The sequence below is a fragment of the Bradyrhizobium sp. genome (assembly GCF_035652035.1).
Lineage (GTDB): Bacteria > Pseudomonadota > Alphaproteobacteria > Rhizobiales > Xanthobacteraceae > Bradyrhizobium.
In genome coordinates this window covers 1-91125 of sequence record NZ_DASREO010000069.1, presented here as the reverse complement: position 1 = coordinate 91125, position 91125 = coordinate 1, and the positions used below count along the sequence as shown (strand labels likewise).

At 61.9% G+C, this 91125-nt stretch carries 89 protein-coding genes, 1 tRNA gene and 1 pseudogene; 46 read left to right on the top strand and 45 right to left on the bottom strand.

Annotated features, from left to right (window positions below; genetic code table 11):
• Nucleotides 1–158: 158 nt before the first annotated feature.
• Both carB and VFB05_RS17870 read right to left on the bottom strand, forming a co-directional pair.
• Nucleotides 159–3623: a carbamoyl-phosphate synthase large subunit gene (carB, locus tag VFB05_RS17875; RefSeq protein ID WP_325014416.1), complete on the bottom strand. Its 3465-nt coding sequence runs from the start codon at nucleotides 3621–3623 to the stop codon at nucleotides 159–161.
• Between the two features lie 600 nt (nucleotides 3624–4223).
• A complete protein-coding gene (locus VFB05_RS17870) occupies nucleotides 4224–4925 on the bottom strand; it encodes a class I SAM-dependent methyltransferase (protein ID WP_325014414.1) in 702 nt (233 codons plus the stop codon).
• Between the two features lie 114 nt (nucleotides 4926–5039).
• Here VFB05_RS17870 and VFB05_RS17865 point away from each other — a divergent pair, with 114 nt between their 5' ends.
• Together VFB05_RS17865 and VFB05_RS17860 are read left to right on the top strand one after the other, a co-directional pair.
• Nucleotides 5040–5561: a DNA starvation/stationary phase protection protein gene (locus VFB05_RS17865; protein ID WP_325014412.1), complete on the top strand. Its 522-nt coding sequence runs from the start codon at nucleotides 5040–5042 to the stop codon at nucleotides 5559–5561.
• Between the two features lie 91 nt (nucleotides 5562–5652).
• On the top strand, nucleotides 5653–6054 hold the full coding sequence (locus tag VFB05_RS17860; protein ID WP_325014411.1) for a VOC family protein: 402 nt from the start codon (nucleotides 5653–5655) through the stop codon (nucleotides 6052–6054).
• Between the two features lies 1 nt (nucleotide 6055).
• Here VFB05_RS17860 and VFB05_RS17855 read toward each other — a convergent pair whose 3' ends face one another.
• Complete coding sequence (locus VFB05_RS17855; protein ID WP_414643214.1) at nucleotides 6056–6595, bottom strand: hypothetical protein; 540 nt, start codon at nucleotides 6593–6595, stop codon at nucleotides 6056–6058.
• A 49-nt stretch (nucleotides 6596–6644) separates the two neighbouring features.
• The gene (locus VFB05_RS17850) at nucleotides 6645–7148 is read right to left on the bottom strand and encodes a PaaI family thioesterase (RefSeq protein WP_325014407.1); all 504 of its coding nucleotides are present in this window, start codon (nucleotides 7146–7148) and stop codon (nucleotides 6645–6647) included.
• Nucleotides 7149–7285: 137 nt separating this feature from the next.
• Between VFB05_RS17850 and VFB05_RS17845 the strand changes: the two genes are divergently transcribed.
• Nucleotides 7286–7579 carry a DUF1330 domain-containing protein gene (locus VFB05_RS17845; protein WP_325014405.1) on the top strand — a complete coding sequence of 98 codons (294 nt, stop codon included), beginning with the start codon at nucleotides 7286–7288 and terminating at the stop codon, nucleotides 7577–7579.
• 97 nt (nucleotides 7580–7676) lie between these two features.
• On the opposite strand, the gene carA is transcribed toward VFB05_RS17845, so the two are convergent.
• On the bottom strand, nucleotides 7677–8867 hold the full coding sequence (gene carA / locus VFB05_RS17840) for a glutamine-hydrolyzing carbamoyl-phosphate synthase small subunit (protein WP_325014403.1): 1191 nt from the start codon (nucleotides 8865–8867) through the stop codon (nucleotides 7677–7679).
• Between the two features lie 163 nt (nucleotides 8868–9030).
• On the opposite strand from carA, the gene VFB05_RS17835 reads away from it, so the two are divergent.
• From VFB05_RS17835 to VFB05_RS17820, 4 genes are all read left to right on the top strand, one after another.
• Nucleotides 9031–9486, top strand: coding sequence for a GatB/YqeY domain-containing protein (locus VFB05_RS17835; RefSeq protein WP_325014401.1), 456 nt, complete (start codon nucleotides 9031–9033; stop codon nucleotides 9484–9486).
• Nucleotides 9487–9643: 157 nt separating this feature from the next.
• Nucleotides 9644–10261: a GTP cyclohydrolase I FolE gene (gene folE, locus VFB05_RS17830; RefSeq protein WP_325014399.1), complete on the top strand. Its 618-nt coding sequence runs from the start codon at nucleotides 9644–9646 to the stop codon at nucleotides 10259–10261.
• A 26-nt stretch (nucleotides 10262–10287) separates the two neighbouring features.
• Entirely contained in the window at nucleotides 10288–11808 is a 1521-nt protein-coding gene (locus tag VFB05_RS17825) for an FAD-dependent oxidoreductase (RefSeq protein WP_325014397.1), read from the top strand.
• A 203-nt stretch (nucleotides 11809–12011) separates the two neighbouring features.
• Complete coding sequence (locus tag VFB05_RS17820; protein WP_325014395.1) at nucleotides 12012–13622, top strand: acyl-CoA synthetase; 1611 nt, start codon at nucleotides 12012–12014, stop codon at nucleotides 13620–13622.
• 15 nt (nucleotides 13623–13637) lie between these two features.
• Here VFB05_RS17820 and VFB05_RS17815 read toward each other — a convergent pair whose 3' ends face one another.
• The 8 genes from VFB05_RS17815 to VFB05_RS17780 all read right to left on the bottom strand — a co-directional run bounded on the left by VFB05_RS17815 (nucleotide 13638) and on the right by VFB05_RS17780 (nucleotide 20031).
• Nucleotides 13638–14420, bottom strand: a complete 783-nt coding sequence (locus VFB05_RS17815; protein WP_325014393.1) for a substrate-binding domain-containing protein — start codon at nucleotides 14418–14420, stop codon at nucleotides 13638–13640.
• 46 nt (nucleotides 14421–14466) lie between these two features.
• Nucleotides 14467–16497 carry a carbohydrate porin gene (locus VFB05_RS17810; RefSeq protein ID WP_325014391.1) on the bottom strand — a complete coding sequence of 677 codons (2031 nt, stop codon included), beginning with the start codon at nucleotides 16495–16497 and terminating at the stop codon, nucleotides 14467–14469.
• Nucleotides 16498–16730: 233 nt separating this feature from the next.
• Nucleotides 16731–17519 (bottom strand): transporter, encoded by a 789-nt coding sequence (locus VFB05_RS17805; protein ID WP_325014389.1) that lies wholly within the window; start codon nucleotides 17517–17519, stop codon nucleotides 16731–16733.
• Between the two features lie 275 nt (nucleotides 17520–17794).
• A complete protein-coding gene (locus VFB05_RS17800; RefSeq protein ID WP_325014387.1) occupies nucleotides 17795–18307 on the bottom strand; it encodes an SRPBCC family protein in 513 nt (170 codons plus the stop codon).
• Nucleotides 18308–18313: 6 nt separating this feature from the next.
• Entirely contained in the window at nucleotides 18314–18775 is a 462-nt protein-coding gene (locus VFB05_RS17795) for an SRPBCC family protein (RefSeq protein ID WP_325014385.1), read from the bottom strand.
• A 27-nt stretch (nucleotides 18776–18802) separates the two neighbouring features.
• The gene (locus tag VFB05_RS17790) at nucleotides 18803–19264 is read right to left on the bottom strand and encodes an SRPBCC family protein (protein ID WP_325014383.1); all 462 of its coding nucleotides are present in this window, start codon (nucleotides 19262–19264) and stop codon (nucleotides 18803–18805) included.
• The gene (locus VFB05_RS17785) at nucleotides 19257–19724 is read right to left on the bottom strand and encodes an SRPBCC family protein (protein ID WP_325014381.1); all 468 of its coding nucleotides are present in this window, start codon (nucleotides 19722–19724) and stop codon (nucleotides 19257–19259) included. The genes VFB05_RS17790 and VFB05_RS17785 overlap by 8 nt, the downstream gene beginning before the upstream one ends.
• Nucleotides 19717–20031 carry a metalloregulator ArsR/SmtB family transcription factor gene (locus VFB05_RS17780; protein WP_325014379.1) on the bottom strand — a complete coding sequence of 105 codons (315 nt, stop codon included), beginning with the start codon at nucleotides 20029–20031 and terminating at the stop codon, nucleotides 19717–19719. Before VFB05_RS17780 ends, VFB05_RS17785 begins: the two co-directional genes overlap by 8 nt.
• 226 nt (nucleotides 20032–20257) lie before the next feature.
• Between VFB05_RS17780 and VFB05_RS17775 the strand changes: the two genes are divergently transcribed.
• Both VFB05_RS17775 and VFB05_RS17770 read left to right on the top strand, forming a co-directional pair.
• The gene (locus VFB05_RS17775; RefSeq protein WP_325014424.1) at nucleotides 20258–21634 is read left to right on the top strand and encodes a hypothetical protein; all 1377 of its coding nucleotides are present in this window, start codon (nucleotides 20258–20260) and stop codon (nucleotides 21632–21634) included.
• 152 nt (nucleotides 21635–21786) lie between these two features.
• Nucleotides 21787–22404: a LysE family translocator gene (locus VFB05_RS17770; RefSeq protein WP_325014377.1), complete on the top strand. Its 618-nt coding sequence runs from the start codon at nucleotides 21787–21789 to the stop codon at nucleotides 22402–22404.
• Between the two features lie 3 nt (nucleotides 22405–22407).
• On the opposite strand, the gene VFB05_RS17765 is transcribed toward VFB05_RS17770, so the two are convergent.
• Nucleotides 22408–23217, bottom strand: a complete 810-nt coding sequence (locus VFB05_RS17765; protein ID WP_325014375.1) for an N-formylglutamate amidohydrolase — start codon at nucleotides 23215–23217, stop codon at nucleotides 22408–22410.
• Nucleotides 23218–23487: 270 nt separating this feature from the next.
• Between VFB05_RS17765 and VFB05_RS17760 the strand changes: the two genes are divergently transcribed.
• The 5 genes from VFB05_RS17760 (at nucleotide 23488) to rpoD (ending at nucleotide 30702) form a co-directional block, all read left to right on the top strand.
• Nucleotides 23488–24372, top strand: coding sequence for a transglutaminase family protein (locus VFB05_RS17760; RefSeq protein WP_325014373.1), 885 nt, complete (start codon nucleotides 23488–23490; stop codon nucleotides 24370–24372).
• On the top strand, nucleotides 24372–25184 hold the full coding sequence (locus VFB05_RS17755) for a transglutaminase family protein (protein ID WP_325014371.1): 813 nt from the start codon (nucleotides 24372–24374) through the stop codon (nucleotides 25182–25184). Before VFB05_RS17760 ends, VFB05_RS17755 begins: the two co-directional genes overlap by 1 nt.
• Nucleotides 25185–25360: 176 nt before the next feature.
• Entirely contained in the window at nucleotides 25361–25753 is a 393-nt protein-coding gene (locus VFB05_RS17750) for a gamma-glutamylcyclotransferase family protein (RefSeq protein WP_325014369.1), read from the top strand.
• A gap of 275 nt (nucleotides 25754–26028) precedes the next feature.
• Entirely contained in the window at nucleotides 26029–28032 is a 2004-nt protein-coding gene (gene dnaG, locus VFB05_RS17745; protein ID WP_325014367.1) for a DNA primase, read from the top strand.
• A gap of 531 nt (nucleotides 28033–28563) precedes the next feature.
• Nucleotides 28564–30702, top strand: a complete 2139-nt coding sequence (gene rpoD, locus VFB05_RS17740) for an RNA polymerase sigma factor RpoD (RefSeq protein ID WP_325014365.1) — start codon at nucleotides 28564–28566, stop codon at nucleotides 30700–30702.
• 105 nt (nucleotides 30703–30807) lie between these two features.
• Here the strand turns inward: rpoD and VFB05_RS17735 are convergent, their stop codons facing one another.
• From VFB05_RS17735 to VFB05_RS17720, 4 genes are all read right to left on the bottom strand, one after another.
• Entirely contained in the window at nucleotides 30808–31044 is a 237-nt protein-coding gene (locus VFB05_RS17735) for a hypothetical protein (protein ID WP_325014363.1), read from the bottom strand.
• Between the two features lie 922 nt (nucleotides 31045–31966).
• Nucleotides 31967–32353, bottom strand: a complete 387-nt coding sequence (locus VFB05_RS17730) for a septal ring lytic transglycosylase RlpA family protein (RefSeq protein ID WP_325014361.1) — start codon at nucleotides 32351–32353, stop codon at nucleotides 31967–31969.
• Between the two features lie 59 nt (nucleotides 32354–32412).
• Nucleotides 32413–33270 carry a DnaJ domain-containing protein gene (locus VFB05_RS17725; RefSeq protein ID WP_325014359.1) on the bottom strand — a complete coding sequence of 286 codons (858 nt, stop codon included), beginning with the start codon at nucleotides 33268–33270 and terminating at the stop codon, nucleotides 32413–32415.
• A gap of 185 nt (nucleotides 33271–33455) precedes the next feature.
• Nucleotides 33456–33989 (bottom strand): hypothetical protein, encoded by a 534-nt coding sequence (locus VFB05_RS17720; protein ID WP_325014357.1) that lies wholly within the window; start codon nucleotides 33987–33989, stop codon nucleotides 33456–33458.
• A gap of 377 nt (nucleotides 33990–34366) precedes the next feature.
• Between VFB05_RS17720 and VFB05_RS17715 the strand changes: the two genes are divergently transcribed.
• Together VFB05_RS17715 and VFB05_RS17710 are read left to right on the top strand one after the other, a co-directional pair.
• A complete protein-coding gene (locus VFB05_RS17715; protein WP_325014355.1) occupies nucleotides 34367–34585 on the top strand; it encodes a hypothetical protein in 219 nt (72 codons plus the stop codon).
• A 643-nt stretch (nucleotides 34586–35228) separates the two neighbouring features.
• Nucleotides 35229–36227 (top strand): DUF2778 domain-containing protein, encoded by a 999-nt coding sequence (locus VFB05_RS17710; protein WP_325014353.1) that lies wholly within the window; start codon nucleotides 35229–35231, stop codon nucleotides 36225–36227.
• A 40-nt stretch (nucleotides 36228–36267) separates the two neighbouring features.
• On the opposite strand, the gene VFB05_RS17705 is transcribed toward VFB05_RS17710, so the two are convergent.
• Nucleotides 36268–36627, bottom strand: coding sequence for a hypothetical protein (locus tag VFB05_RS17705; protein WP_325014351.1), 360 nt, complete (start codon nucleotides 36625–36627; stop codon nucleotides 36268–36270).
• A gap of 163 nt (nucleotides 36628–36790) precedes the next feature.
• Nucleotides 36791–37240, bottom strand: a complete 450-nt coding sequence (locus VFB05_RS17700; RefSeq protein ID WP_325014349.1) for a nuclear transport factor 2 family protein — start codon at nucleotides 37238–37240, stop codon at nucleotides 36791–36793.
• A 728-nt stretch (nucleotides 37241–37968) separates the two neighbouring features.
• Here VFB05_RS17700 and VFB05_RS17695 point away from each other — a divergent pair.
• Complete coding sequence (locus VFB05_RS17695; RefSeq protein WP_325014347.1) at nucleotides 37969–38961, top strand: DUF817 domain-containing protein; 993 nt, start codon at nucleotides 37969–37971, stop codon at nucleotides 38959–38961.
• An 8-nt stretch (nucleotides 38962–38969) separates the two neighbouring features.
• Here VFB05_RS17695 and VFB05_RS17690 read toward each other — a convergent pair whose 3' ends face one another.
• A complete protein-coding gene (locus tag VFB05_RS17690) occupies nucleotides 38970–39653 on the bottom strand; it encodes a haloacid dehalogenase type II (RefSeq protein ID WP_325014345.1) in 684 nt (227 codons plus the stop codon).
• Nucleotides 39654–39708: 55 nt separating this feature from the next.
• The gene (locus VFB05_RS17685; RefSeq protein WP_325014343.1) at nucleotides 39709–40332 is read right to left on the bottom strand and encodes a CGNR zinc finger domain-containing protein; all 624 of its coding nucleotides are present in this window, start codon (nucleotides 40330–40332) and stop codon (nucleotides 39709–39711) included.
• Nucleotides 40333–40485: 153 nt separating this feature from the next.
• Here VFB05_RS17685 and VFB05_RS17680 point away from each other — a divergent pair, with 153 nt between their 5' ends.
• The 6 genes from VFB05_RS17680 (at nucleotide 40486) to VFB05_RS17655 (ending at nucleotide 45177) form a co-directional block, all read left to right on the top strand.
• Entirely contained in the window at nucleotides 40486–41175 is a 690-nt protein-coding gene (locus VFB05_RS17680; protein ID WP_325014341.1) for an alpha/beta hydrolase, read from the top strand.
• Nucleotides 41176–41206: 31 nt separating this feature from the next.
• Nucleotides 41207–42076 (top strand): alpha/beta hydrolase, encoded by an 870-nt coding sequence (locus tag VFB05_RS17675; protein WP_325014339.1) that lies wholly within the window; start codon nucleotides 41207–41209, stop codon nucleotides 42074–42076.
• A gap of 177 nt (nucleotides 42077–42253) precedes the next feature.
• Nucleotides 42254–42658, top strand: a complete 405-nt coding sequence (locus VFB05_RS17670) for a thiol-disulfide oxidoreductase DCC family protein (protein WP_414643213.1) — start codon at nucleotides 42254–42256, stop codon at nucleotides 42656–42658.
• A 119-nt stretch (nucleotides 42659–42777) separates the two neighbouring features.
• On the top strand, nucleotides 42778–43578 hold the full coding sequence (locus VFB05_RS17665; protein WP_325014337.1) for a lytic transglycosylase domain-containing protein: 801 nt from the start codon (nucleotides 42778–42780) through the stop codon (nucleotides 43576–43578).
• Between the two features lie 178 nt (nucleotides 43579–43756).
• Nucleotides 43757–44563 carry a lytic murein transglycosylase gene (locus VFB05_RS17660; RefSeq protein WP_325014335.1) on the top strand — a complete coding sequence of 269 codons (807 nt, stop codon included), beginning with the start codon at nucleotides 43757–43759 and terminating at the stop codon, nucleotides 44561–44563.
• A 2-nt stretch (nucleotides 44564–44565) separates the two neighbouring features.
• Nucleotides 44566–45177, top strand: coding sequence for a LysE family translocator (locus VFB05_RS17655; protein ID WP_325014332.1), 612 nt, complete (start codon nucleotides 44566–44568; stop codon nucleotides 45175–45177).
• 152 nt (nucleotides 45178–45329) lie between these two features.
• On the opposite strand, the gene VFB05_RS17650 is transcribed toward VFB05_RS17655, so the two are convergent.
• The gene (locus tag VFB05_RS17650) at nucleotides 45330–46178 is read right to left on the bottom strand and encodes an SDR family NAD(P)-dependent oxidoreductase (protein ID WP_325014330.1); all 849 of its coding nucleotides are present in this window, start codon (nucleotides 46176–46178) and stop codon (nucleotides 45330–45332) included.
• Nucleotides 46179–46930: 752 nt separating this feature from the next.
• Between VFB05_RS17650 and VFB05_RS17645 the strand changes: the two genes are divergently transcribed.
• Entirely contained in the window at nucleotides 46931–48148 is a 1218-nt protein-coding gene (locus tag VFB05_RS17645; RefSeq protein ID WP_325014327.1) for a GGDEF domain-containing protein, read from the top strand.
• 218 nt (nucleotides 48149–48366) lie between these two features.
• Nucleotides 48367–48990, top strand: a complete 624-nt coding sequence (locus VFB05_RS17640) for a peptidoglycan recognition protein family protein (RefSeq protein ID WP_325014325.1) — start codon at nucleotides 48367–48369, stop codon at nucleotides 48988–48990.
• Between the two features lie 329 nt (nucleotides 48991–49319).
• On the opposite strand, the gene VFB05_RS17635 is transcribed toward VFB05_RS17640, so the two are convergent.
• Nucleotides 49320–49766 (bottom strand): hypothetical protein, encoded by a 447-nt coding sequence (locus VFB05_RS17635; protein ID WP_325014323.1) that lies wholly within the window; start codon nucleotides 49764–49766, stop codon nucleotides 49320–49322.
• A gap of 173 nt (nucleotides 49767–49939) precedes the next feature.
• On the opposite strand from VFB05_RS17635, the gene VFB05_RS17630 reads away from it, so the two are divergent.
• Entirely contained in the window at nucleotides 49940–50416 is a 477-nt protein-coding gene (locus tag VFB05_RS17630) for a hypothetical protein (protein ID WP_325014321.1), read from the top strand.
• Between the two features lie 234 nt (nucleotides 50417–50650).
• On the opposite strand, the gene rpoH is transcribed toward VFB05_RS17630, so the two are convergent.
• Together rpoH and VFB05_RS17620 are read right to left on the bottom strand one after the other, a co-directional pair.
• Nucleotides 50651–51556, bottom strand: a complete 906-nt coding sequence (rpoH, locus tag VFB05_RS17625) for an RNA polymerase sigma factor RpoH (protein ID WP_325014319.1) — start codon at nucleotides 51554–51556, stop codon at nucleotides 50651–50653.
• 216 nt (nucleotides 51557–51772) lie between these two features.
• On the bottom strand, nucleotides 51773–52771 hold the full coding sequence (locus tag VFB05_RS17620; protein WP_414643212.1) for an RluA family pseudouridine synthase: 999 nt from the start codon (nucleotides 52769–52771) through the stop codon (nucleotides 51773–51775).
• A 20-nt stretch (nucleotides 52772–52791) separates the two neighbouring features.
• Here VFB05_RS17620 and VFB05_RS17615 point away from each other — a divergent pair, with 20 nt between their 5' ends.
• Nucleotides 52792–53124: a hypothetical protein gene (locus VFB05_RS17615; protein WP_325014317.1), complete on the top strand. Its 333-nt coding sequence runs from the start codon at nucleotides 52792–52794 to the stop codon at nucleotides 53122–53124.
• 277 nt (nucleotides 53125–53401) lie between these two features.
• Nucleotides 53402–53476: transfer RNA gene (locus VFB05_RS17610), tRNA-Glu, on the top strand.
• Between the two features lie 62 nt (nucleotides 53477–53538).
• Here the strand turns inward: VFB05_RS17610 and VFB05_RS17605 are convergent.
• Both VFB05_RS17605 and VFB05_RS17600 read right to left on the bottom strand, forming a co-directional pair.
• A pseudogene (locus VFB05_RS17605) lies at nucleotides 53539–53742 on the bottom strand (hypothetical protein); the annotation flags it as partial.
• Nucleotides 53739–53933 carry a hypothetical protein gene (locus tag VFB05_RS17600; RefSeq protein WP_325014418.1) on the bottom strand — a complete coding sequence of 65 codons (195 nt, stop codon included), beginning with the start codon at nucleotides 53931–53933 and terminating at the stop codon, nucleotides 53739–53741. The pseudogene VFB05_RS17605 and the gene VFB05_RS17600, both read right to left, overlap by 4 nt.
• Nucleotides 53934–54602: 669 nt before the next feature.
• On the opposite strand from VFB05_RS17600, the gene VFB05_RS17595 reads away from it, so the two are divergent.
• Nucleotides 54603–56831, top strand: a complete 2229-nt coding sequence (locus VFB05_RS17595) for an outer membrane protein (protein WP_325014315.1) — start codon at nucleotides 54603–54605, stop codon at nucleotides 56829–56831.
• A gap of 256 nt (nucleotides 56832–57087) precedes the next feature.
• The gene (locus VFB05_RS17590; protein ID WP_325014312.1) at nucleotides 57088–57723 is read left to right on the top strand and encodes a hypothetical protein; all 636 of its coding nucleotides are present in this window, start codon (nucleotides 57088–57090) and stop codon (nucleotides 57721–57723) included.
• Between the two features lie 77 nt (nucleotides 57724–57800).
• Here VFB05_RS17590 and VFB05_RS17585 read toward each other — a convergent pair whose 3' ends face one another.
• A complete protein-coding gene (locus VFB05_RS17585; protein WP_325014310.1) occupies nucleotides 57801–58211 on the bottom strand; it encodes a nuclear transport factor 2 family protein in 411 nt (136 codons plus the stop codon).
• 502 nt (nucleotides 58212–58713) lie between these two features.
• On the opposite strand from VFB05_RS17585, the gene dctP reads away from it, so the two are divergent.
• The 3 genes from dctP to VFB05_RS17570 all read left to right on the top strand — a co-directional run bounded on the left by dctP (nucleotide 58714) and on the right by VFB05_RS17570 (nucleotide 61764).
• Complete coding sequence (gene dctP, locus VFB05_RS17580; protein ID WP_325014308.1) at nucleotides 58714–59745, top strand: TRAP transporter substrate-binding protein DctP; 1032 nt, start codon at nucleotides 58714–58716, stop codon at nucleotides 59743–59745.
• Between the two features lie 165 nt (nucleotides 59746–59910).
• Entirely contained in the window at nucleotides 59911–60480 is a 570-nt protein-coding gene (locus VFB05_RS17575; RefSeq protein ID WP_325014306.1) for a TRAP transporter small permease, read from the top strand.
• 3 nt (nucleotides 60481–60483) lie between these two features.
• Nucleotides 60484–61764 carry a TRAP transporter large permease gene (locus VFB05_RS17570; protein WP_325014304.1) on the top strand — a complete coding sequence of 427 codons (1281 nt, stop codon included), beginning with the start codon at nucleotides 60484–60486 and terminating at the stop codon, nucleotides 61762–61764.
• Between the two features lie 166 nt (nucleotides 61765–61930).
• Here the strand turns inward: VFB05_RS17570 and VFB05_RS17565 are convergent, their stop codons facing one another.
• The 4 genes from VFB05_RS17565 to VFB05_RS17550 all read right to left on the bottom strand — a co-directional run bounded on the left by VFB05_RS17565 (nucleotide 61931) and on the right by VFB05_RS17550 (nucleotide 66756).
• A complete protein-coding gene (locus VFB05_RS17565; protein ID WP_325014302.1) occupies nucleotides 61931–65365 on the bottom strand; it encodes an acyl-[ACP]--phospholipid O-acyltransferase in 3435 nt (1144 codons plus the stop codon).
• Nucleotides 65366–65458: 93 nt separating this feature from the next.
• Nucleotides 65459–65737, bottom strand: coding sequence for a YiaA/YiaB family inner membrane protein (locus tag VFB05_RS17560; RefSeq protein WP_325014300.1), 279 nt, complete (start codon nucleotides 65735–65737; stop codon nucleotides 65459–65461).
• Between the two features lie 13 nt (nucleotides 65738–65750).
• On the bottom strand, nucleotides 65751–66440 hold the full coding sequence (locus VFB05_RS17555) for a PspA/IM30 family protein (RefSeq protein ID WP_325014298.1): 690 nt from the start codon (nucleotides 66438–66440) through the stop codon (nucleotides 65751–65753).
• 10 nt (nucleotides 66441–66450) lie between these two features.
• The gene (locus VFB05_RS17550; protein WP_325014296.1) at nucleotides 66451–66756 is read right to left on the bottom strand and encodes a hypothetical protein; all 306 of its coding nucleotides are present in this window, start codon (nucleotides 66754–66756) and stop codon (nucleotides 66451–66453) included.
• Between the two features lie 113 nt (nucleotides 66757–66869).
• Here VFB05_RS17550 and VFB05_RS17545 point away from each other — a divergent pair, with 113 nt between their 5' ends.
• Nucleotides 66870–67430: a TetR/AcrR family transcriptional regulator gene (locus VFB05_RS17545; protein WP_325014294.1), complete on the top strand. Its 561-nt coding sequence runs from the start codon at nucleotides 66870–66872 to the stop codon at nucleotides 67428–67430.
• Nucleotides 67431–67435: 5 nt separating this feature from the next.
• Here VFB05_RS17545 and VFB05_RS17540 read toward each other — a convergent pair whose 3' ends face one another.
• From VFB05_RS17540 to VFB05_RS17530, 3 genes are all read right to left on the bottom strand, one after another.
• Nucleotides 67436–68248, bottom strand: a complete 813-nt coding sequence (locus VFB05_RS17540) for a WecB/TagA/CpsF family glycosyltransferase (RefSeq protein ID WP_325014292.1) — start codon at nucleotides 68246–68248, stop codon at nucleotides 67436–67438.
• The gene (locus tag VFB05_RS17535; protein WP_325014290.1) at nucleotides 68241–70505 is read right to left on the bottom strand and encodes an exopolysaccharide transport family protein; all 2265 of its coding nucleotides are present in this window, start codon (nucleotides 70503–70505) and stop codon (nucleotides 68241–68243) included. The genes VFB05_RS17540 and VFB05_RS17535 overlap by 8 nt, the downstream gene beginning before the upstream one ends.
• A gap of 234 nt (nucleotides 70506–70739) precedes the next feature.
• Complete coding sequence (locus VFB05_RS17530) at nucleotides 70740–72053, bottom strand: hypothetical protein (RefSeq protein WP_325014288.1); 1314 nt, start codon at nucleotides 72051–72053, stop codon at nucleotides 70740–70742.
• A 193-nt stretch (nucleotides 72054–72246) separates the two neighbouring features.
• On the opposite strand from VFB05_RS17530, the gene VFB05_RS17525 reads away from it, so the two are divergent.
• From VFB05_RS17525 to VFB05_RS17510, 4 genes are read left to right on the top strand one after another with little or no spacing between them, the layout of a single operon-like run.
• Complete coding sequence (locus VFB05_RS17525; RefSeq protein WP_325014286.1) at nucleotides 72247–73353, top strand: endo-1,4-beta-xylanase; 1107 nt, start codon at nucleotides 72247–72249, stop codon at nucleotides 73351–73353.
• 18 nt (nucleotides 73354–73371) lie between these two features.
• A complete protein-coding gene (locus VFB05_RS17520; protein WP_325014284.1) occupies nucleotides 73372–74370 on the top strand; it encodes a hypothetical protein in 999 nt (332 codons plus the stop codon).
• Nucleotides 74357–75358 carry a glycosyltransferase family 2 protein gene (locus VFB05_RS17515; RefSeq protein ID WP_325014282.1) on the top strand — a complete coding sequence of 334 codons (1002 nt, stop codon included), beginning with the start codon at nucleotides 74357–74359 and terminating at the stop codon, nucleotides 75356–75358. The genes VFB05_RS17520 and VFB05_RS17515 overlap by 14 nt, the downstream gene beginning before the upstream one ends.
• On the top strand, nucleotides 75355–76689 hold the full coding sequence (locus VFB05_RS17510; protein ID WP_325014280.1) for an O-antigen ligase: 1335 nt from the start codon (nucleotides 75355–75357) through the stop codon (nucleotides 76687–76689). Before VFB05_RS17515 ends, VFB05_RS17510 begins: the two co-directional genes overlap by 4 nt.
• On the opposite strand, the gene VFB05_RS17505 is transcribed toward VFB05_RS17510, so the two are convergent.
• Nucleotides 76686–77777, bottom strand: a complete 1092-nt coding sequence (locus VFB05_RS17505) for a glycosyltransferase (protein WP_325014279.1) — start codon at nucleotides 77775–77777, stop codon at nucleotides 76686–76688. The genes VFB05_RS17510 and VFB05_RS17505 overlap by 4 nt on opposite strands.
• 364 nt (nucleotides 77778–78141) lie before the next feature.
• Here VFB05_RS17505 and VFB05_RS17500 point away from each other — a divergent pair, with 364 nt between their 5' ends.
• Nucleotides 78142–79299, top strand: coding sequence for a GNAT family N-acetyltransferase (locus VFB05_RS17500; RefSeq protein WP_325014276.1), 1158 nt, complete (start codon nucleotides 78142–78144; stop codon nucleotides 79297–79299).
• Between the two features lie 27 nt (nucleotides 79300–79326).
• Here the strand turns inward: VFB05_RS17500 and VFB05_RS17495 are convergent, their stop codons facing one another.
• The 3 genes from VFB05_RS17495 to VFB05_RS17485 form a co-directional block, all read right to left on the bottom strand.
• On the bottom strand, nucleotides 79327–80391 hold the full coding sequence (locus VFB05_RS17495; protein WP_325014274.1) for an acyltransferase: 1065 nt from the start codon (nucleotides 80389–80391) through the stop codon (nucleotides 79327–79329).
• A 178-nt stretch (nucleotides 80392–80569) separates the two neighbouring features.
• Nucleotides 80570–81169 (bottom strand): NAD(P)H:quinone oxidoreductase, encoded by a 600-nt coding sequence (gene wrbA / locus VFB05_RS17490; protein WP_325014272.1) that lies wholly within the window; start codon nucleotides 81167–81169, stop codon nucleotides 80570–80572.
• Nucleotides 81170–81303: 134 nt separating this feature from the next.
• Nucleotides 81304–82002, bottom strand: coding sequence for a pirin family protein (locus VFB05_RS17485; RefSeq protein ID WP_325014270.1), 699 nt, complete (start codon nucleotides 82000–82002; stop codon nucleotides 81304–81306).
• A 118-nt stretch (nucleotides 82003–82120) separates the two neighbouring features.
• On the opposite strand from VFB05_RS17485, the gene VFB05_RS17480 reads away from it, so the two are divergent.
• The 3 genes from VFB05_RS17480 to VFB05_RS17470 all read left to right on the top strand — a co-directional run bounded on the left by VFB05_RS17480 (nucleotide 82121) and on the right by VFB05_RS17470 (nucleotide 84602).
• Nucleotides 82121–83050, top strand: coding sequence for a LysR family transcriptional regulator (locus VFB05_RS17480; RefSeq protein ID WP_325014268.1), 930 nt, complete (start codon nucleotides 82121–82123; stop codon nucleotides 83048–83050).
• A gap of 112 nt (nucleotides 83051–83162) precedes the next feature.
• Complete coding sequence (locus tag VFB05_RS17475; protein ID WP_325014266.1) at nucleotides 83163–84152, top strand: tripartite tricarboxylate transporter substrate binding protein; 990 nt, start codon at nucleotides 83163–83165, stop codon at nucleotides 84150–84152.
• 144 nt (nucleotides 84153–84296) lie between these two features.
• Nucleotides 84297–84602 carry a hypothetical protein gene (locus tag VFB05_RS17470; protein ID WP_325014264.1) on the top strand — a complete coding sequence of 102 codons (306 nt, stop codon included), beginning with the start codon at nucleotides 84297–84299 and terminating at the stop codon, nucleotides 84600–84602.
• Between the two features lie 51 nt (nucleotides 84603–84653).
• On the opposite strand, the gene VFB05_RS17465 is transcribed toward VFB05_RS17470, so the two are convergent.
• From VFB05_RS17465 to VFB05_RS17455, 3 genes are all read right to left on the bottom strand, one after another.
• The gene (locus tag VFB05_RS17465; RefSeq protein ID WP_325014262.1) at nucleotides 84654–85109 is read right to left on the bottom strand and encodes a YbaK/EbsC family protein; all 456 of its coding nucleotides are present in this window, start codon (nucleotides 85107–85109) and stop codon (nucleotides 84654–84656) included.
• Between the two features lie 165 nt (nucleotides 85110–85274).
• Nucleotides 85275–86009 carry a haloacid dehalogenase type II gene (locus VFB05_RS17460; RefSeq protein WP_325014260.1) on the bottom strand — a complete coding sequence of 245 codons (735 nt, stop codon included), beginning with the start codon at nucleotides 86007–86009 and terminating at the stop codon, nucleotides 85275–85277.
• A 50-nt stretch (nucleotides 86010–86059) separates the two neighbouring features.
• Entirely contained in the window at nucleotides 86060–86944 is an 885-nt protein-coding gene (locus VFB05_RS17455) for an amidohydrolase family protein (protein WP_325014259.1), read from the bottom strand.
• 304 nt (nucleotides 86945–87248) lie between these two features.
• Between VFB05_RS17455 and ykgO the strand changes: the two genes are divergently transcribed.
• A complete protein-coding gene (ykgO, locus tag VFB05_RS17450; RefSeq protein ID WP_002718645.1) occupies nucleotides 87249–87374 on the top strand; it encodes a type B 50S ribosomal protein L36 in 126 nt (41 codons plus the stop codon).
• A gap of 111 nt (nucleotides 87375–87485) precedes the next feature.
• Nucleotides 87486–88121, top strand: coding sequence for a tetratricopeptide repeat protein (locus VFB05_RS17445; protein WP_325014226.1), 636 nt, complete (start codon nucleotides 87486–87488; stop codon nucleotides 88119–88121).
• A 178-nt stretch (nucleotides 88122–88299) separates the two neighbouring features.
• On the opposite strand, the gene VFB05_RS17440 is transcribed toward VFB05_RS17445, so the two are convergent.
• The gene (locus VFB05_RS17440) at nucleotides 88300–88482 is read right to left on the bottom strand and encodes a hypothetical protein (RefSeq protein ID WP_325014224.1); all 183 of its coding nucleotides are present in this window, start codon (nucleotides 88480–88482) and stop codon (nucleotides 88300–88302) included.
• Between the two features lie 291 nt (nucleotides 88483–88773).
• Here VFB05_RS17440 and VFB05_RS17435 point away from each other — a divergent pair, with 291 nt between their 5' ends.
• On the top strand, nucleotides 88774–89733 hold the full coding sequence (locus VFB05_RS17435; RefSeq protein WP_325014222.1) for an alpha/beta hydrolase: 960 nt from the start codon (nucleotides 88774–88776) through the stop codon (nucleotides 89731–89733).
• 93 nt (nucleotides 89734–89826) lie between these two features.
• Here the strand turns inward: VFB05_RS17435 and cycA are convergent, their stop codons facing one another.
• A complete protein-coding gene (cycA, locus tag VFB05_RS17430) occupies nucleotides 89827–90225 on the bottom strand; it encodes a cytochrome c-550 CycA (protein WP_325014220.1) in 399 nt (132 codons plus the stop codon).
• Between the two features lie 479 nt (nucleotides 90226–90704).
• Here cycA and VFB05_RS17425 point away from each other — a divergent pair, with 479 nt between their 5' ends.
• Nucleotides 90705–90902, top strand: coding sequence for a hypothetical protein (locus tag VFB05_RS17425; RefSeq protein WP_325014217.1), 198 nt, complete (start codon nucleotides 90705–90707; stop codon nucleotides 90900–90902).
• Nucleotides 90903–91125: the final 223 nt, after the last annotated feature.

The window sequence follows — 91125 nt, the reverse complement described above, 5'->3', positions numbered from 1 at the left end:
ACAATAGGCATTTGCGGCTCAAAACAAAGCCGGAAAGCCCGCGATCGCCGGCCCGTCGAAGGCCGGAACAACATGAAACGGGGCGGCGAGTTCCTGCGGAGCGGCTTTATTACCGATTGTTGCCAACCACTTGGCGGGCGTGCGCCCGCTCGCAGCGATCAGTTTTCGGAAAAGTAACTCTGCAGGGTGCGGACCTCAAGGTCCCCGCCGAGATAGGCACGGATGCCTTGCGCGGCCGCCACGGCACCCGAAAGAGTGGTGTAATACGGCACTTTATGCAAGAGGGCAGCGCGCCGCAGCGAGCGGCTGTCGGCCAGTGCCTGGGGTCCTTCGGTGGTGTTGAAGACGAGCTGGATGTCGCCGTTCGTGATGGCATCCACGATGTGAGGCCGGCCTTCCAGCACCTTGTTGATCTTCTCGGCCGGAACACCCTGGTCGCTCAGGAAGCGCTGGGTGCCGGACGTGGCGACCACCTTGAAGCCGAGCGAGTGCAGCATTGCCACAACCTCGGTGATGCGGGCCTTGTCGCTTTCGCGGACGGATACGAACACGGTGCCCTTGCGCGGCACGCGCGTGCCGCCGCCGAGCTGGCTCTTGGCGAATGCGATCTCGAAGGTGCTGTCGATCCCCATCACCTCGCCGGTCGATTTCATTTCCGGCCCCAGCACGGTGTCGACGCCGGGGAAGCGCGCGAACGGAAATACCGATTCCTTCACGCCGACGTGGTCGGGCTTGGGCTTCTTCAGATTAAAGTCGGCAAGCTTCTCGCCGGCCATCAGCCGTGCGGCGATCTTGGCGACCGGCGTGCCGATCACCTTGGCGACGAACGGCACCGTGCGCGAGGCGCGCGGGTTGACTTCGAGAACGTAGATCTCGCCGTCCTTGATCGCGTACTGCACGTTCATGAGCCCGACCACGTCGAGCCCAAGAGCCAGTTCACGCGTCTGCCTTTCGAGCTCGGCGATTGTCTCGGCATTGAGTGAACGCGGCGGTAGCGAGCAGGCGCTGTCGCCCGAATGAATGCCGGCTTCCTCGATATGCTCCATGATGCCGACGATGAAGGTGTCCTTGCCGTCACAGAGGCAATCGACGTCGACTTCGGTCGCATCGGACAGATAGCGGTCGAACAATAGCGGATTGGTGCCGAGCACGGTGTTGATCTGTCCGGTCTTGTCGTTGGGATAACGCGCCTTGACGTCACCCGGCACGAGCTCGGGCAGGGTGCCAAGCAGGTAATCCGAGAGCTGGTTGTCCTCGCGGATGATCTGCATCGCGCGGCCGCCGAGCACATAGGACGGCCGCACCACCAGCGGCAGGCCGAGATCAGCCGCAACGAGGCGCGCTTGCTCGACCGAATAGGCGATGCCATTCTTCGGCTGCTTCAGCCGCAATTTGTCGAGCACGCGCTTGAAGCGGTCGCGGTCTTCGGCGAGATCGATCGCGTCGGGCGAGGTGCCGAGGATCGGCACATCGGCTTCTTCCAGCGCATGCGCCAGTTTCAGCGGAGTCTGGCCGCCGAATTGCACGATCACGCCATGCAGGCAGCCGTTCTGTTGCTCGGTCGCGATGATCTCGAGCACGTCTTCGGCCGTGAGCGGCTCGAAATACAGCCGGTCGGCGGTGTCGTAGTCGGTCGACACCGTCTCCGGATTGCAGTTGATCATGATCGATTCATAGCCGGCGTCGTGCAGCGCGAAGCAGGCGTGGCAGCAGCAGTAGTCGAACTCGATGCCCTGGCCGATTCGATTGGGTCCGCCGCCGAGAATGATCACCTTGTCTTTCGCCGACGGCGCGCTTTCGTCCGACGGCGGGCCGGCGAACGGCGCCTCATAGGTCGAGTACATGTAGGCGGTGGGGGAAGCAAATTCGGCGGCGCAGGTGTCGATGCGCTTGAACACCGGGCGAACGCCGAGCGCATGACGGCGCTCTTTCACCTCAGCCTCGCGCATGTTGGCGAGCACGGCGAGCCGCGCATCTGAGAAGCCCATGGCCTTCAGCGTGCGCAATCCGAATGCATTCGGCGGCAGGCCATCGCGCCTGACCTTGGCTTCCATATCGACGATGGCGCGCATCTGCGCCAAAAACCACGGATCGATCTTGCAGGAGTTGAAGATGTCTTCATCGCTCCAGCCGAGCCGCATCGCCTGCGCCACTTGCAGCAGGCGGTTCGGCGTTGGCGTGCCGAGCGCGGCACGTACTGCGTTCTTGTCGTCGTGCTGCCCCAGGCCCTCGATCTCGATCTCATCCAAACCGGTGAGGCCGGTCTCGAGCCCGCGCAGCGCCTTTTGCAGGCTTTCCTGGAAGGTGCGGCCGATCGCCATCACTTCGCCGACCGACTTCATCGACGTGGTCAGCGTGGTGGAAGCGCCGGGAAATTTCTCGAATGCAAAGCGCGGGATTTTCGTGACGACGTAATCGATGGTCGGCTCGAACGAGGCCGGTGTCGCGCCGCCGGTGATGTCGTTGGCGATTTCGTCGAGCGTATAGCCGACCGCGAGTTTGGCGGCGACCTTGGCGATCGGAAAGCCTGTGGCTTTTGATGCAAGCGCCGACGACCGCGACACGCGCGGATTCATCTCGATCACGACCATGCGGCCGTCGGCCGGATTGACGCCGAACTGCACGTTGGAGCCGCCGGTTTCCACCCCGATCTCGCGCAGCACCGCGATCGAGGCGTCGCGCATGATCTGGTATTCCTTGTCGGTGAGCGTCAGCGCCGGCGCGACGGTGATGGAATCGCCGGTGTGAACGCCCATCGGATCGAGGTTCTCGATTGAGCAGACGATGATGCAGTTGTCCTTCTTGTCGCGCACCACCTCCATCTCGAACTCTTTCCAGCCGAGTACGGATTCCTCGATCAGCACCTCGTTGGTCGGCGAGGCATCAAGGCCGCGCTCGATGATGTCGATGAACTCTTCCTTGTTGTAGGCGATGCCACCGCCGGTGCCGCCCATGGTGAAGGAGGGACGGATGATCGCGGGCAGGCCGATCTCGGAGAGCGCCATCAGCGCTTCGGCAAGCGCCTGCTGCTGATAGCGCTTGCGCCGCTCGTTCTCCCCTAACGTCCACTGCCGCTCGAACGCTTCCAGCGCCTCGCCGGACAACTTTTCGCACTCGGCGAGATGGTTGTCGCGATCGGATTTCTTCAACGACGATGCGTTCGCGAGCCGCGACTTCGGCGTCTGCAGCCCGATCTTCTCCATGGCGTTGCGGAAGAGCTGGCGGTCTTCCGCCTTGTCGATCGCATCCGCCGTGGCGCCGATCATCTCGACGTCGAATTTCGATAATGTGCCCTGCCGGCGCAGCGACAGCGCGCAGTTCAGCGCGGTCTGGCCGCCCATGGTCGGCAAGAGCGCAAAGCCGCCGGGAATGACGTGGCGTTCCTTCTCGATGATCTTGGCGACGATCTCGGGCGTGATCGGCTCGATATAGGTGGCGTCCGCGAGCTCCGGGTCGGTCATGATCGTCGCCGGGTTGGAATTGACCAGGACGATGCGATAGCCCTCTTCCTTCAAGGTCTTCACCGCCTGCGTGCCGGAATAGTCGAACTCGCAGGCCTGACCGATGACGATCGGCCCGGCGCCAATGATCAGGATGGTGGAGATGTCGGTTCTTTTGGGCATTAATTCTCGCAGGCCAGAAATCGGCACAAAAAAAGGGCGCGCATTCCGCGCGTCCCTCAAGCCGTTGCGTGAGGAAGGCCCTCGCGCGCGAGGGGTCTTTAGACCAGATTTTGCGGCCGCGAAACCCCCAATCAAGGGCCATCAACCGGCAATTTCGAGGATTTTGAGAGGGTTGGAGGGGATGCGGTCTGGCGTCGCTGCGCCACGCGTAGCCTAATTGATCCGGCCCGCCTTCGCCCTTCGTCGGACAGGTCGGGCTACGGAGAGGCAGCCTTCGCCCGCATTGTTACGGTAGATGCGTGGCTGGCCTGCCTAGCCGAAGCTCGCGAAGCGAGCGAAGGCTGGAGGCCCGGCCTGGGTTTGAACCAGGATAAAGAGCATTGCACTGCTCTCGCGTCGACGCTTCCGCCACCGGGCCGCGTCCATTTAGCCGCAACGTCGGCCCTCGAGCCACTGCGAGCTGCGGTTAACCCTACCAGCCTTCGCTCGCTTCGCGAGCTACGGCTAGGCAGGCCAGCAACCAGCCTATCCTAGCGAAGTGAGCGAAGGCTGCCTCGCCGCAGCCCAACGGGCGGAGGCGGGCGTGCCCCCGACAAGCCCTCACGTGGCAAGCGCAGGTCGCGCCACGAAGGTCATCCGCCAGGGATTGTGGCCGATATTGACGGCGACGCGCGAGGCGGTGAATCCGCTGTCGGCGAGCTTGTTGATGATGTCGGCCTCGCTGTAGCGCTGCAGCCCGATGCGGCTGCGCAGTTGCCGGTAATCCGACAGGGCGGTCGAGACGAGCCCGATCAGCGCATCGCGCAGGAAACCGTAGCGCGCCGCGAATTTCAGCAGCGCGATCACATCGCGGGGCATGCCGACCTCGGGGCGAAGCACATCGCCCACCACCAGCCGTCCGCCCGGTTTCAACAGCCGGCGGGCCGTTGCAAAGGCGGAATCCAGCTCTTCCTCCGTCATGTACTGGGCGACCGAATTCATCACCACGAGGTCGATTGAGTGCTCGGCCATCTTTCGCACGTCTTCCAGCGAGCGGACGCGGATCTTGGTGTTGGGAGCGAAGCGGGCGATCAGCCGGCCGCGCACGCCTGGTGCCGGCTCGGCCAGATAGAGCATGCCACAGGCGTCCGCGACTTTTGCCGCCGACAGCGCCTCGCCACAGGCGTAGTCCAGCACCACGGCATCAGGCGAGCCGATATAGCCGATGATGTCCCGCGCAATCAGCTGAAAATGCAAATCGCGATGCAGCTTGCTCGCATAGATCGTATGCGTGGAGTCGTAATAATCGATCCATTCATCCATGGTTTTTAGACGTCCGAAACGGGAGCTGGCAAAAGGAACTGCGTCACAGCCAAGGCGTTAGAGGGTCTGCCGAGTATTGTCCATCGCCGTTGCGTCTAACAGGAAGGGTTAATCGTGAGCAAAGTCAGCAAAATCTCCCCCGATCTCGATACCCCGAGCGACCTGCCGAAGGCCGCCTCCGAAAAAATCTCAGCCGCGCTCAATGTGCTGCTGGCTGATGCCTTTGCGCTCTACCTGAAAACCAAGAACTTTCACTGGCACGTCAGTGGCCGGCATTTCCACGACTATCATCTGATGCTCGACGAGCAGTCGGATGCGATCTTCGCCACCACCGATCAGCTGGCGGAGCGGGTGCGCAAGATCGGCGGCACCACGCTGCGTTCGATCGGGCAGGTTTCGAAATTGCAGACCATCCAGGACAACAACGAGGACTATGTGCCGCCGCGCGAGATGCTGCGCGAACTGATGGAAGACAACAAGCACGTTGCAGCCTCCATGCGAAAGGCGCATGAGCTGTGCGACGAGCACGAGGATTCCGGCACTGCAGGCCTGCTCGAGACCTTCATCGACGAGACCGAGCGTCGCACCTGGTTCCTGTTCGAGGCATCGCGTCAGGAAAGCAGCAACGCGGCGTAGCAGAACTGCCGGTCAAGCAGTGAGGTCTTGCGAAGCAATCCGGTTTGCGCTGGATTGCTTCAGTTGGCCGCCGGCCACGATGGGGGTGGGTATGTCTCAATCAATCAAGACTTTCCTGATGTTCGAGGGGAAGTGCGAACAAGCCCTCAATTGGTACATTTCGCTCTTCGACGATTCTGCTGTGACCGGCATTCGCCGCTACGGTACGGAAGGGCCCGGCGCGGAAGGATCGGTTGTGCAGGCCACCTTCACCCTGAAGGGCCAGACCTTCATGGCCATCGACAGCCCGGTGAAACACGACTTCACCTTTACGCCTGCAATGTCGCTCTTTGTCGATTGCACCGATGAGGCCGAGATCGACCGGCTGTTCGTCCAACTCTCCGAAGACGGCAAGATCCTGATGCCACTGAACGTCTATCCATTCAGCCGAAAGTTTGGCTGGATCGCCGATAAGTTCGGCGTCTCCTGGCAGCTCAATTTGCCGAACGGCTAGTTTAACTCCAAAGCCGCATCAGCGGCCCATCCGTCCCCAGCACTGGATCGCTCGCCGGCACTTTTACCTCCGGAATGCTCTTCAGCGCGGCCGCGTGATTTTCGACCGTCGGCCGCGTCACTTGCATCTTCGCGCCCGGCGGATAGGCGCCGACGACCGAGAAATCATGCGTCGCCCTGAGGCATTGATGACCGGTGCCGGCGGGCAGGATGGCGATGTCGCCCGTGCTCAGCTCGAATTCCTTGCCCGAGTCGCCGCCAAATCGGACCCGCGCAACGCCACGCGCGATGCCGAGCACCTCGTGCACCGTTGCGTGATAGTGCAGAAAGTCGTAGATGCCGTTGCGCCAGGTGTCCTGCCCCCAGCCGTTGCCGCGGAACAGATCCTCGATCGCTTTTTCAGGATCACCGCCGCCGAGGTCGAGCGCGTCCTTGTAGATCACAAGCGGCAAACGATTGTTGGGGACGAGACCGTCATCTTCAAAGGTGAACGTGGCAGGCCTGGCGTTTTTGACGATCGGCAAAGCAAAACTCCCGCGCATGTTGGTAAACATGACGCGGGAATAATCAAGTTGAGGGCGCGGCGTTCCTTTACATTCCCTTAGCGGGCGGGCCTGGAATCTCGAACACCAGGCACGTAGTCGTCGCATGTGCGAGCAGCCGGCCCTTGGCGTCGGTGATGCGCGCCTCAGCGGTCGCGGCGCGGCGGCCGACGCTCAGCGTGCGGCCCTCGGACTTGACCACGCCGGTATCCTTGGTCATGCCGCGGATGAAGCTGATCTTGAATTCGAGCGTGGTGTAGCCGGAGCCAACCGGCAGCATCGAGTGCACGGCAAGCCCCATCGCGGAATCGAGCAGCGTCGCGGCGTAGCCGCCATGCACCGAGCCGATCGGATTGTAGTGGCGAAAGCCGGGCGTGCTGTAAAACGAGACCACCCCCGGCTCGGCCGAATAGTCGAACGGCTCGATGTTCTGCATGATCGGCGGCGCCGGCAGCCTGCCAGCGAACATCGCGCGGAGGAAATCGATCCCCGCCATCGAGGCCATCACCTCGGTCGGCGTCACGCCATATTCGCGGGGAGTGGTGTCGGTCATGAGGCGGTCACCTTTTTCGTATGATGATATCTATCATACCAAATGATGATCATCATACCAAGTGCTTGATCACGCTGGACATCGACGTGCGCCCATGCCAATACGCATACACGGATTATCGGTGCGGGATTAATTCTATGCCGGCTTACGTTCACGTCAATCTGCAGGTTATCGATCCGGTGAGGCAGGCGGCGCTCGCTCCCCGTTTCAAGGCTGCGCTGGAGGAGGCGGGCGGACGAATTCTTTATTTTGGCCGTGTCGCCGAAGTCCTCGAAGGAGACGAGACGCCGCTGCCGATGGCTGGCGTATTCGAGTTTCCGACGTTGCCCCAGGCATTGGCGTTCTACAGTTCGGAAAACTACGCGCCGATCAAGGCTGAACGTCAGAAAGCCCAGCGGGCCAGGATGTTCGTCGTCGAGGTCAGCCCGTAGGACGGCTTACGCGATGATGAGCGCCGCTGGCCAGATAGCCTCCGTCGCCGGCCGTTCCTGTCTCGCGGCTCAACGCGTCAATTCGTAGGCGATTGGTCTAAGCCCGCTTCTTTTGGCGCATCAGGTCGGCGAAGCGATCGAACAGGTAGTGTGAATCGCGCGGACCCGGCGAGGCTTCTGGGTGGTACTGGACCGAGAACACCGGCTTGCCTTCCAGAGCGATTCCGCAATTGGAGCCGTCGAACAGCGAGATGTGGGTCTGCGTCGCGCCCTTCGGCAGCGTCGCCTGATCCACCGCAAAACCGTGGTTCATCGAGGTGATCTCGACCTTGCCGGTGGTCTCGTCCTTGACCGGATGGTTGGCGCCATGGTGGCCCTGATGCATCTTCTTGGTCTTCGCACCGACGGCGAGACCCAGCATCTGGTGACCGAGACAGATGCCGAAAGTGGGCGTGCCGGAGTTGATCACCTTCTGGATGACAGGCACTGCATATTTGCCGGTCTCGGCCGGATCGCCCGGACCATTCGACAGGAACACGCCGTCCGGCTTCATTGCCAGGATGTCTTCAGCCGACGTCGTCGCCGGCACTACAGTGACCTTGCAGCCGACGCCCGCGAGCAGCCGCAGGATGTTGCGCTTGATGCCGTAGTCGACCGCGACCACGTTGAATTCGGGCGCGTCTTGCCGGCCAAAGCCCTTGTCCCACACCCACGGCGTCTCGTCCCAGGTGTAGCGCTGGGCGGACGTGACCATCGGCACGAGGTCCATGCCTTCAAGGCCGGGCCATTCGCGCGCCTCTTCCTTCAGGGCATGCAGGTCGAATTTCCCGTCTTTGGCGTGCGCGATCACGGCATTGGGCATGCCCTTGCTTCGGATCAGCGCGGTCAGCGCGCGGGTGTCGATGCCGGAGAGGCCAATGATGCCGCGCGCTTTCAGCCACTGGTCGAGATGGCGCGTGGCGCGGTAGTTCGAGGGATCGGTGATTGCGGTGCGCAGGATCACCCCGCGCGCGCCCGGCGTCGCCGCCATGTTCACCGTCTCGATATCCTCGTCGTTGGTGCCGACATTGCCGATATGCGGGAAGGTGAAGGTAATCAGCTGGCCGGCATAGGAGGGATCGGTGAGGATTTCCTCATAGCCGGTCATCGCGGTGTTGAAACAGACCTCGCCGACGGCGTGGCCTTCGGCGCCGAGGCCAAAACCTTCCAGCACCGTTCCATCGGCCAGCACAAGAAGTGCGGTCGGCTTGTGGTCCGGCCAGGCGGCAGCGTTTTCTGATGTCGTCATGAGGCCTCTACATAATCGCGCGCCGGGGCCGCGTCAAAGCCGGATTCAGGCTGATTCACATGGGTTTTTGGCGTTTTCCGGGGTCAATCAGAATGAACTGCGGTTGTTTCCCCCGGCCGGACGGCCTAGATCAGCGCTTCAAGCCGAAATGAGGGTGATTCCCATGCTGCGCGACGACATCAACAACGCGGTCAAGGACGCGATGAAGGCCAAGGATGAGCGCAAGCTCTCCACGCTGCGGATGGTCAATTCGACCATCAAGAATGCCGACATTGCCGCGCGCGGTGAGGGCAAGCCGCCACTGTCCGATGCCGACCTGCTCGGCGTGTTCCAGAAGATGATCAAGCAGCGCCAGGAATCGGTCGAGCTCTATGAAAAAGGCGGCCGAGCGGAACTCGCCGCGCAGGAGCGCGAGGAGATTGCGGTGATCTCGGCCTACCTGCCGAAGCAGATGTCGGATGACGACATGAAGGCCGCGATTGCTGCGGCCATCAAGGAAACGGGCGCGGCCGGCATGAAGGACATGGGCAAGGTGGTCGGCGCGTTGAAAGGCAAATATGCCGGCCAGATGGATTTCGGCAAAGCCAGCGGTTTGGTGAAGGCCGCGCTGACTTCTTAAGCGACGCAATTCTTCACCTCTTCCCCGCTTGCTCGATCGCACCCTCTCCCGCAAGGGGAGAGGGTTTCGGCCTCAGCCGGGTTCTGCTTTCCCGGAACCTTTCGGCCGCTGGAACATCCAATCGGCTCACGGTCATTATCCCGGGAGACACATTGCAATGAGCCCAACTGTCCATGCGCTTGATCGCGCCAGAGCCTCACAGCTCGAGACCCAAAAGCCCTCTCGCGCCGAGGTCGAGGCGGCGTTCCGTACCATCATCAAGTGGACCGGCGACGATCCGGCGAGGGATGGGCTATTGGAGACGCCGGGGCGCGTCACGCGCGCCTTCGAGGAATTCTTCTCGGGCTACGATCAGGACCCCACCGAGATCCTGGAAAAGACCTTCGAGGAAATCGAGGGCTATGACGAAATGATTGTGCTGCGCGGCATCCGCTTCGAGAGCCATTGCGAGCACCACATGGCGCCGATCATCGGCCAGGCGTGGGTCGCCTATATTCCGAACGGCCGCGTCGTCGGCATTAGCAAGCTGGCGCGGGTCGTCGACGTCTATGCGAGGCGCCTGCAGATTCAGGAGAAGATGACGGCGCAGATCGCCAACACGATCAACGATGTCTTGAAACCGCAAGGCGTCGGCGTGATTATCAAAGCGTCGCATCATTGCATGACGACGCGCGGCGTCCACAAGCCGGACACAGATCTCGTGACCAGCCGGATGCTCGGCTGCTTTCGCGACAACGCGTTGACCCGTCAGGAATTCCTGGGAATGGCGACCTAACCCGGCAAGGAAAGCGGAGGACGACCATGGCAGATCAGCAAGCAGCACCCGCCGGCCCCGATCTGTCGCAGGGAGTCCTGCCGTCGGATTTCTCCCGCGACATGCTGCTTGGGCATGTCGGGGACGAGGACGTGCTGCTGGTGCGTTCCGGTTCCGAGATCTTCGCGATCGACGCGCATTGCAGCCACTACCACGGTCCGCTCGCCGACGGGGTCGTCGACGGCGAGCACGTGCGTTGCCCGTGGCATCACGCCTGCTTCGATTTGCGCACGGGGGAGGCGACGCACGCGCCGGCGTTCAATGCACTTTCGGTCTGGAAGGTCGAGCGGCAAGGCGAGCGGATTGTTGTTCGTGAAAAACGCGAGCAACCGAAGCCGCGCGTCAAGGGCGTCGCCGAGGCGCCGTCGCGGATCGTCATCGTCGGTGGCGGAGCGGCGGGTTTTGCCGCGGCCGAGATGCTGCGGCGGCAGGACTATCGCGGCAGCATCGTCATGCTGAGCCAGGAGGCGGCCGCGCCCGTCGACCGGCCCAATCTGTCGAAGGATTATCTCGCCGGCAGCGCGCCGGAGGATTGGTTGCCGCTGCGTCCTGACGATTTTTATCGCGAAATGAAGATCGATTTGCGGCTCGGCGTCGAGGTCACCTCGATCGACACCAGGGCGAAGCAAGTGCTGCTCGCCGGCGGCGACAGCATTCCTTACGACCGGCTGCTGCTCGCGACCGGCGCCGAGCCGGTGAAATTGCCGATCCCGGGTGCCGATCAACCGCACGTCCATCTGTTGCGGTCGCTCCCCGACAGCCGCGCCATCATCGCATCTGCCAAGGATGCGCGGCGTGCTGTGGTGATCGGCGCGAGCTTCATCGGGCTCGAAGTCGCGGCATCATTGCGCGCGAGGGATATCGAGGTGCATGTCGTCGGGCTCGAGCAACGGCCGATGGAGCGCGTACTGGGCCCGGACATGGGCGACTTCGTCCGCGCGCTGCATGAAGAGCACGGCGTCATCTTTCACCTCGGCGACACTGTCACCTCGATCGACGGCAAGCGCGCCAGCTTGAAGAGTGGATCCGTGATCGAGGCCGACCTCGTCGTCATCGGCGTCGGCGTGAAGCCGCGTCTTGCACTTGCCGAAAAGTGCGGCCTTGCGATCGACCGCGGCGTCGAGGTCGATGCGTATCTGGAAACCAGCGTTCCCGGCATCTATGCCGCCGGCGACATCGCCCGTTGGCCGGACAAGCATTCGGGCCAGGCCATTCGCGTCGAACATTGGGTGGTCGCGGAGCGGCAGGGCCAGACCGCGGCGCGCAATATGCTCGGGCAACGCGAGGTGTTCGACGCGGTGCCGTTCTTCTGGAGCCAACATTACGACGTGCCGATCAATTATGTCGGTCACGCCGAAAAGTGGGATGAAATCGCCGTTGACGGCGATATCGGCGCGAAGGACTGCCTGGTCCTCTACAAGAGCGGCGGGCGCGTGCTCGCGGTGGCCTCGATCTACCGCGACGTCGCCAGTCTCGATGCCGAGATCGCGATGGAAAAGGCGGGTTGAACTCCTGGTCGCATGCCGCTTGCTCTTTCGGATCCTCTCCCCTTGTGGGAGAGGGTGGCGAGCATCGGTAGGATGCGAGCCGGGTGAGGGGTCTGTCCCCGCGAGTGCAACCCCTCACCCGGTTTCTCGCTGACGCTCGAAACCACCCTCTCCCACAAGGGGAGAGGGTTTGAGCAAGCCGAGCGATGGTCTAAGGTGAACTCATGCTCACCGAAACCAACGACTACGACAAACTCTGCCGCGAGTTTCGCTGGGACATTCCGGCGCGCTTCAACATGGCGACCGCCTGCTGCGATCGCCACGCCGACGGCACGGGCCGGCTCGCGCTGATCTATATCGACGAGGACGGCTCCTCGCGCCACACCTCGTTCGATGAGCTCGCCGACCTGTCGCGCCGCTTTGCCAATGTGCTGAAAGCCGATGGCTTAACGCGCGGCGACCGCGTCGCGCTGTTTCTGTCGCAGTCGCTGGAATTGCCGCTCGCGCATCTTGCCGCCTTCCGCGCCGGAATGATCTCGATTCCGCTGTTTGCGCTGTTCGGCGAGGACGCGCTGGAGTTTCGCCTTGCCAATTCCGGCGCGAAGACCATCGTCACCGACGCGGCCGGCTGGGAGAAGCTGAGGAAAATACGCGAGAAACTTCCCGAGCTGCAAAACGTCTATCTTGTCGGCGACGATGTGCCCGCAGGCACCAAAGCGTTCTGGCCGACGCTACAGGCTGCATCGCCTGAATTTACGACGGTTGATACCGCGGCCGATGATCCGGCGATGATCATCTATACGTCCGGCACGACGGGTAATCCGAAAGGCGCGCTGCATGCCCATCGCGTGCTGCTCGGGCATCTGCCCAATGTCGAGATGATCCACGATTTCTTTCCCAAGGCGGGCGACGTGATGTGGACGCCGGCCGACTGGGCCTGGATCGGCGCGCTTTTCGACGTGCTGTTTCCAGCGCTCTATCACGGCGTGCCGGTGGTCGGGCATCGCGCCAAGAAGTTCGACCCTGATGCAGCCATGCAGCTGATGGCCGATCACAAGATCCGCAACGTGTTCCTGCCGCCGACCGCGCTGAAGCTGATGCGCCAGGCCGAGGTCAAGCATCCGGGCGTGAAGCTGCGCAGCCTCTTTTCCGGCGGCGAAGCCCTCGGTGCGGAGCTGCTCGATTGGGTGCGCTCAACCTTCGGCATCGAAGTCCATGAAGGCTACGGCCAGACCGAATGCAATCTTGCCGTCGGCAACAACGCCAAACTGTTTCCGATCCGCCCAGGTTCGATGGGCAAGGCGACGCCGGGATTCGACGTGCGCATCATTGACGAAAAGGGCAACGAGTTGCCGCGGGGTGAGCGCGGCATCATCGGCGTTCGCCAGCCCAATCCCGTCACCATGATCGAGTACTGGAAGAATCCGGAAGCGACGCGCAAGAAATACGCCGGCGGATTTCTTTTGACCGGCGATCTCGGCCGGCAGGATGAGGACGGTTACTTCTGGTACCTGAGCCGTGAGGACGACGTCATCACCACGGCCGGCTATCGCGTCGGCCCGTCGGAGATCGAGGATTGTCTTCTCAAGCATCCGGCGGTGGCGATGTCGGCGGTGGTTGGCGTTCCCGATCCGGTCCGCACCGAATCGATCAAGGCCTGGATCGTGCTGCGGCCGGGCTTTGTGGGAAGCGAAACGCTCGCGCGCGAGATCCAGGACTATGTGAAGGTCAAACTCGCCGCCCACGAATATCCGCGCTTCGTGCAGTTTGCAGATAGCCTGCCGATGACGGCAACCGGAAAAGTTCTGCGGCGGGAGCTGCGCGCGCTCGGCTGATCGCCGAGCTCGTTACTATTTGCGACCACCGAGCGGCTGCATGCCGGAGTTCTTGATCGCCGCCGTGGTCTGGCCGGAGGCGAGGAACGCGATCAGCTTTTTCGCCTGATCGGGATTATGAGCAGTCTTGATCACTGCCGCCGCGAAAGGCTGGATGAGTTGCACCGCGTCTGGAAGCACGCCGGCGAGCTCGACGCCGGGTTGACCGATTAGCTCGCTGACCGGTCCGATGACCAGATCGGCTTCGCCAGCCGCCAACATCGCAGTGGAGTCGGTGCCCCGCTGCACCATCTTCAAGGATACTTTGTCGGCGATGCCGAGCTTCGGTAACACGACATCCTTCATAAAGATGCCGCTCGTGCTTGCGCCCATCGCCACGAGATGTGCGCTGAGCAAGGTTTGCTTGAGCGCATCGACGCTTGCGACATCCGGCTTGGGCGCTCGCTGACGCACGGCCGCGCCGACGGGCACGCTGGCGAGGTCAACTGTCGAGCCCTCGGCGATCCGTCCCGCCGCGATCAACTCGCCGAGCCCCTCCTTCGAGAGGATGACCATGTCGACCTCAGCGCCCTGCTCAAGCTGCGACTTGATGGTCTTCGGACCTGTTCCCTGGGATGCGCCGGACAGCGTGGTCACGGCGATGCCGGTCGCGCGCTCGAACTCCGGCAGGACCTGGCGATAGGCCAGCGAAAATCCTCCCGACATCATGACAACAAGTTTTTCCATCGCATTGCCCGGAGATGCCGCAAAAGACGTGGCGAGACAGGTGACCAAAACGGCCACGATACGTTTTTTCATTTTGCCACCTCCCAAAGGAAACGGCGGCCATCAAATCATGGCGCTGTCAAAACTGCCAGTGCGCGCGGGCGGCGAAGACGTTGGCCGGGCCGCGGTCGGCGTTGTAGCCGGGATTGGCGACGAATTGATAATCGAAGGTGAGCTTGGTCGAGGACGTCAGCGCGTAGCTGTAATAGGCCTCGAAAATCTTCTCGAGGCCATAGTTCGTCAATTGACCGTCGCCGACGAGGATGCCGAGCCCGCCGGCGTTGAGGAAAGCGATATGGGCAGAGGAGATGCCATTGATAACGCCGGCAATGCCGATGGTGTCGTCGGGCCGGCCCCACGATTTGCCTGATATAGAGACGCCGCCGGACACGGTGCGGTCGATGTCGGTGAAATCCCAGGGTTCGATCTGGCCGTCGGCCCAGCCGGCGCGGAAAAATACGCCGAGCGTGTCGGTGACTTGTTGCTCGACGTTGAGGCTGACGCCGGGACGGCTCGTCGTAGCGCGCACCGCCGTGATGTCGGCCGGCAATCCCGTGATTTGCGCCAGCGCCACCGCGTCGTTGAAATTGCCGGCTCTGCCGTTACTCAAAAAGCCTGTGATCTTGATCTTGCCCGGCTGGCTCCACAATTCGTAACGCCGCTCGATTTCGCCGACGGCCTGGAATTGCTGGAACGTCGGATCGTTGGTGCCACCGAGTGGGCTTATGCCACCTGCGGGAGTGGCCGAGAGGTCGAACAGGCCGCCGCGAAAGGTCCACTGCCCCGTGTACCACTCTGCGGCTGCGCCGTAGGTATAGCCCCAGCCGTCGCCGGCGTAGTCAAAGGTGCCGGCGTTGACCAGCGACCAGTTGAGGAAATCGCTCTTCGGATTGTTGGCATATTTGTTGGTGTCGAAGATGTCGTTGATGCCGAAGCGGCCGACCGTCAGCACCAGGCGGTCGGTCGAGCGTGTGCCCTTGAATTGGGTGAAATCGTCATCGATCTTTTCGGTTTCGCCGCCAAGGTTGATGGTCTGGCGCAGGAAGGCGCGTTGCAGCCTCGCGTAAGGGGTCGAGAGGCCGAGCTTGTAGGCTTCGGCACTCATGAAGCCGGCGACGCCATGCGACCCGCTGAGGCCAAAACCCTGGTCGATTTCCGGATTGGCCCAGAATTCCGCGCCCTTCCACAGCTTGACGCCGACGGACAGCGTAGCGTCGAAGGTCTCTTTGTTTTGCGCGCCGCCGGAGAGGCTGTTGGGCCCTTCAAAGGGTGAGCGGAACGCCGGGTAGCCTTGATCGGTGAACGTTGTCTGGCCATGCACCGCGAAATTGTCGCCCGCGCCCGCGAAGCGTGATGGCGCGAGCGCCGCCGGCCGCGAGGGATCGTCGAAGCGATAGTTGAGCGCGAGGCGGAGCTGGTGCTCAGAAAGTCCGGAAGAGACCCGCTGACCAAACAGTGGGAAGTTCTCGCTGATCGAGGGGAAATCGGTCCAGAGATACTCGCCGCGGACGGTCCAGCTCGGCGCGATCGCGGTCTCGATGCCGACGCCCGCCGCCCAGCCGAAGCGATAGAGAAAGCGGTCCTCGGTGTTGCCGCTGGCATTCTGCGTCAGCGTCTGCTGGTCGTAACTCCAGGCGAGGCCGCCGGTGGCATAGAACAGCCAGTGGCCGGGCGCGTAGCCGATGCGGCCGCGCACCGTGCCCGACGCCAGCACGGTTTCGCTGAAACTACCCGCGCCGAAGGTCGGAGAATTGAAGTTCGATATCCCGCCGATGGTGAGACCCGAAATGGGGTCGGGGTAGGTCGGAAACGAGCCGTCGGCCTCGACGCCCAGCACCACGCGGTTGCGCAGCATATAATTGTAGCCGGCCTGCACGCCCTCGAACCAGCTGCCGCTCTCCCGGAATGCGTTGGGTGACTGGTACAGTCCGAACGAGCCGGACACCGGCGCGCCGCCGCCAATTGGATCGAGCGTCCAGCCCGAGTTTCCGGTTGCAAGGCCAATATGGCCGCCGACATAAAAGCCGGTCCAGTCGTAGCCAGCTTGCGCGGGCGGAGCCTTCACCGGCAGATCGGCGGCGCAGGCATCGCCCGCAAACAGTGCGAGCACGGCGCAGGATGCACCGAGCCAGCACGTCCTGCGTGCAAAATTGATTGTTTCAGCAACTGGAATCAAAGGCCGCCCACCGTCCCCACGATGGGTTCATTCCTGTCATCGCGGGAGAGCAGATGTCAATGCGACCCCGTTCGGAAGAGCAACGAGGGGTCCGGCATGTCACATTCCCGTAACATACAGGCTTGCCGCCGTTTCCCGGCATCGTTCGGGAAGGGTCAGGACGCTCTCTAGCGAAACAATCCGTCGATGCGAAACGAGTAGCCGAGGCCGACCGTGTAAGTCGGCGCATTGTGATTGAGCCCGAGCGCGACATGAAAATCGAGCTGCTGGGTTCTGGTCAGATGATACATGCCGCCGGAATTCCACATCTGGATCGGCAACTGCCCTTGCGGATAATCGCCGACATATTCGGTAAACATGCTGAAACGTTCGGTCAGCTTTTTTTCGACAACGAACGTCGTCTCCGTGATGCTCCTCGTCGTTCGATCATCAGGGCGGAAGAATTCCGTGAGCATGCCGCTGATACCCCAGCCATCGTGCAGTTCCGAAGACCACGGCATTTGCACATAGGGTTGCGGCCCTCGGCCCACGAGCGCTGTCGTGCCGGTCGGCAACGCGACGCCTGAGACGATCGACAGATCGATCTTGCCCGGCGCCGGACTGATCTGCCATTTGACGGCGGGCGAGACGTCGCTGAAACCCGACAGCGTATTGCCGTGCGCGTTGACGACGTAGCTCGGCAGATCGACCAGAAATTCAAGACAAGGCGCGACTCCGAGCCGCCAGCGGCTGTTGCTGCCGTCAAAGCCCTGTTTGCCGTTTTGCGCGCTGGTATTGACGCCGTTTTCGTTTTGCAAACTGCCGACGGGAACCACGATGCTCGAATTGGTGACATCGGGCCGGTCAGTGGCAATTTCTTCCGTCGCTTGCGGACATGTCTCGGCGCGTGCATCGCTGGCGATCAGCGCGATGGAGGCGGCCAGCAGAACGCAGCGACGAACGTATAATCTCAGCACGGGTCACTTCACGAGTTCGGATGGCGCGAACTCCATCCGCAGCCGCGTCCAGATAGACGCGACAACTCGTCGATAAACCGCTGCGGTCGTCGATTATTCCGCTCTTGTTCCTTCGGCCTTGAAATGCGATCCGAAACGCAGCGCCACCGGTGCTAACGTGACGATGCATGGTCATTTTGACGGCGCCATCCCGACGAATGATGGCGTCATATATGATCTCAGTGCCGCGCGAGCGATGAAAGAAGCACCAGCGAGTCGTACGCGTGACAAGACAGTTACGGCGTCTTGATGCCGAGCTTCCGCAACGCTGCCAGCATTCGCTCCGGCGGTCCCATCTTGACGACGAGCGGCTCGCCGGTCTCCAGCAGGCTCTTGAGGCTTGAGAGGATCGCGGGCCAGCCCTGGCGTCCGCCGGAGAGAATGTCGTCGTCGAGTATCCGGTCGTGCGACTCCGTCATGGTGAGCCGCACCGCGTCGCCGGCCGGCTCGATCTCGTAGCTCACGAGCGTCGGACCGAGCTTCTCGAGCAGGTCGGGCCAGTTCACGTTGAACGTGAAGGTGAGCTTGCGGTTGGGCACGCATTCGGCCACTTCGCCGCTGATGTGGAGCGCGCCATCGGGCGTTCGCACGATGTAGCTGCCCCCGACCTTCAATTCGACTTCAACCGAATTGCCAAAGAAGTATTTCCGGCTGAATTCGGCCGAAGTCAGCGCCTGCCACACCTTTTCGGGCGTGGACGCGACGTAGATCGTGTAGACAGTGAGCGGCTTGAAGTGGTCGATCTTCATGAGGGTTCAGCTTTCCATCTTCAGCGCTTCGAACGGGATTTGCAGTGGCTCGCCGGTCTCGAGCAGGCTCTTCAGGCTCGACAGGATCGCCGGCCATCCCTTTGAAATGCCAGAGTAGAACTTGCTGCCTTCCGCAAAACCTTGATGCGTCAACGTCAGCTTGACGAGCTTGCCGAAGGGTTCGAGCACGAAGGTCGCGAGCGCCGGGAACTCGTTCTTGTATTTGTCCGACAGGTTGATGAAAGTGTAGGCGAGCTTGCGCGGCGGATCGCATTCGACGACCTTGCCGGCATCCGAGACGGCGCCGTCACTTCGAACCATTTCAAAGGAAGAACCGACCTTCCAGTCCGATCTCAGCCGTGCGCCGAACCAGTAACGCGCGGTGAAATCGCCATCGGTCAGCGCGTGCCAGAGTTTTTCCGGCGTGGTTTCGATGTAGGTCACGTAGATGAATTCTGGCCGGGACATGGTGACTCCCTAACTCGTTCTCGGTTTTCAGTTTCCGCTCTTCCAGCGCCGGCGGGTCATCGGCAGCGATTGGCCGGTCTCCAGCATCGTCTTCAGGCTGGAGAGGATCGGCGGCCAGCCGCCGCTGATCGCGCGCAGCGCCTCGTCGTCGAGTTCGCTGTGCGTCACGGTGAGCCGGGTCGATCCGAACGGCTCGTCGATCGCGAACGTGACTTTCGAGACCTTGTCGGGATTGCCGAGGTCTTTCGGATGCGCCCACGTCAGCACGAGGCGATGCGGACGCTCGTTTTCGATCACCGTGCCGGCAACCCTGACGATCGCGTGGTCGTCGTAGTCGACGTGCTGCCAGGCCGAACCGCGCTTCCAGTCGGAGAGGTTGCAGTGTCCGCCCCAGTAATCCTTGTTCATCTCGGGATCGATCAGCGCATCGAAGACCTTCTCGCAAGGCGCTTCGATATAGATCACGTAGATGTATTCGGGCTTAGGCATCGACAGTCTCCTTTGCCTTCTGCGGTAGATCGACCGAAAGTACGCGGCCGTTCTCCAACAGGCTCTTCAGGCCGGAGAGCACGATCGGCCAGCCGCCGGAAATGTCGCAGTAGGTGACGCCGCCTTCGTCGAGATCGTCATGCGTCACCGTCAACTTGACGGACTTGCCGCTCGGTTCGATGTCGAAGGTCACGCGCGAGGTGGATTCGCGTCTTGATTCCTCTGTACAGCCGTCGAACGTATAGACGAGCTGCTTCGGAGGATCAGACACCAGAACCTCGCCCTCGGAGTGCGGTGCGCCGCCTTTGGTGAAGCGATAAAGCGAGCCGACGTTCCAGTCGGAGGCGATGCGATGGCCGAACCAGTAGCGCTCGGTGAAGTCGCCATCGGTGAGGGCCTGCCAGAGTTTCTCCGGCGTGGTTTCGATGTAGGTCACGTAGACGAATTCCAGCTTACTCATCGCGCTTCTCCAGCTGTCGTTTCAATTCGCTGAGCGCGGTGAGTTTTCCGCGCTCGAATTTCTTGATCCAGCGCTCGCCGATCTGATGGATCGGGACGGGATTGAGGTAGTGCAGCTTCTCGCGGCCGTGCTTGTAGGCGGTGACAAGGTTGGCCTCCTCGAGAATGACAAGGTGCTTAGTGACGGCCTGCCGCGTCATGGCAAGCCCCTCGCAGAGTTCGTTCAGCGTCTGTCCGTTTTTGGCGTGCAGCCTGTCGAGCAACGACCGTCGCGATGCGTCGGCAAGAGCCTTGAACACGTCGTCCATTTCCATGATTGATAATAGGCAACCAAATGGTTGCATGTCAAGAGGGGTGTTTTGGCTCTGCGTGAGGCTGTGCTAGTTATCGATCGATCAGCCAACGAAGATTGGTTTTGAAAACCTGGGTGGAAAAAACATGAACCGATACGTCAAGCCGGCAATTCTCTTCACGACCCTGCTTCTTTTCGGCGGTGCGCAGGCGCAGAGCCCGGACACTCAGCCCGAACACAGGATGGACGCGCAAAAGATCGGCGATCCGCCCGAAGCCTCCAATATGCGGCTCGTCGGCTACAACGATCTGCAGGCGCGCAGCGCCTACCAGCCGACCATCCATCACCAGGGCAATCGCTGGATCGCCTATATCGGCCATCATGGCGGCACCGACGACATTCCCGATCCCGTCAATCCCCTGACCGGCAAGGCCGAGCCGAACGGCACGTCGATCGTCGACGTCACCGATCCCGCGCATCCGAAATATCTGCACCACATTCCCGGGCAGGAAGGAAAGTATGAGAGCGGCGGCGCGCAGATGGCGCGCGTGTGCGATGGCAAGCAGTTGCCGAAGGGCGATCCGAATGCGGTCTACTTGCTGCGGGCGATCGGCAGCGCGGGGCATGAAATCTGGAACGTCGCCGATCCCGAGCATCCGGTCCTGGTCAGCCACATCGGCGAAGGCCTGAAGGACACGCACAAGAACTGGTGGGAATGCTCTACCGGCGTCGCCTACCTCGTTTCGGGCAAGCCCGACTGGCGCACGCGCCGCATGACCATGATCTACGATCTCTCCGATCCCGCGCACCCAGTGAAGATCAGGGATTTTGGGCTTCCCGGCCAGGAGCCGGGTTCGACCGGCGCGGTGCCGACCGAACTGCACGGGCCGATCTCGGCTGGTCCCGAAGGCAATCGTGTCTATTTCGGTTATGGCACCGACAAGGGCGGCTTCCTGCAAATCGTCGATCGCGACAAGCTGCTCAACGGACCGAAGGAGCCGACCGCGGAGAACCTGCGCTATCCGGAGATTTCGCGGATGTCGATGTCGGCCTTCAACGGCGCGCATACGACGTTTCCGATGCTGAAGATGCCAATCGCCGAATTCGCCCACGACAAGGAGCCGACGCGCGACATCGTCATGATCGTGGACGAGGAGATCGTCAACGAATGCGCCGAGCCGCGGCAGATGGTGTGGTTCGTCGACGTCACGATCGAGGCGACGCCGATGGTGATTTCGAGCTATACGGCCAAGGAAGCGGATGGCAATTTCTGTCAGCGGGGCGGGCGCTTCGGCGCCCATTCCTCCAACGAGAGCATGGCGCCGGTCTACTACAAGAAGATGGCGTTCATCTCCTACTTCAACGCCGGCGTCCGCGCGCTCGATATCCGCGACCCCTATCACCCGACCGAGGTCGGCTACTTCATTCCGTCGATCACGGCGAACACCGACAAGCGCTGCGTCAAGATCGACGGCAAGGATCGCTGCAAGGTCGCGATCCAGACCAACAATCTCGAGACCGACGATCGCGGCTACATCTATATCGTCGACCGCGCCAACACCGGCATGCACATTCTGGAACTGACAGGCGATGCGCGGAAGATTGCTGGGCTGCCGTAAGGGGGATCGTCATTGCGAGGAGCCCGCGACAAAATTGCAAAGCAATTTTGCGTTGGAGCGACGAAGCAATCCAGTCTTTTTTGCGGCTCTGGATTGCTTCGCTTCGCTCGCAATGACGTGTAAGGTACATGTCCACGCCTCAGGATAATCCCATGTCCCTTCAGCTTTACCTCGCTTTTATCGCCGCCTGCGTTGCCTTGGCGCTCCTTCCCGGGCCGATCGTGACGCTCGTGATCGCCAATGGCCTGCGCCACGGCACCCGCGCGGCGCTGACCAATATCGCCGGCGTGCAGGCGGCGCTCTTGATCGTGATCGGCGTGGTCGCGATCGGCCTGACGTCGCTGATGGCCACCATGGGTTACTGGTTCGACTGGGTGCGGTTTGCCGGCGCGATCTATCTGGTCTGGCTCGGCATCAAGCTGATCCGCGATCCGGTCCAGGGCGTGACGGCAGACGAGGCGCCACCGCCGCCGCGCGGTGGGTTTTTCCTGCAGGGTTTTCTGGTCGCGCTGAGTAATCCCAAGCTGCTGGTGTTCTTCGGCGCCTTCATTCCGCAATTCGTGGACATGAGCCAGGATCACCTGCCGCAGGTCGCAATCCTCGGCGTCACCTTCATGATCGTGGCGGGCTTGACGGATGGCGCTTACGCGCTGCTGGCAGGGCGCGTGCGCAAGTTCTTCTCGGCGCGGCGGACGCGAATGCTCTCGCGCGTCTCCGGCGGCTTCATGATCGGCGGCGGCGTCTGGCTCGCGCTGACGCGCGCGCGGTAAAATTCAAGCCGGCAGCAACGCCTGCGCGCGCAGCGTCACTTCGATCTCGGCAAAGACTGTCGCCAGCCGCTCCGCCCATGCGGCTTCGCCGGCCTGATCCGAGATCAGGTCCTGGCGGATTTCGATGCCGGTGTTCATCAGGCCGCGCGCCTCGCCATGAACGGGAATCGTGTAGTCGGTCTCGTCGGAGACCGCGTAAGGCTCGTTGTCGCCGACGACGAGGTCGCCTTGCGCGCGTAAGGCGCTCAAGAGCAGCGGCGGCAGGCGATTGTCGCCCTGATAGAGCGTGCCGACATGCCATGGCCGCTTGATGCCGGCATAGACCGGCGTGAAGCTGTGCAGCGACAGCAGTACCGTCGGCATTCCGTCGCGCGACCGCCGATCGATCACGTCGGAGATGTGGCGGTGATAGGGATCGAACACCTCGCGCCGCCGCGCCGCGATCGCCTCGCGGGTAAGGCCTTCATTGCCGGGAACGGTCGTCGCCTCGCTGATCAGCGGGATCGAACCAGGCGAGGCAAAGGGACGATTGCAGTCGATGACAAGCCGCGAGTACGCTTGCGCGATCAGATGCGCATCGAGTTGCTCGGACAGCGCGCGCGCCACGCCCGCGATGCCGATGTCCCACGCGATGTGCCGCGTCAATTCGTTCTCTGGCAGGCCGAGATCGCCGAGGCGCTTCGGAATGGCGCGGCCGAAATGATCTGACGTGAGCAGGAACGGCGAGCGGCCGAGCGGGTTTTGCTCCACGACCGGTGGCGCATCGGCGCTGCCGAGAAGTAACGATGTGTCGCCGGCGTCAACCAAGACCATCTTTTCTTGCCCAATTTGCCTGTTTAGGCGGCACTAGTGGAGTGGATTAGACATTCGCTAACCACCTAACCGCGGGTTCATCAAGCGAATGTCAAATCCAAAACTCCACTAGAAACTTATATTTGCTAGTGGTCCTTCTAATTCTAACATTCGCAAAAGTGGCCGCTGAGAAGGAATGCGAATGTTAGAATTGGACCACTAGCGATCTCGAAATGTCCGGTGACCGGTATAGATTACACCTTACAGAGTCACGATAGTTGCAACCCAACGATGCCGCGTCTGACCATCCATCACAAGACCGAATATCGCTATGCGCGCCCCGTCGCGTTCGGCGAGCACCGGATCATGCTGCGGCCCCGCGACGGGCATGATTTGCGCGTCGTTTCCGGCGATCTCAAGATCGTGCCGGAGCCGATGCGGCTACGCTGGATCCACGACGTGTTCGGCAACAGCGTGGCGATTGCGACCTTCGACGAGCGCTCCGACGTCCTGAGCTTCACCTGGACTGCGACGGTCGATCACAATCCGGCCGAGGAATTCGCGCTGACGCCGGACGACCCCGCTTATTTCTATCCGTTTCTCTATGACCCGGAGGAGTTTCCGGACCTGCTCCGGTTCATCACGCCGCAATACTCAGATCCGAACGGCGAACTGTCCACATGGGCGCGGGGCTTCCTCGATGCCGAGGCGCCGACGCCCACCTACAAGATTCTCACGCAGATGACGCATGGCATCCGCGAGGCCTTCGCCTATCGCAGCCGCCACGAGCACGGCACCCAGCATCCGCTCGACACGCTGCAAACGGGCTCTGGCACCTGCCGCGACTATGCGCTTTTGATGATCGAGGCGCTGCGTCAGCTCGGGATCGCCGCGCGCTTCGTGTCGGGCTATCTGTTCGTGCCATCGGACAGCGGCCATTTCGGCGGCGGTTCGACCCATGCCTGGGTGCAGGTCTATTTGCCGAGCGCGGGATGGATCGAGTTCGATCCCACCAACGGCATCGTCGGCACGCGCGATCTCATTCGCGTCGCGGTGGCGCGCGATCCGCGTCAAGCGATCCCGCTGCACGGCACTTATCTTGGGCCAGCCGACGCCTTCGTCGGCATGGAGGTCGAGATCCGTGTCGTCTCGGCCGACGAGGCAGTAGAAACGTAATGCATATCAAGGTCGGATTCGACATCGCTTACGCCGCGCCACAGGCAACGCCGATGGTGATCATGCTCTCGATCCATCCCTCGCGCCGCCACGACATCATCGGGGCCGAGACCATCGTCGCCGAGCCCGACGTTCCCATCCGCTATTACAATGACTCCTTCGGCAATATTTGCGGGCGGCTGATCGCGCCCACCGGTGGCGTAGCGCTGCGCGGCAATGCGCTGGTGCGCGATTCAGGTCGACCCGATGAGGTCGCCGAGGATGCCGAGCAAATTCCGATCGAGCAGTTGCCGGATGACGTGATCCTTTATCTGATGGCGAGCCGCTACTGCGAGACCGACAAGCTCGCCGATCTCGCCTGGTCGCAGTTCGGCAACACCAGGCCCGGGTGGGCGCGCGTGATGGCGATCTGCCGATATGTGAACGAGCGCATCACCTTCGGCTACGAGCACGCTCATCACATGAAGTCCGCCTTCGATGCCCACGCGCAGCGCTCCGGCGTCTGCCGCGATTTCGCACATCTGGCGCTGACGCTCTGTCGCTGCATGGGCATCCCGGCGCGCTATTGCACCGGCTATCTCGGCGACATCGGCATTCCGCCCGAGCCGTTCCCGATGGATTTCTCCGGCTGGTTCGAGGCGTATCTGTCCGGCAGGTGGTACACGTTCGATGCGCGCCATGTCGTTCCGCGGATCGGCCGCATCCTGATGGCGACGGGCCGCGACGCGGCCGACGTGGCGCTGTCGACGAGTTTCGGGCGGATGAACCTCGCCAAATTTTCTGTCGTCAGCGACGAGGTGACGGCGGCTTGAATCTTTTTCCGCGAGAGCTTCCCCTTCCGTCATGGCCGGGCTTGACCCGGCCATCCACGTCTTTGTTACCGAAAGAAAAGGAAGACGTGGATGCCCGGCACAAGGCCGGGCATGACGAGGTGAGATTGGGGCTGGATTACTTCGCTTCGCTCGCAATGACGGTGTAAGAGAAACCCATGACCTCCGACCTCCTTTTCGTCTATGGCACGTTGATGCGCGGCTATTCGCATCCGATGGCGCGGCTGTTGTCGGCCAATGCCGACTTTATCGGCGAAGCGAGCTGCCGCGGAAAACTCTACAAGGTGAAGCATTATCCCGGCCTCGTGCTGTCGAACGAGGCGGCTGATATCGTTTGCGGCGAACTCTATCGCTTGCGCGCGGCCGAAGACCTTCTGCGCGAGTTCGACATGTACGAGGCCTGCGGCGAGGGTTTTCCGGAACCGACGCAATATGTGCGGCAGATGCTGCCCGTCACGCTCGCGGACGGAGCCAAGAGCGACGCCTGGACCTACATCTACAACTGGCCGGTCGCGGCGCTGACTAGAATCGAGTCGGGGCGGTTTTTGTAGGAACAAATTGGAGAGGCAGTCCCGGTCGTCATGCCCGGCCTTGTGCCGGGCATCCACGTCTTACTTTCTTCTCTGGGACACAAAGACGTGGATGGCCGGGTCATAGGCGAGCGGAAGCGACGCCGTTCTTCGAACGGCTATGCCCGGCCGTGACGACTGTTAGTTTGGCGCCCTGTGAATAACGGCAAGAAGGCCAATTATCTTCGTAATTTCGGCGGCCCACCCTATATCCGTAATCCTTCGTTCCGACTCAAAACCCGCGCTAGAATCGGCCCATGCGCTTTACGCCCCAATTTCTCGAAGAGCTGAAAGCTCGCCTTCTGGTTTCGGAAGTCGTGGGCCGGCGCGTGAAGCTGAAGAAGGCTGGCCGCGAGTTCAAGGGACTGTCGCCATTTCAACAAGAGAAGACACCGTCGTTCACGGTCAACGACCAGAAGCAGTTTTATCACGACTTCTCGACCGGCAAGCACGGCAACATCTTCGACTTCGTCATGGAGACAGAGGGCGTGTCGTTCCCCGAAGCGGTCGAACGGCTCGCATCGATGGCGGGTCTTTCGCTGCCGGCGGTGACGCCGGACGCGGCGCGCTTTGAGGCGCGGCGCAAGACGCTGCATGACGTCATGGAACTTGCGGCGAAATTCTTCGCCGACACATTGGCGTCACGCAATGGCGCCAAGGCGCGCGGCTATCTCGCCGATCGCGCGATCACGCCGGCGACGCAATTACAGTTCCGCCTCGGCTATGCGCCGCCGGATCGCTTTGCGTTGAAAGAGAATCTCGGCAATCAGGGCATTTCGGTCGAGGACATGATCGAGACCGGCCTTCTGATCGGCGGCGACGATATTCCCGTGCCTTACGATCGTTTCCGCGATCGCGTGATGTTTCCGATCACGGACGCGCGGGGCCGCGTGATCGCGTTCGGCGGCCGCGCGCTCGAAAAGGACGTGCCGGCGAAATACCTGAACTCGCCGGAAACACCGCTGTTTCACAAGGGCGACAATCTCTACAACATCGCGACCGCGCGGCAGGCCGCGCATGACGGCAGCCCCATCGTGGTGGTCGAAGGCTATGTCGATGTCATCGCGATGGTCGGCGTCGGATATCCGGCAAGCGTCGCCCCGCTCGGCACCGCGCTCACCGAAAACCAGCTCACGCTGCTCTGGAAGATGGCGGACGAGCCGATCCTGTGTTTCGACGGCGATCGCGCCGGACAGAAAGCGGCGTGGCGCGCCGCCGATCTCGCGCTACCGCATCTTGCGCCCGGCAAGAGCCTGCGCTTTGCGATCCTCCCGGAAGGCCAGGACCCCGACGATCTCGCCCGATCAGGCGGCCGCGCCGCGATCGAGGACGTGATCGCAGCCTCGCGCGGTCTTGCCGACATGATCTGGGCGCGCGAGATCGAGGGCGGAAATTTTGCGACGCCCGAGCGGCGGGCCGCGCTGGAAAAGCGCATCGGCGAGATCGCCAATTCCGTCCGCGACGAGGTGGTGCGGCGCTATTATCGCCAGGATTTTTCGGAGCGTCTGTCGCGGATGTTCGCCCCCGAGGTGGTGCGATCGCCTTATGGCGGCGGTCAGGGCAGGGGTGCTTACGGCGAATCACCCCGCCGTTTTGCTCCCCGCGCAGGCCAAAACGCCGGCCGGTTCGACCCCCGCTCGGGCGGCCGTCCACAGGGTCCTGGCGCCGCCTTGCGCGGCCCCTATCAGGCGGCGAGTTCGCAGCTCGCGGCAAGCCCGCTGCTCCGCGGCCAGCGCAGCGCGATGTCCCGCCGCGAGGCGCTGATCCTGCAATGCCTGATCAACCACCCCTGGCTGCTGCACGACCATCTGGAGGAGGCGGCCGCGCTCGAACTGCCCCACCAGGAAGCGCACCGGCTCCGCGCTGGAATCATCGCCGCCTTTGCGGCCGACCATCACCATTCGCCTGACGTTGCCGAGCAAAGCGAGAAGCTTCGCGCGGACCTCGTTAAGGCAGGTTTTTCAAAGGAACTTCAAAGGCTTGAAGGGGTGATCACGACCCCTGCGGTGTGGGGTGCGAAGGCCGGCGCGGCGCGGGAGGATGTTCTTTCCACCTGGCACCAGCTCGTCTCCTTGCATCGCCAATACCACTCCTTACTTAGGGAGCTAAAGGACGCCGAGCTTGCCTTGGGCGAGGACGCGAGCGAGGCCAATCTGGCCTGGCTCAAGGACATCAAAGCCCGATTGTCGGAAATGGACGGGACGGAGGCCATGATCGAGGGATTTGGCGAACTCTCCGGCCGTCTGCGCGGCAGCGTCTAGGGCCTTTAGTGCCGCCGATTTGAAGTTCCTATGTGTTCTCCGTACGTTAGGTAGGAACTTCAAATCGATAAGCGGCACTAACATCGGATATTTTTGCTAGTGCCCTTAACGCTACGAAGTTCGTATCGAGGGTGCCGCAAGTGCAGACGAACTTCGGAGCGAGGGCACTAGTGAGAAACAAATTTAATGCGGACGGCCGCCAACGGAACCGCAAAAAGACTCGCCAAACCCGTGGTTTGGCTGCAAAAACAGGGTTAAGCGACGTTTAATGGCTTTGAGGCATTTTCTGATCTAGCGGCTCGCCGGCTGCTTTTCGAAAGAGGGCGTTCGGAATGAACCAGACGCGCTTAGGTTCGAACAAACGGCACCGCCCTCTCCAGGGGGAATGCGTTCAAGGTCATTTGTAGGAAATCGGTGAGAGCAATCAGGGGTGGCGAAACTTTGCGCCGCCCTTTCGCGTCATGAGTGAGTTGAAGCGTTTCGAATAGGGGCATTGGCCCCGCAAATCGAGACGCCGTTGGGAGCTTTTGAATGGCCAGCAAGGCGAAGACGGTTCAGGTCAAGGAAAAAGAAAAAGACGAGAAGGTCGCGGACGCTCCCGAGAAGGATGCGCCCGATGCGCCGTCGCCGTTGCTCGACCTGTCGGATGCTGCCGTCAAGAAGATGATCAAGCAGGCCAAGAAGCGCGGCTTCGTGACCTTCGATCAGCTCAACGAAGTGCTGCCGTCCGACACCACCTCGCCGGAGCAGATCGAGGACATCATGTCGATGCTCTCGGACATGGGCATCAACGTCACCGAAGCCGATGACGACGCCGAGGAAGACAAGCAGGAAGACACCGAGGACGATACCGACAACGAACTCGTCGAGGTCACCTCAAAGGCCGTCACCGAAGTCAAGAAATCCGAGCCGGGCGAGCGCACCGACGATCCCGTGCGCATGTATCTGCGCGAGATGGGCACGGTCGAATTGCTCTCGCGCGAGGGCGAAATCGCGATTGCCAAGCGCATCGAGGCCGGCCGCGAAGCGATGATCGCAGGGCTGTGCGAAAGCCCGCTCACCTTCCAGGCCATCATCATCTGGCGCGACGAACTCAACGAAGGAAAGATCTTCCTTCGCGACATCATCGATCTCGAGGCCACCTATGCCGGCCCCGACGCCAAGAACAATCTGAACCCGAACATGATCGGCGCGGCCGTCGGCCCCGATGGCCAGCCGGTTGCGGGTGCTGAAGCTGGCGGCAATGGCAGCGCGATGCCGGCCGCCGCGGCGCCGCCCGCTGCCCCGCCGTCGGCAACCCCGTTCCGCGCCGCGCCTGCCGCGGGCGAAGGCGAGGGCGAGGAAAAGGATCCCGGCGAAGCCGCTGCCGAGTCCGACATGGACGACGACGAGTTCGAAAACCAGATGTCGCTCGCCGCCATCGAGGCCGAGCTGAAGCCGAAGGTGGTCGAGACCTTCGACAAGATCGCCGACAACTACAAGAAGCTGCGCCGCCTGCAGGAGCAGGACATCTCCAACCAGCTGCAGAACGAGACGCTGTCGCCGGCGCAGGAGCGCAAGTACAAGAAGCTGAAGGACGAGATCATCGTCGAGGTGAAGTCGCTGCGGCTCAACCAGGCACGTATCGACTCGTTGGTCGAGCAGCTCTACGACATCAACAAGAAGCTGGTTTCGTTCGAAGGCCGCCTGCTGCGTCTCGGCGACAGCCACGGCGTCGCGCGCGACGACTTCCTGCGCAACTATCAGGGCTCCGAGCTCGATCCGCGCTGGCTCAACCGCGTCTCGAAACTCTCCGCCAAGGGCTGGAAGAATTTCGTCCATCACGAGAAGGACCGCATCAAGGAACTGCGCGGCGAGATTCAGCAGCTTGCGGCGCTCACCGGTCTCGAGATCGGCGAATTCCGCAAGATCGTGCACGGCGTGCAGAAGGGCGAGCGTGAAGCCCGCCAGGCCAAGAAGGAAATGGTGGAAGCCAACCTTCGCCTCGTGATCTCGATTGCCAAGAAATACACCAACCGCGGCCTGCAATTCCTCGACCTGATCCAGGAAGGCAACATCGGGTTGATGAAGGCGGTCGACAAGTTCGAATATCGCCGCGGCTACAAGTTCTCGACTTACGCCACGTGGTGGATCCGGCAGGCGATCACCCGCTCGATCGCCGACCAGGCGCGCACCATCCGCATTCCCGTGCACATGATCGAGACGATCAACAAGATCGTGCGCACCTCGCGGCAGATGCTCAACGAAATCGGCCGCGAGCCGACGCCGGAAGAACTCGCCGAAAAGCTCGGCATGCCCTTGGAGAAAGTGCGCAAGGTTCTCAAGATCGCCAAGGAGCCGCTCTCGCTGGAAACACCGGTCGGCGATGAAGAAGATTCGCACCTCGGCGACTTCATCGAGGACAAGAACGCGATCCTGCCCATTGACGCAGCGATCCAGTCCAACCTGCGCGAGACTACGACGCGCGTGCTGGCCTCGCTGACGCCGCGCGAAGAGCGCGTGCTGCGCATGCGCTTTGGCATCGGCATGAACACCGACCATACGCTGGAAGAAGTCGGCCAGCAGTTCTCGGTGACCCGCGAACGCATCCGCCAGATCGAGGCGAAGGCGCTGCGGAAGCTGAAGCATCCGAGCCGGTCAAGGAAGCTGCGGAGCTTCCTGGATAACTAGGCCGCCGTCATGGCCGGGCTTGTCCCGGCCATCCACGTCTTTGATGTGCTCCGAAACAAAAGCGGCGGGCGAGAGCCCGCCGTTCTCGGTCTGCGTTGCCGAAGGTTATTTCTTCTTCGCCCCGACGCGGCTGATCTTCTTGATTTCGAGCTGCGGTTTGCCGGATTTTTCGGCGATCTCGCGATCCTGTTCGGCGATGAATGCCTTTGCCGGCTCGTCGCCGTCCAGCCCGCCAAGCAGTTCGGACGGCACGCGGCGGTTGGAGCGCTGGGAATCGTCTTCATAGACGACGTTGAAGAAGGCGAATTCGCCTTTGGGATTGGTTCCGGGCTTTTTTGGCATGCGCGGCTTGTCCCCGATCAGGGCGCCGCTGTCAAAACAAATCGGAGGGGCGATTTGCCGATCTGCCCGCTCGCTTTGGCCCATCCTTCGAGACGCCCGCCTGATTTAGCGCCGTTCGCGACGGCCTCGCTATTGCTCGGCCTGCTCGGACGCGGCGGGCTCCACAGGATGAGGTTGCTTTCCTTCCCCCTTGCGGGAGAAGGTGGCCATAGGCGGCCAGCGGCCGCCGCTCTTTTCAGAACGCCGATGCCTTGCATCGGCTATGCGTCAGTCCACGACGGATGAGGGTTTCAATCCATGGAAACGACCCCTCACCCAAACGAGTTCTGTGTCGACCGGCGGAGTAACCCTCTCCCGCAAGGGGAGAGGGCGCAATCATTTCCCAACTGATTTGCCCGTCGCGCAATCCCTGTCGCAAAAAATAAATCGCTGCACCCGTCGGGCAAATCATCTTTAGAACTTCGCGCCGTCCCGCCTCGTTACCGAGGGGCGCTACGCGATCGTCACGAGTGTTGAGTGCGGGATGCGGTGGACTGGAGATGCGCGCGCTGACGAGCGCGCATCTTTGGGACGGCGAAGTCGTGTGGTCCTGATGTCTCGACGCTGACATCTGGCGATAATGCTCCGCATTACGCCTGCGGTGACAAGAAAGCCCGATCACCGGGGAGAGCACGAAGGAAGCCGTAAAACCATCGCGCAGGGAATGCCGGACTGTCTCGGCTGACCTGTGGTGGCTAACTCGTGTGCTTTCTATTCTTGCACGCGAGGCTGCGGGTGCGGCTGACGCACCGGCATTCCCTGCGCCCTCTGTTCTCCGAGGGGCTGCTTTCGCTGAAAACTCGGGTGATCCAAAGCCGCGAGGAGCCGGAGGCTGGCTGTTTGAAATTTGAATCAGAAATGAGGGCGCAGCCTCTACCGCGCCTCAGGTCATGCAGACCCATTGCGTCCCGTGCATGCCGATCGCAAGCGCCGCGCCGCGCGCGAGGTCAAGCGTAACCCCGTGCGTAAAGGGACCGCGATCGTTGATGACGACGGTGACGGACCTGCCGGTCTCGGGATTGGAAACCGTGACCTGCGAGCCGAACGGCAGCGTTCGATGCGCGGCCGTATACCCGCTGCTATTGAAGGCCTGGCCGCTCGCAGTTCGCCGGCCCGAGGTGTAGTAAGTCGCAACCACGTGCTGCCCCGAACAGGCTCCGTGCGGCCTGGAGTGCGAGAAGAACCAGGCGAAGCCTCGACTGTGGGCTTGGCCGATTGAGGCGATCAACAGCGCCGCAGCCAATCCGACAATTCCAAAACATCCACGCATGGGTCTTATCCTTTCGCTTATCGATCATCTGCATTGCGGACGCACCGCGTCAGCACCGCCTATCGAGCCTTCCGTTCGTCGATGCGCCGGGCCTGGCTGACATCGGCAAATGCGCGCCTCAGATCGCCCATGCGCCGCAGCACAATGGCGCGGTTGATGTAGGCGTCCGAGGAATTGGGATCGAGATTGATCGCGAGATCGAAGTCGGTCAGTGCAAGCGGAAAGTCGCCGCTGCGATAGGCGAGGTTGCCGCGCTCGAGATAATAGTTGGCGTCCTTCACGACTGGCGCAGACATCGGAGCCTCGGAAATCACGGGCTCGGACGTCTCCGGTTCGGACAGCTCCGGAACGGTGTGGCGATCGTTTGATGTTACCACGACGGCCGGCGTCGCAAGCTCCTCGGCGGCGCTGGCAATGTCCGCTTCCTTGACGGGCGCGATCTTGTCAGGCTTGTCGCGTGCGCTGACCCTGTCGTTCGCCTTGCCGACCGTGCTGGGCTCGTGGGTCGGCATCGCCGCTGTCAGCGCCATGGCTCGCTCGGATAGCACCTGCACTTGCGCGAGAACGACCGGCGCAGTCAAAACTCTTTCGAGAACCATGAATGCGCCGATAGCGACGGACGCGATCACCATGCTGGTGAAGGGTCCGGGAAGGCCGAGCTCGGCGAAAACCTTCCGGCGTGAAACCGGCGCGCGTTCGTGCTCTGCGTCGCTCAGCAGCTCGTCATAGGTGGCACGCTGCTTTTCGTCTCGCAGAATCGAATAGGCGCGAACGACCTGCCTGAATCGATACGGCGCATCGTCATCGCCGGGATTGTTGTCGGGATGGCTGGTCCTGGCGGCCCTGCGGAATGCTGCCCTTAAGCTTTCGGCATCATCTTGCGGAAGCGCACCGAGCAACTCGTAAAGGGTGGGCAAAATATCCCTCGCGATAATGATCTCTCAAAATGTCCCCCCTCAATATTTCGAGATTCTCCCGGGAAAAACGCGCCATGATGTGGCGGCAAAAGGGCGTAATCTTGGGAGCGATCGGCGTAAGGTTAACGTCGTCCGTCATCCAGGCGTCACAGAACGCTCTGAGGACGTGCGCAGGCCCAACGTTGCTAATTCTTCGGAGTCCTGATCGCGGTCCTGTACCGCCGATGCGGCCTATTCTGCGGTATGCGCTCGACTTCGCACAGGCTCGACGCCTGCAACTGCTTCAGGCGATCGCGTGCCGCCTTCTCGGCATCCTGATAGCACTGCCGCTCATACTCGGTCTTCAGGCGTCCCCATTCGTTCGGGTCGACCGCCTTGACGTCTGACCGTTTGAACTCGCAGTCGGGCGCCGGCTGCGGCGCAAGCAGCGCCGGGTCGGGTCTGTGAACGCGCAGCTCGGCCTGCGGCTGTTGCTGTGGCTTGACGTGGATGCGGGCGTGCAGGGTCGGACGAACATGGCTTGTCCTGACCTCTCGCTGGCTGGAATTGAATTCACGGTGAGACGGTTCGCGCGCGCATCCGCCCAGCGCCATCATGGCAGCAACGGCAGAAACGGTGAACAGCCGCGGGCGCGGCGATACCGGGCCGTTCAGCGGCGAGCAAGCGCTCGCGACGTCGCGCTCGTCACCTGCACATCGCGCGGGATGCATCATCGCCATACGGAATCGTTCCGGTTCGAGGCGAGACAGGTTGCGGCCGCCGCTTGCAACGAAATCTCGGAAAGCTTCCGGCAAGCATCGGCGGAAAATTTGAATCTCAGTCTAATAATCACGATGAACGAAATGCTAATCGCCGCCCTCTTCAGGGAGTTTCGCAACTTTCGGTTGTGGAGGGCATATCGCCCTACCTCCCGATTCCTCGTGCCTCGAACGCGCCTGTTGACGGACGTAATCCAGTCAACAATCCATCGTTGCAGCGTCGTCATCGCGTGACATAGATCAAGTGGCTTAGGAACGAATACTGCTCAATCGATTTTTCTAACGAAGACATTGCAGCGTCCTTTTTTTCGAAAGACGCTATTTTCAGAGACGCCAACATGGCACTCGAAATTGTTGTTCGCAGCCGGCGACTCAGCGAGCAATCGCTCAAGGCAGATCGCAGTGCCGGTTCGGATCTCACCCAGGGGCTTAAGGACGAACGCCAGGACGGACGCCAGGGCACCGCCCAAGGCATCGCCGACCGGGCTCACGTCGCAAACGACAACGATCAGGCCTGGCCGCTGATTCCGTTTCCGGATGGCTGGTATGGCTGCTAGCCGGCCGCGGCGGATGACTCGAAGCGCATCGTTTTTTGGTCCCGGTCTGACCGTCGACGTGGATGGCCGGGTCCCGTCTCCGCCAAGGCTACGCCGGGGCCACGAGTTCACTCGGCCGCCGAAGCTTTGGCGAAGGCGGCAAGTCCGGCCATGGGGGGGTGAGTAAAAGTGTAATATCGTCAGACAGTTACCGTGATGTCTCGGCCGCTTGGGGCTTCGAACGCTGCCCCTTGCCTCGACACGTTCGGCGGGTGTGTGATTCTCGTGGGCTTTAGCCCATCAGCCCATATCATTCGTCGCGAATATGCCTTACTTTTGGGCTTAATTATCGTATTCTCGGTGCCGACAAATCCGCGGGGGATTCTGTTTGCGGCCTCGTCGAGGTAAATTTGGGGAGCAGGGGGCTATGCCGCCTGCGATAGCTCGTAAGCCATTGCCGTCAGGCAGGCCGATGCCTGTTCGCGTGCAGGCTGGCGCACGTGCGGCTGCGCCTCTCCGCAAATCTTCGCCTCCCCAGGAATTTGCTGCCCGGGAATTTGCCGGCCAAGAGTTTGCGGACCAAGAGTTTGCTGACCAAGAGTTCGCACCTGGGTTTGCTCGCGCCGAAAAGCCTGCGCGGCGCGGCTCGCGCGCCAACACCATCATGCTGACGCTCGCCGCGGTCGGCCTGTCCCTGACAGCCGCGGTCTGGATCACGAGCCCCGATCTTTCCGCGCTCGCGTCCGCAATGCCGGGAAATACCGATCGGCCGAGTTTTGAAGATCGCTTCGTGTCGGCGCCAAAGGCGACGACCAGCGCGCTGCTGCAGCCGCTGAAACGCCTCGTCATGGCGAAAGTCGATTCCATGTCGGAGCGCCTCGAACTGTCGTCGACGCGGGATGCGCTGGCGTCGCGTTGGCCGCAGCAGGACAACCTTCGCCCGGCGATCGCCGATGAGCCGCTTCCGGCGCCGATCGTGAGTGGGACCGCGCCTCAAGCTGCGACCTCCGCCGTCGCCGCAATTCCGATGCCGCGGTCGCGCCCCGCAGCCGCTGACCAGCCGGTTCAAACGACGCAGGCCTTGGCGCTGGCCGCAGCAGGGCCAACGACGACGGTATTGGCAACGGCCGACGCCGTGCCGAGCCGGCCCGAGCGCTCCGCGCTGCAGAAGTTCTCGGACATGATGAAGGCGAAGATGACGATCGCCTCGCTTGGGCTCGGCAAGGCGCCGGACCTCGCCGCGCTCGGCTATGACAACGAGACCGCCGTCTATGACATCACGGCGCATGCCGTCTATCTGCCGAACGGGACGGTGTACGAGGCGCATTCTGGCATGGGCAACCTGCGCGACGATCCGGAGCACGCCACGGTGCCGAACACCGGCGCAACGCCGCCGGCGATGTATTCGCTGAAGCCGCGCGAGGCAGCCTTCCACGGGGTCGCCGCGCTGCGCATGACGCCGGCCGAAGGCAGCGATATCGGCGGACGTTCGGGGCTATTGATTCACAGCTTCATGCTAGGCCCCAACGGCGATTCCAACGGCTGCATTTCGATCCGCGACTTCGACCGCTTCCGCAAGGCCTATGACGACGGCCAATTCACTCACATTGCCGTCGTGCCCAGCGTGAAGGCCATCATCCTGGCCCAGCAAAACGCCGACTGATCGCAAACGCGGCCGGGTCCTCGATCCTGAGCAGCTACACTTAATTCTGCTGAGCTGACGGCGCCGCCGGCGGACGCTTCTTGCCCGCGCCCGGCTTCTTCGCGCGGGGCGGTCCCGCATCCACCGAGGCCAGATAACCGGCAAGCGCCCAGGCTTCGCTCATGCCGGTCGTGTAGTGGTCTTGCAGAAACGGAACGAGCGTGGCGCGGAAGCGGCCCTTGGCGAGCACGGCCGGATTTTTGTGGCAGGCCGCGCAGGTCGCGGCGTAGAGCTGCTGGGCCGACTTGCCTTCATCGATATTTTGCGCCTGAGCGGCGCTGCCGCCGAGCAGGCAGAAGCTGCCGACGAGGAGCAGGCCGCGCAGCTTCGCCTGCGGCAGCAATGTTGATGAACGTTTCATGTCGCCAGTCGCCCCTTCGCACCGAGTAAGATCATCCGGAATGTTTTTGGCCAATGCCGGCAATTCGCGCAAGGCCTTACGGCCAGACAACGTCAAAAAGGCGGCCGGCGTGGCGGCTGTTGGATTCGGCGGCGCGGGCGGAAAGAGGTCGGCAGGCGTGGCCTCAGCGGCGATATTCGTCGCGTTGCAAGACGCCGACGCCGAACCAGCCCCAGTAGACGCAGTGCCGCTGGATCAGTCCTGCGTCGTTGAGCTCCATCACCTCGACGAAATCCATCTGCTCGCCTTTGCCGGCGTCACGCGGATATTCGAAGATCATGCGCTTGCCGTCGGTGAGATAACCGGAGCGATAATATTGGCGCACCTTCGGCTTCCGCTCGGCGAGCTGGGCGAACAGCGGCCGCAACTCGTCGTGGCCGTGCAACACGCCGTTTTTGGTGTCGAGCAAATGAGGGACGAGAGGGCTCTCGAAATGCGCATCGCGTGCATAGAGCGCCAATAGCCGTTCCGCGTCGTTGTGCGACAGCGCCTCGTTCCACGCAAAGTACATCCGCTCAACGGGAGTTGTGGTTTCTTCCGGGGTCGTTTGTTCGTATCTCAATGCTTTCGCCATTTGCATCTCCTTGGTTCAACCGCTTGATAGGGCGAACGTGTCCGCGCGCATGGCGTTCCCGCCGCTCGGCATCATTTGACTTTGACAAATTCAGTGAATGTTCCAGTAGGTGATTTGCTCGTCGTGCCAATGTGCCGCAGATATTTCGCTTGTGGCGTCGGGCAAATCACGGGCATCTGCTCGCCCCGTCCCGCCTCGAACAAGAGGGGCGCTTCGCGGTCGTCACGAACGTTGAGTGCGGGATGCGGTGGACGTTTTGCGCGCGAACGACGAACGCAGGCGAAACGGACGGCGAAGTCGTGTGGTCCTGACACCCCGACGCTGGTGTCAACGCGGCGACAACGCTAACGCGTTGCGCCGGGGGTGGTGGCAAGAAAGCCCGTTCACCAGGGAGAGCGCGAAGGAAACCGTAAATCCATCGCGCAGGGAATGCCGGTGTTGTCCGGTGAACCTGTGGCGACTTTGCTTGCGTGCTTTTTACTTTTCGCACGCAAGGCTGCGGGTGCAAAGGCGCCCGGCATTTCCTGCGCCCTCGTACTCTTGAGGGCCATCTGCATAAAAACTCGGGCAAAAATCCTGCCGCGGGAAGGATGAAGCTGTGCATGTATTCAGCCGCGTCAGCAGCATTCGAGCGGCGCAATGGATTCCGGGTCTGCGCCTTCCGCGCAAAATAGCTCGCTGTTCTGTCGCGACGGCGCATCCCTGAATGACACGATGGATGGAGCTTGATGAGCGCTGTCGAGATTGCCGACAATCCCAATGCAACTGCACTCAAGCGAGACGCTGCAGCGATCTCGTTGCCGCTTCGTTCGCTCATCGCAAGCGAGGCGCGGCTCGGACGCGCCGTTGCACGGCAGCGGTGGAGTGGCGGACTTTACGAATTCTTGCGCTTCGGCATCAAACAGGCCTGGGCGTGCCTGTTCGGCGGCATCGCGGTCGGCCTGATGATCGGGACCTGGTGGTTTTATCCCGCAGGCGCCGGACTCGCCCGCTACGATTTTCTTTTCGCTTGCATGATCGGCGCCCAGGCGTCGTTGCTCGCGCTTCGCCTGGAGACGTGGGACGAAGCAAAAGTGATTCTGATCTATCACCTCGTCGGCACGCTGATGGAAGTCTTCAAGACTTCGGTCGGCTCGTGGATCTATCCGGAGCCGAATTTCTTCCGTATCGCCGGCGTGCCGTTGTTCACGGGCTTCATGTATTCCTGCATCGGCAGTTATATCTGCCGGGCGTGGCGGTTGTTCGATTTTCATTTTTCGCAGCACCCGCCACGCTGGAGCCTCGTCGCGCTCAGTATCGCGATCTACGCCAACTTCTTCTGCGACCATTTCGGGCTGGATTTTCGCGTGCCGCTGTTTGTACTCGCGGCGCTGATGTTCGGTCCCACCACGATCTACTTCAGGGTCTGGCGCGCCTATCGCTCCATGCCGCTGTTGCTCGGCTTCCTGCTGGTCTCGCTGTTCATCTGGTTTTCCGAAAATATCGGCACCCTTACCCAGACCTGGATCTATCCATCGCAGCATCACGGCTGGTCGCTGGTCCCCATCAGCAAACTCGGTTCGTGGTTGTTGCTGATGATCATCAGCTACACGCTTGTCAGCCTGATCAACGCGCCGCGCGCTCTTTTTAAGACGCGTCATTGCGAACGCCAGCGAAGCAATCCAGAGATCGAGCCATTCCCAAGTGCTGGATTGCTTCGTCGCATTCGCTCCTCGCAATGACGGTGATGCTACCCCGCCTTGTGCCGCGCGATCAGTTGACCGGCGACGTCATCGAGGCTGTCGCCGACAATATGCGGCTGCGGGCCGACGCCGAGCACGTCATTGCCGGGCCGCTTGATCAGCGCCGCTTCCCAACCCGCTGCGACCGCGCCGAGTGTGTCCCAGGTGTGGCATGCGATCAGGCACATGTCGGAAGGCCTGGTGCCGAGTTCTTTTTCGACATAGCCGTAAGCCTCGCGCGATGGCTTGTGGTGTTTGACGCCGTCGGCGGAAAAGCGCCGCTCGAACAGATCGACAATGCCGCCATGCGTAAGCTGGCGCGTCTGCACTTCGAGCAGATTGTCGGTCAGCGTGAACAGGCGAAAGCCCGCAGCTTTCAGTTTGCGCAGCGCCGCCGGCACTTCGGCGTGTGGCGGCATGGTCGAGAATTTATCCGTCAGCTCCTTCTTGTCGGCATCGGTGATCTTGATGCCGCTGACATCGGCCAGCATTTTCATCACCGCGCCGCCGATATCGGTGAAGGGCACGTAACAGCCGGCGACGGTGAGCGCGGCGGAATACATGATGAAGTTCGCGAACCAGAGCCGCATCGCGCTTTTGTCGCGGAAGATGCGTTCGAATGTCGGGTTCATGGTTTCAAGGTCAAGCAGGGTTTCATTCACGTCAAAAACAATCAGGGGCAGTGCGGCCATGGAGAGCGGCTCCTTCTTCTTGGGACTTCTTGGGGGGACGTAAGCGGACTTGGCCTTAGCTCTTGTTCTTCAGCCTCTCGCGATGCGCCGCCTGCTTGGCGCGATTGCCGCAGATCGCCATCGAGCACCAACGGCGAGCGCGCCGCCGGGTGTGATCGGCGAACATCAGCGTGCAGCTCGTTCCTTCGCATGCTTTCACGTCAGAAAAATTCTCTTCGCAGATGAATTTTGCGAGAGCTTCGCCAATCGGCAGCAGCAGGGATTCAGCAGAGCGCCAGCGGCGCGTTCCATGCAGTTCCAGCGGCTTGCCGGTCTCTTCTTGACGGAGATGGATCTGGCTGAACGCTTCGTCGCGCGCAAGCAGCCTGTTGAGCGGATCGAGTTCGCGCAAGGCGTCCGCCTTCAAAGGCTTTCCCATGTGCTTGCGGACAAAGCCACGGCACCATTCGCGCAGTTCCCTGGCCTCGCGCGCTACGCGATCGAGTTCAGTCGGCTTCGCACTCGCCTTGATGTCGTCGAGCACGCTGGCGGAAACGTATTTGGCCTGCGCCAGCCAATCCAGAAATCCGTCGCCATCGGCGATCCAGTCGATTTCGGTATCGACCGGCGTTGCCACCGAGTTGAGAAAATCGAGGCCTTGGCAGTCGGCGATGAAAATGGCGGGCGGGTGCTGGCTCATCTTGGAAAACGCTCTTTTGAAATGTCGCCCGGCCTTCCCGGCGGGTTCCGAACAGTAACCTTTAAAAACGACTTGACCAGTTACTACCGGCCTGATAGTAACCTGTCAAATACTAATTAACAGGTTACTACTATCAATCGAGGGAGCACGAAAATGGCCGGGAATATCAATGTGGTGCTGGCGCATGGAGCCTGGGCGGACGGATCGAGCTGGGCGCGGGTCATTGCCGCGCTGAAGTCGGAAGGCGTGAATGTCGTAGCAGCACCGCTGCCCCTGACCTCGCTGGCGGATGATGTCGCTGCTCTCGATCGTTCGATTGCACGCGTCGGTGGACCGGTGGTCGTGGTCGCCCATGCCTACGCCGGCGCCGTCATTGCCGAGACGAGATCAAAGCAGGTGAAGGCGCTGGTCTACGTCTCGGCGCTTGCGCCTGACGAAGGTGAGAAAGTCGCTGACGTCTTTTATCGCGCCGCGCTGCACCCGCTGGCGCCAAAGCTCGCGCCCGACGATAACGGCTTGATCTGGCTTCCCGACGACGCGTTCAAGAATGCCTTCGCGCAGCATGCAAGCGCCGAAGATCTTGCTGTGCTCTCCGCCGTGCAGCGGCCGATTTCGCCGGCCTGCATCACCGTGCCCGTGAAGCGTCCGCTCTGGAAGGACGTGCCGAGCTTCTTCCTGGTCGCCGAAGACGACCGGATGATTTCAGCCAAAACCCAGCGCTTCATGGCCGAACGCATGAAAGCCGAAGTGAGGGAGCATACGGTCGATCATACGCCGATCGTCACCGCGCCTCATGTCGTCGTCGAAATCATCCGTGAAGCGATCCGCAGCGTGGCTGTCTGAACACCTCAACTCAACAAGAAGGAGCAATCCCATGTCAGCGAAAACAACCTCTTCGGTGCAGTACAAGACGGCCGACGTCAGTGGCTTCAAGGTGTTTTACCGCGAAGCGGGGCGCAGAGGCGCGCCAAAGCTGTTGTTGCTTCACGGCTTTCCGAGCGCGGGCCACATGTTCCGCGACCTGATCCCGCAATTGGCGGACGACTTCCACCTCGTTGCGCCGGATCTTCCCGGCTTCGGTCAGTCGGACATGCCGCCGCGCGAGACGTTCAGCTACACGTTCGATCATATAGCCGATGTGATCGAACGCTTCACCGAGGTGATCGGCTTCGACCGCTTCGCAGTCTATGTGTTCGACTACGGCGCGCCGACCGGCTTCCGCCTCGCGATGCGGCATCCGGAGCGGATCACGGCGATCATTTCGCAGAACGGCAATGCCTATGAAGAAGGCTTGAGCGAAGGTTGGAATCCGATCCGCGCCTATTGGCAGAACCCGTCGCCGGAAAATCGAACAGCGCTCCGCGCCTTCCTCGCAGCCGATACGACACGCTGGCAATATACTCACGGGGTCACGGACGAGACGGCCATATCGCCGGACGGCTACTCGCTCGACAACTTCTATCTTGCACGCCCCGGCGCCGATGACATCCAGCTTGACCTGTTGGGCGACTACAAGAGCAACATCGCGCTCTATCCGGCCTTCCAGAATTACTTCCGCACCCACAAGCCGCCGTTCCTGGCGGTATGGGGCAAGAACGATCCGTTCTTTCTGCCGCCGGGTGCGGAAGCATTCAAGCGCGACATTCCGAACGCGGTCGTGCGCTTCTTCGATACCGGGCACTTTGCTCTGGAAACCCATGCGCGCGAGATCGGGCAGGCCATCGGCGAGTTTCTGAAGCAGTGAAGGCGTAATCACGGCTGCGTCGTGGCCCGGCATCGCCGCGGCGATGACCGGGCATGACGCACTGGCAAACGGTGGATGCCATCCGGTCGCACCTCCGGTTACGAAATTGAGAAAGACGACTGACTTTTTTGATGACGCCGAATGTGTCACAAGTCGTGCAAACATTGATCCCTAGGAATGTTTGCGGAAATAGACACGGTCGTGCCTGATCATCGCCTCACCGTCTGGTACAACACACGCTGTCCCGTCTGCGATGCCGGTATCAGTTGGCAGCGTAACAAGCTTCTTGCGCCAGTGCGCGCCGGCACGCTCGAATTCAAGGATATCAACGAGGAGCCCGGAGCGCTGGCGCGCTTCGGTGCTTCGCTCGACGACGTGCGCCGTCGCTTGCACGCCACCGATGAAGCCGGCCGGCTCATCGTCGGTGCGGATGTCGCGATCGCGTTGTGGCGACTAACGCCGGGCGAGGGCTGGCTCGGGGCCCTGCTCGGCAACCGCCTGATGCTCCCGCTGACACGCTTCGGCTACGATCGCTTTGCGGACGTCCTCTTCGCCTGGAACAAGCGCAGGGGAAGGTGGTGAAACATTCGAAGGCTCGGCGGGTGGTTGGAGCGTGGCCCTTATTCGGCTAAGTTGCGGGCCGTCTGGATTGCTTGGGCGCTTGGCACCTCGCAATCGCGATCAGCTGAAGGAGCATTTGGATGGCCACAGGTAAAAATTTTGGCGCAACTACCTTGGCGATCCTCGCGATATCCGTGGGTTTGAGTGTAAACGCCCATGCCGCCCAGTGTGGCAACGGGCCTGGCGGCTTCCCGGCATGGAAGCAGCAGTTTGCCGGCGAGGCGCGCGCCAAGGGTGTTGGCGGGGCCGGCATCGCGGCCCTGGAGCACACGAACTATGCGAGCGCCACCATTGCCGCCGATCGCAGCCTGCACAGTTTCAAGCTCTCGCTCGATGCCTTCATGGTCAAGCGCGGAGCGGCTGCGATCGTATCCCGCGGCCGCGGCATGAAGCAGAGGAACGCGGCGCTGTTCGCATCGATCGAGCAGCGCTACGGAGTGCCCGCCGGACCGTTGATTGCGATCTGGGGCATGGAGACCGGGTTCGGCAGCCAGCACGGCAACCAGAACATGCTCTCGTCGATCGCGACGCTGGCCTACGATTGCCGCCGGCCGGAATATTTCACCGATCAGCTTTACGCAGCACTGAAACTGATCGATCGCGGCACGCTGTCGGCGAGCCAGCGTGGCTCGATGCATGGCGAGATCGGGCAGACGCAATTTCTGCCCAAGACGATGCTGGAATACGGCGTCGGCAATCTCGAAAGCGCGTCCGGCGCGCTGTCCTCAACGGCGAATTATCTCAAAGCCCATGGCTGGCGCGCGGGCGCCGGCTATCAGCCCGGCGAGCCGAATTTTGCGGCGATCCAGGAATGGAATGCGGCGAGCGTCTATCAACAGGCGATCGCGATCATGGGCCGTCAGATCGACGGCAGGGAGTGAGGGCTTCGCCTCGTCCCGCTTCCGGGCAGACGTGAGATTTCCGTCATTGCGAGCGTAAGCGAAGCAATCCAGTATGAGGGCGATTCTGGATTGTTTCGTCGCGTGCGCTCCCTTGCGCAAATGCTTCGCGTTTGTCGCAGGCAATGACGAAAGACCAGAGATCGGCGACGGAGAAGCAATGCGCAAACTTGGCTTGATCATTGGTTTTTTTGTATCGGCGATTGCTACCCCCGCTCTTGCCGCCCGCTGTGGCGGCGACTTCCACACCTTTGTACAGAGCATGTCCGCTGACGCCGCCTCCGCCGGCATTTCGCAAGCGACGATCGCGGAGGCGCTCGGCGGCGTACAACAGGATTTCGGCGTGCTCGCTTTCGACCGCCGCCAGCGCGGCACCTTCACGAAAACCTTCGAGCAATATGTCGCCACCCGTGTCGGGAGTGTGCGCATCAATGGCGGGCGCGCGATGCTGCGACGCTACGCGGATCTGCTCTCGAGTATCGAGGCCAAGTACGGGGTGCCGCGGCAGATACTGGTCGCGATCTGGGGGCTGGAGAGTGATTTCGGCAAGGGTGACATGGGCAAATTGCCGGTGTTTCGCGTGCTCGCGACCATGTCGCATGATTGCCGGCGTACCGAACTGTTCCAGGGCGAACTGCTCGCGGCCTTGAAGATCCTTCAGCGCGGCGATCTGCCCCTGCACGAGATGATCGGCGCCTATGCCGGCGAGATCGGGCAGACGCAATTCCTGCCATCGTCCTACATCAAATATGGCGTCGATTTCGACGGCGACGGCCGTGTCGACCTGCGCCACAGCGTCGCCGACGTGCTCGCCTCGACCGCCAACCTGTTGCACACCAACGGCTTCAAGATGGGTGCGCCTTATGGCGAGGGCTCGGCGAATTTCGAGGCGATGCGCGAATGGAATCACGCCGTGATCTATCGCAAGACCATCGCCTACTTCGCCGACCAGCTTGTAGGAAGATAGCCATGTCGTTTGCATTTCTGTTGACGTCGTTCATCGTCGTCGTGTCGCCGGGCACCGGCGTGCTCTATACGCTGGCGAGCGCGCTGAAAGGTGGCGCGCGCGCCGCGGTCGCGGCCAGCATCGGCTGCACGCTGGGCATCGTGCCGGCGATGCTCGCCGCAATGGTCGGGCTTGCCGCGGTCCTGCATACGAGCGCTGTGGCCTTCGCCGCGCTGAAATGGCTCGGCGTCGCCTATCTGCTCTACATGGCCTGGCAGACTTTGCGTGAAAGGGGCGCGCTGTCGGTCGAGGCGCGGCAGGACGGCGCCGCCGAGGCGCGGGTGATCGTCAAGGGCATTCTGGTCAACATCCTCAACCCGAAGCTCTCGATCTTCTTCCTCGCGTTCCTGCCGCAATTCATTCCATCTGACGAAGCGCACCCCATCGCGCGCATGCTGGAGCTCTCCGCGACCTTCATGCTGATGACCTTCGTCGTGTTCGTGGTCTATGGCCTGTTCGCCGCCAAGGTTCGCGACCACGTGGTGAGCCAGCCGAGCGTGATGGCGTGGCTGCGCCGCATCTTTGCCGGCGGCTTTGCGCTGCTCGGCGCGAAGCTGGCGTTCGCGGAAAGGTGAGCTCAGCGGCCTAAGCGTCGTCGTCCCTGCGAACGCAGGGACCCATAACCACCGTCGTCCTTGGGAACGAAAGCCGGTTGCCACGCAACCCGAAAGGTGAGGTGCCCGGCCTATGGATCCCGGCTCGCGCTATCGCTTGGCCGGGACGACGGTCATTTATTCCCCTTCTTCGCCATCTTTTCGATCCGCCTTGCCATTACGTTCCAGTAGGTGGCGGGGCGGAAGCGTTGCACGATATCCATGAAGCGGGCGTCGCCACCGATCAGGATGCGCGGCTCGTTCTTCTCGATCCCCTTGATGATCCGAAGCGCGGCGTCCTTGGCGCTGGTCTGGGTGATGGCATCGAAGCGCTCGATCGTCTGCGATCGTCGCTCGTTGTCGGTAGCGATGGCCGAGCCGGATCGCGAGTTGCGCACGATGTTGGTCTTGATGCCGCCGGGGTGAACCACCGAGACGCGAACCGGGCTTTTGGCAGCCTGCAGTTCGTGGCGCAGCGATTCAGAGAAGCCGCGCACCGCGAATTTCGCCGCCGCATAAGCGGTGTTGCCGGGCGGGGCGATGATGCCGAAGATCGAGGAGACATTGACGATGTGCGCCGCCGGCTGGCTTGCCAGATGGGGCAAAAAGGCGCGGGTCGAATGCACCACGCCCCAGAAGTTGATGTTGAACAGCCACTCCATCTGCGCCTGGTCGATCTCGTGAAACTGGCCGAGCAGCGCGACGCCGGCATTGTTGATGACAATGTTGAGCGCCGGATGGGCTGATATCGCCTCGCGCGCGAAGGCCGCGATGGCTTCGGGATCGCCGACATCGACGCGATGCAGGCTGATTTTCCGCTGGCTCGCCTTGCCGATCTCAGCCGCGGTCGCCTGCAATCCGGCTTCGTCGCGGTCGGCGAGCGCAAGATCGACGCCGCGGGCGGCAAGTTCGATCGCGAGCGCCCGGCCGATACCACTTGCGGCGCCGGTAATGGCGACGGCGGATCCAGGAATCGCAGTCATGACAGGATTGCTCCGGCTCGTGTGGCGACACTGAAGGCGATCGGGCAGGCGTGATCAAGGGAATTCAAAGCCGGAAATGAAAAAGGCGAGCTGCGATAAAACGAGCGCGCCACAATAAAAAAAGCGAGCCCTGGGCCCGCCGCATGATCGTCATCACCCGATTTGGGTGCCCGGGCAGAGCCAGGCTCTACCCGGGCCAGAGAAGTAAGTTACTTCTTCTTCGCCTTCTTGGCCTTCTTCGCCTTCTTTGCCTTCTTCGCTTTCTTAGCCATAGCATCCTCTTTTGAGTTAATGGATTGAAACGCGACACGAGGCATGCTCGGCGGAGGGCCAGCCTCGCAATATCCTCAACTGTAATCCCAACAGATTCGCGAGCGTCTGCCCCGCGTTGTCACGCTTGTGTCATCGCGTTATCCACAGAAGTTACGCGTTTTGGCGTGTTTTTGGCGCAAGCGGAGGCGTTGCGCGCGTCCGGTTGCCTTGAAGCGATCGATCAAGCGATCACCGCGAGACCTCGAGCGATCATGGTCAGGGTTAACAGGACGACAATTCTGGTGAAGGCAATCCGGCAGATGGCTGATGCCACCAAGCCTAAGGATCATCTTCAGCAATTCACAACCAAGCCGCGGATTTGGTTTCCAGAGTGAGACTCCGTTAATCGCCACGGTTGCATGTTGTCCCGAAAGATTACGGGGACACTACCTGGGCGGCTTGAAACGGGGAGACAGGGCGATGATCGCTCTGGGTTTTAAATGTTGAACGTTCCGACGCTCTGGACGGCGTTCATCGTCAATTTCATCGCCCTCGGCGTGATCTGGGCGTACATCCTGCACAGCTATCCGACCTTCAAGGCGGCGCGATTCTGGACCGGTTCGGCATTCGTGAGCGCAGCCAGCGCGGCGTCTGCGATGCTTGTCCTCGTCATGGATTCGCTGGCGCCGCTGGTTATCGGGGGCACCCTGATCACCTTTTCGACCTGCCTTGCGGCGATGGGCATCAGGCGATTCTACGACGATACGACGGTCTGGCGCGGCACGGTTGCGGTCACCGCGGTGACCTTCTTCGGCCTCGCCTTCTTTCTTTACGGCTATGACAGCCAGACAAGCCGGATCGTGCTCTACTCGATCGCGCAGTCGCTTCCGATAGCCGCCTCCGTCAGTTGGCTGATGATGCGGCGAGACGGCCGGATCAGCCCGGGTGCGCGTCTGGCCGCATCGGTCGCGACGATTGTCCTCGGCATCAACGCTTTTCGAATCCTCGCCAAGCTCCTGCACATCGGCGGCGACTTTTCCTTCGTTCATTTCAACGCGGCGCAGTCCGTCATGATCCTGGCGCTGATGTTCCTGTCGATGGTCTGGAACTTCGGTTTCCTGCTGATGGCGATGGACCGGCTGCGCAACGAGGTCGCCGATCTCGCCATGATGGACGATCTCACCGGCGTCGGAAATCGGCGACAATTGCTGCAGCGATTGACCGAAGAATGCGCGCGGTCGGACCGCAGCAACCAGCCGTTTGCGCTGCTCGTGGTCGACCTCGACAATTTCAAGGTGATCAACGACACCCACGGCCATGCCGCGGGCGACGCCTGCCTGCAGCATTTCACGCTGATGGCCCAGACGCGGCTGCGGCCAGGCGATCTCCTGGCGCGGACCGGTGGTGATGAATTCTGTATCTTATTGCCGGCCTCCACGCTGCGCGAGGGAGCAATGATCGCTCGCCGCATAGTCGACGTATGCCGCGAGGACGCGGCCGGCTGCACCGGCAACGAGGTTCCGCTCTCGGTTTCGATCGGGGTTGCGCAGTGGACGCGGGAGGTCGGCGTTCCCGATCGGCTGACTGCGGCCGCGGACCATGCGCTCTATGTGGCCAAGAAAGAGGGCAGGGACCGCTATGCGGTCTACGAGCCGGCGCCGCCGCTTGCGCCGGAACTGACGCCCGTTCAGCGAGAGCCGGTGCGCCGCCTCGCCTGACAGCTAGTGGAGTGGATTTGACATTCGCTTCTCACCTAACCGCGAGTTCTCAGGCGAATGTCAAATCCAAAACTCCACTACAAAATCCATATCTGCCAGTGGTCCTTATAATTCTAACATTCGCAAAAGGTGGCCGCTGAGAAAGGCTGCGAATGTTAGAATTGGACCACTGGCTTGCCGCTTGATCGGTGTGGCAGCCTGTCGGCATAGTGCCGTTCATGACATTCCGTCTTCTGCTGATCGCGATCGGCGCGGTCGTGTTGTCGTCTCCAGCGTCAGCCGGGGGACCCGATCTCGCGGCGATCGCGCGCTCATCCGGCACGCCGGATATCCCGGGGCTGAAGATGGTCTGGCTCGCGCCATGGGGCGATGTCGAGAAGGCCCACCCGTGGGCGAACATCATCGTGCATCAGACCGAGGGTCCGGCGGGCTCAGCCCGTGGCGGCGCGCAGGCGCAATCGAAGAATCCGACGCGCCGCGGCGTCATGGTGTGGGTCGAGACCGACGGCACGGTCTACTGGGCGGTCGCCGACAACCTTGTGCCGACGCATACCGACGGCGCCGACCGCAACGACAACAAATACATCGACAACAGCAAGACCTATCACCAGGTCAACAAGGATACGTCCATCGGGGTGGAGTTCGCCGGCAATTACCCCGACGTCACGACCTCCGCAACCGATGCGCAGATCGCAGCATGGCGGATTCTGGTGAAGGTGCTGCGCGCGCGTTACCGCATTCCGCTCGATCACGTCTACGCGCATAACTGGATCGATTACAAGGACGCGCGCTACTGCGAGGGCTGCGCGCTCGCGACGCTGGCGAGGGAGTGGGGGGAGTAAGTGTTCCCCGGACGCGGCGCAGCGTGAAACGGTGCGCTAGTGTCCCGGTTCTGACATTCGTACCGTGTCGCGGAGAGTTCGTTTACGAATGTCAGAGCCAAAGGGACACTAGCAAATACAATCTTTAGTGCGGCTCGGGATTTGACATTCGCTAGCAAAACTAGCGGCTTCACCGAAGCGAATGTCAAATCCGCCGCACTAGTGATCCGGAGCCCATTTGTAAAGAAAAAGACCGTGGGTCCCGGCTCAGCATCGCGGCACCTTAGCGCGTCGAAGACGCGCGTGAACGCGCTTTTGGCGCCGCGCTGCATCCGGGACACGAGCGTGCATTAAACCGGCTGCGTCATCCAGTTCAGGAAGCGGCGGAGGGGACCCGGACGTCGCTCACGGCGCAGCTTCGGCAGCGGGCGATCCTCATCGTCGGCGCTGCAGAGTTTTGCGAAGTAGTCCAGGAACACCATGTCGTTCGGTTCAGTGAGGGTAAAACTCTCAGCCCCGACGAACACGGTGTAGTCGTAGAAGAACGGCCCGACGAACGGCACCACCGACGATGGCGTGGCGCGATCCTTGGAGATCACGAATCCGGATGGATCGAGCCCGTGGGCGATCATCGTCTGCTCAAGCTTCGGCAGCCTGCGCAGGAATTCGGCGGAAAAGTCGATGGTGGATTGCAGGACGATGGGCATGGCTGGGCCGGGCTGGTTTTGCGATGTGGCGTCGATCCCGAGTGCCGACACTGTCTTTGCTTGGTCGGGCGCCGTGCTCTGCCGGTTCACGGGCGTTCCGGCGGAAAGCCGGGAGCCATGCGCCCCGCTGCTTCGCCTTGGACAGGGCCGGCCCTTGCAATTTTCTTTGCAAACGCCCGGCGGATCAACACAATGTCGGCCAGTGTTCGTGGCGTTATGCCTAAGGCAATGGGCAGGCAGGACGCGGGTTAAGGAAAATGGCAATGTCAGGATCGCCTGTTCGACCGGCATCCACCTTCCGGCATTCGTTGCGGCTGCTGCCGGCCATGGCGCTATTGGCCTCTTCGGCGGCCTTCTCCGCCGAGGAGCCGAGCAAGCCGTTCCTGGAAAAGAACAGCTTTTACTTGTCGTCCGCCGGCTTTCGCATCCAGTTCGCCAACGATCCTGCCGGACAGAAGGCGCTACGCGCGCTGCCGCCGCGCCGCTTCGTCACCAACGGTGCCGGCGATGCGATGCGTTACCTTTATGCGGAGCCGCAGCATTGCGTCTGCATCTTCGTCGGCACCCAACAGGCCTATGACCGCTACCGCGCGTTGCTCAGCCAGCCGCTGAAGCCGACCGACAATGTGCCTGCCGATTACAAGACCCAGGCCGGCATATTGTTGAGCAATCAGCCGCTCCGGCAGAGCACGCGCGGCGATCCCACCAACCTGTCGGATTATCTCAGCACGCTTCGTTGAGCGGCCCGATTTCATCGAGGAGGCGGCGCCAACAAAAAAAGCCCGTCTCCGTTCCTCGGATGCTGCGCAGCGTGAAACGGTGCGCTGCTGATCCGGGGTCCAACGACGCAAGGGTCCCGGCTCTGCAGCGAATCGCCAATGCGCTGCGCTGCAGCCGGGACACGAACGCGAACGCCAACAAAAAAAGCCGGCGTTGCCGCCGGCTTCCTTGTCTCTGTTAGCTGTCTTCGCTGGTCAGGCGGCGTGCGCAGCTTCGAGCGCTGCAGCTTCCTGCCGGGCGATCGTGCCCTTGACGGCCGACTGCACCTTCTCGAAAGCGCGGACCTCGATCTGCCGCACGCGTTCGCGCGACACGCCGAATTCGGCGGCGAGGTCTTCCAGCGTCATCGGCTCTTCCGCCAGACGCCGCGCCTCGAAGATGCGACGCTCGCGCGGGTTCAGCACGCCCATGGCGCCGGTCAGCGCGTCGTGGCGATGATCGAACTCCTCGTGCTCGGCCATGATGGCTTCCTGACTGGGCGAGTTATCGACCAACCAGTCCTGCCATTCGCCGGCTTCGCCGTCGTCGCGGATCGGGGCGTTGAGCGAGGCATCGCCGCCGAGACGGCGGTTCATGTCGACCACGTCCTGATCGGTCACGCCAAGGCGCTTGGCGATCAGCTTCACCTGGTCAGGATGCAGATCGCCTTCCTCGAGGGCGGAGATCTTGCTCTTCGCCTTGCGCAGGTTGAAGAACAGCTTCTTCTGGTTCGCGGTGGTACCCATTTTCACGAGCGACCAGGAACGCAGGATGTACTCTTGAATCGAGGCCTTGATCCACCACATGGCGTATGTAGCGAGCCGGAACCCCTTTTCGGGTTCGAACCGCTTCACCGCCTGCATCAGGCCGACATTGCCTTCCGAGACGACCTCGGAGATCGGCAAGCCGTAGCCGCGATAGCCCATGGCGATCTTGGCCACGAGCCTGAGATGGCTGGTGACAAGTTGATGTGCCGCGTTACGATCGTCGTGCTCACGCAAGCGCTTGGCGAGCATGTATTCCTGCTCGGGTTCAAGCATCGGAAACTTGCGGATTTCGGCGAGGTAACGGGACAAGCCAGATTCTCCATTGAGAATCGGCAGGGTAGCTGTGCGGGCCATTCGTGCGCCCTCCACTAGGTTCAGGCCCCCGATAGCGGCGGGCCAGGCAGGCGGCTCCTTTGTTAAAGCCAGTCGCTCTGCGATGTTCCACGTTGGGTATTCAACGCAGGTGCAACATACACCAAACCGGACGCCCTTTGGAAGTTAAACCCCCGTCACGTTCCAGTGTGGCTGCCATAACTAATTGGCATATCAATACTTTTCTAACCACCTGCGTCATAGCGCCGCTTGGAGCGTCCCCTCCAAAAATCGCAAATCGGCCGGCAAATCCGAGTTCCACTCCAGAATCGCCCCTGTCCGGGGGTGCTCCAGGGCCAACAGGTATGCGTGTAGCGCTTGACGGTCGAGGGCCGCCAAAGCCGCCTGGCTCTGCGGGCCGAGATGCGTCGCCTTGGTCTTGAAGCCGGGGCCATAGACCATGTCGCCCATCAGCGGGTGACCGATGTGAGCCAGATGCACCCGGATCTGATGGGTGCGGCCGGTCTCGAGCTCGCAGGCAATCAGTGAGGCGACCGGCTTGCCGTCCGGCGCCACAAAAGTCTTCACGATCTCCCAATGGGTCACCGCGTGGCGGCCGCCTTCGCGCACCGCCATCTTTTCCCGCGCATGCGGGTGCCGGTCGATCGGCGCATCGACCGTGCCGCGCGAGCGGTTCGGGACGCCCCAAACAAAAGCGAGATAGCCGCGGCGCATCTCGCCCGTTTTGCCATGGTCGGCGAATTGCGCCGACAGCGACGTGTGCGCGGCATCGTTCTTGGCCACCACAAGAAGACCGGACGTATCCTTGTCCAGCCGGTGCACGATGCCCGGCCGCTTCACCCCGCCAATGCCGGACAGGCTGTCGCCGCAATGGGCAATCAGCGCGTTGACCAGCGTGCCGGTCTCGTGGCCCGCGCCGGGATGCACGACGAGGCCGGCCGGCTTGTCGATGACGACGAGGTCGTCGTCCTCGTAGACGATGTCGAGCGCAATATCTTCGCCTGATGGCTCCGCGGCGACCGGTTCCGGCACGTCGATTGTGATCGTATCGCCCGGGCCGACATGATAAGCGGGATCGCGGACGGGCGCGTTCTTCACCGCGACCTGACCGGCCAGGATCAGCGCCTTCAGACGCGACCGCGACAGCTCACTCAGGCGAGTGGCCAGCACGCGGTCGAGCCGGGGCGATCCCTCGCTACCCTCGACAATGACTTCCAGCCTTTGACCGTTACTCAAAATCTGTTCCAAAGTGCAAAATGACCGAGACTGTTGCGAGCGAACCAACCCCCGAACAGGCCGCGTTATTCGCGCGGGTGCGGCGCCTGATGCTGATCGCCGGCCTCACCACCGGGCTTGCGATTGCCGCCGTTCTGGTCGCCATCGGCTATCGTCTTTTCAAGGTCGAGGGAAGCGCCAATCCGGCCGAGATCACGGCCATGCTGCCCAAGGCGGCGAAGATCGTCTCGACCGCCGTCACCGCCGACCGGGTGGTGGTGACGCTCGATATCAACGGAGCGACCGAAATTCGCACCTTCGATGCGCATACGCTGAAAGCGACGGGACGGCTGCGGTTCATGAACGAGCCGTGATATTTTGCACCCGCGCCTGCGGGCGGAGCGGCTAACCCCGGTCGTCATGGCCGGGCTTGCCGCCTTCGCTAAAGCTTCGGCGGCCGAGTGAGCTCGTGGCCCCGGCGTAGCCTTGGCGGAGACGGGACCCGGCCATCCACGTCTTTGTCACATCAAGGCAAGAAGACGTGGCTGCCCGGCACGAGGGCCGGGCATGACAGTTGGCAAAGACCGTAAACCAGAAGCGCAAACCCGCCTTGCCGTGGCCCCGTTTCGAGGCTATTCCCTTGGGCCTCACGCTCCCTTCGTCTAGCGGTTAGGACGCGGCCCTCTCAAGGCTGAAACAGGGGTTCGATTCCCCTAGGGAGCGCCAAACTACGCCCTTCGTGCGGCTTTGATCGTCTCCCCGACTGACAACTGGCCCCGATCTAAACTCCCCTTTCCGTCTTGCTTGCCGAGCACGCAGCGCCATGCCGCGAGGCGCTCGGCCGGATGCTGTTTCATCCACTCGGCCATTTGCGGCGCGCCCATCAGGCAGGACTGGATCGAGACGTCGGCGAAGTCCGAGGTGGTGACGGTCTGCTCGCTGCAATCCGCGGGCGCGGCGAGACTGCAGAGCACAGCGATCACCTTGATCATGAGAACACCCCGTTGCCGGGATAGGCATAGGCATCGCCGCCGCGCGTTGCTTGAACGACCCGTGCTTCATCCCTCCGCTCGCTGACTGGAACAGCCGACGGGAAAACACTGTCGTATATCGCGCGGGCTTCCCGAATGAGACGGATTCGCTCCCGCTCCCGCTTCGGCACAAATTGAACGACCTCACCCATGTTTGACTCCAATAAGATGTCGATCATCATTTAATATGATGGATGTCAGTCATTGATGTAAGTCGTGGGCGCAGGTTTGGAAGCCCTTGCAGGTGGTCAAGAAGGCGTGACGCAGACTTGATGCTGAAAAGAAATCGTCTGATGGAGAGCCAAAATGCGGAAGATCGTTCTGCGCATTCTCGGTGCGCTGGTGATTGTCTCTTTCACCAGCCAAATGGCCGGCGCGGCGGCACGTAGCGAACGGAAGGTCGTGCGGGCTCCCGCTCATGCCGCCCCAGTTTCGCGAGGCACATGACGCGGCGCCAAGGGATTTCGCGCCAAGGTTCGTCGCGCCGAATGCTGCGCCAGGGGTCGGCAGCAAATCCTGCGACATACTCTGGTGCTACCAAAACTGACCGGCGCGGTTCGAACTGGCTGGGGCGCCTTCGTTTGTCCGACTGGACTGCAGAAAGTTGAGGGTTCGGCACTCGCCCGTTCGCCGCGCGTGGAGACCTGTCTTGTCGGTCGTCCGAACCAGCTGATTCATCAAGCGTTATCCATTCCGCGCGCCTTGGATTTGCCAGCGCTGTTGTAGAAGCGCGACAGCCGATTCAGCAGGGAACTGCTACGCAGAGGGCGTTCAATTCCGTTTCGTTTTATTCGGTTTTCAAGTTGGAAGGCCCCATTTTCATGAACAAGTCCGTGATCATCGCCGCAACCTTTGCAGCCTTCTCAGCCTTGTTGGCGGCGCCTGCCGGAGCCGCCGATTTGCCGGTCAAGGCCGCTGCTCCCGTATCGGTCTGGAATTGGACCGGCTTCTATGTCGGCGGCAACGTCGGCGGCGGCATGACCTCGTCGGGCTTCACTGATCCGTGCTTCTATTGTTCGTCGGCGACGCCAACCGGTGGGTTTTTCACCGGCGGCGTGCAGGCCGGCTACAACTATCAATTCGGCAACGGTCTGGTCGGCATCGAGGCCGACGTCAATGGCAACTCCGGCTTCAAGAAGTCAGTCATCGGCGGCGGTGACCAAACCGCCATGACCGTCGGCGCCAACGCGGATGTCAGTGGAACGATCCGGGTCCGTGGCGGTCTCGTCGTCAACAACACGCTGTTCTACGCGACCGGCGGCGCCGCCTGGGCGGACGTCAGACAGACGGGCACCGACTTCAACAACAATATTCACTCGGTGAACTTTGGCGTTCCGACCGGAATTACCGCCAACGCCAGCGGCGTTGTTTGGGGTGGCGTGATCGGCGCGGGCTTCGAGTATGCGCTCGCACCGCATTGGACGTTTGGCGGCGAATTCCTTCACACCGTGTATGCGGACCGAGACGCCAATATTTTGTTTGCCAACGGCACCAATGGGTGCGGAAACTTTACGCCCCGACCGTCGACAAATTGCGTCATCCGCGAGCAGCTGACGACCGACGTCGCGCGAGTGAGGTTGACTTATCGATTTGGCGACGAGGCAACGCAGGCCTATGAACCGGCTGCCGCGATGTACCGGAAGGCGCCGGCGGCCGCGGTTTACAGCTGGACCGGCTTTTATCTCGGCGGCAACGTCGGCGCGGGTATGGCTGCTTCGGCTTTCACTGATCCTTGCTTCTATTGTTCAAACGCGACGCCAACCCGCGGCTTTGTCACCGGCGGTGTGCAGGCCGGCTACAACTATCAATTCGGTAACGGCCTCGTCGGCATCGAGGCCGACGTCAACGGCAACAGCGGGTTCAAGGGCTCCGTCCTCGGCGGCGACGATTTCGAGACTGCGATGGCGGTTGGCGTCAAGGCCGATACCAGCGGAACGATCCGCGGCCGGGCCGGTGTGGTCGTGAACAATGCGCTGGTTTATACGACAGGCGGCGTGGCCTGGGCCGACGTCAGACAGACGGGTGTCGATTTCTTCAACACTGGCGCCAAACTTGGCCTTCCGACCGGAATGACCGCCAACGCCAGCGGCGTTCTCTGGGGTGGTGTGATCGGTGCCGGCGTCGAGTTTGCGGTGGCCCCGAACTGGACCATTGGCGGCGAGCTCCTTCACACCGTGTACCAGGACCGTGACGCCAACATTTTTGATCCGGGCCGGAATGGGCCCAACGCGTGCAACAGTAACCCGGCCACCAACTGTGTCATCCGCAACCAGCTGACGACCGACGTTGCCCGCATCAGGGCCAACTACAGGTTTGGCGGGCCCGCGGGCGCAGATCCTTCGGCCTACGCACCGGTCACGACGGCTTACAACTGGACCGGCTTCTATGTCGGTGGCAACCTCGGTGGAGGCATGGCCGCCTCGCGATTCGACGATCCGTGCTTCTTCGGAGGGTGTTCGTCGGCAAGGCCAACCCGCGGCTTCTTCACCGGCGGTGCCCAGGTCGGCTACAACTATCAATTCGGCAGAGGGCTGGTCGGCGTCGAAGTCGACGTCAACGGCAACAGCAATTTCAAGAGCTCCGTGATCGGGGGCGATGACTCGGTCGCCGAGACCGTCGGTCTCAGGGCGGATACCAGTGGTACGATCCGGGCCCGCGGTGGTCTGGTTGTGAACAATGCGCTGGTCTATGCGACAGGCGGCCTTGCCTGGGCGGATGCGAGGCAAACGGGTGTTCAATTCAACAATTTGACTGGTGCGGGCTTTGGCCAGCCGACGGGCGTGACCGCTAATTCGAGCGGCGTGATCTGGGGCAGCGTCGTCGGCGCGGGCGTCGAGTTTGCGCTCAGCCCGAACTGGACGGTGGGCGGCGAAGTCCTGCACACGATGTATGGAGACCGCGACGCAACTATTCTCAATCCGAACGGGACCAGCGCGTGCAATTCCTCGGTTCCGGCTACCAACTGCACCATCCGCAACCAGCTCACCACCGATGTCGCGCGCATTCGCTTCAATTACAGGTTCGGTGACACCGTCGTTGCCAAATACTGACCTCAAATTTCGCAAAATCGCGAAAAAGCCCCGGCATCGTCCGGGGCTTTTTTGTGTGCTTTCACCTGCGGCTGTGACCGACAGAAATTTTATTCTGATGCGGGGACGCGGCCAGCCGGAACCGGCAACTTCATTGATTCTACTGGTTTCTCGCCATTCGCTTGAGCGACAGTGATTCATCGAAAGGCCAGCGCAACCGTGACTGGCGTTTCCCCCATCCCCGCTTTATAGTTTCGTCACAAGTGGTTGGATGATCATGACTTCACGCAGATCAGGTTTCCTCGCCTTCGCCCTGACCTTGGCCGCGCTCTGTTTCGGTGCGCCGGCGGCGCAGGCGCAATCGAATCCTGTGCCCTATTGGACCGCGGCCTGGCCAAGTGGCTTCGGCTCTGGTTTCAGCGCGGGCCAGAGCGCGAACAGCTACACCAGCCTGTCGGGCCTGATGTCGTTTGATGGCAACTCGGTCTCCGCGGGCGGCAGCTTCTCCTCACGCTACGACCTGCCGAACGGCTGGTTTGTCGGCAGCGAACGCGGCGGCGCGGCGTTGAACGGTTTTAGCGGCACATCGTGGGGCAACATGCCCGGTCTCGCCTATGAAGGCACGCAAGTCGGCTACAATTTCAAGAATCTCGACGTGCCGGTCTCCATCTATGCCGGCTTCGGCACATTGAAATACAGCAATCCGATCGGCAGTCCCTTTGCCGGATTGGACTCCAACTCCGCAAACAACGCGCAAGGCTATAGCGCCCATGTCGGCGTCGAACTGCGTCCCACCTCGAATCTGAGCGTGTCATTCGGGGCGGGCTTCGCCCAGCAGCCGCAATATGACAGCGGCATCAGCGCGCTCACGTCGCCTGCGGTTTCACCGCTCGCGCTCAGCGGACGTCGCTAGGGGCGGCTGCACGCCGTTCAAAACCGAAATCTTCATCGCGAAAAGCTGGAAGTGGCCTGAGGCGAGTGCGCTCCGCGTTATTTCGGCTTGCCGAGTTCAGCGACCATGGATGCGAAGAACGGATCATCGCAAAAGATGTAGTTTTCGCAGACAAGCCCATTGCGGGTTTGCACACGGTCGCAGCCGGTGAATTCGAAGCGGCCGTCCGGTCCCGTGCCCGTCGCGATCCAGCGCACGAAAGTAAAATCTCCCGACACGGCATGCTCGGGCACGCTGAGACGAAAGTCGGGACACACCATCAGCATCGTCTCGATCACTTTGGCATAGTTGGACGCGCCACGAACGACGCCGATCGGCCGCGGCCAATAACCCACGACGTCTTCGGTCAATGAGCCGATCACTTTCGAGGCATCCGGACTACTCCAGAATGCCTTGAACGCATCCACGCTCCAGTGGCGGCCGGGTTGGGCAGCTCTGAGCTTCTCCATCGCGTCCTCCCTCGCAAGATGTCGCGAGAAAGAATAAGCGGCGCATGTTCGAAGCGCGATTACCGGAGGGGTAAAGAGCGCCGTTCCGTCGGAGCGGAGAGAGACCGGCGCTGGCATCCACTGTGCCCTCATTTTTTCGAGGGATGAAAAGGATGCATGGCTCGGGCGCGGAGCGTCGCGGCGGAAGGTGGCTTGCTTCTTATCGTCCCGACGGGCGTGAGGGGGCCAAGTACAGTGAGCGCGGGAGGTCTGCTCCCTCTCCCCTTGTGGGAGAGGGTTGGGGTGAGGGGTTCAGGTCCATCGAGAGAAAGCAACCCCTCACCCGGATCACATCTCACGATGCGATCCGACCTCTCCCACAAGGCCACAAGGGGAGAGGTGAAGCAGAGAACGCCCAAAGTCTGAGCCGAAAGCGCGCCGATTCCGGTTGCCAAGGGCCAAAACAGGCGCGATCCTCAAAGGACAAAGGGGCCGAAAACAGGTCTTTGGTCGGGAGGAACACATGACGGCATTGAACAGGCGTGCCTTTGTCACGGCAGCCGCGGGCGCCATCGCTGCCCCCTATCTGTCCCGCAAAGCCTTTGCGGACGATACGCTCAAGATGCGCTGCTCGCTCGACACCGCGCCCTCGCACCCGCGCAACCAGGCGATATCGGATTATCTCGGCAAGCTCGAAGAGGCGAGCCAGGGCAAGATCAAGGGCGAGCTGTTTCAGTCCGGGCAATTGTTTGCCGATCTCAACGTCACCAAGGCGCTGCTTCAGGGACAGGTCGACATGGCCTCGCCCGGCACCTGGACCATGACGGGGCTGGTGCCCGATGTCGATTTCTGCCAGTTGCCCGCGCTCTATAGCCCCGCAGTCGAAGTGTATCGCCGTTGCAGCGACGGCGCGCCGGGCGACCACGTCAACAAGCAGCTCGAGGCCAAGCTCCGTTCGCATATCCTCGGCCACTGGCTCGAGCTCGGCAACGAGAACTGGTACTCGACCAAGAAGGAAATCCGCACCCTCGACGACCTCTCGGGGCTGAAAATCCGCAGCCCCGGCGGCGCCGGAATCTCCTGGCGTATCACCTTCGTGCACGCCATCCCCAACGTGACGCCATGGCCGAACGTGCCGCTGGCGCTGTCGCAAGGCACCTTCGACGGCTTTGTCTCGAGCGATGAGAGCGTCAATTCAGCAAAACTCTACGAGGCCGGCGTCAAGTATTCCTACGCGGATCATCAGTTCTACGCCAACTACATCCCGATGGTCAGCGACGCCTTCTGGTCCAAGCTCGGCGAAGCCGACCGCAAGCTGATGCGCGATGTCTGGCAGGCCAACGTCGGACGTTATCGCGAGATGTCGGCGAAATCGCAGGCCGACGCGCGCAAGACCATGCAGGCGAATGGCGTGACCTTCGTCGATCCGTCGCCGGATCAGGTGGCGGCCGATCGCAAGCGCATGATCGCCGCGCAAGCCGATCTCATCCGCGACACCAAGCTGTCGGCGGAGATCGTCAAGCTTGTCGACGACACCGTCGGCAGCCATAGCTGATGTGGCGGATTTGACATTCACTTCGGTGGGGCCGCGAATGCTTAAGGCGAATGTCAAATCCAAGCCACATCAGAAAACCGATATTTGCTAGTGTCCCTTTGGTTCTGACATTCGCAAAGAGTGAGCCGCAACATGATGCGAATGTCAGAACCGGGACACTAGTATATGGCAAACGGAAGTTCGCCGTTGCGCGATACCTGGTGGGACAAGGCCGAGCGGTTTCTGATCGGTCTGCTCGGCCTTGCCGCGATGATCGTCGGGCTGGTGCAGGTCGTCGGGCGTTACGTCGCGCCGCGCTACGCGATTTCCTGGGCAGAAGAAGTCATCGTCTATCTCGTCGTCTGGGGCATCATGCTGGCGGCCTCGCAACTCGTGCGCACCGACAGCCATGTGCGGCCTGATCTGGTGCTTCGCGCCGTCTCGCCGCGTGTGCAGCGCTGGATGGAAGTGGCCAATTGCATCGTCGCGCTCGCGTTTTGCATCGGCCTTGCCTGGTATGGCTGGAGCATCGTCGAGACCTCCTGGATGCTGGATGAGCGCTCGTCCTCCGACGTGCAGTTTCCGATGTGGCTCTATTCGGCCGCAGTGCCATCAGGTGCGCTGTTGATGTCGGGCCGTTACGTGATCCGGCTCTATCGCTATCTCTTCGCCTTTGATCCTGCGACCATGACGGTCGGCCATATTCCCGAACACGAGCGCGGCGCTGGCGGCGCGACTCTTATGCTGCCGGACTAGCCCATGATGGTGATCCTGTTCCTGGTGCTGTTTTTCGGCCTGCTCGCCGCGGGCATGCCGATCTTCCTCGTGCTCGGGCTTTGCGCGGCCATTCTTTATATTGCGTCCGGCGAGCCGCTGATCGGCGTCGCGCAGGTCATCATCGATCACCTCAATTCGCCGACATTGATGTCGCTACCGCTGTTCGTGATGGCGGCGACCTTCATGCGCCATGGCGGCGTTGCCAAAGCGCTGGTCGATCTGTCGGCGGCCTGGCTCGGCGGTATCAGGGGTTCGCTCGGGCTTGTCACGGTCGTCGCGTGCACGCTGTTTGCGGCGATCTCGGGCTCGTCGGTCGCGACGGCCTTGGCCATGGGCACGATCCTGCTGCCGGCCATGATCGAAAAAGGCTATCCGCGCAGCTTTGCATTAGGGGTGGTCGGCGCGTCCGGCACGATCGGCATCGTCATTCCGCCGTCGCTTGCGCTGATTTTGTACGGCATCGTCGCCGAACAATCCGTGCCGCGGTTGTTTCTCGCCGGCGTGTTGCCGGGCCTGTTGCAGGCCGCCGTGTTCTTCGCCTGGGTCTGGTACGACGCGCGGCGGCGAAAGTTTCCGGTCGAGCCGACGTTGCCGATAGCCGAACGCTTTCGCGTGACAGCGCGGGCGATCCCGGCGCTGATCGTGCCGGCGATCGTGCTGGTCGGCATTTACGGCGGCGTCGTCACGGTGACCGAAGCCGCCGCCATTGCCGCCGTTGTATCGTTGCTGGTGAGCCTGATCTACTATCAAGGCTTCCATTGGTCGGAGACGCTATGGGTGGTAGCTGACGCGCTGAAAAGCGCTGGCGCGATCATGCTGATCGTCGCCACGGCCTTGGCGTTCGGTCACTGGATGACGGCCTCAGGCGTTCCGGCCGAACTCGTCAAATGGGTGCTGGCGCAGCACATGGCACCCTGGCAGTTCCTGCTCGCGATCAACGTGCTGCTGCTGGTGCTCGGCTGTTTCCTCGAGGTGATCGCGACGCTGCTGTTGGTGCTGCCGATTCTCGCGCCGGTGTTGCCCGCGCTCGGCGTCGATCCTGTGCACTTCTCGATCATCTTCACCCACAACATGGAGATCGCGCTGGTTCACCCGCCTGTCGGGTTGAACCTGTTCGTGCTGTCGACGATCTCGCATGCGCCGATCGGCGAGGTCGTGCGCGGCGTGCTGCCGTTTTTGCTGTTGCTGCTGACGGTGCTGATGATCATCACCTATGTGCCGGCGCTCACGATGTGGCTGCCGCACCTGGTCTACGGGAATTAGAGGCTTGCGTCGTCGGGCAAATCACTTCTAGAAGCCTCGCGCCGTTTATCTGAGAAGAGCACGACTGAGTATTTTCGTCATTGCGAGCGACAGCGAAGCAATCCAGTTCTTTTTAGTCTGGATTACTTCGTCGCTTGCGCTCCTCGCAATGATGTTGCCGCCTTGCTCACGCCACCTCGCGCGCGTTACCGGCCTCGGGTTCGGCGCCCTGCGTTGAGCTCTGCGCCATCTCCTTGGCGAGCGCGGTGGCCGCGACATAGTCGGTCTTGCCGGAGCCGAGCAGCGGCACCTTGTCGACGACGCGAATGTCGGCGGGCACGGCAAGTTCAGGCGCGCCCGACGCCTTGGCCTGGCGCTGCACCGCGGCGCGGTCGGCGTCCCTTTGCGTCGTCAGCAGCACGATGCGCTCGCCCTTGCGCTGATCGGGGATCGACACGGCGACCGACGTCGCCTGCGGCCACAGCGCGCTCGCCATGGATTCGACGACCGACAGCGAGACCATTTCGCCGGCGATCTTTGCAAAGCGCTTGGCGCGGCCCTTGATGGTGATGAAGCCGCCGGCATCGATCGCAACAATGTCGCCGGTGTCGTGCCAGCCTTCCGGCAGCGGCTCGAGCACGCCCGGATTTTCGGCGCGGAGATAGCCGAGCATCACGTTCGGGCCGCGCACCGACAGCCGCCCGCCGTCCTCGATGCCCGGGACGGGATCGAGGCGCGCTTCCATCAGCGGCGAGAGACGCCCCACAGTGCCGGGACGGTTCGCCATCGGCGTATTCATCGCCAGCACCGGCGCGGTTTCGGTCACGCCGTAGCCTTCGAGAATGCGGATGCCGTAACGCTCCATGTAGATCTGCCGCGTGCGGTCCTTCACCGCTTCCGCGCCGGCGAGCACCAGCCGCAGCGTGCGGAAGTCGTAAGCGTGCGCGGAGCGCGCGTAGCCGGCGAGGAAGGTGTCGGTGCCGAACAGGATCGTGGCGCCGGTCTGGTAGATCAGCTCCGGCACGATTCGGTAATGCAGCGGTGTCGGATACATGAAGATCGGAATGCCGGCGAGCAGCGGCATCATCATGCCGCCCGTCAATCCAAACGAATGGAACACCGGCAGCACATTGAACACCCTATCGTTGCCGTTGGCATCGACGCGCGCCAGCGCCTGCGCCGCGTTGGCGAGAATGTTGCGGTGTGACAGCACGACGCCCTTGGGCGTGCCTTCCGAGCCCGATGTGAACAGCACAACGGCGGGATCGTTGGCCTCGCGCGACACGCGTGGTGCAACGCCTGCCAAAAGGCCCGCCACCTTGTCGGCAACGCCGATCTGGGCGCGGATGTCTTCGAGATAGACGACCTTTGCATCGCTTTCGATCGCGGCAATGAGTTTGTCGAGCTTGCCTTTCTCGATGAAGGACTTCGAGGTCAGAACGGTCTTGACCTGCGCGGCCTTCATCGCCGACTGCACGTTGGTCGGGCCGGCGGAGAAGTTCAGCATCGCCGGGACACGGCCGACGGTCTGCAGCGCCATGAAGACGACGGCGACGCCGGCCGAGTTCGGCAACAGCACGCCGACGTTCTCGCCGACCGTTGTGCCTTGCTCGAGCTTGCGGCTCAAAACCTGCGCGCCAAGAATCAGCTTGCGGTAAGTCAAACTGGTGCCGAGCGCGTCCTGAAGGACGGGCTTGCCGGTGTCGCGATCGCGCCAGGCGTGGGCAAGGCCCTGGAACAGGGTCTGATCCAGCATCGAGTTCTTGACCATGGCGTCGATCATGACGTCCTGCAACGCGCTGCCTGCCGCATTGCGGCGCGCCTTGCCTTTCAGCGCAGGGTCGATCTCGAGCTTTATCGGCGGCAGGATCGAGATCGTCACCTTGGGGAACCAGTTACGCTTGATCTCGCCGTTCTTGAGATAGCTGAGAGGCGAGCGCTGCGCGCCCTCGATGCGCACCGGCACTACGACCGCATCGGCCTTGTCGGCGATCATGGCGGTGCCGTCATAGACCTTCATGAGCGAGCCCGAGACGGTGATGCGCCCTTCCGGGAAGATCACGACCGGCTCGCCGGCCGCGACCAGCTTGATCAAGTCGCGCGCGGCAAGTGGCTTGGACGGATCCATGGTGTAGTGACGGATCTGCCGCAGGAACGGCTTAGCCCACCAGGCTTTCGCAATACCGGTATCGACCGCGAAGCTCGCATCGATTGGCAAGACGGCGTGCAACAGCGGGCCGTCGATCAGGCTGACATGGTTGGGCGCAATCAGCGTGCGCGTGCCGGGCGAGGGGAGGTTTTCAAGCCCTCTCACCTCGACCCGAAAGGTCGCGCGGAACAGCAGCGCGCCGAAATCGCGCACGCCTTCCTTGCCCCATTTGCTGAGCACAAAGTAAATCGAGCCGAACGAGGCCATCGCAAGACCGAAGAAGATCCAGGCGATCGAGAGACCACGCGCCTGGAGAGCTGCGACGAACAGCGAGCCGACCACCATGAAGCCGGCTTGCAGGATATTGCCTGCAGCGATGACGCGCGCGCGTTCGGAAGGCGCCGACCAGGCCTGCACGGCGGCAAAGGACGGCACGACGAACAGGCCGCCGCCAAAGGCGAAGATCGCGAAATCAGCGATCAGGCGCAGACCGGCGAACGAAGAGATGAACGCCGCCGGCGTGATGCCGGATCCGGTCGTGGCGTGGCCGATTGCCCAGGCGAGGTCGAGGCCGGTGATGCCCATGACGATCGCGCCGATCGGCACCAGCGCCAGATTCGGGCGCACATGAGACAGTTGCGCGGCAAACAGCGAACCGACCGCAATGCCAATGGCAAAGATCGCAAGGCACAGCGTCACCACCGCTTCGGTGCCGCCGACGATATCCTTGATCAGAGCGGGCAACAGCGACAGCACGACCGCGCCGGCGAGCCAGAACCACGACACGATCAGCATGCCATCCCAGAGCCGCGGTTCGGCATAGAGCGATTTCAGAAGGCGGATGGTCGAGGTCCAGGGATTGGTCGTGATGGCAAGATCATTCGCCGACGGCGTCGTGTGCGGGATGCGCGAGGCGAATGCCCACGACAGCAGCGCGAGCAGCATGATGGCCGAGGTGACCCAACCCATATGGCTCGAACCGGAGACGAGCAGGCCGCCGGCGATGGTGCCGATCAGGATCGCCATGAAGGTCGCGCCTTCGACCAGCGCGTTGCCGGTCGCAAGCTCGCCGACCGACAACTGGTCCGGCAGCATCGCGTATTTCACCGGGCCGAACAGCGCCGCGCAGACTCCGAACAAGCCCAGCGCGACGAACAACAGCGGTATCGAATGCAGGAAAAATCCGGCGGAGGCAAATGCCGCGGCGAAGATTTCCGCGAACTTGATCCGCCGCGCCACGACGCCCTTGATGTATTTGTCGGCGAGTTCACCGCCGAGACCGGAAAGAATGAAGAAGGGAAAGATGAAGACGGCGCCGGCGACCGTGACCAGCGCATCGCCGTGTCCGGTCGTTGCACCATAGAGCAGCATGATGACAAGCGCGTTCTTCAGAACGTTGTCGTTGAGCGCGGCGCAGAACTGGGCCCAGAACAGCGGCGCAAAGCGGCGCGACGACATCAGATCCTTGATCATAGGCGCTTCCTGTTGTGGCAGTGAAATTGTAGCACGAAGGCTTTTGGGAGACGAATGAAGTATCGGGTGAAGGTATGACGGTTTGACGGGGTTTCAGGTTCGGTCGGAGTTCAGCAATTTCTCGGTCCTCGCTTCCTCGATCCGGTTGATCATCCGATTGCCCTCGTGAAGATCGCGAAGTGTCTTGGCGAGCGTAAAGCAGGACTGGACCACCATGCCCATGCCCATGGCGAAATAGGCCCGAATCCACCAGTCGAGCGGAAGCGCGAAAACGCCGCCACCAACCATCAGGACAGATGTCGCGAAGGATATGTATGAAAAGTTGACCCAGGCGCTGGTCGGTCGATCAAGTTGGGTGAGATGCTGTGACATGGTAGGTCCTTTGTTAAAGATTGGAGTGGGATTCGATCAGTTGCGAAACTTCGCATCCGGCCTCGGCACGAAGCCTTGCCAGGACGTCGCGCGCGCGAACGTGCGTCGCCTCGCCGAAGCCGGCATCGGCGAGGTGTTCGATCAGTTGCCCGGCCGGCGGCGCCAATTCCTGCCGCACGGCACGGGCGTCGTGATTGTCGGCTTCGACCTTGGCCAGCGCGGCTTCCGCCTCGCTGAAGCGATCGAGACCACTTTCGGACGCATGCGTCGTGGCGGCGAGCGCGTTGCCGATGCGGGCGAGCCGGCGTCCGCGGTCGAGCTCCGACAGCCGGTGCCGCTGCGCTTCGACTTCGCGGCGGGCCAATGCGATCTCGGCCGCAAAACGTTGCGAAGCCCGCTCCGAGGCGGTGATGTCGGAAATCATTGCCGCGATGGCTTCGGCAGCCTGCGTGGCAAGATCGTCGCGGCCGGCGCGTAGCGCAGCGATCGCTCGCTGCTCGAGGTCGTCCTTCTTCGCGACCAAGGCCTGACGGCGGCTCGCTTCCCGCGCCTCCTCCGCCATCGCGACCGCGAGTGCGCGGCGAGCAAGGGCGTGGGCGTGATGGGCGGCCGTGATCGAGCGTTCCAGGTTCGCCATTGGCGAGGACGCGGGAGGCTGCAGGCCGTTCAATACGTCAAACAAGCGGGTGAGAAATTCGCGCATTTGCCTCAACTCACGTCAAATGGTTCAGGGAGCGGAAGGGAAACAGGCACCAGCGGTGCGACGTGTTCTGCGACGATGCCGGTGCGTGCCGCCTGGTGTGGAGTTTGCTGAGGCTCGCCGTGGCGTGGCGATCGGACAAGACGCCGGCGACGTCGCAGGCAGCCGCGATCCGATCGATCGGGGCCGTCACGGTCCGGACCATCCGCGCGATCGGGGCCGTGACGATATGGACGAGGATTTTGCCGAAGCCGGCCGCCAGCGCATGCGCGTCGCCGACAAAGGTCAGGGCCAGATTCTCTACAAGGACCATTTGCATCTTTGGGCTCTCCGGGTTAATTTGAACATCGTTCAAGTATGGATAGATCGAAAATGAACAATGTTCAAGTAGAATCTTTGCGCGATGCAAAAAAAAGTCGGAGGCGGGTCCTGATGCTGGACACCGCCCGGCGGATCATCGCTACTAAGGGATTGATTTTCCTTAAGGTTCGGGATGTGGCCGAGGCCGCCGAGTGCTCGATCGGCAGCGTCTATAATGAGTTTGGGGACTTTGACGGCCTGATCCTGACCATCAACCGCGAGACCGTTTCCCGCCTCACCGAGAGGCTAGGGGCCGTCCCGAGCGCCGATGCGCGTGCCCAGCTGCATGGCCTGGCTCAAGGCTATCTCGAATTCGCGAGCCAGAACGCCAATCTGCTGAGGTCGTTGTTCGAGCACCGCATGGAGAACGACAAGCCTTTCCCCGAGGACATTCTCAATATGGTGATGGAGGCGTTCGCGCTGATGCACAAGCCGCTGGTGCGGCTGATGCCCGAGCGCGATCCGGCCGAGGTTGCGCTGATTGCGCGGACCTTGTTCTCGGCCGTGCATGGCATCATCTCGCTCGGGCTCGAAGAGCGGATGGTCGCGGTGCCGCCGGAAAAGCTGCGCCAGCAGCTGGCGCAATTCGTCGACGCGCAGCTTGCCGGATTGGGGGTGCGGGAGAAGCGTTAGGTTGCTTAAGCGCGGTCGGATTTCGTGCGGCTCTTGTTGAGCAGCAGATAGAGCGCGCGGGGGTTTGTCGTCAGATAGCGCCAGAACAGACGGCGCGGCTCGAGCCAGATGCGCCACACCCATTCGAGGCCGGCATCCTGCATCCAGCGCGGCGCGCGGCGGCGGCTGCCGGACAGGAAATTGAACAGCCCGCCTGATGTCTTGATGACACCGACCCGGGTCAGGCGCTGGGTGAATTCGGCGACAAAGGCCTGCTCGTAAGGCACGCCGAGCGCCACCCACAAATAATCTGGCGCCAGCCCGTTGATCTCATCGACCTTGGCCCGCAACGCGTCGCCGCGGAGATAGCCGTGGCAATGCCCGATGATCCGCAAGCGCGGATACATCGCGCGCACTTTGGCGACGGCGGCGGCGTTTTCAGCCTCATCCGCGCCGAACATATAGAAGGTGAGGCCTGCCGCTTCCGCCTTGCGGGCGACGACGTGAAACAGATCCGTTGTGGCGACCCGTTCGGGCAACGGCAGTGGCGATTTCAAACGCGACACCGCGACCAGCGGCTGACCGTCGGCATTGATGAGATCGGCTGAACGGAACAACTGGTCGGTCATCGGTTCAGTGGAGCAGCGCGCCAGCACTTCGCCGTTGGCGGATGTCAGATACAGCGGCCGGGCGAGTTGACGCTGCGGGAAAACCAGGTTGATCATGAAATCGGCGGTCTGCTCGAGATCGAGCACGGCGATGCGCAGACCTCCCAGCGTAATTCTGGGGATGCTCGCCGTAGCGGCCCGGCCGACCGGATTTGCGCGCCGCTCAAGCATATTGCCGGTTCCGATGCGGCGTGGCGGCAGCCGGTTGAAGCTCGTTGATGATCACGCCGACCAACTTGCGCTCGGCGCCGCTGAGTCCTGCGATGATATCGTCCATGCAGCCGTCGATATCGAAACTGGCCGACAGCATCGCGATCAGCCCGTCGGCGACATCGATCAACTTGCGGCCTTCCGCGCCGAAGGGTAGCGCCGGGCCGTCGACGATGACGAGATCGTAGTCGCCGCTGGCGCGCGCCTGCGCGATCGCCTTTCGAATGGCGTCGGTAGCGCCCGGACCGATGGCCGGCAAGACCTCGATGCCGTTCCTGGTCTTGATCGCACGCTCGGCCTTGCCGCCGATGCGGAGCCAGCTTCGCTTCGACTCGGCCTTATGTGCGCCTGCGAGCTTGTTCGAGAGCGCACGGCGTTCCGGGTCGGCGTCGATCATCAGCACCCTGGCGCCATCGCGGGCCGCGGCCAGCGCAACGTTCAAGGTGACGATGCTTCGATCCCGGCCCAGGCCCTGGCCGATCACCGCGAGCACGGGCGCGACATTCGCGGCCGAGCGCCGCGAGAGTGCCTCGCGCATGTCGCGCATCGCGTTGGAAAACGTCGTCTGCGGGACGCCGGCCCGCAAGGTCGGCCAGCCCAGCCGCGTCAGATCGGGGAAACCGCCGGTGGCGAGAATGCCGCCGAGCGTCCGGATGACATCGGATTCCTGCAACCGCGCGATGCCGGGCTTTTCTGCCGGAGGCGGCGGCCTCGTCTCGGCCGTCTTCGGCGGACGCGCCGGCGCCTCGGGGTCGGGCAGCGGGCGCGCTCGTTGCTCTGAAGCGGCCTCCGCGGATTCGGAGGACAACAGCTCCACGCCTGCAAACCAGCTCGCGGCGGCGAGGCCGCCAAGAACGAGGCCGATCGCCGCCATCAGGCTCATGCCCGGCGGGAAGGAGCGACGTTGCGGTACCGTGGCTTCGCCGATGATGCGCGCGTTCGAGGTGTTGAGGCTTTCCTGCTCCTCGGTTTCGCGCGACCTTTTGAGGAACGATTGATACACGTCGCGGCCCGCCTCGACGTCGCGTTCGAGTTCGCGAAGCCGCACCGAGGCCTGGCTGAGTTGCACGCTCTGACGCTTCTGCGCTTCCACGGCGCGGGTGAGCGAGGTTTCATAATCGCGGGCGCGGGCGAGATCGTTCTTCGCCGACTGGGCGAAGCGGTCGACTTCTTCGTTGATCGTCCGGTGCAAGTCCTCGACCTGCTTGCCCATCTGGCGGAGCGAGGGATGCAAGGGGCCGAGTTCGGCGGTCATCTCGGCGAGCTTCCTGCGCGCTTCGGCATATTGTGCACGCAGATTTCCAAGCGTCGGCGATTGCAGCGCCTCTGGAATGGCGCCGGCATCGCCTGCATTGCGGCGGCTGGCTTCGATCTGGTCGTACTTCGCCTGGGCGTCGAGCGTGGCGGCGCGCGCCGCCGCGAGCCGCTGATTGCCGGCGATCAGCTGCTGATCGGTAATCAGCGTATCCTGTGTGCCGACGAAATTGTTCTGCGCCTTGTAGATTGCAAGTGCGTTCTCGGCGGTGCGGAGCCGGTCCTGCAATTCCTTCAGCCGGCCCGACAGATCGCTGGTGGCGCGCCGCGCTGCGACGGCTTGCGAATTCTTGGCCTCGGCGAGATAGGCGTTGGAAATCGCGTTGGCGAGCATCGCCGCCTTCGCGGGATCGTAGGACCAGACGTCGATGTCGACGATGAAGGTGCGATCGGTTTTCTTGACGTTGACATGGCGAAGCAGGGCATCCAGCGCCGCCGTCTGGCCGAGCGCGGACGGAGCGGTTGAGCGCAGTTCCAGTCCGAATACGCCGAGCAGTTTCGCCAGAAGCCCGCCAGACGCCCCGCCGAATTCGGGATCCCTGTCGAGATGCGTGTCCTGGATCACCTGCATCAGGACGCTGTTGGACGTGATCAGGCGCGCCTGGCTTTCGACCACCATCGCGAGCCCTGATATATCCTGCGAGCGCGGCGTCAATTCGCGATCGACCAGTTGCAGTTCGCGCGGGTCGACATAGAGCTGCGCGGTCGCGAGATATTTCGGCGTCAGGCTTTTGCCGATCGCAACCGCCGCGCAGGCGCCAATCAGCCCCGCGAACACGATCGCCGTCTTGCGTCGCCAGAGCAACTCGACGAGCTGCAATACGCTGAGGCCGGCGGTCTTGCGCACAGGCTTCGGCCCGGCATCCGGCTTCGATCGCGCTATGGGTTGGTCATACGCCAGCATGAACCCCGGATTCCATTCGAACCGCCGAACACGTCGGCTGAGCGGTCACTTCTCGGGTCACGTCGAGCGATAAACAAACGCAACAAGAAAAATTAACCATACTCTTTGAAGGACTATTCACCGAATTAGCAAAGAAAGCGTTTAAGCGTCCAGCCGCTCGCGTCCTTTCGTTATCGGACCAAACGACGCGTTCGATGGTTAACGTTTTGTTATCGGTTTCGCAGGCGTGCGCGTTCATCGACCTCGCGCTCCGAATATCGCGCCGTAAACGGACGCTGCAGAGAACACGTAGAGCCCGAAATAGACGGCGTTGAGCCAAATTCCCCACGCGACGATGTTGTCGAAGTGAATCAGCAGGAGCGCGAGCGCCGCGGCTTTCATGCCGACCAGCACCGTCGCCAGAACGGCGCGGATCGTCATGTGCTGGTACACGAAGAAGAGCTCGGAGTGATATTCGAGCAGGTTCTTGAAAGCGGGCACCGCGAGCAGCACGCCGAACAATTGCGTTGCGACCGCGACGTTGTGGCCGAGCAAATCGGGCCAGATCGCGAGCGTCACCAAAAGGGTTGCCAGGCCCGCGGTCGAGATCAGTGCGATCAGCATTTCGACGCCGAGGCTGCGGCCGAGCTGGCTGCGGCGATAGCCTTCGATGATCAGCTTGCGTGAATACAGGACATAGAAACTGCGGATCGGCACCGAGGTGAAGTCGATGATGCGCGTCGAAATCGCATAGATGCCGACCGTGCGCTGATCCGCCAGCGCGAGCATCACGAGCTTGTCGATCTCATTCTGTGCGATCGAGGCGCAGTAGGCGACCGAGAACAGCAGCGCATCGCGCACGCGACCGAAGAATATCTCGCTTCGCCAACGCAATTTGACGCGCGGCTGATACACGGCGATCGCAAGCGCCATCGCCGCCAGATTGAACGCGAAATAGAAGCGGGCCCACGTCTCGACGTCGTGTTCGCCCGACAAGGCAAACGCGATCGCCCCCGCCGTTCGCAGCGCGGATCCGAACGAGATGGCGAGCGAGGCAGAGGCATAACGGCCGAGGCCGTTGTTGACCTGGTGGATCATTTCCACGATCCGCCAGAGGCCGGTTTCGACCAGGATGACGAGGATGAATGCCGTCAGGGACAGCGACGAGGTAAACAGGAAATAGAACACCGGCAGCGAGGCGGCGAGGCAGAGTGGCAACGCGAACAGCCAGCTTGCGTAGAAGACGGCGAGATAGCCGCCAAGCGTACGGCGCTTGCCGGCCGAAGCCCTGAATGCAAGGGAAGCAAAACCGAAACCCGAGAAGCATCCGATCATGATCCCGGTGGAAGAAGTCGAGGCGAATACGCCCATGTCGTGCAGCGACAGGGTGTTGGCCAATATGAAGAAGTAAACGGCCTGGAGACCAAGCCGCACGCCGGTCCCGGCAAAGACCTGGAGATAGTTTGCAAACTGCGCACGGAAGGTGCGCGCCAGCATCGCGAGCAAACGCGATGCCCGCGAGGCAACTGGTGTGTCCAGTTCTAGCGCATTCATTTGTTCAGACTTCATCTTGGTGTCCAAACAGCAAGATTAATGCCTGACAGTTCCGCTGTGTTGGCCGCGCTGGAATTCAGGTTAACGCGTGGGCGGTAACCATCGCGAACGTTCGCTGCCGCAACGCGTCGCACTGGACCGGATATTGCAGTACTCGTCCGCAAAGTCGTTTCGGACAGTTCTGCAGGCGTGGGCCTCAGGTGAAGTTATGTCGATAAAGGCGCATTCCCGGCGTCGTTTCCTCGCCGGCACAGCATCGGCCGCGGCGCTGGCCGTTTTCGGTACAGGCGAACTGTCCGGCATGTCCGCATTTGCGACACCGTCGAAGCCCTCGACCGGCGTGGAAAGCCTCATTCCGTACGGCGCCGCGGTGCGATCCGACGCGCTGGCCGCCGATCCATCCTATCGCGAAGCCGTGATCGCCAACTGCCAGATGGTGGTGCCGGAAAGCGAGCTCAAATGGCTCGAGTTGCGCCCGACGCCGGACGAGTACAGGTTCGAGAAAGCGGATGCGATCATCGATTTCGCGCGTCAGAACGGCATCGAGGTTCGCGGTCATACGCTCGCCTGGTACGGCGCATTGCCGAAATGGACCGAGCAGATCGCAACGCGCGCGGACGCCGAGCGCGAACTGACCGATCATATTGAAACGGTGGTCTCGCGCTACAAAGGCGCGATCCCGTCATGGGACGTGATCAACGAGCCGCTCGTCGATTGGCCCGAGAGCGCGGCCTCGCTTCGTCCCTCGATCTGGGCGCGGCGGCTGGGTGCGGACTATCTCAAGATTGCGCTGGAGACGACGGCCGCGGTCGATGCCGACGCGCGGCTTGTGCTCAACGAATACGATGTCGAGTTTTCGGGACCACGCTTCGCGGCGCGCCGAAAGGCGCTCATCGAGCTATTGCGATCGTTGCGCGATCGCGGCGTGCCGCTGCACGCCGTCGGACTTCAGGCGCATCTGTTCGCGGACCGCGCCGTTGATCGCGACGGCTTGCAATCGCTGCTGTCCGAGATCAAAGCCCTCAATCTCGACGTCTGGGTCACCGAGCTCGACGTCATCGACTACGAATTGCCCGGTAAAATCGGCGAGCGCGACGCGCTGGTGGCGCGTGTTGCAAGCCGGTTTCTGGAAACGGTCTGCGAGGTGGTCCGGCCGAAGGCCATCCTGACCTGGGGTCTCAGCGATCGATACACCTGGGTGCCAATTTATTTTAAACGCCGCGATGGTATGCCCAACCGGCCGCTGCCGCTCGACGCCGAGCTCAAGCGCAAGCCGCTGTTCGATGTCATCGAGGAATTCCGTCACAAGGTCTGATTGAGAATTGAAATTGCGATGAGCCAGACGACGACAGAGTATCATTCCGCCACGCCATCGATGGTCGCCCCGCGTTCCGCGTTCGGCCGTCGGTTGTTCGATGCGGCGAAAACGCATTTGCGCGCGGTGTCCTGGCTTCGCTCCATCAAGCGCCGCCTGGTTGAGACCGCGCGCGGCTCGGAAGACGTCATCTACCGCCAATCCGAGGTTGCCCAGAAGAGCCTGATCGCGTCATGGAAGCAGTTGCAGGCGTCAGGGGTGATCCTGCCGCTCGATCAGGTCGGCTTCAGCCGGTTTTCCGAGTTCGAGGAAGACGGTCACCTGCTGTATTTGCTGACGCTGGCGGGATCGACGTCGAAGGCCGTGGTCGAGATTTCTTCGCAGGACGGTCGCGTCTGCATGGCGACCAACCTTATCGTTCATCATCGCTGGCGTGGTTTTCTGTTCGACGGCGATCCGGTCTTCGTCAGGGAAGGCCGCCGCTTCTTTGCAGGCCATCCGGCAACGCGCAGCGCGCCGCCGGTCATGCGGGCGGAGTGGTTCACCCGCGATAACGTCAACCACGTGCTCGCCGCTGCCGGCGTGCCCGACGAGGTTGATGTGCTGTCGCTCGATATCGACGGCAACGATCTCTATCTGTGGAGCGCCATGAAGACGCGTCCGCGGATCCTGATCTGCGAATTCAACAACGCGGTGCCGAGCGATCTCGCCCTCACCATTCCCTACAGGCCTGGCTTCTCCTTCGCGGCCTTGCCCGCCGACCAGGCGATGTTCCGCTCGGCCAGTCTTGCCGCCTTCGTCGCCGTCGGCCGGCGCAAGGGCTATCGCCTCGTCGGCATGAACGCGCTCGGGTTCAACGCGATCTTCCTGCGCGACGATGTTCTTGCAACCGAAATGCCGGAGATTCCGGCGTCCACGCTGGACGCCAATCCGGCGGCGGCGGACGTGCGGCGCCGATGGTGGCCGCGGCTTTCGCAGCTGCCCTGGATCGAGGTGCCGTCAGATGGAAAGCTCTGATCTCACGCGAGAAGCGCCGCGCGCAATCGTGGCGATGTCGCGGTCGCTCGATCGGCGAATCGAAATCGTCGTTTGCATTCCCTGTTTCCGTCGCCCCGAGCATCTGCGGCAAACCCTTCGATCGCTTGTCGCTCAGCGAACCACGCGCCGCTTCGCCGTTGTGATGGTCGAGAATGACGCATCGGCTTGCGGCAGCGTGTCGGTTGCCAATGAATTTCTCCAAGCGGGTAAAATTACCGGCTTTTGCGTGGTCGAGCCGCGGCAGGGAAACTGCCAGGCCATCAACGCCGCATTCGAGACGGCGCACACGATATTTTCAAACGCTGCCTGTCTGCTGATGATCGACGACGACGAAATCGCCTCGCCGGACTGGCTGGAGGAGATGGTGCACACGGCCGAGGTGACCGGTGCCGATGTGGTCGGCGGGCCGGTGTTGCAGCGCTTTGACGACGAAGCCAAGCAGGGATTGCAGCGTCATCCTGCGTTTCGTCCCGCCTATGATGCGAGCGGGCCGGTGCCGATCATCTATGGCTGCGGCAATTGCCTGATCAGGCGATCGGTGTTCGACAAGCTCGGCAGCCCCGCGTTCGACCTGCGTTTCAATTTCCTCGGCGGCGGCGATGTCGACTTTTTCACTCGTTGCCGGCGGATCGGCTTGAAATTTCACTGGGCTGCGGAAGCGGTCATCACCGAAACGGTGCCGGACAACAGAACGCTTGCGTCGTGGATTGCGCTTCGCGGACTTCGCATCGGTGCGATCAACTATCTGGTCCAGCGAAAGGGCGCGCAAACGCCGTGGCTGCGCGTCAGGCTTGCGGCCAAGGTGCTGGCGCTGTTTCCCTTGTCGCTGTTTCGCGCTGCGCGGCTGTACGTGACTGAACGAAAAGCGCTGATCGCTCTGCACCCAATGATCGTCGCGGCAGGCGGACTGCTCGCGGCGTTCGGGATCGAACCTCAACCCTATAAAGCCTCGAAGATCACATCTTGAGTGCATTTCTCAACCAGTTGGCCGCGGCATCCGACTTTCGCACCGTTGTCGGTGAACTCCGCCGTCAACAGGTGAGCGATATCGCGCGCGGAGCGATCTTTGTTGGCGCTCTTCTGCTGGCCTGGATCTCGCTGCATCCCTTCCTCGATCTCGGCAACGCCCAGGTCCGCGATGCTGCGACTGGTAACGAGACGATCACCTATCTCGCCTTCGTCTGCCTTGCGATGCTGGCGATCGCCTTCGCAATGCGCGACAACGCGCCGGGCTTGGCGACGCTGATCTCGCCCGGATTCATTCTGTTCGGCGGCTGGATCGGCATGAGCGTGGTCCTGTCGACCGATCCCGGCACATCCATGCGCCGCGTGATCGCGACGCTGCTCGTTGCTGTCGTCACCTCGAGCTTGATGCTGTTGCCGAAGAACCAGACCGAGCTGGCGCGCTGGCTCAGCCTCGCCGCGCTCGGGCTTCTTGCGATCTGCTATCTCGGCCTTCTGGTTGTCCCGCAGCTGTCGATGCACCATGCCAGCGATCTGGCGGAGCAGCAGCTCGCCGGCGACTGGCGCGGCTCGTTCGGCCACAAGAACGTCGCAGCGGGCATGATGGGGATGCTGCTGTTCATCGGCATCTATGTCGTACGATCGGGCGCCTGGATATCAGGCACCGCGATCCTGGCGCTGTCGTCGATATTCCTCATCAATACGAACGGAAAAAGCTCGATCGCGCTCAGCGTGCTGGTGCTGGCGGTGAGTTCCTTCACGCCGTATATCCGTTCGCTGTGGTTTCGCGCCATCTTCCTGCTGACGCCGCTGCTGCTGCTCAACGTTTTCACGGTCGGCACCGTCATGAACGACACGCTGGCCGAAATCGTCAGCAAGCTTCCGGTCGACACCAGTTTCACCGGCCGCACCGACGTCTGGACCTTTGCGGTCCAGGCGCTGCAATTGCGGCTTTACACCGGATATGGCTTTGAGGCGTTCTGGGGCGGCAGTGAAATGAAGAACCTGCCCGAGGGCATGGAATGGACGGCGACCGCCGCGCACAGCCACAACGGCTATCTCGACACCGCGCTTGGCATCGGACTGCCGGGGCTCGCGCTCTTGATCGTGGTCTTGGTGATTCTGCCTTTGCGGAATTTTCATGTCGCTGATCGCGGCGGCAATGAAAGCCCGCTGACCATGCTGCTGCTGCGCCTTTGGCTGTTCGGGCTCTATCTGTCCTCGCTGGAAAGCTTCTTCCTCGACCGCGCCGATCCGCTGTGGTTTACATTCCTGATGGCGGTGTTCGGCTTGCACTATCTCGCGCGTTTTCGTCTCAGGGAGCAGGGCGCTTAGAGCTGAGCGTTGATCGCCCGCACGACATCCTGCCACCAGCCTACGAAATCGAACGGCGCCGCAGGTGGCGGCGATTTGATCGCCGCGATGATGCGGTCGGCAAAGGCACGATCCGGTGAGCCGCGCGGAACGAGGGTGATCGCGCGACGCTCGATCAAGCCCTTGAAGCGGGGATGATGATCGAACTCATCCGCATGAGCTGGACCAGTGACGATCACCGGCCGGGTGGACTGCACGCAAGTGAGAATGCTGGCGCGCCGGGCCGTCAATCCTTCCTCGAGCGGATAGCAAAAGGCATCGATCTCGCTGAACAATCCGAACACCTCGGCGTCGGACGCCACGTAGCCCGTGACGACGACGTCCTCGGTGATACCGAGCTCATTCAGCCGCGCGTAGAAGTCCTGCTCGACGTTGTCGAAAGCCTTGATGAAGGAGCCGATATAGACGATGAGCGGCTTGTGCCCGCTCTCTTTCAGGATCGCGGCGATATCGAGCAGCGTATTGGGTTGCTTGCCCGGATAGATCGATCCGAAATGGCCGACCACGAGGCGACCGCTTTTGCGCGCCGCGGCGAGCCGCTCGCGCAATGGGGTGTCGGCGATGTCAGCGGGAGCCCTGATATTTGGCGGCAGCGGTGCAAGCACGCATTTCGCCGCTGTCCAGCCGAGAAGCGGATGGCGCGCCAGTTCGCGCTGCACCTGCGGCGAAAACGTGATGATCTTGTCGGCGAGCAATAGTGCCGGCAGATAGGTGAGGCGGCGCAGCCAATGCAGGCTTGTCCATTCATGCTGAACGAGGACGGCGCGCCGGCCGCGCAGCCGGGCGGCTGCAAGCGCGAGCAACGGCCGCAGGATCACGCGCTTCCAGGCGACGATCGGAAAATTGCAGACGACGCTTTGCGTCGAACCGACCGCGCGCCAGATCTCGTCGAGCGAGCCTTCCGATCGCGTCAAGGTTAACGTGGCGCTGTGGCCGGGATCGAGCTTGTCGATGGCTTCACTTAACAGGCGCGTGAACTGCCCGACGCCGCATTGCATTTCCGCGCCAGCGCCGAGAAACAGCGCCTTATGTTCACCGTCTGCGGTCATGGCGCTCGCGAAGCGTTGGCTGCTTGATGGGGGTGAATCTGATGCCCTGGCGGTTGCGTTAAGGATGTTCGGCAAGGATCTGCGTTCTGGTTGATTCTGTTTAAGGTTCCGCAGACATCGACGTTAGCCATATATCCCGGTGGTGGTCGCCCTGTCAGCAGCCGCGATTGCCTAGCCCCCCATTTTTGCGGGATAAACAGGCCAAGATCGAGTGTCCGATTGATATTGGCTTAACGCTTAAATCTCACATGGACCATGCGACAACTGGCGGCGGCTAACGGCAAACAAGATAGCCGCTAGACCCGGCATGACGCGGTCTTGCCGTCAAAGCGACGCAAGAACCGGTTGAGGAAGTAGACGTACGATGGCGAGCTTGGAAGCCGGGCGATTGATCGGGCGCGTCTCTTCCGCTGCGTGCGGATTCCGAGTCGATTTCGTCGATGACTGGAAACGCGCCGTTGCGCGCTGGTCCGGTGCGGGTCAGGAGACAGCCTTCCAGCATCCGCTCTGGTTTGAAGCCTGGTATAGCGCCTTCTCTTCTGAGGCCTCACCGCTGGTTGCCATTGTCACCGACAGCGTGACAGAGCGCCCGGTTGCACTGATTCCGCTGATTGTTCGCGCCCATCACGGCGTGCGGATCGTCGAATTCGCCGATCTGAACGTCACCGACTACAACGCACCGATCCTGAGGGTCGGCGCGGCGCTCGATGTGGCGGAGGCGCGGTCGATGTGCCAGGCGCTGGTGGCTGCGTTGCGCAAACTGCCGGGCAAAGTCGATTTGATCCGCTTGCGCAAAATGCCGGGAGGACAGTTCAACCCGCTCGCGGTGCTCGGCCGCTCCGGCTCCTCTTCACTGAATGGAAACATCATCGCCGTCGGCGACGACTTCGAGGCCTACCGCAATTCGATCAAGCGCATGCAGTTGCCGCGAAGCTGGCGCGTCTTCAGCCGCCATCCCGGCGCGACCTTTCGGATGATCGACACGGTCGACGAGGCCCTGAAAATTGTCGACGTCATGGACCAGCAGCAGCAGACCCGCATGGGAAAGCTTGGTCTCGCGTTTTCGCTGAACGATTCCGTTCATGCCAAGTTCTACCGCGACCTCGTCAGGCGGGGCTTGCCGGAAGGCTACGTCGTCGTTGCGGCGCTGACCTGCGACGAGGGCGTCGTCGCGACCGTGCTGGGCATCAAGCAAGGCGGCAGCTTCGTGTTCTTGCGCATCAGCAATGGTGGCAACGGGTGGAAGAATTGTTCGCCGAGCCGGCTCATCATCGAGCGAACGATGGCCGCCTTGCACGCGCAGGGGCTGCGGCGGTTCGACCTCAGCATCGGCAACTATCCGTTCAAGCGCCGGTTCGGCGCGGTCCAGCTCCGCCTGACCGATGCCAGCATCGCGCTGACGTGGCGCGGCTCACCTTACGCCTGGCGGGATTACGCCGCGCAGTCCCTGCGGCGGCATCCGCGGCTTGCAGCCTTTGTCGGCCGGCTGTTGCGCGGGCGATATCCGGGTGAGGAAGAATAGAGGCTGTCGCTGCCTCGGCGGCCGCGATCAGCGGGTGAGGCGGCTTAGGAGCGCAAAGCGGTCAAGCAGGATCTTCTTGAGCAGGACCGGTCCGATCAATCCGCTCGCGAGCAGGATCGGGAAAAACCCCAGGAAATTGAGTCCATCCCACGGCGCGATCTTGAGCAGCACGCCTTTGGTCAAACCGATGGTCAGGGTGTTGAACAGGTAGATGGCGAAAGAGAACTTGCCGAGCCACACCAGCGCGTCGGCGCGCTCGGACCAGTCGGTCCGCATCAGGCCGTGAATGAAGGCGAGGGAGGACAATGCGCAGATCTCGCCGGTCAGCTCCGGCTCGATCCCCATCGTCGCCAGCACGAGCGAGACAGAAAAGACCACGCCGGAAACCGGCAGCGTCTTCTCGACGAACAGCATGGCTTGCGTGCGATATTTTCCGGCAGCGCAGCCGATCAGGAAATAGATGAAGAAATACGCCACCCGGTTGAGATAGGCGATCTGCGGGACCGTCAGGCAATGCAGCACCGTGGCCAGCAGCAGCGCTGGCCAAAGCTGCCCCTGCGAGAGCCTCACCAAAGCGGGCGTGACGCTGCAGTAAACGAAGAGCACGAAGATGTACCACACCGATGTCGCTGGGCTTTGTTCGGTGTGCCAGATCAGCGATTGCAGCCCGTCCCAGAAACTTGCCGGAGTATTGTCGACATGGACAAATCGTTCGGCGACGGTTTTTGCCAGCAGGATCAGCAAGCCGAGCGACAGGAACGGAACGAGCAGCCGCTCGGCCCTGCGGATCAGATAGGAGCCATAGCTCGGCCGCGGGTTAACAGCGTCGCCAACGTGATAAAACACCAGGCCGCCGAGATACATGAAGAAGGGCATGTGGAAGAGGTAGATCGCTTCCTTCAGCGCGACATACCACTCGTTATGGGCTGGCGGTTCGCGCGCCACGACGTGCCCGATCACGACCAGGATGATCGCAAGTCCCTTGGCGCGTTCGATATCCGGAAGAAAGTCGGGGCGGCTGGTCACGGCCTCGCGGGACTGCGGCGCGGCCGTGGCGCTGCTCGTTGCTCCCCAATCGGCCGTGCTGGTCATTTGCTCGCCTCGATTTCGATCGTCCGTTATAGGGACAAAGCGAATCGGGGTTCAACGCCGCGCGACCGTTTACGTTAATTGTTAGCAATCACCAGGCGGCAACGTCCCTCGCCATAGTAACGAAGATGGCGGCCGCGAGGCGCGGCCGCCGTCTTGTTCGGTAACGAATGGCCCTCGATCAGCCGTGCAGTTTCTTCGCGGTCTCCGCAACCGTCCGGCCCTGATAGCGCGCGCCTGCCAGCTCGTTTTCGGACGGCTGGCGGCTGCCGTCGCCACCGGTGATGGTGGTGGCGCCATAGGGCGCGCCGCCCGTGATCTCGTCGAGCTTCATCTGGCCGGCATAGCCGTAGTTCATGCCGACGACGACCATGCCGAAATGCAAGAGGTTGGTGATGATCGAAAACAGCGTGGTCTCCTGGCCGCCGTGCTGGGTCGCGGTCGAAGTGAAAGCGCCGCCGACCTTGCCGTGCAGCGCGCCCTTCATCCAGAGGCCGCCGGCCTGATCAAGGAAGCTCGCCATCTGCGAAGAGATGCGTCCGAAGCGCGTGCCGGTGCCGACGATGATCGCATCATAATTCGCAAGATCGTCGATCTTCGCGATCGGTGCGGCCTGATCAAGCTTGAAGTGTGAGGCCTTTGCTATTTCAAGCGGCGCCGTCTCGGGAACGCGCTTGATGTCGACGGTCGCTCCAGCTTCGCGGGCGCCTTCGGCGACGGCGTTCGCCATCGCTTCGATATGGCCGTAGGCGGAATAATAGAGGACGAGGACTTTGGTCACGATGGTCTCCTTGAGGGTGAGGGTTTCAGAATTCGGGGCGTCGCTGCCGCGCGCCTATGACCCGGCAATCCATCGCTCTGCAAAAAGTTCTTCGAAGAAGGATGGATCGCCGGGTGATCTGCGTGAGGGTGCGTTTAAGCGGCGTCGACCAGGACGAGCTCGGAATCTTCGAGCGCGGTGATGGTCAATTTCGCCTCGTCGCGGATGGCAATGCCGTCGCGCGCGTTGACGCTGACCCCGTTGACATCGAGCTTGCCGGCGGCGGGCACGAGATAGAGGTGCCGTGCCTTGCTCGGCGTATAGGACGCGGTCTCACCGGCTTTCAGCGTGGCGGCGAGCACGCGTGCGTTGGCCCGGATCGGCAGCGCATCCTTGTCGTTCGCCTGTCCGCTCGCGATCGCAACGAACTGGCCGGAACGATCGGCTTTCGGAAACGGCTTTGAGCCCCAGGTCGGCGCGCCGCCGTCCGTCGTCGGCTCGATCCAGATCTGGAAAATTTTGGTCGGCTTGGCCTCCAGATTATATTCGGAATGACGAATGCCGCTTCCGGCGCTCATCACCTGGACGTCGCCTGCTTCGGTGCGGCCCTTGTTGCCGAGGCTGTCCTGATGCGTGATCACGCCTTCCCGCACATAGGTGATGATCTCCATGTTGGCGTGGGGATGGGCGGGAAAGCCGGTATTGGGGGCGATCTCGTCGTCGTTCCAGACGCGCAGCGCGCCGTGACCCATATTATCGGGGTCGTAATGCGTGCCGAATGAGAAATGGTGTTTGGCGTTGAGCCAGCCGTGATTGGCGCCGCCAAGCCGGTTGAAGGGTCGAAGTTCGAGCATGGGATCTCCTGAAGTTCGTGTTGGCTTGATTGACGCTATGGATAAGCGCCTCTCATTCGTGCATAAATAGAAACAATCGAAACTAATGGTTTCCATTTTTTGCCTAAAGGAGGCGCGCGTGGCAAAGCTTCCGGACTTCGAGGCGCTGGCGATCTTTGCCAAGGTGGTCGAGCTGCGTTCATTCGCGGCCGCCGCGAGCGAACTGGCGCTGTCGAAAGCCACGGTGTCCAAGGCGGTCAGTCGTCTCGAAGAGCGTCTCGGCGCGCGGCTGTTCAACCGCACCTCGCGGCGGCTCGCGCTGACAGATGCCGGGCAGAAATTGTCGGCCCGAGCGCAGCGCCTCCTCGCGGATGGCGAGGCGGTGGAGAACGAGGCGCTGGCGCAATCGACCTCTCCGCGCGGGCTCGTTCGTCTTGCGGTGCCGATGACGTTCGGGGTGAAGGCGGTGGCGCCGATCCTCCCCGAATTTCTCAAGGCCTATCCCGACGTCTCGATCGACCTGCATCTAAGCGATGCGATGGTGGACCTGATCGGCGAGGGCTTTGACGCCGCGCTCCGGATCGCGCGGCTGCCGGATTCGTCGCTGATCGCGCGACGGCTGTGCGCGGTGCCGCGTCATACCGTGGCAGCGCCGTCCTATCTCAAGCGCCATGGTCGGCCGACCCATCCGATGCATCTCGCCCAGCACAAGTGTTTTGGTTACGCGTATCTTTCGACGGCCGACGTCTGGCACTACAGCAACGCCAAGGGCGAAGAGGTGAGCGTGCGCCCCGCGGGCCCGCTTCGCGTCAACAATGGCGAAGCCTTGATGCCGGCGGTCATCGCGGGTCTCGGCATTGCCGATCTGCCGGATTTCATCGCCGACGACGCGATCCGTTCAGGCAAGGCCGAAGTCATTCTGCAAGGCTGGTCGCAGCCCGAAGGCGCCGTGCATCTGGTGACCCCGCCGGGCGGCCCGCGTCCGGCGCGCGTCGAGGCGCTGGGAAACTTTCTGGCCGCGCATTTCGGCAACCAAAGCAGATCGAAGCCGCCGCGGCGGCGTGCCTGATGAATGAGGCCAACGATTTCCGTATTGACCGAGTGCCTCCAAGCAGTTCATCTCGAGATAGGATTGGTGCTACCAATCGAACAGAAAAAAATAACATTTGGGGAAACGGCCGATGAACAGGCGCCAATTGCTGAAAGCCACCGCGGCGCTGCCGCTGCTGTCCACCGCGCGGCCATCGTCCGCGATGGTGTCGGTGAACTGGCCGACGCACACGATCTCGATGATCGTGCCGTTTCCGGCAGGTGGCCAGGCCGACCTTGCGGCACGACCGGTGGCTCTGGCGCTCGAAAAGATCCTCGGCAAGTCCGTGATCGTCGACAATCGCGCGGGCGGAGCAGGCGGCGCCATCGGCAATGCGGCCGCGGCGCGCGCCGAACCGGACGGCTACACGCTGTTGATGACGCTGTCGTCGCTCGCTGTGCTGCCCGAAGCGGATCGCCTGTTCGAGCGCCCGCCCGTCTACGAAGTGTCTCAACTCGCACCGGTTGCGCGCGTGCTCGCCGATCCCACGTTGCTCGCGATTCCGGCTTCGGCGCCATGGAAGACGCTGGAAGATTTTGTCGAGGACGCGAAAAAACGTCCCGGCGAAATCCGCTATGGCTCGTCCGGCCCCTATGGCACGCTGCACGTCGCCATGGAGATGTTCGCGGCCTCCGCCGGCATCAAGCTCCAGCACATTCCGTTTCGGGGCGCGGCTCCGGCGCTGAATGCCATCCTGACCGGAACGGTGGATGCGGTCGCATCGGCGCCGGGAACGTTGAAGCAACTGGTCGATGACGGCAAGATGCGCGTGCTCGCCAACTGGGGCGCGGAACGCATCGCAAGTTTTCCCGATCTGCCGACCTTCAAGGAGCGCGGCTACAACGACGTCGAGTTCTACATCTGGGCCGGGCTGTTCGCGCAAAAGGCGCTGCCGGAGGCGATCATGACGCGGCTGCGTGAGGCGATGGGCGAAGCCGTCATGAGTCCCGTCGTGATCAAGACGTTCGAGACCGCCGGCAGTCCGGTTGCTTATATGGACGCGCCGGAATTTGCGAAGTTCGTCGAGACCGACAGCGCGCGGCTTGTGGCGGCGGTGAAGCGCATCGGCAAGGTGGAATAGACGACCGCTCCGCAGGCGCGATCGTTCTTCACTCGCTCACGTTTTGTTGTTCGATAAGAACCAGTCCCGGCCTCATTGATTTGTTTCACTCGTGAACCGGTTTTCCGGATCGAAGATTTATGTCCTGAACAGGAAGGGGCGGCCATGCGAAAGCAGCAAATTCTCCAGATTTTTGCCGTCGGCTTGGCGACCGCGACCATGAGCGGAACTGCCGTCGCGCAGCAACATCGCGGAACCATGGAGCAGCAGATGGCCTGCACGCCGGACGTCTTCCGCCTATGCGGCGCCGCCATACCCGACGAGAACCGGATCGTGGCCTGCTTGCAGGCAAACACACCGGTGCTCAGCGCGCCGTGCCGAGCCGTGTTTGAATCAAGCGACAGCGCGAATGTTCCGCCGCCGCAAAACCTGCCGCCGCCGCGGCGCGGCTATCAGTACCAGTATCAATAAGTTTTTACGCTGGCTTGTCTGATCGTCCGGACCGTTCCGGACGATCCGTCATCAGCACACGTCGACCCATTCGGCGCCGACGAGTGCCGCCATGCGCAGCGGCGCGATCCGAACCGCGCTGTGAGTCGAGCCCGCCGCCGGCACCACTTCGTCGAACGCCTTGAGCGAAATGTCGCAGTAGACCGGCAGCGGCGTTTTCAGTCCGAACGGACAGACCCCGCCCACCTCATGGCCGGTGATATCAGCGACCTCATCGAGACCGAGCATCTTGGGCTTGCCGCCGAAGCGCGCCTTCACTTTCTTGTTGTCCATCCGCGACGTGCCGCTGGCGACGATGAGGATCACCTGATCGCCGATCCTTAAAGACAGCGTCTTGGCGATGCGCGCCGGCTCGACGCCATAGGCTTCGGCGGCCAGCGCCACCGTCGCCGAACTCATCGGCGATTCAATGACCGTGATTTCAGGGGCCTTCTCGGCGAAGAAAGCGCGGACGGATTCAACGCTCATGGACTGGTGTCTCGATTCCAAAGTTCGTATCATTTTTCGGAGCCACGTTTCGAACTTTGGAATCGAAAGGACACCAGCAAAATCGATTAACCTAGTGTGGCTTTGGTTCGGAAGTCCGCATGACGAACCCGCGGCAGCAATGATGCGGACTTCTGAACCGCCACACTAGGCAATAAGATTGGGCAATTCGGACAATGCGTGGATGCGGTGATCGGGCGTGATGCCAAGCTCGTCCATCTGGGTTCGAAGCGCCTTGAACATGGTGAGGGGAGGGACGACGTCGCTTTTGACGCAGGCGAGCGCCATCGCCTCCGGTGTTACCCGCTCGATCCAGGCGACGTTTAATCCAAAGGCCTTGGCGCCACAAGCGTCCCACGGATTGGAAGAGACGAACAGAACCTCATCGGGCGTCACGCTCAATCTTGCTTCGATCAGCGTGTAGGCGTCCGGCGCCGGCTTGAAGATTTTCTTCGAGTCGACGCTGATCACCGCTTCAAGCACGCGATCAAGGCCAGAGTTCTTCGCAAGCGCATTGAGCATGTCGCTCGATCCGTTGGAGAGAATGGCGAGCTTCTTGTCCTTGAGTGCTGCAAGCGCCGCGCGTGCATCGGGATAAAGGTCGAGGTGAAGATACTTGTCCATGATGCGCTCGAAGACGGTCGCATCGTGTTGCAGCCCGAGCACGCGGATTGTGTAGGCGAGCGATTCCCTGGTGATGACGGAGAAATCCTCATAGCGCCGCATCAAGGAACGTAGCCAGCTATATTCGAGCTGCTTGACGCGCCAGATTTGCGTGATGATGTCGCCATAGCCGGGAAACGCATCTTCGGTGACGGCGGCCACCGACTGAATGTCGTACAGCGTGCCATAGGCGTCGAAGACGGCGGCCTTGATCGTCATGGGGGCTCTCCCTTGTTCTTATTGGCTCGAGCCTCGATGCCGCGCCGCCGCTAGATGTTCAAGAGTTTTCGCGCATTGGCCTTTAAGACCTTCGGCCTGATCTCGTCGCGGATGTCGAGCTTGGCAAAATCGGCAAGCCAGCGGTCAGGCGTGATCACCGGCCAGTCGGAGCCGAACAACATCTTGTCCTGCAAGATCGAATTGATGTAGCGCACGAGAATCGGCGGGAAGTATTTCGGCGACCAGCCGGAGAGATCGATATAGACGTTCGGCTTGTGGGTTGCCACCGACAGCGCCTCTTCCTGCCAGGGAAAGGACGGATGCGCGAGGATGATCTTCAGGTCGGGAAAATCCGCCGCCACGTCGTCCATGTACATCGGGTTGGAATATTTCAGCCGCATGCCCATGCCGCCGGGCATGCCGCTTCCCACACCCGTTTGCCCGGTGTGAAACAGCGCAATCGCGCCGCCGTCGCAGATCGCCTCATAGAGCGGGTAGGCCAGGCGGTCGTTCGGATAAAAGCCCTGCATGGTCGGATGGAATTTGAAGCCCCTGACGCCGAAGTCCGCAATCAGGCGCTTTGCTTCACGCACGCCAAGCTTGCCCTTGTGCGGATCGATGCTCGCAAACGGGATCAGCACATCGAGATTGTCAGATGCGACTTCCAACATCTCGTCATTGTTGTAGCGGCGAAAGCCGGTTTCCCGCTCGGCATCGACCGGGAAGATCACCGCCGCGATTTTCTTGGCGCGATAATAGGCGGCGGTTTCCGCTACCGTAGGCGGATGCTTGTTCGGCGACTTGAAATACTCCGCCATCTGCGCCTGGAAATCGTCGTAGCCGTCGTCGCCGTGCAGACCGCACGGCTCCTCGGCGTGGGTGTGAATATCGATCGCCACGACGTCTTCAATGTTGGGCAGTTTCAGTTTTGCCATCTTCTTTTCCGGTCAGAGGGGCCCTTTGGGCCGGTTCGCAGAATTGATTATATTATATAACAATCTGGCAGGGGAGCCGATGACTGTCAAAAACGGCCTCTTGGCGGGTTCCGCGGGCTCTTTTTTCGGCCAAAATCGCTTTGGATTGACATTTGGGCGCACTTTGCCTAGAAACCGCGCGTCCCGGGCGGCGTAGCCGCTGGCGGGATAAAGCCAATTTTCCAATTTTGGGGCCGCCTGAGTGGTTTCGGGTTGCCCGGATGATCGCGCCGAAGACGGCCTTTCAAAACATCAGGAATGTCCCATGAAGGTCCGTAACTCGCTGAAATCGCTGCGCGGTCGTCATCGCAACAACCGCCTGGTCCGCCGCAAGGGCCGCGTCTACGTCATCAACAAGGTCCAGCGCCGCTTCAAGGCGCGCCAGGGTTGATCCTCTGACCGGCGAAGGGGCTTCGCCGGTTCCGCGCGGTTCCCTCTTTATCACAGGCCTTTGACGCTGATCCGCTTTGCAAGCGGCTTTTGCTGCGTCTAGACTTTTGTGATGGCTCCCAGATTCCACGCCGCGCGTCATCGCCGGCTCGCAATCCTCCTCGCCGCGATCATCAGCGCGGCGCCAGCCGCCTCGTTCGCTCAGGATCCAAGGCCCAAGAGGTTGCCGGACGCGCCGGCGAAATTGCCGAAGGTTCAGGGCGACAAGACGAAGGGTCTGGATTTCCTGTTCGGCGCGTTAAGGGCGGCTCCCGACGAGGCGAGCGCCAAACATGTCGAGGCGCGGATCTGGGCGATCTGGCTGCAGACGCCAAGTGACACCGTCGCGCTTCTGATGACGCGCGCGAAGACAGCGATGGATGCCCAGAATTCCGACGTCGCGCTAAAACTTCTCGATTCCGTCGTCAAGCTGCGCCCTGACTATGTCGAAGGCTGGAACCGCCGCGCGACGCTCTATTACTTGCGGAACGACTACGCCCACTCGCTTGCCGACATTGAGCAAGTGCTGGCGCGCGAGCCGCGCCATTTCGGCGCGCTGGCAGGGCTCGGCATGATCATGCAGGACCTCGGCGACGACAAGCGCGCACTGGATGCCTTCCGCAAGGCGCTCGCGGTCAACCCGCACCTTGATAAGGTTCCGGAACTCGTCAAGGTCCTGAGCGAGAAGGTCGAGGGCCGGGATATTTAGCGGGCAGGTCCGGGCTAGTGCGGCGAATTTGAAGTTCCTATCAGTGCTGCTGCGCGTTCGTCACAGGAACTTCAAATTCAAAGCCGCACTAGAAATCAACGAGTTGCTAGAGCTCCTTTGATTCCGAAGTTCGCATCGGAGGTCGCCGCGATATCGCGCGAACTTCGGAATCGGAGCTCTAGTGAAGGACGCCGCGCTTCACGCCTGCCGGTCCGCAATGCGCGACCGCGGCATGGAGTTCGGCGAGCTCCGCCTCAAGCTGCTCATTCACCAACAAAAGTGCCTTGAGTGCTCCGCGCATATCGCCGTTGCACCGGGCCACGATTTCATCAATCGCGGTCTCATGAAATCCGGAACTCATCGAAAGCCTCCAATATTCCCCGCATGACAACGTTTTGGCATCCACCGCGTTGCTGTGGATTGTGTGGAAAGGCCGGACCCGCGACATTCCCCAATGACGCGCGTTCGAGGGAAGCGAAAACAAACGAAAAGTGCCGCGTTTGCTTATAGGAAGGCGGCAGTGACGACTGTATGAAGTGGCAAGACCTCCCTGTGGGTTACGGTGGATAACTCACCTCACTTCCCGTCGCCGAAACCTCTTCTGCGGTCACTTCGTAACTCCCATGTGCCTATACCAAATCGGATTTTCCGCATGCTGCCCGTGCTTATCGCCGCCGCGCTCGTGATCCTGGCGCTGGCGACGCAGGCCGGCGTTCGGATCGTCCAGCATCGTTTTCCTGCGCAGGGAAAAGCGATCGAGGTCACGGGCGCCGTTCTCAACGTGCTCGATATCGGCCCCAAGGATGCCGGCGGTCCGCCGATCGTTCTCATCCATGGCGCAAGCTCCAACCTGGAGGCCATGCGGCACCCGCTCGGCGACCGGCTTGCCGCCCGCCACCGCGTGATCCTGATCGACCGGCCCGGCCATGGCTGGAGCTCGGCTTCATCAGAAGAAACGTCCACGCCGGCCGCACAGGGCCGGATGATCGAGGAAGCATTGGACAGGCTCGGCGTTGGGCCCGTCATCCTGGTCGTGCACTCGTGGGCCGGAGCGCTCGGCGCGCGGATGGCGATCGACTATCCGCAGCGGATCGCAGGCCTCGTGATGCTGGCGCCGGTCGCTTTTCCGTGGTCCGGCGGGGTTGGCTGGTACAACGAACTGGTGACGAAGCCCATCATCGGCCCGCTGCTTGCCTACACCATCACCCTTCCGCTCGGCTATTTCCTCACCGGGCGCGGCGCGCGCGGGGTCTTCGCGCCGCAGGCGATGCCGGACGATTTCGTTGGCAATAGCGCGACGCCGCTGCTGTTGCGCCCGCGCGAATTCCTGGCCAATGCCCGCGATCTGGTGCGGCTGAAGCAAGCGGTGATCGAGCAGGCGCCGCGCTATCGGGAAATTTCAGTGCCGACGGTCGTGATCGCGGGCGATGTCGACAAGACGGTCTCGACCAATATTCATTCCCGTCCTTTTGCAGCGGCCGTTCCGAGTGCCAGGCTGATCGTGCTGCCGGGCGTCGGGCACATGGTGCAAAACGCCGCGACTGACCTCGTGATCGATGAAATCGAAGCCCTTGTTGTCGGAGCGCCTCATAAGGCCATGGCCGTCAAGTGACAGGTGAGCCGAAGGCCGCGCCATTCAAAAGAAAAAATGGCCGGGACGAGCCCCGGCCATTTCCGAAGAAAACTTGAGGCTTGATGCGAGCGCTTACTTCTTCTTGATATTGCCGTCCTTGTCGAACTGCGACACGTAAGCCCAGAGATCGTTGATCTCTTTCTCGTTCTTGATACCGGCAAAGAACATCTTGGTACCGGGCACCTTGGCCTTCGGGTCCTTGATGTATTCCTTGAAGTTGGCCTCGTTCCAGGTGATGCCCGATTTCTTGTTGGCTTCGGAATAGTTGTAGTCCGGCGCACTACCCGCCGGGCGGCCGTCGAGGCCGTTGAGCTCCGGTCCAACCTTGTTCTTGGCGTCCGGCCCGATCGAGTGGCAGGCCATGCACTTGTTGAAGGAGGCCTTGCCGGCCTCGGCGTCTTGCGCCAGCGCCGGCGCGGCAATGGCCGACGAGGCAAGGATGATCAGCGCGCTCAAGGTCGATTTTTTCATTGTCTGCTCTTCTCGGTTCGAGACGGGGAGGGTTCCAGTGCCGCTTTTGGCACAGGGTGCGAGGGGTGGACAAGTCTGGTCGCCTCAGCAATTGGGCGTCCATTGTTGCCCCGTAACAACACCGCGAGGCGAAGACGGGTCCTGTTCAAGGTAGGGCTACCGTGGGGGACCCGAGTTTCGGCACAACCCGTGAAGAAACTGCCAGCCGCGGAAGTGCCGGGGATGACCTGGGGGCAAGTGGCTGATGGGGTTTGGCAGGCAGCCGCATGATCCCTCTCCACACACGCTACGCGCGCGGGGGAGGGATGAAGGATGTGGATGCGCTACCGCCATGTCTCACCCCGACAATCGGGGCGTTGTCGCAAAGACGGCGCATCGGTCGCGGAGAGCGGTCCCATTTTGGACTCAGATTTGCCAGCGACTCAATCGAGCCTGTCACAAGACAGCGCGGGCGTTTCGTCGAAAATAAGGGATCGCCCATGGGCACGCCGCTTGACGAATTGTTCGATCGCTTGGCGCGGCTTCTTGAAGAGCCAGTGACCGCTTTCCATGACAGGCTCCGGCGTCACGGGAGGGATGACGACATTCTAGCGCTGCTGGAAGCAAATGCCCGGCTTCGCGCGCTCGCGATTCAACTGTCAAACCTCGTCGGCGACCTGCCGCCTTTTCAGAAGTAAGGCATCCCCTCGTGCAAGGTGAAGGCCGGGCGCATTCAGCAATGAACCGGGAGTTGTCATGTCGGCTATCGGCGGACGCGGACATCGGGCGGGCTTGCCGCGATGACGGCTTGTGACCGATTGTGTTGAAAAAGTCTTCTGTTGCGCGGGGAGTTGTTCGCTGATTCAGTCCTCATGAGGGGGCTGAATCATGATGGGGCATCAGCAGGTTGAGCAAGCTGCT

Coding starts and splice junctions, on each gene's coding strand:
- VFB05_RS17790 (WP_325014383.1), bottom strand. CDS start 19,264: ATGCCTAAGCCCGAATACATCTACGTGATCTATATCGAAGCGCCTTGC.
- VFB05_RS17730 (WP_325014361.1), bottom strand. CDS start 32,353: ATGCGTGGATGTTTTGGAATTGTCGGATTGGCTGCGGCGCTGTTGATC.
- rpoD (WP_325014365.1), top strand. CDS start 28,564: ATGGCCAGCAAGGCGAAGACGGTTCAGGTCAAGGAAAAAGAAAAAGAC.
- VFB05_RS17680 (WP_325014341.1), top strand. CDS start 40,486: ATGGCCGGGAATATCAATGTGGTGCTGGCGCATGGAGCCTGGGCGGAC.
- VFB05_RS17825 (WP_325014397.1), top strand. CDS start 10,288: ATGGCAGATCAGCAAGCAGCACCCGCCGGCCCCGATCTGTCGCAGGGA.
- VFB05_RS17445 (WP_325014226.1), top strand. CDS start 87,486: ATGGCTCCCAGATTCCACGCCGCGCGTCATCGCCGGCTCGCAATCCTC.
- VFB05_RS17720 (WP_325014357.1), bottom strand. CDS start 33,989: ATGGCGATGATGCATCCCGCGCGATGTGCAGGTGACGAGCGCGACGTC.
- VFB05_RS17855 (WP_414643214.1), bottom strand. CDS start 6,595: ATGCGCGGGAGTTTTGCTTTGCCGATCGTCAAAAACGCCAGGCCTGCC.
- VFB05_RS17770 (WP_325014377.1), top strand. CDS start 21,787: ATGTCCCTTCAGCTTTACCTCGCTTTTATCGCCGCCTGCGTTGCCTTG.
- VFB05_RS17660 (WP_325014335.1), top strand. CDS start 43,757: ATGCGCAAACTTGGCTTGATCATTGGTTTTTTTGTATCGGCGATTGCT.
- VFB05_RS17470 (WP_325014264.1), top strand. CDS start 84,297: ATGCGAAAGCAGCAAATTCTCCAGATTTTTGCCGTCGGCTTGGCGACC.
- VFB05_RS17505 (WP_325014279.1), bottom strand. CDS start 77,777: ATGACCGCAGACGGTGAACATAAGGCGCTGTTTCTCGGCGCTGGCGCG.
- VFB05_RS17685 (WP_325014343.1), bottom strand. CDS start 40,332: ATGAGCCAGCACCCGCCCGCCATTTTCATCGCCGACTGCCAAGGCCTC.
- VFB05_RS17575 (WP_325014306.1), top strand. CDS start 59,911: ATGGCAAACGGAAGTTCGCCGTTGCGCGATACCTGGTGGGACAAGGCC.
- ykgO (WP_002718645.1), top strand. CDS start 87,249: ATGAAGGTCCGTAACTCGCTGAAATCGCTGCGCGGTCGTCATCGCAAC.
- VFB05_RS17670 (WP_414643213.1), top strand. CDS start 42,254: ATGTTTGCGGAAATAGACACGGTCGTGCCTGATCATCGCCTCACCGTC.
- VFB05_RS17795 (WP_325014385.1), bottom strand. CDS start 18,775: ATGTCCCGGCCAGAATTCATCTACGTGACCTACATCGAAACCACGCCG.
- VFB05_RS17705 (WP_325014351.1), bottom strand. CDS start 36,627: ATGAAACGTTCATCAACATTGCTGCCGCAGGCGAAGCTGCGCGGCCTG.
- VFB05_RS17590 (WP_325014312.1), top strand. CDS start 57,088: ATGACTTCACGCAGATCAGGTTTCCTCGCCTTCGCCCTGACCTTGGCC.
- VFB05_RS17550 (WP_325014296.1), bottom strand. CDS start 66,756: ATGCAAATGGTCCTTGTAGAGAATCTGGCCCTGACCTTTGTCGGCGAC.
- VFB05_RS17515 (WP_325014282.1), top strand. CDS start 74,357: ATGGAAAGCTCTGATCTCACGCGAGAAGCGCCGCGCGCAATCGTGGCG.
- VFB05_RS17715 (WP_325014355.1), top strand. CDS start 34,367: ATGGCACTCGAAATTGTTGTTCGCAGCCGGCGACTCAGCGAGCAATCG.
- VFB05_RS17640 (WP_325014325.1), top strand. CDS start 48,367: ATGACATTCCGTCTTCTGCTGATCGCGATCGGCGCGGTCGTGTTGTCG.
- VFB05_RS17435 (WP_325014222.1), top strand. CDS start 88,774: ATGCTGCCCGTGCTTATCGCCGCCGCGCTCGTGATCCTGGCGCTGGCG.
- VFB05_RS17735 (WP_325014363.1), bottom strand. CDS start 31,044: ATGCCAAAAAAGCCCGGAACCAATCCCAAAGGCGAATTCGCCTTCTTC.
- VFB05_RS17485 (WP_325014270.1), bottom strand. CDS start 82,002: ATGCTCGAACTTCGACCCTTCAACCGGCTTGGCGGCGCCAATCACGGC.
- VFB05_RS17780 (WP_325014379.1), bottom strand. CDS start 20,031: ATGGACGACGTGTTCAAGGCTCTTGCCGACGCATCGCGACGGTCGTTG.
- VFB05_RS17870 (WP_325014414.1), bottom strand. CDS start 4,925: ATGGATGAATGGATCGATTATTACGACTCCACGCATACGATCTATGCG.
- VFB05_RS17655 (WP_325014332.1), top strand. CDS start 44,566: ATGTCGTTTGCATTTCTGTTGACGTCGTTCATCGTCGTCGTGTCGCCG.
- carB (WP_325014416.1), bottom strand. CDS start 3,623: ATGCCCAAAAGAACCGACATCTCCACCATCCTGATCATTGGCGCCGGG.
- VFB05_RS17835 (WP_325014401.1), top strand. CDS start 9,031: ATGCTGCGCGACGACATCAACAACGCGGTCAAGGACGCGATGAAGGCC.
- VFB05_RS17520 (WP_325014284.1), top strand. CDS start 73,372: ATGAGCCAGACGACGACAGAGTATCATTCCGCCACGCCATCGATGGTC.
- VFB05_RS17530 (WP_325014288.1), bottom strand. CDS start 72,053: ATGAAGTCTGAACAAATGAATGCGCTAGAACTGGACACACCAGTTGCC.
- VFB05_RS17850 (WP_325014407.1), bottom strand. CDS start 7,148: ATGACCGACACCACTCCCCGCGAATATGGCGTGACGCCGACCGAGGTG.
- VFB05_RS17695 (WP_325014347.1), top strand. CDS start 37,969: ATGAGCGCTGTCGAGATTGCCGACAATCCCAATGCAACTGCACTCAAG.
- VFB05_RS17500 (WP_325014276.1), top strand. CDS start 78,142: ATGGCGAGCTTGGAAGCCGGGCGATTGATCGGGCGCGTCTCTTCCGCT.
- VFB05_RS17750 (WP_325014369.1), top strand. CDS start 25,361: ATGACCTCCGACCTCCTTTTCGTCTATGGCACGTTGATGCGCGGCTAT.
- VFB05_RS17495 (WP_325014274.1), bottom strand. CDS start 80,391: ATGACCAGCACGGCCGATTGGGGAGCAACGAGCAGCGCCACGGCCGCG.
- VFB05_RS17560 (WP_325014300.1), bottom strand. CDS start 65,737: ATGTCACAGCATCTCACCCAACTTGATCGACCGACCAGCGCCTGGGTC.
- VFB05_RS17800 (WP_325014387.1), bottom strand. CDS start 18,307: ATGAAGATCGACCACTTCAAGCCGCTCACTGTCTACACGATCTACGTC.
- VFB05_RS17650 (WP_325014330.1), bottom strand. CDS start 46,178: ATGACTGCGATTCCTGGATCCGCCGTCGCCATTACCGGCGCCGCAAGT.
- dnaG (WP_325014367.1), top strand. CDS start 26,029: ATGCGCTTTACGCCCCAATTTCTCGAAGAGCTGAAAGCTCGCCTTCTG.
- VFB05_RS17440 (WP_325014224.1), bottom strand. CDS start 88,482: ATGAGTTCCGGATTTCATGAGACCGCGATTGATGAAATCGTGGCCCGG.
- VFB05_RS17820 (WP_325014395.1), top strand. CDS start 12,012: ATGCTCACCGAAACCAACGACTACGACAAACTCTGCCGCGAGTTTCGC.
- VFB05_RS17460 (WP_325014260.1), bottom strand. CDS start 86,009: ATGACGATCAAGGCCGCCGTCTTCGACGCCTATGGCACGCTGTACGAC.
- VFB05_RS17815 (WP_325014393.1), bottom strand. CDS start 14,420: ATGAAAAAACGTATCGTGGCCGTTTTGGTCACCTGTCTCGCCACGTCT.
- VFB05_RS17595 (WP_325014315.1), top strand. CDS start 54,603: ATGAACAAGTCCGTGATCATCGCCGCAACCTTTGCAGCCTTCTCAGCC.
- VFB05_RS17425 (WP_325014217.1), top strand. CDS start 90,705: ATGGGCACGCCGCTTGACGAATTGTTCGATCGCTTGGCGCGGCTTCTT.
- VFB05_RS17465 (WP_325014262.1), bottom strand. CDS start 85,109: ATGAGCGTTGAATCCGTCCGCGCTTTCTTCGCCGAGAAGGCCCCTGAA.
- VFB05_RS17860 (WP_325014411.1), top strand. CDS start 5,653: ATGTCTCAATCAATCAAGACTTTCCTGATGTTCGAGGGGAAGTGCGAA.
- VFB05_RS17540 (WP_325014292.1), bottom strand. CDS start 68,248: ATGCTTGAGCGGCGCGCAAATCCGGTCGGCCGGGCCGCTACGGCGAGC.
- VFB05_RS17630 (WP_325014321.1), top strand. CDS start 49,940: ATGTCAGGATCGCCTGTTCGACCGGCATCCACCTTCCGGCATTCGTTG.
- VFB05_RS17455 (WP_325014259.1), bottom strand. CDS start 86,944: ATGGCAAAACTGAAACTGCCCAACATTGAAGACGTCGTGGCGATCGAT.
- VFB05_RS17700 (WP_325014349.1), bottom strand. CDS start 37,240: ATGGCGAAAGCATTGAGATACGAACAAACGACCCCGGAAGAAACCACA.
- VFB05_RS17665 (WP_325014337.1), top strand. CDS start 42,778: ATGGCCACAGGTAAAAATTTTGGCGCAACTACCTTGGCGATCCTCGCG.
- VFB05_RS17690 (WP_325014345.1), bottom strand. CDS start 39,653: ATGGCCGCACTGCCCCTGATTGTTTTTGACGTGAATGAAACCCTGCTT.
- VFB05_RS17545 (WP_325014294.1), top strand. CDS start 66,870: ATGCTGGACACCGCCCGGCGGATCATCGCTACTAAGGGATTGATTTTC.
- VFB05_RS17765 (WP_325014375.1), bottom strand. CDS start 23,217: ATGGTCTTGGTTGACGCCGGCGACACATCGTTACTTCTCGGCAGCGCC.
- rpoH (WP_325014319.1), bottom strand. CDS start 51,556: ATGGCCCGCACAGCTACCCTGCCGATTCTCAATGGAGAATCTGGCTTG.
- VFB05_RS17525 (WP_325014286.1), top strand. CDS start 72,247: ATGTCGATAAAGGCGCATTCCCGGCGTCGTTTCCTCGCCGGCACAGCA.
- VFB05_RS17475 (WP_325014266.1), top strand. CDS start 83,163: ATGAACAGGCGCCAATTGCTGAAAGCCACCGCGGCGCTGCCGCTGCTG.
- VFB05_RS17785 (WP_325014381.1), bottom strand. CDS start 19,724: ATGAGTAAGCTGGAATTCGTCTACGTGACCTACATCGAAACCACGCCG.
- cycA (WP_325014220.1), bottom strand. CDS start 90,225: ATGAAAAAATCGACCTTGAGCGCGCTGATCATCCTTGCCTCGTCGGCC.
- VFB05_RS17645 (WP_325014327.1), top strand. CDS start 46,931: ATGTTGAACGTTCCGACGCTCTGGACGGCGTTCATCGTCAATTTCATC.
- VFB05_RS17775 (WP_325014424.1), top strand. CDS start 20,258: ATGGACGCGCAAAAGATCGGCGATCCGCCCGAAGCCTCCAATATGCGG.
- VFB05_RS17600 (WP_325014418.1), bottom strand. CDS start 53,933: ATGGGTGAGGTCGTTCAATTTGTGCCGAAGCGGGAGCGGGAGCGAATC.
- folE (WP_325014399.1), top strand. CDS start 9,644: ATGAGCCCAACTGTCCATGCGCTTGATCGCGCCAGAGCCTCACAGCTC.
- VFB05_RS17755 (WP_325014371.1), top strand. CDS start 24,372: ATGCATATCAAGGTCGGATTCGACATCGCTTACGCCGCGCCACAGGCA.
- VFB05_RS17615 (WP_325014317.1), top strand. CDS start 52,792: ATGACCGAGACTGTTGCGAGCGAACCAACCCCCGAACAGGCCGCGTTA.
- VFB05_RS17570 (WP_325014304.1), top strand. CDS start 60,484: ATGATGGTGATCCTGTTCCTGGTGCTGTTTTTCGGCCTGCTCGCCGCG.
- VFB05_RS17760 (WP_325014373.1), top strand. CDS start 23,488: ATGCCGCGTCTGACCATCCATCACAAGACCGAATATCGCTATGCGCGC.
- dctP (WP_325014308.1), top strand. CDS start 58,714: ATGACGGCATTGAACAGGCGTGCCTTTGTCACGGCAGCCGCGGGCGCC.
- carA (WP_325014403.1), bottom strand. CDS start 8,867: ATGACGACATCAGAAAACGCTGCCGCCTGGCCGGACCACAAGCCGACC.
- VFB05_RS17535 (WP_325014290.1), bottom strand. CDS start 70,505: ATGCTGGCGTATGACCAACCCATAGCGCGATCGAAGCCGGATGCCGGG.
- VFB05_RS17710 (WP_325014353.1), top strand. CDS start 35,229: ATGCTGACGCTCGCCGCGGTCGGCCTGTCCCTGACAGCCGCGGTCTGG.
- VFB05_RS17845 (WP_325014405.1), top strand. CDS start 7,286: ATGCCGGCTTACGTTCACGTCAATCTGCAGGTTATCGATCCGGTGAGG.
- VFB05_RS17565 (WP_325014302.1), bottom strand. CDS start 65,365: ATGATCAAGGATCTGATGTCGTCGCGCCGCTTTGCGCCGCTGTTCTGG.
- VFB05_RS17555 (WP_325014298.1), bottom strand. CDS start 66,440: ATGCGCGAATTTCTCACCCGCTTGTTTGACGTATTGAACGGCCTGCAG.
- VFB05_RS17675 (WP_325014339.1), top strand. CDS start 41,207: ATGTCAGCGAAAACAACCTCTTCGGTGCAGTACAAGACGGCCGACGTC.
- VFB05_RS17585 (WP_325014310.1), bottom strand. CDS start 58,211: ATGGAGAAGCTCAGAGCTGCCCAACCCGGCCGCCACTGGAGCGTGGAT.